Origin of the sequence: Klebsiella terrigena, from assembly GCF_006539725.1 — a bacterium.
GTDB classification, from domain to species: Bacteria; Pseudomonadota; Gammaproteobacteria; order Enterobacterales; family Enterobacteriaceae; genus Klebsiella; species Klebsiella terrigena.
The window spans coordinates 171,200-285,571 of sequence record NZ_BJNO01000001.1 but is presented as its reverse complement, the minus strand read 5'-3'; the positions used below and the strand labels follow the sequence as shown (position 1 = coordinate 285,571).

Below are 114,372 nucleotides of genomic sequence, written 5' to 3'. Positions count from 1 at the left end.
ACGTTAGGCACAATGTGCGCCAGCATGATGTGCAAGTGGCTACCGCCGCTGATTTGCGAAGCCATGACGTATTCCCGGCCCTTTTCCAGCAGCGTCAGGCTGCGCACCGTGCGGGCGTACTGCATCCAGCCCGTCAGGGCAATGGCGCCAATCAGAATAGCCGGCGCAAAATGGCCGATATACTCTTTCGGAATGGCGACGCGCGCGACGCCGCTGACCAGCAAGGTAAACATAATGGTGGGGATGCTGAGCATGGCGTCGGCAAAACGCATAATCAGCGTATCCACCACGCCGCCGAAATAGCCGCTCAGTACCCCTAACGCCACGCCAAGAGCGACGGACGCCAGGACGCTCAGGCCGCCGATAATCAGCGAGATATTCAGGCCATAGAGCATCAGGGAGAGAATATCTCGCCCCTGAACATCGGTGCCCAGCCAAAAGCGCGGGTCGCCGCCCGTCATCCACGCGGGGGGTAATTCGGAATCCATTAAATCAAAACCAGCGGTATCGAAAACATTATGCGGCGCGATCCAGTGGCTGAATAAAGAACAGAGTAGAATCAGCGCACAGCAGGTAAAAGCGACCACGGCACTTTTACTTTGCCAGAATAACCATAAAAAATCGCTATCAAGAAATGTGCGCCAGCGCGCCACAATGCGGGTGACAAAATTTTGCCCGGCCGCCGTATCTGAATAATGACGAGGTTGCATCACAACTCCTTATTGCGCACGCATACGTGGGTCGATCAGGTAATACAGCAGATCGACGATGGTATTAATCACAATAAATATCAGGGCGATAAATAACAGATATCCGGATAGCACCGGGACATCAACATAGTTAATGGACTGAATTAACAGCAGCCCCATCCCCGGCCATTGAAAGACGGTCTCAATAACAATCGCGAATGCAATTAGCCCGCCAATTTGCAAACCAATCACCGTAACCACCGGCAATAATGCGTTGCGCAGCGCATGGCGAAACCAGATGCGATAATTCTCGATGCCGCGGGCGCGGGCAAATTTAATATAATCAGCCTTCATCACTTCCAGCATTTCCGTGCGCACCAGGCGCATAATGATGGTTATCATCGACAGAGCCAGCGAAAGCGCCGGTAGTACGATGGAACGCCATCCGGATGCGGTGAGCAAACCGCTCGACCAGAAACCAATCTTGACGGTTTCGCCGCGGCCGCTGGAGGGGAACCATCCCAGCCATACCGAAAAGACGATAATCAGCATGATGCCGATAAGAAACCACGGCAGTGAGACGCCAATCAACGAGAGGATCTGCACACTCTCGCGCAGGATTTTATTGCGCGTGATGGCGACCCAGACCCCAAGCGGAAAGCCGACGGCCAGCGAAATCACCACCGCGACAAACACCAGTTCCAGAGTGGCAGGAAGTCGTTCCATAATCAGCTGGAATACCGACACCTGGTTGTAGTACGAGATGCCGAAATTACCGTGCAGCAGACGGGAAATGTAATGTAAAAACTGGATAAACACCGGGTCATTTAATCCCAGGCTGGCGCGCAGCTGCATTCTTTCCACTTCTGTGGCGCTTTCCGGCAGCATATTTGCCACCGGGTCGCCAAGATACTGAAACAGAATAAAAGAAATCAGCGCCACACCGGCCAGTAACATCGCGGCCTGAAAAAGCTTGCGCAATAAAAACAGCATATTGCCTCCGGGCAACAATAAAAGCCTGCACTAATAAATGGGGACCGACGCCGCCGTATTCCCCACGCGGGTAGCCCGAAGATGTTTATCCCCAATAATAATCTGGCAGCAGACAATAAATTATGGTGTAACGCTACCGTACCAAAGCCGCTGTACGTTATCTGGCGTCTGCTTTAATTGTAGGTTTTTACTCATTGCCCACACCACCGGTTCGAAATGCATCGGTAAGAACGGCAAATCTTTATTGGCAAGCGCCACCGCCTGGCTGAGTAAAGCAATACGCCTGGTATTATCGAGTTCGCCAACCGATTGGTCGATAAGCTTATCGGCGTCTTTATTGCTGTAGCGCGGAATATTAAAGGTGCCTAAGTTTTTACCGTCGTTGGTATGGAGCAGCTGTACCGCGACGCTGTAGGGATCCATAATCGGCAGGTTCGCCCATCCCAGCACGCCGACGTCGGTGCGACCGTTGACCAGAATCGGGTCATAGACGCTGGCCGGATGCACGTTGAGGTTGGTTTTCACGCCAATTTTTGCCCAGAAGCTTTGTACGGCCTGGCACCATTGGGCCGCATTGATATAGGTTCCTTCCGGGCAATCAAAGGCCAGATTGAAGCCGTTCGGGTAGCCTGCTTCAGCCAGCAACGCCTTCGCTTTTTGCGGATCGTACTGGATATCCGGGCTGCTGGCCGCGCTGTATCCGGGGATCTCCGGCGCCAGATAGTTATTGGTTGGCTTCGTCAGGCCGCGCATCACCTTCTGAGTAATCGCCTCGCGGTTGATCGCCATCAGCAGCGCCTGGCGCACGCGCAAATCTTTCAGCGGATTCCCGGCCTTTTCATTTTTAGCGTTAAGATTATCGCGCATATTCAGGCTTAAATAATCCACCCGCAGCGAGGGGCTGATCTGCATATTGATCCTCGGATTACTCTGCAGGCGTGGAATATCCTGTAGCGGCACCGAGGTCACCAGATCGTATTCCCCCGCCAGCAGCCCTGACAAGCGTGTGGCATCAGATGTTACCGGTTTAAACACAATTTTATCGATGTTGCCGCCATGGGCCGCATTCCACCAGTTGGGGTTGCGCACCAGCACCATCTGGGTGTCGCGCTGGCGGCTTTGCAGAATAAACGGCCCGGTTCCGTTAGTGTTGTTGGTGGCGTAACCTTCCGTTCCCTGGCTGATGTCGGTGGGTTTAAGGGCGTTGTGTTCCGTCAGCCACTCCTTATCCATTATCATCACGCCGGTCAGCTCATTTAGCGCGATACCTGTTTTCTTAACCAGATGAATATCGACAGTATATTTGTCTACCGCAACAGCGTCCTTGATTGTCGATGCATTAGCACGGATACCCGAGGCCGGATCGGTCACGCGGGCGATTGAAGCCACCACATCGTCGGCGGTGAAGTCGTTGCCGTTATGAAATTTGACGCCTTCCCGCAGCTTAAAACGTAGCGTCGTATCGTCAGTTTGTTGCCAGCTGGTCGCCAGCCAGGGCTGAATTTTAAGATTGTCATCACGCTGTACCAGCGCTTCATAAATATGATTCTGGAAAGTTAATGCCTTCGTCGAGGCATAGGCATCCGGATCCAGTGTCGGAATATCAGCGTCCGTCGCCCAGCGAACCACATTTTCTGCACTAGCCTGCTGACACACCAGCCCGAGCACACTTCCCACAAGGAGCGATAGCACTAATTTTTTCATCATTCACCACTCAGATTATTTGCTAGTAACATTGCTAGCAATTGCAATAACGATGCCAGGTTGTCTATTTTTGATTCAATTCAGGATCAAGGATCCATTCGGCGCTGTCGTTCCAGACGTCCATCATCGTTATCTCCCCTCCCTGCACTTCATAGCGGTCGAGATAGCGGTTTCCTGCAAACTCACGCCCGTCAGGCCAGCAGCCATAGAGCGTGCCGGTGCAATAGATCACCGTATGATTGTCGCCTTTTGCCATCCATTCGAAGTCTCCGGGCTGCTTCTTGACCCAACGATAGCGGTCGGCATTAAACGCCGTTACCTCGTGGACGCGGGCCATACGCCGCTTACCGGTAAAGGTTATCTGGACGTTTTCCGCCATCAGCGCGGCGGCGCGGTCAGGATCCGGCGCCATTGATGCCTCCAGGAAGGCTTTAACTATCGATACGGCCTGTTCATGTACGGTTGTCATCTTGTTTATCCTTGAGTAAGTGCACTGCTTAGGTTCAATAAATGTGTTTACGGTGCAGACCCTGCTTCTTTATGAGGCCTGGGACAGATAGCGCGCGGCGATTTCCCCCGGCGTGGTAAGCCAGACGTCATCACACTGTGCGATCAGCCGCGCAAGGGTCTGCTTAAGGTGATAAAAGCGAAAAGGCTGGCCGACGATATAAGGGTGCAGCGCAATGCCCATTACCTGCGGCTGCTGGCGGCTACGTTGAGAGAGTTCACTGAATTGATCTTCGATCATCCTGCAGAAGGTCTCGATCGAGACGCCATTGGGAATGATGGTCGGGATATCGTTGATTTCCTGCGGATAAGGTACCGACAGCAGTGTACCGCTGGCGGTTTGCATCGGGGTCGGCAGGTCGTCATGCGCCCAGTTCAGGTTATAGCGGAACCCCTGCCGGTGCAGAAAATCGGGCGTTTGCTGGCTTTCTGAAATCCACGGCGAAAGCCAGCCGGCAACCGGTTTACCCTGGAGTTCACTTAGCCGCTGCTGGCAGTAGCCAATCAGGCGCTCTTCATCCGCCGGGGCGAGAGCGCCCTGTCGTTGTGAGTTCGTGTGGCCATGAGCAATCAGTTCGCTTCCTGGGATTGAAAGCCAGCGTTCAAGCAGGTCCGGACAGTAATCCAGAATCGAGGTATTGCAGATCACCGCCGGCGGAATGGCCAATTCGGCAAACAGGTCAGCCAGATACCAGGCCCCGACCCGGTTGCCATAATCACGCCAGCTGTAGTTAAGAATATCGAGTGGGTTTGCCACCTGAGAGAGCTTCGCTCCCTCCGAACAGCCAAAAGCAAAATGTTCCAGATTGATGGCCACATACAGTGCCAGCCGCTTCCCTTCCGGCCAGGAGATAGCCGGAGTCGCGGCAGGGGAACGCCAGGGGAAACGTTGGTGATCCTTTAATTCCCAGATAATTTCAGGTGTTGACATTGTAACTCCTCTTGTCCCGGTTCGGGATTCCTGACAGACAAGAGCAACTTTCGTACCAAACTAGCATCATTGCTAGCAATAAAGGCGTTCAATAGTGCTTCAGGGAACTCGCTCAGGCTGTATTGCTCGCGACCAATTTCTGTTATGGAAGCTTAAGGAACAACGTCCGCTCCTGAGATGGCGAAGCAATAAAGCTATAGTGGATATACAACCGTCCCGTCTGTGTCCGGACGTATCACTCGACATTTCTATCGTGCCCGCCCCTGGGCTGCATTGCGTAACCGCATCACGTTCGTTTGCGCAGCCAGTCGTGCACGATAACCATGGAGTGTCTATAACATCAGGACTTTCCTCACCGGAAAGAGGTCGGCCCATTGTTGCTTATAGCCCCAGCCCTTTCCATTCCGACCAATCGAGAAGTACAGCGTCTTATTATCTCGCCGGCACCGCTCCTGCGCCGCCAGGATATTTGTCCACATCACCAGGCTCCCCGGACTGAACGAGGATAGCTGCGGATCGAATCCGCCGTTCGGCACGTCAACATACAGAAAGCTACGGCTGTCCGCGCAGAGCATCAGATCGAGGGCACACGGCGCCCCGTGAAAGAAGAGCGCATTCCCGGAGACCATCTGAGGCAGCGCGCTAAACAGCGCTTCAATCCTGAATTTGTCATAGCACCTGACGGAATCCACAAACCGGGATCTGAACAGCGCGACGTAGAGGTCCGCAATCTCGCCGGCGGACATCTCAGCCAGGGGCCGGATTTCCCCGCCTGCAGCGATAAAGCGTTTCAGTTCACCATTTCGCTTCCGGGTCGTTTTCGTCGAAAACGTCTCTTTAATTCGGTACACCTCAGGCGCCTGGCCAAAGGCCGGAATGGAATTGCGCACGCACCCCTGCAGGACCGACGACAGTCGGTTGGTTTTCGTCGGGAGAATCACCTTCTGATCGGGGGCCGCGGGCAGAATGATTTCGTCATAGGATACGGGATAATCCTGCCAGACGTTCAGACCGGGATATTTTTTATCCGTCACGAAATACGCGGCGGTGATATCCCCGTTATGTTCGGTATGCCAGAAATCGAATGTTAATTTTTTTTCATCCATAAAAAAGCGCACAACGTCCGGGTGCATATTCACGCTGCCTCCGTACTTCAGGTATGTTTCCTGATAGAGGTCAAAATCCGAAGGTACCCATCCGCACAGCGCATGCTTGAATGTCATGTTTAATCACCCTTTATTCCGAGGTAAATACCGCTATTGTTAGCAGAAATAATCAGATGGCATCCGGTCCGTCTTAATATGCGCCGTCCGGGGCGATAAACGCGACGCAAACCGGCATTTCTGGCACCGACTGCGGGCAGTGAAACCAGAACGCTAATTCGGCAATATGGCGTTTGCGTCTTTATACCGATCGCGGCTGGCTTTATTATGCTGGTGGGGCGTTTCGTCACCTGACCGTATGCCCACGCTTCACGGATAAGGTCAGCGCTGCAAATAAACCATGACGTAGACCGCTTTAGAAGGACGCCCCGGATAATAGGGTCACGCTCTCTTTGCTGAGCGAGCGCGGTAGCGAATCCAGGACGCCTTCTTTATTCAAGGCTAATTCAATTTATTTTTATAGATCTGAACCAGCTCAGTTATCATTTCGCGACACAGGATAGATGTCATCAGATGATCTTGCGCATGTACCATCACAAGCGTCATCGTCGTTTTCCCCATCCCTTCGTCTTCTTCTATCAGCTTAGTCTGTATGGCATGCGCTTCTTTACCCGCTTCAGCGGCCATCTCAAGTAATTTGCTGGCATGCTCAAAATCACCCGCTTTCGCATGATTTAATGCTTCATAGCACAAACTTCTGGAATGGCCGGCATTAACAATAATACCCATAACGACTTCTTCGGTATCTAACATACTATCCTCATCAAAATCCATTATTCACGGAAACTTCTGCAAACCATTCACCGCTCTGTTTCACGGTGCGAACTTGAGAATCCAGGTCCAGGCTAATGAAACCATATCGGTTTTTGTAAGCATTCATCCACGACCAGTTGTCAATAAAGGTCCATAAATGATACCCCTGGCATTGAGACCCTTCGCTAATAGCACGGTGCACCCACTTCAGATGCTCCCGAATAAAATCAATTCGGTAATGATCTTTTACCTGCCCGTCATCAGCAATAAACCGGGTCTCATTCTCAACACCCATGCCATTTTCAGAAATATAGCAAGGGATGTTTCCATAGTTATCGCGCAGGTTGATTAAGATATCGTAAATACCCTCTTCATAAATTTCCCAGCCACGATATACGTTCATTTTACGGCCAGGCATTTCATAGTTTTCAAAAAACCAATCGGGCATGAACGGTGAATCAGGATTGATCATTGTTGCTCTGGCTTTGACTCTCCGCGGTTGGTAATAGTTGACACCGAGGAAGTCAACCTTACCCTGCTGGATGATTTCCAGGTCTTCACTTTCGTATTCTGGCAGCTGATCGTAGGTCTTTAAAATCTCTACCAGTTCGACCGGATAGATACCATTTATTGCTGGCTCCAGGAATGAACGGTTGAAGAACAGGTCAGCAATAAACGATGCTTTCAAGTCCTCTTCATTATTAGACCGTGGGTATGAAGGCGTCAGGTTAAGCACTATGCCAATTTTACCGGACAGCCCCATGCCTTTATACGCTCTTACCGCTTTACTGTGTGCCAGCATGATATGAAACGCAACTTGCGCCGCGCTGCGGAAATTTACATTATTCGGGTAGTGGAAGTCGTATAAATATCCTCCTTCCACAACGACAACCGGCTCATTAAAGGTCACCCAGTGTTTAACTCTATCACCAAACAGTTCAAAACAAACTTTGGCGTAGGTTTCATAGGCTGCAACCGTTTCCCTGCTTTGCCATCCTCCGCGCTCCTGCCAGTATAGCGGCATGTCGAAATGGAAAAGCCCGAAAATCGGTTCAATGCCATTCTCGATTAAATCATCGATGACATTATTATAAAACTCGACGGCTTCCCGGTTGATTTTTTCGCCATCCGGCATTAATCGGGCCCAGGAGATAGATGTCCGGAAACTGTTATGTCCAATACGCTTCATCAACAGAATATCTTGATGATAATTCTTATAAAACGTGGATGTTTCAGCCGGTCCAATTTTCTCATGAAATCTGTTCGGCTCAAGATTATACCAATGATCCCATATGTTTTTTGCTTTTCCATCGCCATCAACCGAACCTTCTGATTGCGTCGCAGATGAAGCGCTCCCCCACCAAAACCCATCCGGGAATTTATATTCCATACATCACCTCATGACTTAAAATATTTAAAATTACCGTATTAAACTTTTTCTGACTTTAATTCAAAACTTTCTTCATTTTTACTTTCAACGTTTGAATTATCGGCTGCCAGCAACGTTTTCTCGTATGCTTTGACGAACGGGTAATACATTAACGCGGCGATAGCCATACAGATAAAGCACAGTATTACCGGAGCAATAGCCCAGTTAGTCGCCCATGATGCGCCAATAGGTGCGGGAGTCGTCCATGCGGTCATCATAACCACTTTCTCTACCAGCCCCAGATCGATGGCATACCATGCAAGAATGGCGTTAATCACCGGGATAAACACAAACGGAATGAACAAAATCGGGTTCATGATGATCGGCGCGCCGAACAATATCGGTTCGTTGATGTTGAAAAGACCGGGTACAAAGCCCATACGGCCGATAGTCCGAAGATGAGCAGCCCTACTTCTGATCAGCAGAATTGCCAATGGTAAGGTTGAACCCACTCCTCCAATAAACAGGAAATGATCCCAGAAGCCTTGTACAAAAGTATGCGGGATCGCTTCTCCAGCTGCCAATGCGGCCTGGTTAGACGCAAGGTTCGCCATCCAGAAAGGGTTCATGATCCCGGTAACAATCATCGTCCCATGTATACCCGCGAACCACAGGATTTGGCACAACAGCACGGCCAGAATTACCGCTAAAAGGCTATCCGATGCCGCGACTAAGGGCTTAAGCATCGCCATAATAGCTTCAGGTAAAATCATACCTGTAGCATGCTCAATGAAAAGATTCAGAGGATGTAAGGTAATCATAATAACAATGACCGGGATCAGCACCTCAAACGACCGGGAAACACCAGGCGGCACCTGCTCCGGTAATTTAATTGTGATATTCCGTTTTTTCAGCCAACGATAGACCTCTGTCGCGTATATTGAACAAAGCAACGCGGTGAAGATACCTTGACCAGAAAAATACTGCATTGACAGGGCGCCGTTCTTAAGGTCGGCAGCAACCAGCATAAACGACATCAGCGAAAGAAGACCCGTTGTTATAGGATCTAAAGAGTATTGTTTTCCTAAACTTGCCCCTACCCCGACTGAAATAAATATGGTCATTAACCCCATACTCATATTAAACGGTAACATCAACTGTTCGCGATAGTTTGCAGAAAAATTCAGCCAGGCTTTCGCAAATTGAAAAGTGGTATTACTTGATATTGGCGGAAAGATAAAAACAAGCATAAAGCTGCCAACAATCATAAACGGCAGCGCGGCGATGAATCCATCACGTATTGCCAGGACATATCGTTGCTGAGCAATAACACCGGCCATCGGCGCAAGCCGTTTTTCAATGATGCCAACCAAAAAATTATAAAATGAGTTCATCTGCTGTTTCACCCTACCGTCATTTAGCCAGTTCTAATGCAATATCCAGAACCCGATCTCCGCGCAGCATCCCATAGTCCAGCATCTCGATAGGCTGGACTTTAATTCCATAAACGGACGCTTTAGACGATAAATTATTCTGCATATACTTAATTTGCGGTCCAAGCAGCACGACATGGTAGTTGGGCATGTTTTCATCAAATTCAGCCACGCCAAAAGCCTTGATTTCAACATCCAGGTTCTTCGCTTCCGCGGCTGCTTCCATTTTTTTAACCAGCAGGCTTGTAGACATACCTGCGGAGCAACAAAGCATGATCTTTTTCATTTTTAAATCTCCATATTGATAGTTCGAAGCAATATAAATCCATATCATTTTTTAGGAAATCGATTTCAAGGATAAATACCGTAATCGTGACAGCGATCACTGTCTTGATTATAAAAAACAATAAATATCAATATGTTATAAAAATACCATTCAAATTCCCTCGTCATTTCCCTTTTCATCACGCCACGATACCGGTATCAAACACAATCTTTACCGCAGTCGTCACCGATGTAACCCACTGCGCCAGCCCGCCGTTCAGCGAAAACCTGCGGAAATTGCCGGTGCAGCTATCCGCTCTGCCTGCCGCTATGCCGCATGAAATCTCACGCTGCCATACCCTGACTGCCCGGTTGCCTTAGAGGCAAAACCGCCAGGGTTTGAGCGCTACAGCTTAAGGAGTGAATGACTACAACCCAGGCCATTATGAAACCGATATCTAAAAAACAGCCAAGGAAAATTGAATTTTATGAAATGATAAACTTGCTGTGTTTTCAATAAAATATTCATTAAATTCAATACATTACCAAATATTAACAAATGTGACGAATCGCACAATTCATGACAAAAGGTTAAAATTCTGTTGATCATGAAACCGATTTCTTGGAGATTAAATGCCAGCCGATGTCTAATGCTGATTTAAGGCTGCCTAAACGCCTTAAACGGGATCTAAGATGACACAAGCGAAACGGGGTCAGGTGAATGCCCCTCTTATCTCATTGTGACTTTTTAATTATGCAAAACTTCGATGGGGATATGGCTCAGGAAATTAATTGATACCGGGATATCTTTGATACGCCAAAAGTGTAAATCAGCAGCGATCTCAGCGCCTGAAAACGAACGCTGTCGCAGCGTATTTAAATTCCCCAGGCATCTGGTATTAGTTTGCAGGTTGAGATTAGACAACGCGAGTTGAATTTATATAGAACAGTTATCGCTATCACAGCGCTGATGATCGGTAAAAGAACAGTCATTATTTTGTTCACTATTAAGCTATTAACCCAAACGGTTGATCTCATCATTGATCAGCTGCGCCGCGACTTTCATTTTATTTCATGAAGCAAGGGGCGAACTGAATGCTAACAAAAAAACAAAAGTAAGGGATTAATCACCCATTGCTTTAATAGCACTACCCTCTGGATTAAAACTTTTTACTTAAAGACTCTTAACTTATCAATACACTTTGAAAAGGGATTATTATGAAAAAGAACTACCTCGCACGTTCAATTATGCTCTGCTGTGGAATGTTACTTTCCTCACAGGTAACGGCGAGTGAAACCATTGGTTTTCACGGCTATATAAGAGCCGGGTCCCTTTTTGATGCCAGAGATAACTTTAGCAAAGCGGGTTATGCGGATGAGATTGATAAAAACATGGGCCGTCTGGGGGCTGAAGTTGACAATAGCTGGGAAGGTCGGCTGAATAAATTATGGAATTTAAATGACGGTAAATCTGTCGATATTCATCTGACAATCGAGTCTAAAGGTGATGGGTTACAAACCCGTGCGGCACCGCGCGAAACAGGCATTTCAGAAAGCTACGTAGAACTCGGCGGCATTACCCCGACAGGTAAACTATGGGGTGGCCTGAGATACTACGATCGTGAAAACTATGTATTCACAACCGATTATTTCTATACCGATTACTCAGGTACCGGTATTGGGGTTAAAGACCTTGAATTGGGTGGTGGAAAATGGGATATGGCTTACATCGTCAGTAATGATGCTAACCATACTGAACGCCCGGATGGCAGTTCGGCGATCATGCACACCGTGCACTCCAGCGCAAAATATGGCGCATGGGATTTTGAGATTGCCGCTAAACAGATGCCAGATAACTCATTTATTGGTGATGACAACAAATATGCAACTAAAGGCATAGAAGGAACCGTCATCTACTCCCGGGATGATTTCTTTGCCGCTACCGGCGGTTTTTCAAAAGTCATTTTACAGGCAGGACGCGGGCTGGGTTCCGGAGATCTCCTGGGCGCGACATTAACGGATACGTCGATGTATCGTAAAAGCTCTCTGTATCAGAAAACAATGCAGGATGTAAATAACGGCTATAAACCCTATCAAACTAAGGTCCAGGAGGGCGACCAGTCCTATCGTATGTTTGTATGGGGAGGCTGGTATGGTGCTAACGTCAATATTTTACCCACCTTCACCTACCAATATAATGACTATGAAGCAGGCCACCATGACTCATGGTATGCAGCATCATTACGCTCAGTTTTCCCGTTTAATGAGTTCTTCTCAATACAGACAGAAGTCGGCTACGTCGATAACGATCTTGTCGTGAATAATATGGACCAGGGCAGCCGCTCCAGTAAGATTAGCTTTGTTCCGACATTTACCGTTAACACCGGAATGGGGCCATCACCGGAGATTCGACTGCTCGCGACCTATGTCGATCGTAAATACAATGTGAGCTGGATGGACAGCCGTGGCGACTTCCTCGTAGGTGTCCAGGCCGATATGTGGTGGTAATGACGCCAGGTCGATAGTAAAGCGGATCTAACGATCCGCTTTACATCAGATGCAGCGCTCAGCGCACGATCAGAATTTTATAATACGCAATCTTAAAACTTACTATCACCGGGTCTCTGTTAAGCATGAAACATAAAACATCTTCGCTAAATCTCTCTCTGCTCCTGCTCAGCCTGCTGGTTACTGGCTGTCATTCATTTGTAGCATCGACATCAGGCACGAACGCTCATTCACTGCAGGAACAGGTGGCCATCGACCGGAATGCGCTTGCGGCAAAGGCAGCCATTGATAAGCTCAGCAATATTAAGTACACCCCTATCCAGGGTGATAGCGTCATGGCCCAGATCAATGAAAATAGCCAGGTTTTTTCTTTTAACTCAGAGAAGAGTTATGTTGCGGCCTATTCTGTCGAAGGTAAACAGGTGGGTCGGTCGGTAAAATTAGGTTCGCCACTCGATTTTAGCGTGTTCATCCCTTCCGTGATGATTTTAGATGAAAACTTTAACGTTGTTAATGTAATAAAAAGTAGCCACTTCCCCTACAGCGAGGATTCATTCGGCGCCAACCTTTACAAAGGCACATTCTCATTACCGGATGGTTATACAAAACTGTATTTGTTAATTTACACAACCGCTAAAGACGCTTCCGGAAGTACCGTTATTGACAATGAATTGTTACAAAATAGTATGCGTTACGACAGGGTTTCTGATGTTGGTAAATTTTCTAAGCTAGCCGTCCCCCATTCCACCACGGGACGTATAAAGCTTGAACTTATAAAAAGTGCTGATGACCGCTATGTTACAGAAGAGGCCCCGGTAAGGACGCCTGTATGTCTGCAAAATAGGCCCAACACTGCTGCTGGTATAAGCGCACAGGAATATTATGAGAAAATAAGAAAATCCTTATCTTTCAAAGACTATGAACAAGCCATTCAGTATGTTCGTGAAGCTGAGTGTTCCGGATTTACAAAAGCCAGAGATGTTTTCTTTTCTGTGATTGAGGATAATGAAAGGAAAAATTTATAGTTGAGAACTCACCATATCTATCGTAACCTTGCTCGATGGGTAACCATGATGATTCTATTGAACCATTAAATGTAATAGAGAGCCACGTGAAGAAAGCCAGGATGAAAAGCACGACAGTCTACGATATTGCTCGTGTCGCAGGTGTCTCTGCAAGTACTGTTTCTCGTATATTGACAGGATCGGCTAAAGTTGCTGAAGAGAAGCGTATTGCGGTCGAACAGGCTATAAAGGAGTTAGATTTCCGGCCCAATCTCATGGCGCAATCATTAAAGAGCGGCCAGTCAATGACGCTTGGCGTGCTGACACAGCATCTTGATAGTCCGTTTTCTAATGAAATGTTGCGTGGTGTGGAAAAAACCCTTGAAGGTACCGGCTACGTTCCTGTTGTCGTGAGCGGTCACTGGAAGTCGCAGCAAGAACTCGATCGTATGCAGTTATTGATTGACCGTCGCGTCGATGGAATAATTATATTAACGGGACACGTTAGCCAACAAAGTCTCATCGAGTTATCCCTTCAGGTCCCTATCGTAGCAGCCGGCCATGATATTAATACAGCGCAGGTTCGTTCATTTAATGTCAACAATAGCCTCGGCGGTTATATGGCGACGCAATACTTATTAGATCTTGGGCATCGAAAGATTGCGCATATTCTTGGCAAGATGGATCAAAAGGATGCGGTTGATCGTCTTAATGGCTACCGCCAGGCCCTGAGCATTGCAGGCATTGAGTATAATCCAGACCTCGTTGTACAAGGTGACTTCAGCGAAGAAGGTGGTCGCCAGGCGATTAAGCATCTGGTCGCCAATAATATTGATTTCAGTGCCGTATTTTGTGCCAACGATCAAACCGCATACGGTGCGATACTCGGCCTCAAAGAGGCTGATTTAGACGTGCCTGATGATATTTCCGTAATTGGCTTCGATGACCTGCCCTTTTCAACATATAGTAACCCTCCCCTTACCACCATCAAACAGCCCATTTATGAAACCGGCGTTAAGCTGGCGCAGACGCTGCTTAGCTTAATTAATGGCGGTGATGATGAAGTAACAAACGAAAGTGAATCCCTGCTTCCTGAGCTGCAGATTGTTAACCGGAAAACCGCTCTGGAATTCAAATGATTTAGCCTTTATCCGTAAGCTTTTCCGATCAATATGATTTTACGGAAAGCTCACGGATGTTTAAATTCTCTCATTAATCATCCCGATAAAAAACCCTTGCCTTTATCGTTCGGAGGGTTTTGTCTGATGAAGCCGGCCTACTCTCCTGCCCGCCTGAAAAATGAATACGGCTCTTTTCCCGGTCTGCACCCATCATTCGATAATTGTTAAAGATATCAATTACTATAATAACCCTGTGCAATTATTAAATCTTTGCTGCTACAGAGGTCATGCTGTGTTTATGAAAATAGCCCCGCAATACTCAGACAGCCGATATGGCGTCAATAACGGATAATCTGAATATCGGGTTTGTTGGCCAGCCGTGAGAAACCGGATAAGCGGCATTTAAGACCAGAAAAGCCGACTCGGCGCGGCTCAAGGAAATAGCGGGACTATAAACGGCGTATGGCTACCGGCGCTGCCGGCGAGGAGGTCTGAGATAGCATCCCCAGTCAACGCGCCATCGAAACGTAGTCCCGGGCGGACAAGAAAACACCAGCGGTCGGCTGATTTAAATGGCGGTGATGGTGCTGACCAACAAAACGAACAGGACATCCCCCTCCTTGCCAGAGAGCGGCGAATAAGCCCCCCGGTTGCTGCCCCCACTCAACCCATTCCATCACCCGTCGGGCTTATTGTCAGCCATAAAAAAGGTGCGGCATATATCACAATGCCGCACCTCATATTATATCTTTAGCTTTACTTGTTCAGATAACCTTCATCGATATAGCTGGTTGTCCAGAAGAAAGGCGCATTCCAGTTAATTGTGACTTCATTCAGAGTCCATGCGCCAATTTCATCTTTCCAGCATGTTTGCCCGGTACAATGTCCTTTGAGACTGGCAGCGATAGGATCGCTGAAGCTAATCGAGTTCGGCCCACCGGACATCACGCCTGGCGGCACCAGCGGTGATGTCGGATCGAGCTGCTGAGCCCAGAATCTATGGTGCGGATTCTTGAGCGGTCGGCTACCGTAACCCGACACATAGGATTGATCGAGCGGGTTGCGTCCGAGAACATAATCCATGGCGTCAGACATCGCCTGGACATATTTGCGGTCGCCGGTGAAATCATGCGCCAGCCCAAGGAAAATACTGCGGTTCATCAGGTTCGAGTTAGAACCCCATGGATACTCCACTGCAGAATAAGGAATCAGATACCCCTCAGTCTGTACGCTTTGCGCGTAGGCGTTCGCAGTATTAATAATCGTCTGTTTGGCTTTTTTAACGTCTTCAGCAGGAAGATCGTTCGGCACCAGCGCCAGGGTAATCGTCCCGGCAGCAGAGACGTCCTGCCAGAAGAGATCGCCCGTCGCGTCTTTATCGCCCTTAGGACTGGTGAGGTAGTAGCGCGAGTTTTTTATCGCATCGAGATATTCAGCTTTGCCTGTTGTGGTAAACAGTTCCGCCGCAGCCCAATAGAACTCATCATCTACTTTGGTATCATCATACGGGCCTGAACCGACAAAGTTGTCGTAGGCAAAAACGTTTGGATGCTTATTAGCCGATTTCCATGCTTTCTCTGCCGCTGCGAGGCAGCGTTTCGCATAGGCTGCGTCCGTATCTTTCCAGACGCGCGCGCATTGCGCTGCAGTCGCCGCCAGATTTAAGGTCGCGGCAGTACTCGGCTGGCTTAAATAACGCGGCTGGGGATCTTTATGTGGCGGAAGCGGCATGCCGGTCCAGGCCTCATCGGCCACTTTATGAAACGCCATCCCTGAAGCATCGATCTCTGTCAGCTTGAGCGCCTCAAGATGACCGGACTGATCGCCGACGGGTACCCACGCCTTCTTGCCATCAGGGACCTGCATTGCCAGCATAAAGTCCATCATCCAGCGCGCTTCATCCAGAAGATCGTTCTTGCGATTGTTATTTTCGGGGATTTTTACCTTACCATCGCTAAATGCGCTTTCCTTAACGTTGCGAGAGTATTTCTCGTGTTCAAAGAAATTCATTAAGGTCCATGTGGAAATACCGCCATTCACAACGTATTTACCCTGGTCCCCCGCATCGTACCAGCCACCGGTAACATCCAGCTTATAATCACAGCCAGGCCATTTATTGCCTTTGGCGTCGGTCTTATTAAAGCACGTTACTCGTTCTGACGGATGCCCTGCCGGACGGGCAAGATCGGGCCGTTGAACGTACTGTTTCTCGATAGGAATACCGCTACGCTGCTGGTAGAAGAAAGAGAGCGCATCGTACTTCAGCTGTTGATAGAGTTTGCTGCTGATATTAAATGGGTGGCTCTTTTTATCACCCACCACCAACGTTAACTTGTCTGTTTCTTCCGTGTACTGGCTGAAATCGATAATATGCACATTTTCATTTGAGGCACGGTTGATACCGAAGGGTTTAGTCTGACCCTCGGCCACTTTCGTCCCCACGCTATTGAGTAGAGTCCAGCTCAATGGCTGAGTCGAATCACTCACCATGGTTGCTCGCTTCAACGCATGCGGCAAGTATCCGACCTGGTTTACCCTAATCGGCGCAAAGTTCGACGCGACCTTCAGCCGAGGCCCCTTCAAAGAAACGTTGCTGAGGCAAACCGTGGTCGGAGACTGAGTGCCCAGCTGAAGCTGGAACTGGGCCTTCTCGTCTGCTGATTTAGGGGTGAATTTAAAATTAAAGTCTTTTCGTGTTTCGTTTAATTCAACATCCTGGGCGAAATAGTTCGTGTATGGCGCGCCATCTTGTTGAACCAAAATTTTGGCATTAATTGGCTTCCTGGTTACCGCTGTAAAGCTAAGATTATAAGACTGGCCTTCCGCCAGAGGGATCCCGGACTGAGCAAAAATGACATCCCAGGGATTCGCTCCACCGTTAGTGAAGGTAAAGCAGCCCATATTGTCTACACGATCCAGCTTGCCTCCTGCGGCCCACCAGCCATCCGTCCCCGCGGCAAAACTCCCATTATTCACTAACTCCTCTGCCGGGCTGGCACTCTGTTGAGTGCTACTACCATCGCCGTTAATACAACCCTGTAAAGCGAAAAGACTAGAGAAAATGAGTGAGAACTTAACTGTTCTGCGTGTGTTCATTGAAAACTCTCCGAATTAAACACCCTAAACATAATGATTCCAAAAAATAGACAACAGAAAATAGATCACCGATGAAATAGATTGATACGGCAGCCACCATCGCCTTGTGATAAATCGACCTGTTTACGCTCTAAATGTTTTGTAGCTTATCTTCAGTAGTAAATTCTTATGCGTAGCCTATTCCAAAGTAACGATCGGCGCGGTCGGTGTGACCGAAACGATAGTGACTCAATAGCGGTAAGAATAGCTGACACAGGATTTCCATCAGAAACTACATGTAATGCACCTTGGGTCATGTACGACTTCATTGCCATCATAGCCACATCACGATCCTTCTGAAATCGATTTCTAGCCAGCTGTGCGATTTTTGTGATTCCCATCTCTGTTTCGAAGATGAGCCTTACTGTTCCTTCATCAAGACATAGATTGCAAAGGTTGTTCATGCTCTTATAGCTCACGGATACGGCATGCATAAAACATGAGCACGTCACTAGCATGCGCGTGAAATCGATTTCTATAAAAACTTACTCTGGGGTTTGTGTATGAAAATCATGCTGGGGGCTAACTGCGCATTGGTGGCCTTATTGAGCACAAATGTCGCGTTGGCATCGAATGAAGTTGCCGTTGCACCTTACTTTTCCGACTGGCCGGCGATACATAGCGCCATTGCCAAAGATGAAGCGATTGAGAATAGAGTCAAAGAGATTCTTGCAAAGATGACCCTTGATGAAAAAATTGGCCAAATGCTGCAGCCCGATTTTCGGGAAATCACCCCTGAGGAAGTGGTTCAATATAAAATTGGTTCGGTTCTTAACGGTGGCGGGGGTTGGCCTGATAACAATAAGCACTCTCTGGCCCAGAGCTGGGTCACTGAAGCAGATAAATACTGGGTCGCAACGGATAAGGCTTTTGCCGGTCGTGGTTTCAGAATTCCCTTTATGTGGGCTACCGATGCGGTTCATGGTCATAACAACGTCTTCCAGGCCACTCTCTTCCCACATAATATTGGCCTGGGAGCCGCCCGCGATCCGGATTTAATTTATAGAATTGGCCAGGCAACGGCTCTCGAAGTTGCCGCGACAGGTCTTGACTGGACCTTTGCTCCCACCGTCGCGGTGCCACGTGACGATCGTTGGGGACGCACCTACGAAGGTTATTCTGAGGATCCCTCCATCGTCTATGCCTATGCAAAAGAGATGGTCAGGGGCCTACAAGGTTCTGCATCTGACCTGAAGGGACAACATCACGTTATTTCTACCGTAAAGCACTTTGTTGGCGATGGCGGTACGCTGTACGGCGTTGATCGCGGTGATACTCATTATTCAGAGGATGACCTGCGTAATATTCACGCGGTCGGATATTTTTCAGGCCTGGATGCGGGCGCTCAGGCCGTAATGGCGTCGTTTAATAGCTGGAAAAACGATAAAAATTCCGCTCGGGGAATTAAGGCCGGGAGCGAGTATAACGGCAAACTGCACGGCAGCTATTATATGCTCACGCAGGTACTTAAGGACAAAATGGGTTTTGATGGCGTAGTTATATCCGACTGGAACGGCCATAGTGAAATCTCAGGTTGTAGTATGGGAGACTGCGAAGCCGCAGTGCTGGCCGGCATAGATATTTTCATGGTGACGGCGAGAAAGGACTGGATGTCATTTCGCACCAGCTTACTCGATAGTGTGAATAACAAAACCCTCCCAATCTCCAGAATTGACGACGCCGTCAGTCGCATTCTGAGAGTCAAAATGCGGGCCGGTATGTGGGACAAGCCTATGCCGTCTCAGCGCACCCTTGCAGGGAAACAGCGCATTCTTGGGAATCCTGACCACCGCGCCCTGGCAAGGGAGGCGGTACGTAAGTCCTTAGTATTGCTAAAGAACAAAAATAACATTTTGCCCCTTAGCCGAGACCTCAACGTGCTGGTTGCCGGTAGCGCCGCGAATGATATTAGCAAGCAAATTGGCGGCTGGAGCCTCACCTGGCAAGGGACGGAGAATAACCTGTCTGATTTCCCTGACGCCGTTACCGTCGCCGGCGCCATTGAGAAAACCATTGGCAAACACAACGTAATGACCCTCTCATCAAGCCAGTTGGATCTTAAAGAACGGCCCGATGTGGCTATCGTCGCCATGGGCGAAGACTCATACGCAGAGTGGTTAGGTGATATTCCTGATAATAAGACGCTATCCTACTCCGAGCTGAAGGCTGGCTATTCCAGAGATCTCAAGTTATTAAGACAACTCAATAAAGCCGGCATCCCGACGGTTGTTATTTTGTTTTCTGGCAGACCGCTCTACGTCAACGAAGAGATCAATCTTGCCGATGCATTCGTTGCCGCCTGGTTACCTGGCACCGAAGCAGAAGGCATTACCGATGTCATCTTCCGCGACACTAACGGTACGATAAGTCATGATTTCCAGGGGGCTTTGTCGTTTTCATGGCCAGCGCAGAAATGTGCGACCACAATCAACGCGGCGCCAACTAATATCGCTGGCTGGCAGCGTCCGGAATTTGAACAGAAGCCGGATAAAGCGCATGTGTTATTTAATTTTGGTTACGGATTGACCTACAACCCGCCTTCACGAACGGCGGCTAATTATCAAGATTTGGATCGCTTACCGCTCGATAAGCGTCGCCTGGGCTGCCGGGAGTTGAGCATGGAAAAATCGCCGGTGGCCACCACCCGCCTCGAGCTGTTCGGTGAAAAAGCCTCCGATGAGCATCGCTTAAGAATGGGAGATGAGAGTAACTGGACCGGTACCGAGGTATCAATAAATGGTAAATCCGCGATGCAGTATATTAGCGTACGCCCTGTCGATTATAAACGTCAGCAGGATGCGCGCGAGGTAACATTTATGGGAACCAGCGAGAGTACCGGAGCATCTATTCAACTCCAGACGACCAACGTTAAAGGCATTAATCGGAATAATTATCTCAAGGCAAACAGTAATTTAATGGTGACTTTGCGCGTTAAGAAAAACCCCGATCGTAAAATGGAAATAGGTATGCAGTGCGGTTGGCCATGCGCTTCCTCTATCGCTATCAACGAGACCTTGAATACTCTCCCGTTAAATAAATGGGTCACCCTGAGCATTCCGCTAACCTGTTTCAAAGAAAATATGGATTTTTCTAAAACTAATACACCCTTTATTCTGACGACCACGGCGAATGCCAAACTCGATTTGGGATTAATTAACTGGACTCCCGCAGGCGTTAATCCGGAGATGGATAACGTCGTTCCGGTTAATTGTGACGGAACCCGAGGTAAATCCTCGATGTAAGTCACCGTGGCAAACCCTATCCGACAGTCTCTGTATACGGCTGTCGGGTAGATAGCCTATCAGGAGCACCGGCTATCCGCTTTCCCCGTCCGCAGAGATTAATCCCGCCGTTTACCGTAAGCCACGGGCGATGCCTTCCCTTTAAGCCGATAAAATACCTCGCTTATTTGCCAATCCCCCGGCAAACCCCGGCGCCCGCGCGCCTGCTGTCATCCGGCTGAGGTCAGAAGGTCAATCATGGCCCGGGTTGCCGCCGATTGATGGCGGTGCGGCGCATAAATCACGGAAAAAGGCCGCGATCGTCCGCGATATTGTGGTAACACCTCGATCAGCTGACCACGCAGCATTCGTTCGCGGACGATAAATTCGTAGCTCTGGCAGATACCCATCCCCCGTTCAGCCAGCGATACCACCCCGAGTACGTCATCCGACGTTTTTATCGAAGAAGCGGGTAGCCAGTCGACATCAGCCCCGCCATCACGAAACACCCAGGGCGCAAGGCGGCCGGTACGCGGCATGACAAAGGGCAAGCAGAGGTGCCGCTGCAGCTCTTCCAGCGTCCGGGGCGTCCCCATTCGCTGGAGGTAATCGGGCGAGGCGACCAGCAGCAGCGCGGCATCCTCTAGCTTGCGCGCGACCAAACCGCTGTCTGGCAACTGACCCAGGCGAATAGCCAGATCGAAGCCCTCAGCCACCAGGTCAACGTTGCGATTGGTAATGTTCAGCTCTACCTGAACCTGCGGGTACTGCCGGGCAAAGCGCGCCAGCAATGGCGGCAGGCGGTAGTGCCCGTAGGTGGTCGGCACGCTCAGCCGCACGCGGCCGGTCAGCTCTCCTTCCTGGCCCTGCGCATCGCGACCGGCCTCATCGAGCAGGGAAAAGGCCGCGCGCGCCTGCTCCAGATACAGCCGCCCGGCCTCGGTCAGACTAACGCGGCGGGTGGTGCGCTGCAGGAGCTGTCGCCCGAGACGAACCTCCAGACGGGAGACCGAGCGACTTAATACGGAGGGGGTGGTCGACAGGACGACGGCGCCAGCGGTAAATGAGCCGTGCTCAACGACGGTAATAAAGACTTCAACATCGCCCAGATAATCAAATTTCCGGCTCATTTTGCTCTTCCGGGAACAAATGTTTTTCAATTTCGCTAATTTATCTCCACTTTGGCGATGAGTAAAGTGACGGCAATTCATCACCGGGAGCGCAGCACTATGAGCCACGCCTTTTTCTCCGCCGCCATAAAACCTGCCCCACGGGCGTCGGTAAACTCCGGTGACCGACAGGCCAACCGGCTGTTCCCGCGCGGATGCATCAGCGACGCATGCTCGACCCTGCTGACGTCTCGATTTCCTGACTTATTCATTCAACGGAGCACATTTATGCCTAACCGTACCCGGAGTATGTCCGCCATTGCGATGGCGGCGCTGTTCTCTTTTGCCAGCGTAGCCAGCGCGGCAAATTTGGCCTCACCAGAACGCTGGCGCAGCTATGCTGGCGTAAGCTGGGATACCCCACAGGACGGGGCTATTCCGGCGGTTTTCTCCGGATCGGTTAATGCCCCCATCGCCGGTATCCATTTTGACGCGAAAGGCACGGCCTTTGTCAGCACGCCGCGCCTGGTGTCAGCCGAGGCGCCGGCCACCTTAAGCATCCTCGATACCCAATTCCAGTCGGGTCCGGCACGCCTGACCGCCTTCCCGTCTCTGCAGGGAAATGCGGTGAATTCCGCTGCCGATAAGAGCCTGCGCAACGTACTCGGCTTCTATGTCGACCGCCACAACGGCTGGCTGTGGGCGCTGGATATGGGCTTCGTCGCAGGCGAAACTGAATCGCCGGTGGGGGCTCAGAAGCTGATGGTTCTGGATCTGAAGTCTGGCCGCACGGTTAAAAGTATCGCCCTGGACGGCGTGGCGGACCGCAAGGCGAGCTTCCTCAACGACGTCGTCGTCGATGAGAAGCGCCGCATCGCGTACATCTCCGACAGCGGAACCCGCAGTGCTCCCAACAATCAGGTAGGTCTCATCGTCGTCGATTTCGCCACCGGCGCGGCGCGGCGGGTGCTCGATCGCCACCCGGACCTGCAGATTGAAGCGGGGGTAAAAGTTGTCTCGCACGGAGCCGATGTCTGGCCGGGTAATCCGCTGCTGATCGGTATCAACGGCATTGCGCTCTCTCCGGATGCCGGCACGCTGTACTGGACGGTGACCACCGGCACCCGGGCGCATGCGCTGCCGACGGCAGTTCTGCGTCAGAGCGGCTCAACCAATGCGCAGATTGCTGACCAGATCCAGGATATTGGCACGGTGGGAGGCAACACCGACGGTATCGTGACCGACGCCGGAGGCAATCTCTACATCACTGATGTCACCCGTAACGGCATCGTCAAATACGACCCCAGAACCCAATCAATGTCGCTGGTTGCTTCCAGCGAGGGGGTACATTGGCCCGACACTCCGGCAATCCGACCTGAGGGGGACCTGATATTCACCTCAAGCAGCCTGAACGATCATTTCGCCGGAGCGGTAAAACCGGGGCATGAACGCTACGAGCTGTGGCGTTTGCGCCTGGATGCGGCTAACGACAGCAACTGAGCGGGGAATATGCCACTGAAATGCGCCGCGGCCGTTTCCGCAATTCACGCCCTTCCCCCTTCGTACAGGGTCTGGCCTCAGCGAGGCAGCAGCTGCTCGAGCGCCAGGCCCGCCAGGCGTACGGTTTCCTGAAGACGCGCCAGGCTATCTCCCGCCCGCGCTTTTGCCGAAAGGCCGGCCATCAGCGTGCTGACAAAGTCGGTCAGCCGCTCGGCGTCCTGCGGATAGCGCCGGGCGATATAGGCCCGAATACTGTCTTCTGCAGCAGTATGCAGCTCGCTCGCGGCCTCGCGCGCAGGCCGGTCATTGCAATGGATACCCTCAAGCACCATGCATCCGGCGGCCGTCGGGTCGGCAACGTAGCGCCTTGCCGCCTCGTGCAGCACGGACATCAGACACTGCACCACCGGACGGTCATCGCGCAGAAGTTCCGCAAAGGGAATCGCCCCGGTGCGGCTATAGCGATCCAACACGCGGTTATAAAGGCCGAGCTTGCTGCCAAACGCGGCGTAGAAGCTGGGCGGATTGATGCCGAACGCCTTTGTCAGGTCGGCAACGCTGACCGCGTCATAGCCCCGAGAGTGAAAAAGGTGCTGCGCAACTTCAACGGCCTGCAGCGGATCAAACTGACGCGGGCGTCCCGGGGTGCGGCTCTGTTTTGTAGTACCCACTACATTACTCCTTGACAGCGTGATTTGCCGAAGCATATTGTAATCCTCACTACAATATCATGAGGAACGAGCTATGACTGCATCACAACGGAAATCGGTACTGGTTTTGGGCGGGAGTCGCGGTATTGGCGCGGCTATCGTGCGGCGCTTTGCTGCAGATGGCGCCTCGGTTGTCTTTAGCTACGCCGGATCGGCGGAGGCGGCGGCTACGCTGGCGGCAGAAACCGGCAGCATCGCGGTACAGGCGGACAGCGCCGATCGCGAGGCGGTGATTGCGCTGGTGCGCGACAGCGGGCCGCTGGATCTGCTGGTCGTCAACGCCGGGATCATCCTCTTCGGCGATGCGCTGGAGCAGGACAGCGATGCCGTCGATCGTCTGTTCCGTATCAACATTCACACCCCCTACCATGCTGCGGTCGAGGCGGCGCGCAAAATGCCGGATGGCGGACGCATTATTGTTATCGGCTCGGTGAATGGCGATCGCATGCCCATCTCAGGAATGGCTTCCTATGCCGTCAGCAAATCGGCGCTGCAGGGGCTGGCGCGCGGCTTAGCGCGTGATTTTGGCCCGCGCGGGATTACGGTCAACGTCGTTCAGCCCGGCCCTATCGATACCGATGCTAACCCGGAGAGTGGCCCGATGAAGGAACTGATGCACAGCTTTATGGCCATTAAACGGCACGGCCGTCCTGAAGAGGTGGCGGGCATGGTTGCCTGGCTGGCAGGCCCCGAGGCTTCCTTCGTCACCGGCGCCATGCACACCATCGACGGCGCGTTTGGCGCATAGGCCGATAAAGGCCGCCGCGGGTGGCCTGTTCCCCCTTCCCTGAGAGTTGTTGACGATCCTGGGCGCGAAATGTGGGTCGGCACCGCTGGCCGAACGCATTCCATATGGTATAATTTTTGTACCAAATGGGAGGTTTGCCATGAAAGTCTATTCCCCGACCGAGAACGCAGAAAAAAATCTTAGCCCCTGGCACGCCATCGGCCTCGACGCTGAGGACGGCATTGCGCTGATGGGTAAAATTAGCCACGGGCTGGAAGGTTCCGTCGCCCGGCAAATTTCCGCATGGGCGGAGATCACCCCTGCCGAACTGCGCAAAATGTCAGGCATTGCGAATACCACCTTTAACCGCAGCATTAAATCGCGCTTTTCCGCCGACCAAAGCGAGCGCCTGGTGCGCATTCTTCGCGTTATCGAGCGGGCGGTGGAGCTGTTCGAAGGTGATAAAGAGGCGGCGCAGAAGTGGATGAATGAACCCAACCGCGCGCTCGGCTGGAAAACGCCGGCCGAGGTGGTCTCTTCTGAAACCGGCGCGCTGGAGGTGATGCGCCTGATCACGCGCGTGGAGCACGGGGTCTATTCGTGATCCTCTACCGCCTGACTAAAAGCCGCTTTCTGACGACCGCCTGGTCTGGTTTTGGGGCGAAAGAGGCCGGCGGCCGCTGGAACAGCGTTGGCACGGCGATGGTCTACTTGTCGGAAGCCGCTTCGCTGACCATGCTGGAAACGCTGGTGCACATCAATGCTCCGCAGCTGCTGGATGATTTCACGCTGCTGAGCATTGACGTACCGGACGATCAGGTGCTGACCGTCGATCCGGCCTCACTCCCCGCGGACTGGGCCCGCGAGGATGCGCCAGCCCGGCTGGCACGCTACGGTGACGAGTGGGCCGCGAGCGCGGCATCAGCGGCGTTACGCGTACCGAGCGCCCTGTCGCCGGTGGAGTATAACTATCTATTCAATCCTCAACACCCTGCCGTTTTCGATCTGCTGGCAAGCGTAAAGAGGATCCCCTTCCGCTTTGATACTCGCCTTAAGGCGTAATAAACCGCATCCCGCAGTCGCTCCTACCGCACTGACATCACAGAGAGCGGCTACTCGTTGCCCCATTGGTTGAGAAATTCCGCAATATCATCGATCCGCGACTCCGCTATCCCGGCGTCGGCGGCCAGCTCTTTCTGCACGTCTTCGCTGATCTCTTCGTTAGCCATCAGGCGGGTGATCAGCGCCTGGAAATAGGCGGCCAGCGGATCGCGTTCGGAGTCGCTGACCGGTTTAGCTGATTCAGTCGCATACTCATCCACGATGTCATAAAACTTCAGCGGTATTTCATTGGTCATTACGTCTTTCCTCATGGGTTGATATTGATTGACTGAACGCCCGACGCGTAAACCCGCCTCTTTTACCCGGCGCAGGCTTACGCCCCGTCGGACGATTCTACCCTATAATTCAACGGCGCACGCCCTTCTCTCTGCGCATCAGCCGCAATGTTAACCGCCGGGGGACAATGAAGATTAAAGCGTAAGCATCATTTCGTGCCACGCCATGCCGCCGTGATCGGAGGCCGACGGCTTGATGTACTGAAAACCGAAGTGGGCGTAGAGATCGACGTGACGGTCCTTGCACATCAGATGCACGGTCTTCTTATTCATCGACCTCATCTGCGACAGAAATTCGCGCATCAGCAGAGATGAATAGCCTTTACCCTGGAAATCGGGGTGCATTACCACCGACATAATCACCACGTTGGGCGCTGCGGCATCGTGCCCGACCAGCTCCTTAAACTCCTCATCGGACATCACCACCTCCCAGGCACAGCCGGCGTTGATGAAGCCGACGATTTCACCCGCGATCTCCATGCACAGGAAGCCCTGCGGATACCGCGCGATGCGGGTCGTGATTTTTTCTAACGTCGCGGCTTCATCGCCCTCATAAGAGGTGATTTCAATCGCGTAGCAGCGGCTGGCATCGGCGAGCGTCGCCTGGCGTAAAACGGGGGTAGTCATGACCTGAACCTCTTTATACTCATGTGGTTGCGAGCATAATACGCTGCAGGCGGCCGCTTTGCGCGGCATTCTCGATGCCACAGCGTTATTCGGTCCTACTGCCCGGCCAGATGGCGGTCAATCATTCGCTGCACCGAGCCGTCCTGCTGCCATTGCGTCAGCAGAGCAACCAGCCGTTGATAGGACCCGTCCCTGCGTCGAGGAACGCAAATCGCCTGGTTTATCTGAACGAAACTATCGGCCAGCACGCGAAAGCCGGGGTGCCCGGCGGCGGCGCGTTCGAGCGGCTGGCGGATGCCCGCGGCCATATCGCCTTCGCCGCTGAGAAACGCATCGATGGCCGCCTGCGATGAGGCCAGACGGTTAAGCGTGGCGAAGCGCAGCTGCCGCGTCAGGTGCAGATCGTAAGCCGCGCCCTTGCCGACGTTAATCACCACGCCCTCTTTGTCCATCTCGGCGACGCTCCGCCACGGGCTCTGCGCCTTGACCAGCACGGTCCCCTGAATAGTGATATAGGGCTGGGTGAAGCGCAGCGTCTCTTCGCGCGCAGGATCGATCGCCAGAAAGGCAATATCCCAGATATCATTTTGCGCATCGTCCACCACCTTACCCGCCGCCGGATAGGTGACAAACTGCGGCGTCGCGCCCAGCGCTGCCGCAATACGCCCGGCAATCTCCGGCGTAATCCCACCCGGCTGCCCGTCTGAAAGGGTCTTTGCCAGAACGGCGTTGCCGAGGTTAATCGCGAAACGTAGGGGGTTGGCGGCGCTCATGTACTCTCTCCCGGAAGCGATAATATTGAGGGGCTGAATTGCACCGGCTGCCCGGCCTGACGCGCGAAGACCCGGCAGCCGGCGATGCTAAATACGCTTAGCGTCCCCAAAATATAGCGTCATTTGCGCACGCCGTGCAGAGCCACAGTCCGGCTATTTCGCCTAAAAAGCGCGGATCGGCGTGCTGGATCGCTTCCGATTCATCATCGCCGGTTATTCTCACCATCCTGACCACCGAGAGCCCGATGCCGCTCAGCGCGGCCCAGGCCACCCTGCTGCTGGGGGCTATTCTCAGCGATACGGTTGCCCTCAGCGGCCCCACCACCACGGCGCGGGACCGCGAGGCGGTGGCGATGTTGCGCGAGATTGCCGGCGTTGATTACGACGCCTTCGTCGCCGGGCTGCTGGCGGCGAAAACCTCTCTGGCGGGCCAGTCCGCCGCGCAGCTGCTCCATCGCGATGCAAAAAATTACCGGATCCACGGCGTCGCTCTGCTGCTCGCGCAGATTGAGGTGCGCGACATGGCGGATATCAGCCCGCTTTTACCCGGTCTAAAGCAGGAGATGGCGCGCGCCAGGCTCGATATGGGGCTGGAGATGGTTGTGCTGATGCTAACCGACATTACCCATCACCATTCCGTCCTCTACTTCACGCCCAACAGCCTTATCCCCAGCCAGCAGGTCTCTCTCTCGGGCATGACCAGCAGGAAAAAAGAAATTCTGCCCTGGCTGACCGAGCGCCTGGCCGCAGCGGATGCGTGATTGCAGTGCGTAATGCGCCGCCCCGCTCAGGAGGCGGCGTGGGATTATGCCTCGCGGCGGGAGACGTAATCTCGCGGGGCTTCGCCGGTGTAGATTTGCCGCGGGCGATAGATATTCAGCGGCGCTTCGTGCATCTCATTCCAGTGGGCCACCCAGCCCAGCGTGCGGCCAACGGCGGTCACCACCACAAACATTGATGAAGGTAGCTTCATCGCCTTCAGGATCACCGCCGTATAGAAATCGACGCTGGGCGACAGGCCGTTCTCCACAAAATAGGGGTCGGTCAGCGCCACCTCTTCAAGGGCCATCGCCACCTGCAGCAGCCGATCCGACATTCCCAGCTCGGCAAGCACCCGGTGACAGGTATCGCGCAGGATCGCGGCGCGCGGGTCCAGGTGACGGTAGCGCGAGTTACCGAAGCCGAGGCGACGGAAGGCCTGCGGGTCGCGCTTCGCCTTACTCAGGAACACCGGCACCTGATCCACGGTTTCAATCTCTTCGAGCATCCGCATGCTGGCTTCGTTGGCCCCGCCGTGCATCGGTCCCCACAGGGAGGCCAGGCCCGCCGCCACGCAGGCAAACAGGTTCGCCCCGGAGGAGCCGGCGGCCCGCACCGTAGTGGTGGACGCGCACTGACCGTGATCGGCATGCAGCACCAGAATCTGGTTCATCGCCTCCTCAATAATCGGATTCACCACATACTTCTCCGCCGGAACCGCAAACAGCATATGCAGGAAGTTCCCCGCATAGGAGAGATCGTTGCGCGGATAGGGCGCGGGCTGCTCGATAGCGTACTTATAGCTCATGGCCGCCAGCGTCGGCATTTTTGACAGCAGGCGCGTGGCCGCCAGGGCGCGGTGTTCAGGGTTTTCTACGTCCAGCACGTCATGGTAAAACGCCGCCAGCGCCCCGACCATCGCGCACATCAGGGCCATCGGATGGGAGTCGCGACGAAAACCGCTGCACATCCGCGACATCTGCTCATGCACCAGCGTGTGGCGGGTGATCGTATTGCGGAAAGCCTGATAGCTGGCTTCATCCGGCGCTTCGCCCCGCAGCATGATATACGCCACCTCGAGGAACTCGCACTGCCGCGCCAGCTGATCTACCGGGTAGCCGCGGTGCAGCAGCGTGCTGTTATCAGTATCAATATAGGAGATCGCCGACCGGCAGCCGGCGGTATTGGTAAAACCCGGGTCGAAGCTGCAGAGCTCCGACTGATTGAGCGCGCGGATGTCAATCCCCACGCGGCCCAGCGTCCCGGAGACCGTCTCCAGGGGAATAGGCTGTTGCCCAGCGAAAGAAAGCGTTAGCGGTTTAGTGGCCATCCTGTAAAGTTCCCCCTGTACAACAAACGAGTCATCAACCTGAATCGATTCTCCAGGCACAATCTTCAACATAGCCGCAGCGCGGCCGCTATTCTTTGATATGAATAGCTAAAAGGGGTAATTATTGCCGCCATCAATCAATAAGCGCCGCGGATACGTGACAGCGTCACCGATCAAACCATCCCCAGATAGGCGTTCCTGACCTCCGGATTGTCGAGCAGCTCCCTCCCGGTACCGCTAAGGCGGATCTGGCCGTTGACCATCACGTACGCCCGGTCAGAGAGCTTCAGCGCGTGGTGGGCGTTTTGCTCCACCAGAAAGAGCGTCATTCCCTGCGCCGTCAGCTCGCGCAGGATCTGAAAGATTTGCTTCACCACCAGCGGCGCGAGGCCGAGGCTCGGCTCGTCGAGCAGCAGCAGCTTCGGCCGGCTCATCAGCGCCCGGGCAATCGCCAGCATCTGCTGCTCGCCGCCGGAAAGCGTCATCGCCCGCTGCGTCCGCCGCTCTTCAAGGCGGGGAAACAGCTGATACATGCGGCGCTTATCCTCTTCCTGATAGCGGCTGCCAATCGGGATGGTCCCCATCAGCAGGTTCTCTTCTACCGTCATATCCGCAAAAATCCGCCGCCCCTCCGGCGCCTGCGCGATGCCGTTGCCGGCGATAAAATGGGTGGATTTGCGGCTGATATCCTCCCCGCGATAGAGGATCTGCCCCTCGGCAATGCGCGGCTGACCAAAAATGGACATCAGCAGCGTGGATTTACCGGCGCCGTTGGCGCCGATCAGCGCCACCGTCTCTCCTTCATTGACCGTCAGCGAGACCTGGTTCAGCGCCTGAATCTGACCGTAAAAGACGTCCACCTGGCGAAACTCAAGCATCGGCTGACTCATACCGCAATCTCCTCTTCATCCGCGCCCAGATAAGCGGCGATAACGCTGATATTCGACTGGATCTCCTGCGGGGCACCGCGGGCAATCACGTCCCCGCGGTCGAGAACAATAATATGATCGGAGATCTCCATCACCATCCCCATATCATGCTCGATCAGCAACACGGTGATGCCGTGATGCTGGCGCAGGAAGCGGATAATTCGGCTCAGGGCGTGCGTCTCCGCAGGGTTCAGCCCCGCGGCGGGCTCGTCGAGGCAGATCATCTCCGGGCCGGTGCACATGGCGCGGGCGATCTCCAGCCGCCGCTGCTGGCCGTAGGAGAGCGTGCCGGCCAGCCGGTTGGCGCAGTCCACCAGATCCACCACCTCCAGCCAGTAGAAGGCGCGGTCGAGGGCCTGATTTTCGGCCTTACGATAGCCGCGGGTGTTGAGGATGCCGGCCACCAGGTTGCGGTTTACCTGCATATGCTGGGCCACCAGCAGGTTTTCGATAACCGACATCTCGCGAAATAGGCGGATATTCTGGAAGGTCCGCGCCAGTCCGGCCCGGTTCACCAGATGCGTGCCGCCGAACATTTTGTAGTAGATCCTCGACCCCAGACGCGCCGGGTGCAGAAAATCATCGGGACGTATCTTTTGCCCGAGGACCTGAATAACGTCGGTCATCGCGGCGTGGGCATTGAGCACAATCGCCCCGCCGGTGGCGCGATAAAACCCGGTCAGGCAGTTGAATACCGTGGTTTTCCCCGCACCGTTCGGGCCGATCAGCGCGGTTATCGATCCCCTTTCCACGTCAAGGTTGACATCGTTAAGCGCCTTGATACCGCCAAAATGCATCATCAGATGCTCTACCCGCAGAATGCTGTCGCTCATGGTGCCACTCCCTTGCGCACGGAAACCCCCGTGCGGCTGGTTCGCACCAGCCCGCGCGGCCGCCAGATCATCATCAGTACCATCAGCACGCCAAACAGCAGGACCCGATACTCATCGAAGCCGCGCAGCAGCTCGGGCGCAACGGTCAGCACAAAGGCCGCCAGCACCACCCCCAGCGTTGAACCCATGCCGCCCAGAACCACGATGGCCAGAATCAGCGCGGACTCAAAAAAGGTGAACGACGTCGGGTTAACAAAGCCCTGGTAGGTGGCGAAAAAGACCCCGGCAATACCGGCGGTCGACGCGCCGAGCATAAAGGCCGAAAGCTTCACCAGCACGTGGTTGAGCCCCATCGCGCGGCAGGCAATTTCGTCCTCGCGCAGCGCTTCCCACGCGCGGCCGATAGGCATCCGCGTTAGGCGATGTTTGATAAACAGCACCAGCACCACCACCAGGCACAGCACGCCATAGATAAAGATAAACTTGAGGTTGGGGTTGTAGCTAACGTGAAGAAACTCGTGGATTGGCACCCCGCCGTCCTTCGCCCTGCGCCCGAACTCCAGCCCAAACAGCGTCGGCGCCGGCACGGAAATGCCGTTCGGCCCGCCGGTAAAGCTGACCCAGTTGTTCAGCACCAGGCGAATAATTTCGCCGAACCCGAGGGTGACGATCGCCAGATAGTCCCCATGCATGCGCAGTACCGGAAAACCGAGCAGCGCCCCCGCCAGCGCCGCCATGATGGCCCCCAGCGGCAGCATCGCCCAGAACCCGAGCCCCAGATACTGGTAGCCCAGCGCCAGGCCATAGGCGCCAATCGCATAGAACGCTACGTAGCCCAAATCAAGCAGCCCGGCGAGCCCCACCACGATATTCAGCCCGAGCCCAAGCAGCACGTAAATCAGCCCGAGAATGGCCACCGTCAGCAGATACTTGGTGGCGATAGCCGGAAAGATGAGCGCCGCCAGCAGCATCAGCGGCATCATCCAGCGCAGCCGCGAGCGATAGCCGACCGGACGAACGTACACGCCGTCATCGGCCCCTTCAAAACGGGCGATAAATTTGCGTCCACCGCGGCTTTGCAGCAGCAGGCTCAGCAGCAGCCTCCCCACCATCACCACCGCGACGATGACCGCCACCCGACGGGTGGAGAGTTCAAAACTGTAGCCTTTCAGCACAATGCCGACGATCGGTCCAAACACTATCAGCGCACACAGCCCCGCCAGCACGCTATCAATCAGGCTTTTTTTAATATCCAGCCCTTGCCTGCGCGATACTTCACCCATGTTTTACCCCTTAAACCTTTGCGACCATCGGACGACCCAGCAGCCCCTGAGGGCGAAAAATCAAAATTGCCACCAGCAGAGCGAAGGAAAACACGTCTTTGTAATCAGAGTTCACCATCCCGGCAAACTGGGCCTCAGCCACCCCCAGCAGCAGGCCGCCGAGCATCGCGCCCGGCAGGGAGCCAATCCCGCCCAGCACCGCGGCGGTAAAGGCCTTAATGCCGATGATGAAGCCGATATAAAAATCGAAGGTGCCGTAATTCATCGTCACCAGCACGCCGGCCAGCCCGGCCATCGCAGCGCCGATCATAAAGACCAGCGAGATAACCCGGTCGGTGTTAATGCCGAGGATCGCGGCCATGCGCCGATCCTGCTGCGTCGCGCGGCAGACGCGCCCCAGCCGGGTATGGTTAATGACCCAAGAGAGGATAAGCATCCCCGCCAGCGCGGCAACGAGAATAAATATTTTAGTCCACGTAATTTGCACCACGCCGTCGCCAACCTCGAAGCGCAGCACCCCCGTCAGCAGGGTCGGGATCCCCTGCTGGTTCGGCCCCTGGCTGATTTGCACATAGTTCTGCAGGATAAGCGACATGCCGATTGCCGAGATGAGCGGCGCCAGGCGGGTGGAGTTGCGCAGCGGCCGATAGGCGATACGCTCGATCGTCCAGCCGTAGACGCCGGTCACCACGATGGTGAACACCAGGGTGCCGAAGATCAGCAGCGGAAAGGAGTGAATGCCGAACCACGAGAGCAGCGCCAGGCCGATGGCGCAAAGGTAGGCGGAAACCATATAGACTTCGCCGTGCGCGAAGTTAATCATTCCGATAATGCCGTAAACCATGGTGTAGCCGATGGCAATTAATCCGTAAACGGCTCCCAGCGTCAGCCCATTAATCAGTTGTTGCAGAAAAAACGCTTCCATAGAAACCATCCTGCCAGTAAGCAGGCAGCGACCGGCAGGCTCCCGCCGTGCGCTGCCTTCAGTAGTACGACGCCCTTTTTACAGGGACAAAGAGTTCAGCAAACGGCTAAAGCTGATGATACTTGCCCTTGTCATCCCATGCGTAGACCACATAATCCGACACCTTCAGATCGCCTTTACCGTCCCAGGCCTTTTTGCCCATCACCGTATCGACGCTATGACTTTTCAGCCACTCGCTGGCCTTAGTGTTGTCGGCGCCCACCGCGTTATAGGCCGCAGCGATAGCCTGGATCGAGGCATAGGCGTAAAGGGTATAGCCTTCTGGTTCGAAGCCGCTGGCGCGGAACTTCTCAATCACCGTTTTGCCCTCAGGAATGGTGCGCGGATCCTTACCAAACGTCATCAGCACGCCGTTGGTAAACTGCGGGCCGCCGGCGGTGGTCACCAGCTCCTCGGTTACGACACAGTCGCCGGAGAAGAATTTCGCCTGCAGCCCCTGCTCCCGCATCTGCCGCACCAGCGGGCCGGCTTCCGGATGACAGCCGCCGAAATAGACCACGTCAGGCTTCAGCGCGCCAATTTTGGTGACCAGGGCGTTGAAGTCCTTCTCACCCCGCGACAGCCCTTCGTACAGCACCTCTTTGGTGCCGCGTTTTGCCAGCGCCGCGCGGGTGGCGTCGGCCAGCCCCTGACCGTAGGTATCCTTGTCATGAATGACGGCTATTTTCTTCGCCTTCAGCACGTCAAGCATATAGTTCGCCGCAATCGCCCCCTGCTGATCGTCACGGCCGCACATGCGGAACATATCCTTCATCCCGCGCTCGGTGATCAGCGGGTTTGTTGACCCCGGCGTAATCGTCAGGATCCCCGCCTCGTCGTACACTTCGGATGCCGGCATCGTCGATGATGAGCAGAAGTGTCCGACAACCGCGGAAACCCCCGACTCATCAACCAGACGGTTGGCTACCGCTACGGCCTGCTTCGGTTCACAGGCATCATCCCCCTGCACCAGCACAATTTTTTCGCCCTTAATTCCTCCCGCCGCGTTAATGTCTGCTACCGCCTGCGACGCCCCTTTCCAGTACTGGGCGCCATAGGAAGCATTGGGTCCGGTGAACGGCCCGGCAACGCCAATCTTCACATCCGCCTGTGCGCAAAATGCCACGCTCATACAACCTGCAATCGCAAAATGAAGAGTCAACTTTTTAAGTTTCAGAGACATTCAGATATTCCTCAGCGATTTATAACCTGGCGCCATTAGATGACGCGGAAAATATCACTTACCGTTTTGTTTGCCGAAGGCCGTTATCCAGCCGCAGCGGCTAAAGGTGGAAGAAGCAAAAACCCCGCCAGGAAGAAATGACATGACAGATCGCTTACTAATAGATGAGAGCAACGCGTAACAGCCGCGGTCACCGCCACCGACCAACGTGCATTTCAGGACAAGTCAGGAGATAGGTTGCCATCACGTGGCGAATTGAGGACTGCGGCATCCGTTCCGACCCGCGTGCTAAACATAGTTGTTCCTGGCAGGCGTTGCGCACCGGGCTGGTGCAAAAGTGCGAAAACGATCATGGGCGTGAAAAATTTTGTTGCAATATTGTGAACAAGCTAGCAAGAGCGATCGTTTCGCCCCGCGGTTGCCCTACGTAATGCAAAAAATAGATTACGCGTGCCCAAACCGCAGCCGATTTAACGCAGACCTAAAAAGCTAAAGGCCGACGCCGACGGCGGGCCCGGATAATTCCCCACATAAAGGATTGACTTAACAACGCATAATACGAAAATGCTTCTTTTACGCGACCAACAGAATAAGCCCACGTCTATGATTATCCGCTCCCGTCGCTTTTTTATCGCTACCCTGGCCGCATCCGCCGCGGCGGTGGCCACCGCCTTTATCCTCGCCAGCTGCAGCAGCCAGCCGCCCCGTTCGCTGGTCACGCCGCTGCCGCCGGCGGTTAAACAGACGGCGCTGCCAAAAACGCACGAGCCGGTACGCGGCGTCTGGCTGACGACGGTCTCGCGCCTCGACTGGCCGCCGGTGGGATCGATCATTGCCAGCAGCCCGGAGAGCCGGATTAGCCAGCAGAAGGTGGCGCTGATTGCCAAGCTCGATAATCTGCAGCGCCTCGGGATTAACACCGTCTTCTTCCAGGTCAAACCCGACGGCACCGCGCTGTGGTCGTCAAAGATTTTACCCTGGTCAGATATGCTGACCGGCGCCATTGGCGAAGACCCGGGCTACGATCCGCTGCAGTTTATGCTCGATGAGGCGCACAAGCGCGGGATGCGGGTTCACGCCTGGTTTAACCCCTACCGCGTGTCGGTGAACACCCGCCCGAAAACCGTCGCCGAGCTCAACCGCACGCAGTCGCAAAGCCCGGCCAGCGTCTTTGTCCTGCACCGCGACTGGATCCGTACCGCCAGCGACCGCTTTGTTCTCGACCCGGGTATTCCAGAGGCTCGCGACTGGATAACCCGTATCGTCGCCGAAGTCGTCGAGCACTATCCGGTCGACGGGGTGCAGTTTGACGACTATTTCTATACCGAAACGGCGGGGTCGGCCCTTAACGATAATCAAACGTTCCAGCAGTATGGTCAGGGCTTTGCCAGCAAGGCAGACTGGCGCCGGCACAATACCCAGCAGCTGATTGAGCAGGTGTCGCGCACCATCAAGCAGATTAACCCCAGCGTGGAGTTTGGCGTCAGCCCGGCCGGCGTGTGGCGCAATCTCTCCCACGATCCCGCCGGCTCAGACACCCGCGGCGCGGCGGCTTACGATGAGTCCTACGCCGATACCCGCCGCTGGGTACAGCAGGGGCTGCTCGACTATATCGTGCCTCAGCTCTACTGGCCGTTTGCGCGCGACGCCGCCCGCTATGACGTACTCGCGAAATGGTGGGCGGAGGTCGTCAAGCCAACCCACACGCGGCTCTATATCGGCGTGGCGCTGTACAAAGTCGGCGAGCCGTCAAAAAATGAACCCGACTGGATGGTTAACGGCGGCGTGCCGGAGCTGAAAAAGCAGCTCGACCTCAACGATGCGATCCCCGAAATCCAGGGCACCATTCTGTTCCGCGAGAACAATCTCAACCAGCCCCAGACCCGCCAGGCCGTCAACTATCTGCAGAGCCGCTGGGGAAATTAATCTCTGCCGCCTGCGGACCCGTTTCGCAGGCGCTTCCTCTCCACTTCCTCGGTCCCGTGCATCGCACGATGAGCCGGGCGCACTTTTTTTTCACCTGCGCGCAACTTTTTCCCCCGCTGCGGCGAACTGAATAGCTGAGATGAATGAGTTTGGCCAAACCGGCACTCCCCCAAATCGCAGGAGCAGATAATGACACGCATCAAAAACCTCATCCGTACCCTGACCGTAACCGCCGCCCTCGGCCTCTCCGCCACCGCGTTCAGCGCCAGCGCGGCGCTGCCCGTGGGCGCGAAAGCCCCGGATTTTAAGCTGCAGGGCGCGCTCGCCGGCAAGCCGATGACCTTCTCCCTGCAGCAGGCGCTGCAAAAAGGGCCGGTGGTACTCTATTTCTTCCCGGCGGCCTTTAGCGCCGGCTGCACCATTGAAGCTCATGACTTCGCGGAAGCCACCGACAGCTTCACTAAAATGGGCGCCACCGTGGTTGGAGTGACCGCAGGGAACACCGACCAGGTCAGCGACTTCTCTAAGCTGGAGTGTCGGGATAAGTTCGCCGTCGCGGCGGACCCGGGCGCTAAGGTCGCCGCCCAGTACCAGACGCTGATGGAGATGAAAGGTAAAACGCTCTCCGATCGCACCTCGTACGTCATTGCGCCGGATGGCAACATCCTGCTGAGTTACACTGATAGAAACCCGGATGCACATATCGAGAAGACGCTCGCTGCCGTCAAGCAGTACGACGCCTCTCACCCGCAAACTCATTAAGTAAAGAGGCCAGCGATGTTAACCGCGATGCTGGCCGCCTTTATTGGCGGCATCATTCTCAACTTTATGCCCTGCGTTTTTCCGGTGGTCTCCCTGAAGGCGCTGGGGCTGCTGCGTCACGCCGATAACGCCGCCAGCGCCCGCCGCGAAGGTCTGGCGTTCTTGCTCGGCGTCGTGATTACCATGATGGCGCTGGCGGGCATTCTGCTGGCGGTGCGCGCCGGCGGCACAGCGGTCGGCTGGGGCTTCCAGCTGCAGTCGCCGCTGGTGATCGCGCTGCTCTCCCTGACGATCCTCGGCGCGGCGCTTAACCTGCTTGGCGTTTTCGAGGTCGGGCTGACGGCGCAGCGCGTCGGCGGGCTGGATATCGGCCGCGGCGCGTTTATCCGCTCGGCGCTCACCGGCGCGCTGGCGATCGTCGTCGCCACGCCCTGCGCTGCGCCCTTTATGGCCAGCGCGATTGGCTACGCGCTGGTCCAGCCGCCGGCGGTGTCGTTAACCATCTTCCTCGCGCTGGCGTTCGGCTTCGCCGCGCCCTTTACCCTGGTGTCGCTCTTTCCGCCGCTGGCCAGAATATTGCCGCGTCCCGGCCCGTGGATGGATATCCTGAAACGCGCGCTCGCCTTTCCGATGTTTGGCGCCTGGGCCTGGCTGGTGTGGGTTCTGGCGCAGCAGGCCGGAAGCGCGGCGCTGGCCGCCCTGCTTGCCGCCTCGGTGGTGCTCAGCTTCGCCGCCTGGCTGTACGGCATCGCGCAGCGTCGCGCATTCCAGGGCAAGGGGCATCGGGCCCTGTTTGCGCTAACCGCCGCGCTGGTTGTGGCGGTTCTTGCGCCGCTGCCGGGGCTGGTTAAGCCCGCAGCCTCCTCGCCGGAGCTCGGGCAGACGGCGGAGGTGTCGTCCCAGCGCTGGACGCCGCAAACCGTCGCCGCCCAGCGCGGTCACGGCAAGGCTATCTTTGTGAACTTCACCGCCTCCTGGTGTATTACCTGCCAGGTGAATGAAAAAACGTCGCTCTCCACCCAGGCGGTGAAAGAGGCGCTGGTAAAAACCGATACCCTTTATATGGTCGCGGACTCGACGAAATTTAATCCGGACGTCGACGATGCGCTCAACCAGTTCGGCCAGGGCGGACTGCCGCTGTACGTGGTTTATCCGGCCGACGGCGGGCCGCCGAAGGTCCTGCCGCAGGTGCTGACGCCGGGGATTGTGGTCAATGCCCTGACCCAGGCCGCCGGCAAAAAAGCGTAATAACAAGGCGGACTATGCAAACAAACGATAGCGCGCGCGAAAGCTGGCCCGCGCTAATGGAGCAGGCGCAGGCGGGCGACAGGCTCGCCTACACCCGGCTGCTCAAGGCGCTGGTGCCGACGATCCGCTCGCAGGTGCGCAAACGGATCGCCGATGAGGCGCTGGTGGAAGACGTTATCCAGGATGTGCTGCTCAGCCTGCATCGGGTACGTCACACCTACGATCCGGCCTTTCCCTTTCTGCCCTGGCTGCTGGCGATTATCTCGGCCCGCACCGTGGACGCCCTGCGGCGGCGCGGGCGCTATCAGCACTGGGAAATTTCTGACGAGTCGCTGCCCGAGGCGGCCGCCGCCGACCCGCCGCGCCAGGAGAGCCGGGAGGAGCTGGCGGGCTACCTGCGTCAGCTTCCCCTGCGCCAGCGCGAAATTGTCGAGCACGTTCATCTGCGCGAAATGAGCCTGGCGGAAGCGGCTACCCATAACAATCTCAGCGTGGCGGCGGTGAAATCGCTGCTGCATCGGGCGTTGAAAAACCTGCGTCGATTTGGAGCCCACCATGACCGATCATAATCTGCTTATTGAAAAACTCGGCCGCGAAATGCGCCCGGTCAAACGTCCGTGGCCGACCGGCTGGCGCGTCGCCGGCTGGCTGGCGCTGGCCCTGCCGTGCGCCTGGGCCGCCAGCCTGCTGGTACCGCGCGGCCTCACCGACTGGTCGCAGCCCGGCGCGCGGCTGGCGGTGGTGCAGCTGGTGCTGGCATTTCTGCTCGGAACGTTAACCATTCGCCGCGCCTTTACCATGAGCATTGCCGGGCGCCGGAGCATCAGCTGGAAGGCCCTGTTGCCCATCGCCCTGATGTGGCTCGGCCTGAGCATCAGCAGCATTCCCGGCGACGCGCCGCCGCTGCACGATGACGACAGCGTCAGCTGCTTTACCTTTCTGCTGGTCGTCAGTACGCCGATGATGGTACTGATGATCGCCAGCCTGCGGCGCACACGGGCGCTCTATCCGGCGCGGAGCCTGGCGATGGCCGGGCTCGGCGTTGCCAGCCTGGCGGTGAGCCTGCTGGCGTTTTGCCATCCGGTGCATCTGCACCTGCTCGATTTTGCGCTGCACCTGGCGGCAATCGTCACCATCGTCGCGCTGACGGTGATGGTTGGCAGGCGTTGGGTTAGCGTGAGCTAACCCGCTAGCCCGCTCTGCAGGCGGGCATGGTTTCTGAGGGTGTGCGAGATAATGGCCTGGTAAACCGTCGGGGAAAAATCCTCCGGCAGCGACGCGCTGACCGTCTCGACCGCCCGCGGCAGGTTATCGGCAAAATAGCGCAGGATCTCCAGCATCTGCTGCTGCGCAAATCCCACCTCTTTTGCCGTGGCGAGGAAATGACGCGGGTAGATAGTCTGAATCTCCGTTTTCCGCCCTTTCGACGCTTTCAGGCTCATCGACAGCTTAAGGTCGCTGATATGCAAACCCGCGCCGCCGAGCAGCGGAAACGCCGAGATAATGTCGTAGAACGGCGTCAGGCGGTAGCTGCCGCCGGGCTGCAGGAAAATGGAAAAATTCTTCGCATGCCCGTCGGTGGCGCCGATCAGCCATTGAAAAACGATGAACTTCATAAAATCGGCGCGATCCTTCAGCGCCTCGCTGGAGCCAAGCAGAAACGCCATGATGCTGGCGATCCCCGGCCCGCCGTCGGATTCGTACTTCATCGAGGAAGGAATGCCGAACGCCTGGCACAGATCCTCCTGTGGCAAGCGCAGCAGCCGCGTTTTTTCCTGCGCCCAGCGGCGGTCAAAACGCGCCACCGCCAGCGCCCGGATGCTGCGGGTGGTAATAATTTCCGCGTCCGGCACGGCAAAGCCCAGCGCCCGCGCCAGGGCCAGACAGAGATATTCGTTATCGACGCTCTCGCTGAGATCCAGCACCGCGTCCGGCTGCCTGATCTCGCCGATCGGCAGTTTAATAATATGCGTCGTTGGCGTTGTCGCCGTCGGTATGCACCAGCGGTCGTCCATCTTCAGCAGCGCCGTTTTCTCCTGGGCGCCGGCGACCGATATTCTGAACTCCTCCTGGCCGTTAATCATGCCCAGCGGTATATCCGCGCGGTAGGCCGTCAGCAGCGCGTCAAGCCGGGCGTCGTCGAGCGCTTCCCAGGTCAGCGCGCCGGTCGCCGGAGCGGCGCCTTCGGGCAGAAGAGTGACCGCCCCGACGCTGTCGCGCCCCACCTCGGCCAGCAGGTCGAAGGGCTGCTTTGAGCGGGCCTGATAGCGCTTAACAATACGGTCACGCACCAGCGGGCTGTCGGGCAGCAGGTTGTCGAAGTAGTTAAACACCGCATCCGAAGTGATGTTGCCGAACTGCAGCGGCAGCGACAGGGAGAGCGGGCGGGCGCGCGGGTTTTGCAGCCAGCGCGGTTCATAGCGGAACTGATGCGCGCCGTTGGCCAGCTTGACCAGCTCCCCGACACGTTCATTGTTCATCCACGTCACGAGCGTTGCCATTACCACTCCAGATCCCGTTCGCTATCCTGTTGCTCAGGACCCGACGTGGCGCCCTTTTCGCACACCACCATCGTCATTTCAAGAGATTGTAAAATCTTAAAAAGCGTGGTGAGGGTGGTTTTGTCCGGATGGTTTTCGAAGTTCGAGATCGTCGCCTGCTTAATGCCTATCCGGCGGGCCAGGTCGCTTTGTGTCCATTGGTTTTTTTGCCGCACCAGCTTGATATGGTTTGCCAGCTGGGCCGGGCTGTAGATCGTCGGAGGCGTTATCATAGTCTTATCTATCCTCTTGTGGGGATAAGACCCTATTTATACCCTGGTGAGGATAATGTCAACTTTTGGCCGGGATATCCCCACAAGAGGATAAATACGTTGATATCCTCTGGTGGGGATAAAACGTCAGATATCCCCTGTTAAGGATAATGCGTGCGGCCCGATCGCCGCGCTCGGCGATCGGGCCAGGATTTACCCACTCATCAGCTCATCATAGAGGACGCGCAGGCGCGTACGCAGGTAGAGCACGGCTTTATGCTTGCGCGATAGCAGGGCCTGCTCGCTGGCCCCGCACTCTGCGGCCAGCTCTTTGTAGCTGTAGCCCAGCAGCTCGGTCTTTTCAAAGACCTCCCGCTGGGCGGCGGGCAGTTCGGCTAGCGCCTGGTTCAGCTCCTCCCACAGCAGCTCCTTCAGGTACTCGTCCTCCGGCGTTTGCGGCACCCCAAACAGGGTCTCCGCCAGCTCATCTTCCGGGAACTCGCCCTCTTCATCCCCGGAGAAGTAGTCCGCCAGCGGCAGCTCGCGCTTTTTGCGCGCCCGGTCGGTCATTTCGTTGCGCGCGGCGCGGAACAGCCAGGCGGCAACGTTCTCCACCGGCTGCTCGACCGTCATCAGCTGCCAGGTCACTTCCTGCAGAATATCGTCAGCCTCGTCGCGTACCGACGTGCGGCCGCGAATAAAGGCCTTCAGCCGGGATCGGCAGGCGTTGAGCGCCGAAACAAGCAGTGACTCCCCCGCCGCTGCGCCTTTCATTTCGCTCACTCGCTCGGCGTCGTTTTAGACGCATCGTCTGCCGGCTGCGCGGGCTCATTGCGGCGATCGCGCCAGCCGCAGTGCCCGCGGCGGTCGCGGTGACCAAAGCGCTGCATAAACTCTTCGCGCTGCTCGGGATTCATCTGCATCCAGCGTTCATGCATGCGCCGACGCTCGCGTCCCATGCCGAACATTCCCGGGCGGAAGCCAAGGCCGCCGAAGAGGATCCGCGACAGCGCCAGCAGACCTAAAGCCTGCCAGAAGCCGATGCTTTTAACGCCAATAATCGCCGGCAGCAGCGCGTTCCACAGCGACATCACCACCAGCCCGAGTAGCGCGACGATCGCCACGCCAACGATCAGCGCTTTGCCTATCCGAGGATGCCCAAAGCCGTAGTGACGGCGGTTGTCATGCCTATCGAAATTTCTCATCCTGTTGCTACCTCATGATTGTCGTGAATAGGAACTGCTGATGAGGTAGACGAATGAGCCGGAGAAATATTGCTAACAATTTTAAAAAAGCGGCTAAATATATTCATGCGCTGAATTTTGGGCAGCGAAGTTGCGCGCGCTAAAAGCTCATCGCCAGGCCAACGCCGTAGCCCTGGGTATTTTCACCAAACATATAGCGCGCCACGAGGCGGGTACGGCTGATAAAAAAGTCATACTTGCTGCTATCCAGCTCCAGGCCGATCCCCAGCGAGCTGAGGCCGTTGAAGCCCAGCTGCCCGCGCTGATCGCCCAGATACTCGGTATGGGCCCCTTCGAGAACGTAGCGCACCGGGCTTTTCAGCAGCGTCCAGTCGGCGATGGGTGCCCGGCGACGAACGTAGAGCCCGAGGTTTTCGGCGCTCGCCTGACCGCTGACCGCCTCGGGCGTATTGCCGAAAGTCTGCAGGCTCATGGCCGAGTAGCGAAGTTCGATATCAATATCCTGGGCGGGAGAAAACAGCTCGTAGTCCAGCATCAGCGACCCGCCCAGTCCGTAGGCGTTGAGCCTGCCGCCGTCGAGGAATTGAAAATCGGCGTCCCTGCGCCGCTCAATCGCCCAGCTGCCGATACGTACGTCGCTGGCCATCGTGCCGAGCATCACGTTAACGATGGGCCGCAGCACCAGGCTGCCGCCCCACCGGTCTTTATAGAGCCGGAAATCCCAGCCGACGCCGCCGGTGGCGGTGAGGCTGTTCCAGCGGGTCGGTATTTTGCGGCTGTCGCTGCCGTCGCTGAGCACAAACTGCGGATCGTAGCGGCTGTAGCCCATCGTGCCCTCAAGGTAAATCGGGACGCTTTCGCTCATCGTCGCGCCGCCGCCGAACTGGGTAATCGACAGCTTGTTCTTCTCGTTAGTGCCGGAGCCGATATTAAGATCGCTGGCGGTAACGTCGGGAACGACGGTATAGCTCATCAGCATCAATACCGCGTTCGCCCGCTGCTTTAAATGGCCGCCATCGACGGCGAAGGCAGGCGTCGAGACCAGCAGCAGAGCGGCAGCCAGCGTGGAGAAGTTGCGGAATAAGGAAACGCTCATAGCTTAGTGGTCACCTCGTCCGCCGATTAGCGATTAGCCTGACCCAACGGGCCCGTTTGCTATCCAGTATAGCGGTACTCCGGCACCGCCGGGCGGTATTGCGCCACACCTCAATATTTTTCAACCAGATACAGCCGCACCTGGTTTCGTCCCTCTTTCTTCGCCGCATACAGCGCCTTATCGACGCGATTGAACAGCTGGTCGATCTCTTCGTCATCCTGATGGTCGGCGACGCCAATGCTGACGGTCACCGGGCCGGGGTGATCCGCCAGCTGATAGCCGCTGACCGCGAGGCGAATGCTCTCCGCCATCTGCAGCGCCATCTCAATGGACCGCTCGGGTAGAAATAGCAGAAACTCCTCGCCGCCCCAGCGATATATTTTGTCCTGATGCGTCACCGTCGATTCAAGGATCCGCGAGATTGTCAGTAAAACCTCATCGCCTTTCTGATGACCGTAGCTATCGTTAATGGCCTTAAAGTTATCGACATCAACCAGCAGCAGGCAAAAGCCGGTGGGCTTAAACGCGGCGGAATCCACGATGCGATAAAATTCGCGCCGGTTAAGCAGGCCGGTGAGCGGATCGTGCGAGGCGGAAAACTCGAGCTCTCTTCTTAAATGCACCTCTTCGGTCACGTCGTGCACGATGCAGAGCATCAGGCGAATATTGTAGAGCACTACCGGACCGGCGTAGGTTTGAACGTGGCGAATGGAGCCGTCAGCAAGAATATGGGTGAAGTTGAGCGGCTTATGGCCGCCGGGCAGGCTTGCGACGTTGCGCATGATAGGAAGAACGTCCCGGCCGAGAGTATTAATTTGCCAGGTGTGCTTCGCCCGCATCTCATCGGCGGTGTAATTATAAAAGCGCAGCGCGGCAATATTCGCGTCAATAATTCTGCCGTCGCGGTGAGGATCGATTAATAGCATGGGGGCAGAGTTGGTCATAAAAAAGCGCGAGAAAAAACCGTTGCTGCGCCGCTGATAATGCCGGGAGGTGGTATTGATGGATTCATTTTGCTCAAGCAGCTTGACCGCCTCGAATAGAATCAGGGAGTCATACTCTTCTGATTTAATCAGCGTGGTTTTACAATAAATCGAGGTCTGGCCGTCGAGGGAATTAATTGTCCAGACTTCAAAAATCTCGGCAATATTTTTGAAGTAATAGAGATAATTCTGCAGGCTGACTTCCGGACAGGTTGAGAATGTCCCTTTGCGCATCTGGTCCAGCGACATATCGCCGCTGAGGGCTCTGGAGGCCGGATTGCCGTAAAGTATGCGTTCTTTAAAAGGATGAACCACCCAAATAGGGGTGGCTAACAGGTCGAAAATAATTAATTCTTTTAATAGCATGTAGCCCTCCACCCGCCATACATCGTCAATCTGAAATCCAGTCACATGAGCATTCATCGCCTGCTGGCGAAAATAAAGCAAATTAATCAGAGAGTTCAACGGGATGACGAAGAAGCGCCAATTATAGCCACCTTTTTAATAACAAACGGTGTCTGCACCAGCAAAAAACGCTATTCAGCGCAGCTGACCGGCACAGACAACTATTATTCAATCCATTTCAAACGGATAGAATAAACTAGCAGAGTTGGTAGTTTCTTTTTCGTCCGCGCTATGCGGGTCACGGCCCTCTTCCCGCAGGTATTTTCTCTCGTCGGGCGCCTATTTTTCTATGCGCTCAAGCTGGGTTTTATCCGCCTGCGCGGCGCTTTCCGCCAGCCCCTGAAACTGCTCCGGCGTATAGAAGCTCTGCGGAACCGGCAGCGACTGCATATCATGCCCGGGGTGGATCTGCAGCTGCCCGAGGTCGGCAAGCGCAAACCCGGCCACCTTCTCCGGCATCGTCAGCCGATAGGGCTCGGCACGCTCGAAAGGCACCGGCGTGGGCAGGCGATTGGCGCGCAGATCGTAGTTACGCTTTAACACCAGAAACTTATCCGGCACCCGGCGATGGCTGTTCCACCAGTCGCCGTCGAGCTGGCGGAACATCTTCTCCGTCTCGCTCCTCGGCGCGACCATCAGCTTAACCAGCACCTTTTTCAGCGCGTCGGTCATCGCCCGGTTGTAGTCGTCAACCGACCCGGCGTGCCCCTGCAAAATGACATCGATCGCCAACCGCGCCCCGAGAAGATTGGAGTAGAGATCTTCCGGCGAAAATGCAGAAATCTCCTCCGAAAAGCCGGGCACCGACTGGAAGCCGTACCACTGGGCGATCTCATGCCACTGGGCAATTTCATACGCCAGATGTCCCGCCAGCCAGGCGGCGATCGTGACCCGCGCGGAAACTGACGCCGGCGGCATAAACGCGTTGAGCTGCACGCGCCTGACGCCAAGCTCCTCGCTGTAGAAAATGCGCCCGGACTGCCCGAGGTTAGGGTAGATCCGGCTGTAGAGATAGAAGGTATAGTCGGCGGTATCGCGAACGTGGGCGATATCAATAAAGCCGCCGCGGCGGGTATAGATCAGCCCGTTTTTTTCTTCACTCAGGCCCACCAGGTTTTTCACGGCGCCCAGCGCGCTATCGTTATAGTGATGCTCTCCGAGGGTATCGAGCGTCAGCACGTTGCCTATCTGATAAACCGGGATCGGCACGCCAATAGCCCTGACCTGCAGGTCGTAGCCAAACGCGCAGCAGGGTCGCAGAGACTCCGGCGGCGCCAGCTGGCCCACTACCGGCGTCACCCGAGGATGGGTGATGGTCGGCAGCAAAGGATCTTTCGCGCACACGGAGAACGCCGCCGCCAGCAAAAACAACCAGCCATTACGCATTAACATCGTCTCCAGAACATAAAGCACGCTCGCGGCAAGCGGCAGGTTGAGAGGCTAAAAACGGTACTCTCCGGCAATAAAGAAGCTATTGCGTTCGTTGAAACCAATCTCGGTTAACAGGTTAAAATTCTGCGTAATCTCATACTGGGCGCCTATCAGCATGTTCCACGGCGAAGAGAGCCGCTGCTTAACGTCGAACTTGCCCTGGTCATCTTTATTCACTGCGGCAATCAGCGGCTGCAGCTCGGGCGGCATATGCAGATCCGACAGGTTGCCCTTAAACTCCTGCTGCACGTCCTGATACATGCTGCCGACCCAGATGCTCAAATTTGAGGGGCCGGCGATCCCCTGCATGCTGAAGCGATAGCCCACCCGCGGCGATACGGTGATGGCCGAGATCTTGCCGTCGAGGATATCGAAATCGGTGCGGGTATAGTTGGTGTCCACCAGGCCAAACCAGTTGCCGTATCCTCCGGCCAGCGTAAAGCCGGTGCCCCAGGTGGTGCCTTTAAAGTCGAGCGCAAAATCGATGTTCTGCAGCTGGCCGCTGTCGTGCAGGCGGTGGACGGAGCCGGCAATGATTCGGTCGATGCCGGTGTACTTCGACGGGTCGGCATCCACCGAGACGTTGGAAACCGACGAGCCGCGGGTGTGGCCGGCAATCCCGTAGATATTTAAAAAGGGAAAGACCCACATATCGAGACGCAGATTCTCGGTCTTACTTTTCTGCCGCGTGTGGCCAGCATCAATAGCAAACATATCGCTCGGAATAAGGTGATTGCCGAGCTTGAGCCCGGAAAAGCTGATGCTGTCGACCAGGATATCCTGGCGAATATTCATGTAGCTCAGGTTGATCCCAAACGGCAGCGGGATCGCGTACCCGCGCGCCCTTGCCTCATCGCCCCAGATAGGAAAGTAGCTGTCGCCGTCGCCGGAAGCCGCGTCACCTCCGCTGGCTCCCCAGGCGCTGCCGGAGGTCAGCAGTAGCGTTATTATGGCTTTAGTCCATCTCATTTTTTTCATCTGACCTTAAAGTCCGGAACCCACATTAAAATAGACCGCCTGCTGATGCTCGCTGAAGGCGACGTCAATGCCCGTATGTAAGCCGTACTGCCGCGCTATCAGGTAGCGAAACCCCGTCCCCCACGCGGTTTCCGTTTGTTCCCACAATCCGTGCGCTTCATCGGCGGCGCTACCGATACCGACAAACCCCTGCAGGATCCAGCGCGGCTGAAACTCCCAGGCGAGCTGAGTTTGCACCGTGCTGACATAGTCGCCCTGATAGCGATAGCTGGCGATCCCGCGTAGCGCAATATAGGGACGCGCCATCGGGGTGAGATGCCGGTCATGGTGCGTGAGGGACTGATAGTCCCCCGCAAAGGCCAGGGTTAGCGTCCGGCTCAGCGGAATAAAGTATTTACCGTTAAGTGAAAACTGGTTGTACTGATAGTCACCCCCGAGCATGGAGCGGTAAAAACGATACTCGCCCTGCAGCGATAACCCCTTCTTAGGGTAGAAAAAGTTATTGGTTGTGTCATATTCCGCCACCACGCCCAGCGCCGACGAGGTGCTCTGCTGGCCCAATACCCGCTGCCAGACCCGATTGACCAGCGGGCTGTCGGTGGAGATATCGGTTTTGGCGTAGACCTGCGACGCGCCGACGAAAACCGGGGAGTCGCCGACGCGGAACAGCAGCTTTTGCAAGCCGCCGTAGCCTTTGGTCCGCGTACTGATGCTGCGGTTTTGGCTAAATCCCGCCACATCGCCGGAGTAAATATCGAGGTTAATATCGGCATAGCCGAGCATCACCAGGTAGCGAATATGGTCGTGATTCCAGCTATGACGGTGGCCGCCGCCGACAAACCAGGTGCCGTTCTGCGTCCCGCCGCCGCCAAACGCCGTCATCGGCGGCGGAATGTAGTTCTCGCCTTCACGGGTGCCTTTACCGTGCAAAAACAGGCCGAAGAGGCCCCCGCCAAAGCCCACGGCAGGTTCGGTAATCACCAGCGGTACCGGCAGAAATCCGTAGGGGTTGTCCTGCAGATACTGGCTCATATCCAGCATGCTATCTTCAGGATCGAAAAATTCCCCCGCCGTGGCGGGCGCGGCAAGCGGCACGATCAGCGCCAGCAGCAGCTGGGGGGAAAACGGCTTCATGCACTCTCCAGGCGATAAGGGGTTTTAATACCCAGGTCACTGAAGAATAATGGCTTTCAGCTTATGAAAATATATAGTACGCGCCGCGGAAGTACCAATTGCCGACGGCCGATTTTTTCCTTAATTTTGGATAAAAAAGCGTGCTAAATCACACTAATTACCTATAACACTTTTCCGAATTCTGCACGCCGTTCGCTTTTTAGCCAGACTTCTCGTGACACCGTCACTTAAACCGCCCCAGCGCCCCCGAAGCAATGAGCCGCGGCCGGGATTGTAATCAAAAAGTGAATGTCGTATAACATGGCCCTACCGAGGGGTGTCCCGTGAGGGCTGAGATGGCGTAAGCCGAACCCTTTGAACCTGATCTGGGTCATGCCAGCGAAGGGACGGGTCGGCAATTTTGCCAGTTTTCCGCCATTGCCTGTTCATACTTCTGCACGCCCGGATCTCCCCTTATTCAGGAGGTCCTGTGATTCTTCCCGCATTTACCCAAGGCATCTACGGTCGTCTGCGCCAGCAGGCGGGACGCGACTGGCAGCACTACGTCGCGCATCCCTTTTTACACCAGCTGGCTGACGCCACCCTGCCCGAACCCGCATTCCGCCGCTACCTGACGCAGGACTATCTGTTTTTGATCCACTTTGCCCGCAGCTATGCCCTGCTGGTCAGCAAGCTGCGTACGCTGCCGGAGATGCGCGCCGCGGCGGCATCGATGAACGCCATCCTCAACGAGCTGCCGCTGCACGTCGGCTACTGCGCCGACTGGGGGCTGGATGAAGCCACCATGGCCGCAGAGCCGGAAGCGGCGGAGACGGTCAACTACACGCGCTACGTGCTGGATATCGGTCATTCCGGCGACGCGCTGGATCTGCTGGCCGCGCTGATGCCCTGCGTGGCCGGCTACGCGGAAATCGGGCTCGGGCTGCTGCACGGTCCGCAGACCCGCCTGGACGATAACCCCTACGCCTCGTGGATCCGTAACTACGGCGACGAAGGCTATCTCAACGGCGTCAACGCGGCGATCGCCCTGCTGGAAAGCCTCTGGCAGCAGCGCGGCGGCGAGTCGAGATTCGCTGAGCTCAGCGCCATCTTCACCACCGCCACGCGGCTGGAGGCCAACTTCTGGCAGATGGGGCTGAACGCGGTAACGGAGGCGTCGGCGTGACGCCCCCGGCGATCCACGTGCGGGAACTGGGTTTGCGCTTCGGCGCGCGGGTTGTTTTTGCCGATTTGTCGTTCGATATCCCCGCCGGTCAGTGGATCTCTCTGCTGGGCGCCAGCGGTGCCGGAAAGACCAGCCTGCTGCGCATCATCGCCGGCCTTGCGGCGCCCACCTCCGGCCAGGTGTACGCCAGCGACGGGCAGCCCGTCGCGAAACGGCTGGCGTGGATGGGCCAGAAGGACCTGCTCTATCCGTGGCTGAGCGTGCGCGATAACGTCGCCCTCGGCGCGCGCCTGCGCGGGGAGCGCGTCGACCGCGCGCGCGTGACAACCCTGTTGCGCCAGGTGGGGCTGGAGCAGTGCGCCGACGATCGCCCGGCGTCGCTCTCCGGCGGCATGCGTCAGCGCGCGGCGCTGGCCCGCACGCTGTATGAAGACCGCCCCGTGGTGTTAATGGATGAGCCCTTCTCCGCCCTCGACACCATCACCCGCACGCGTATTCAAACCCTGGCGGCTGAACTGCTGGCCGAGCGTACCGTGGTGCTGATTACCCACGATCCAATGGAAGCCTGCCGCCTGAGCCACCGCCTGCTGGTGCTTTCTCCGTCTGCGGGCGGGATCGACGACTCGCACCATCTGAGCGGCCTGCCGCCGCGCGCGGCGGACGATCCCGCGCTGCTGACCAGCCAGGCGGAGCTGCTGCAGCAGCTAATGAGGGCCGACGGATGAGGGGCAAACTTTTTCGCGGCGCGGTGGTGTTTAGCGGCCTGCTGCTGGTCTGGTGGCTGGTGACGCGCAGCGGGATCCCCGCCTTTCTGCTGCCTTCTCCCTCGGCGGTCGCTGGCGCCCTGTGGCTCAACCGGGCGTATCTCGGCTGGCATACCCTGGTGACGCTGAGCGAAATTGTCAGCGGGCTGCTGCTCGGGGTGCTGCTCGGCGTGGTGCTGGCGCTGTGCATGATTATCTCGCCGCGGCTACAGCGCTGGCTAATGCCGCTGGTGCTGACCAGCCAGGCCATCCCGGTGTTCGCACTCGCCCCTCTGCTGGTGCTGTGGTTTGGCTTCGGGATGAGCGCCAAGGTGATGATGGCGGTGCTGGTGATCTTCTTCCCCGTCACCTCCGCGTTCTTTGACGGGCTGCGGCGGGTCAATCACGACTATCTCGATCTGGCCCGCACAATGGGCGCCTCCTTTGGCGCCCAGCTGCGCCACGTGCGGCTGATGGCCGCGCTACCGGCGCTGGGATCCGGCCTGCGGATGGCCGCCGCCGTCGCGCCGATTGGCGCCATCATCGGCGAATGGGTGGGCTCTGCCGAAGGGCTCGGCTACGTCATGCTCAACGCAAACGCCCGGCTGCAGACCGACATCTGCTTTGCGGCCCTCTTTATTTTAGTGCTGCTGACCGTCCTGCTGTGGCTGGCGGTTGACGCTTTCTTGCACCGGCTGATCGACTGGACGCCGGAATAATGACCTGTACGGATAATAAGGAATACCATGAGTAAACGTATTTTTGCCGGGATGGCCCTTAGCGCGCTTATCAGCGGACACGCCGCGGCGAACGAGAAGCTAACCCTGGTGCTGGACTGGTATATCAACCCGGATCACGCGCCGATTATGGTGGCGGAACAGATTGGCGCTTTTAAGGAACAGGGCCTCGACGTCAAAATCATTCCGCCCTCCGACCCGGCGCTGCCGCCGCGTCTGGTGGCCGCTCGCCAGGCCGACCTCGCCATCACCTATCAGCCGCAGGTGCATTTTTTCGCCGATGAGGGGCTACCGCTGGTGCGCGTCGGGACGCTGATTAACTCGCCGCTCAACACCATTATTGCGCTGGACAAGAACATCAAAACCCCTGCTGACCTGAAGGGGAAAAAGGTGGGCTACTCGGTGAGCGGCATCGAGCAGGCGACGCTGGCAACCATGGCGCAGTCGGCGCATATCGACCCGCAAAGTATCAAGCTGATTAACGTTAACTTCCAGCTGACCAGCGCCCTGCTTGCCGGCCAGGTTGACGCGGTTATCGGCGGCTATCGCAATATCGAAGCGCTGGAGCTGAAGCTGCAAGGCAAAGATCCGCAGGTCATGAACGTCGAGGATTACGGCGTGCCGGCCTACGACGAGCTGGTGATTGTCGCCAACCGCGATGAAGCGCACGCGGAGAAGATCAAAAAATTCCTCGTCGCGCTGCAAAAAGGCGTGACCTGGCTGCGCGCTCACCCGCAGGAGACGTGGCAGGCCTTCGCCGCCGCTCACCCTGAGCTCAATACCGAGCTCAATAAGCAGGCGTGGCTCAAAACGATCCCGCTGTTCGCCAGCGATCCCGCGGCGCTGGACAAGCCGCGCTACGAAGCCTACGAACAGTTTTTATTTAACAACAAGTTGGTTAAAAAAATCACACCTTTATCGCAGTACGCTATCGAACTGCATTGAGTAACCTTACTGCCGGCGGAACTATTTCCGCCGGCAGCATCAACGAAGCGGTAATAAAACAAGGCATAAATCCACACTAATAATTACACTTTTTATGGTTTTATGAATGTTAAAATAATCGCTATAAATCAATCGATTAACATTAGATTTAACAATGTAAAAATAACGTAAAAATAGCGCAATAAATAAAACATTGAATGCGGATTTAAAAAGCCATATATTGTGCGCGCTTTATGAATGGCGATTCATTTTCTTAAACCAATTATTCAACCAGAGTTCAACCGTAACCCTGGTTGTGGGAGTGATATGATGACGGATAAAGTCCGTATTGATACTTTAAGTGCAGATTTATTGGACGCAAACAACGAAACCTTTTTGGCCCGTCAGGCCGAATTCGAATCGAACGTCAGAAGTTACCCGCGCAAGCTGCCGCTCGCGATTACCAAAGCGGAAGGCGTATGGCTGACCGATGCGGATAACAAACAGTACCTTGACTGCCTTGCCGGTGCTGGAACCCTGGCGCTTGGTCATAACCATCCTGACGTGCTGCAGAGCATCCAAAGTGTCATTACCAGCGGCTTGCCGTTACATACTCTCGATCTGACAACTCCGTTAAAAGATCGCTTCTCCGAATACCTGCTCTCTTTATTACCGGGCGAAGGTAAAGAATACTGCCTGCAGTTCACCGGCCCGTCCGGTGCTGACGCCGTTGAAGCGGCGCTGAAGCTGGCGAAAAAATACACCGGCCGTTCTTCGGTGATCAGCTTCTCCGGCGGCTACCACGGGATGACCCACGGCGCGCTGTCGGTGACCGGTAACCTGTCGCCGAAAGAAGCGGTTAACGGCATGATGCCGGAAGTGCAGTTTATGCCGTACCCGCATCAGTACCGCTGCCCGCTGGGTATCGGTGGTGAAGCCGGCGTGAAGGCGCTGACCTACTACTTCGAAAACCTGATCAACGACGTTGAAAGCGGCGTACGCAAGCCTGCGGCGGTGATCCTTGAAGCCGTTCAGGGCGAAGGCGGCGTGAACCCGGCGCCGGTCGAGTGGCTGCAGCGCATCCGTAAAGTGACTCAGGAACACGGCATTCTGCTGATTATCGATGAAGTCCAGGCCGGCTTCGCGCGTACCGGCAAGCTGTTTGCCTTCGAGCACGCGGGCATTGAGCCGGACATCATCGTGATGTCAAAAGCCGTCGGCGGCGGTCTGCCGCTGGCCGTACTCGGTATCAAGAAGCAGTTTGACGCCTGGGAGCCTGGCCACCACACCGGCACCTTCCGCGGCAACCAACTGGCAATGGCTACCGGCCTGACCACCCTGCGTCACCTGAAAGAGAACGACATCGCCGGTAAAGTCGCGGCACAGGGCGAGTGGCTGAAAGGCAAGCTGGCCGACATGCAGAAACGCTACCCGGTCATCGGCCACGTTCGCGGCCTGGGTCTGATGATCGGCATCGAAATCGTTAAGCCGAACGAAGCTCAGGATCATATGGGCTGCTACCCGGCGGACGGCGCGCTCTCTGCCCTGCTGCAGAAAAAATGCTTCGAAGCGGGCCTGATCCTTGAGCGCGGCGGTCGTAACGGCTGCGTCCTGCGCCTGCTGCCGTCGCTGCTGATCAGCAACGCGGAGCTGGAAATTTTCTTCGACAAATTTGAACAGGCCCTGCTGGCCGCCGGCGTAAAACCGGTCTGAGTGGAGTAAGTGACCGCCATGTCCCAATTGAATCCGATCCTTGCCGGTTCGCCGCAGAGTATTGAGGCGTATCAGCAGGTTATCGCTCAGACCAGCCAGGCCGTCGCGCAATGGCTCAAGCAGCCTGAGATGTATCAAGGCAAAAGCGTCGCCGAGCTGCGCGAGCGCATTACCCTTGAGTTCACCGAACAGGGTCTGGGCAACCAGGCGGCGATTGAACGTGCGATCGAGTACTTCCTGAAAGACAGCCTGTCGGTGCATCACCCGCAGTGCGTGGCGCATCTGCACTGCCCAAGCCTGGTGGTAAGCCAGGCGGCGGAAGTGCTGATTAACGCCACCAACCAGAGCATGGACTCCTGGGATCAAAGCCCGTCGGCCACCATCATTGAGATGAAGCTGATCGAGTGGCTGCGCGCCCGGGTGGGCTACCGGGCAGGCGACGCTGGCGTATTTACCAGCGGCGGCACCCAGAGCAACCTGATGGGCCTGATGCTGGCGCGCGATGCATTCTTCGCCCGCCAGGGTCACTCGATTCAGCAGGACGGTCTGCCGGGCGATATTCGCCAGTACAAAGTGTTCTGTTCTGAAAACGCCCACTTCTCGGTGCAGAAGAACATGGCGCTGATGGGCCTCGGCTACCGTTCGGTCACGCTGGTCAAAACCGACCGCTTTGCCCGCATGGACGTCGAAGACCTCAAGGCGAAAATTGCCGAAGCGCAGGCCAACGGCGAGCAGATCATGGCGATCGTGGCAACTGCGGGCACCACCGACGCCGGGGCTATCGACCCGCTGCGCGTGATTGCCGGCATTGCGGCGGAGCATCAGATCTGGCTGCACGTGGATGCGGCCTGGGGCGGCGCGCTGCTGCTTTCCGAGCACTACCGCGATTATCTGGACGGCATTGAGTGCGTGGACTCCATCACCCTGGACTTCCACAAGCAGTTCTTCCAGACCATCAGCTGCGGCGCGTTCCTGTTAAAAGACGCGCGCCACTACGAGCTGATGCGCTATCAGGCGGCCTACCTGAACTCCGAGTTCGATGAAGAAAACGGCGTACCGAACCTGGTGTCCAAATCGCTGCAGACCACCCGCCGCTTCGACGCGTTGAAGCTGTGGATGGCGCTGGAAGCGCTGGGGCAGAAGCAGTACGCGGTAATTATCGATCACGGCGTGACGATGGCGAAAAATGTCGCTGAATACGTTGCCAGCCAGCCGACGCTGGAGCTGGTTATGGAACCGCAGCTGGCAAGCGTGCTGTTCCGTTCTCGCCCGCAGCAGACCGCGGGCAGCGACGATGCCGCCATCGCCCTACTCAACCAGCGCATCGGCGACGCGCTGCTCGACTCCGGTCGCGCCAACGTCGGCGTCACCGAGCACAACGGCGTCACCTGCCTGAAGCTGACGCTGCTGAACCCAATCGTCACCCTTGATGACGTGAAGGTGCTGCTGAACCTGGTTGAACGCACCGCCCAGGAAGTGCTGGCAAAGTAAGCTGAACGCCCGGATTACGGCGCCTGCGCCCGATCCGGAGTTCCGCCCTTGCCGCCCCGCCCGGGACGTTAGCCTCCCGAAAGCCGATAACTCACCTTATCGGCTTTTTTTACGCCTCTCCTCGCGCCACGTAACCGATGCGATAACGCTCTCCTGCCGCCGACGGCGTATCGCCAACGCTCACCTCCATCAGCCGCCAGCGGCTCACGTCCCACGCGCAGAGCGGCCCCTGCAGGTCGAGGTTTGCCAGATCGCTGAACGGCGCAATGGCGCGTTTTTCAACGCTCAGCCACGTCTTATCCATCACATCCGCAACCTCCGGGACCCGCAGCGCCAGCCAGCTTTCGATGTGCGGCCAGCCAAAGTCCTCGCACAGGCGGGCAAAACCGGGACTCTGCAGAAAGCGCGCCATCGCCCCGGCGTTTTGCCAGACGTACAGCGGCGCGTAGCGGTTCTCCGCCGCGGGCATCGCGCGGTCATCGCGGCGGGAGTAGAGATAGATTTTAAATACCAGGCCGGGAAAACCGTCCAGCTTTGGGCCGCCGTCGCTAATGCGGCGCGCAATAATCGACATGTCGTAGTCGGCGGGCAGCGTAAAACGGTATTGCATAACGATCATGGTCGCTCCGAGGGGAATGTTGACGTTGGGGCCAGTGTGGTGCCACAGTACTCTCCTGAAAATCGAATAATTCAGGAGTTATCGTCCTGAATAAGAGGATGATTATGGAAAAGCTCACGCCGGCGCTGGATCTCGATGCGCTACGCACCTTTGTGACCGGGATCGAATGCGGCAGCTTTGCCCAGGCGGCGCTGCGCCTGTCGCGCTCCACCTCGGCGGTCAGCGCTCAGCTTAAGAAGCTGGAGATGCAGTGCGACGCCGGGCTGGTGGTGAAACAGGGCCGCCACCTGGCGCTCACCGCCGAGGGCGAAAAGCTAATGGGCTATGCCCGGCGCATGCTGGAGCTCAACGATGAGGCCCTGCGCGCCCTCAAAGGCGAACGGCTGAGCGGCGAAATCCGCATCGGGATGCAGGAGGATTTTGGCGAATCCCTGATGCCGGGGATCCTCGGCCAGTTTAAGCGCCACCACCCGCAGCTGCGGATCGTCGCCAGGGTGGACCGCAACCTTCCCCTGCGTCAGGCGCTGGCGGAGCGCGCGCTGGATATGGCGCTGCTATGGCAAACCGACAACGCCGGGCACACCTTAGGCCAGTGCCCGCTGGAGTGGATTTATCATCCGGACCTCGACGTCGCCGCCCTGCTGGCCGCGGGCGAACCGCTTCCGCTGGTGATGTTTGAAAGCCCGTGCCTGATGCGCTCCAGGGCCATCGCTGCGCTCGATGCGGCGGCCATTGCGTGGCAGGTGATGTTTGTAAGCCATAGCCTCAGCGGGGTCTGGGCGGCGGTGCAGGCCGGATTAGGGCTGACGGTGAGAACCAAAATCGGCATGCCGCAGAACCTGCGTTCCGCCGGCGGGCTGCTGCCATCGCCCGGCAGCCTCGCCATCGGCCTCGAAGAGAACCCGCTGCAGGCGCGCAACGCCCCCGCCTGCACGATGCTCGGACAGCTGATGGCGGAGGCGCTGAGCGGGTTGACGAACAGGTGACAACGTCACCTGTTCGTAGCCACTGACGTGCCGTTTACGGTTTAATTCAGGTTCTCACCTCGCGCAATAGCTGCTGGATAACCTGCTCCTGGCGGGCGTAGTCCCCTTCGCCAAAAGCGGTATAGCGCAGCTGGCCGCGGGTATCAAAGATGTAGTGTGCGGGCCAGTAGCGGTTGCCGAAAGCGTTCCAGATGGCGTAGGTATTATCCGCCACCACCGGATACGGCAGCCGCCATTTCGCCACCGCCTCCCGCAGCGCCGGGAGCGAGCGCTCCCACGGATACTCCGGGGTATGCACGCCGATCGTCACCAGCCCCTGCCCGCGATACTTATTCGCCCAGTCGCGCACGTACGGCAGGGTATGCTGGCAGTTAATGCAATCCCGGGTCCAGAAATCGATGAGTACCACCTTCCCCTTCAGCGCTTCCCCGTTCAGCGGCCGGGAGTTAATCCACGCCGTTCCCCCGGCCAGGGAGGGCATTGCGCTGGTTGGCTGCGCGGCGACGATCGGCCGCAGAACGGTTTTTTGCGGCGGCTGCGGCAGCGCGGCGCTCAGCCGCTGTTCAAGGCGATTGGTCAGGCTGCTGGCGCCCTGCAGATAGCTATCCGCGCCGCTGGCGATCAGCGCCACCGAGGCCAGAATGCTGGCACCGGCAAGCTGGCGCAGGCGCTGGGTTAAGGCCAGCCCGCTGCGCAGGCGGGTAGCCAGGCGTGAGCCAAACAGCCACAGCAGCGCCAGCATCAGTGCGCAGCCGCTGCCGTAGGCGGCCAGCAGCAGGCCGGTCGTTGCCGGGCTGGCGCTCAGAACGGCGAGGCTCAGGATCGCCCCGAGTACCGGCCCGGCGCAGGGCGCCCACAGCAGGCCGATGGCGAGACCGGCGAACAGCGGCGCGGCGCCTTCTCTGAGGCGGTAGCTGTGTCCGTTGAGGCGGTTCCCCAGCGCCACCAGCGGCGACGTCAGGCGCTGCGCGACGCGCGTCGACAGCAGGCTCAGGCCCACCGCGGCGAGGAACACTAGCGCCAGCCAGCGCCCGGCGATGGTCAGGCTTACCACCTGCTCATTCGCCACCGTGACCAGCAGCGACACGCCGGTAAACATCAGTACCATCCCGCAAAGCATCAGCGCCAGATGGCCCGGCCTGCCGCGAACGTTTGCGAAAATCAGCGGGATAACCGGTAAGGTACAGGGGCTCAGCAGCGTCAGCATGCCGGCAAAAAAAGCAATCAGGACGGACATCATCATTCTCCTTGTCGTGCGATAGCGGCCAACGGCGGCAGCAAACGCATTACAACAGGCGAATGTATGGGCAACGTGTCGGGAACTAGGGGTTTTTGTCAGCCAGATTGTCGGCGACGGCGTCAGATACAGAAGCATACAAAGCCCCGGCATCGAGAATAAGAGAAGCCGTAAGTCCGCCCCGCTCGCCGTTGCGTAACAGTAGCTTCCCCTGCATCTGCGCCGCCAGCTGAGCGGCGATAGCCAGCCCTAACCCGGTTCCACCGCTATCGCGGTTGCGGGAGTTCTCCAGGCGATAGAACGGCTGCAGCACCGCCTCCAGCGCCTCCTCCGGGATCCCGGGCCCGTCGTCCCGCACCTGAATGCAAGCGTCGCCGCTTTCCCGAAATTCAAGGGTAATCTCTACGCTATCGCCGAACTTAAGTCCGTTATCGATAAGGTTAGTCATGATGCGTCGCAGCGCCTGGGGCTGGATCAGCAGCGTATCGGCGCCCGCGGTGGGCTTAAAAGTGACCGGACGGCCGACGTCGGCATAATCGCATGCAATGCTGTCGAGGAACGCATTCAGGCTCAGCCGCTGGCGCTTCTCCTCCAGCGGCTGAGCCGAGCGGGCAAAGGCGATCCCCTCCCTGACCAGGCGGGTCATGTTATCAAGGTCCTGCAGCAGCTTGTCGCGCAGCTCCGGCACATCCGCCATTTCAACCCGCAGCTTCATCCGCGTAATAGGCGTTTGCAGGTCGTGCGAAATCGCCGCGAGGATCCGCGCCCGCTCCTCGAGATGATCGCGGATCCGCGTCTGCATGGCGTTAAAGGCGCGGGCGGCATGCTGCACCTCCACGGGCCCCTTCTCCTCCAGGGTTCCGGGGACGTTTGCCGTCGGCTCAAGGGCGTCAATGGCGCGGGTAAAGCGGGTCATCGGGCGCACCACCTGGCGTACCGCGTACCAGGCGCAAAACAGCAGCAGCAAAAACTGGATAAGCAGCACCGCCGGCAGCCAGCGGGCAATCACCGGCAGGCGCGGCCAGAGGTCGATGCTCAGCGGCGCGCCGTCGTGGAGAGTGATGTGGGCCTGAATATGCTCTCGCGGACCGGGTACGGCGATGATGCTCAGCGGATAGCGGCCGCCCAGGGTCTCCTGCAGCGAGCGCACCGCGTCGCGGGAGCGCCAGCTGGTAGGCCAGGCCCCGCTTTCGCCTGCCGACAGCCGGTAGCGGTAGTTGCCGCGCGCCAGCCGGGCCAGCCATTTCGGGCGCTCGGCGGCCGGAAGTCGGTCAAGAATCGCCACGCTGGTGGCGACATCGTACTGCAAGTTGCCCAGCATCACGCTGCGGGCGCTGCTCATTCGTTCATAGAACAGCAGCGAAAAGGTGAGCGCGTTAGCCAGCAGTAAGGCAAAGAAAATCATCAGCATCAGGCGGGACTGCAGCGAGCCGGGCCAGAGCTTCACTCGCGCGCCTCGCGGATAGAGACCGGCACGGAGAGCACGTAGCCTTCGCTGCGCACGGTTTTGATATAGGCCGGTTCGCGCGCGTCTTCACGCAGCCGCTGGCGCAGGCGGCTGACCAGCAGGTCGATGGAGCGCTCAAACAGCTCCGCATCGCGGCCCTGGGTCAGATTCAGCAGCTGGTCACGGTTCAGCACCCGCTGCGGATGGTCGAGAAACACCCGCAGCAGGCGGTATTCCGCACCGCTCAGCGCAACGAGGGTACCGCTGTCGTCCAGCAGATGGCGCGCGGAGGTGTCCAGCAGCCAGCTGCCGAAAGCGATAAGCCGACCGGCCTCGGTAATTTGCAGATTAGGCGGCAGCGCCCGCGTGCGGCGTAAAATGGCCTTAATGCGCGCCAGCAGCTCGCGGGCGACAAAAGGCTTCACCAGATAGTCGTCAGCCCCCATCTCGAGGCCGAGTATCCGGTCGCTGTCGTCGGTGCGGGCGGTCAGCATCAGCACCGGAATATCCTGCCGCCCGCCGCGGAGCTGGCGGCAGAGAACCAGTCCGTCGTCGCCGGGCAGCATAATATCCAGCACGATCAGATCCACATGTTGGGCCTGCAGGACCGCCCACATCGCCTTGCCGTTGGCCGCCCCGGTCGCCCGATATCCCGATTTATTCAGATAGGTGGTAACCAGCTCGCGAATGTCGCGATCGTCATCGACAACCAAAATATGGTCAATATGTTCCACTGCAGGCTCCGCTAAGAATGGATTCAACTCAAAAATAATATGCGCTGGCGCCGGAAGCGCAAACCACACTTTCCGGCGCCCGGCCTACAGGCGATCGGCGTCAATGACCGCCTGCACGAAATGAGTCGGATCCTCCTGCGGCGGATTGTGGCCGATATTGCCGGTAAAATCGCGGTGCTGATACCTGCCGCTAAATTTTGCCCGGTAGCTTGCCGCCGCCGGATGCGGCGCGCCGTTATTGTCACCTTCGATAGTGATGGTCGGAACGCTGATGGCGGGCAGCTGCGCCAGCTTTTGCTCATAGGCGGCGTACTTCTGCTCGCCCTTGTCGATACCCAGCCGCCAGCGATAGTTGCTGATAGTCACGGCAACGTGATCCGGGTTATCCAGCGCCCGGGCGCTTTTCTCAAACGCGCTGTCGCTAAACTTCCAGCCGGGAGAGGCCTGGCGCCAGATCAGCTTTGCGAAGTCATGGGTGTTCTGGCTGTAGCCCTGCTGGCCGCGCTCGGTGGCGAAGTAGAACTGATACCACCAAGACAGCTCCGCCTGCGGCGGCAGCGGTTTTGCGCCAATCTGCTGGCTGCTAATCAGATACCCGCTCACCGAAACCAGCGACTTCACCCGCTCCGGCCACAGCGCGGCAACGATATCCGCCGTGCGCGCCCCCCAGTCAAACCCGGCGAGGTCGGCCTGTTTGATTTTTAACGCGTCCATCAGATGCACGATGTCGGCCGCCATGGCGGAAGGCTGGCCGTTACGCGGCGTCTCCGGCGAGCGAAAGCGCGTGGTGCCGTAGCCGCGCAGATACGGCACAATCACCCGAAACCCTTTTTGCGCCAGCGCCGGTGCGACGCGGGCATAGCTTTGAATATCGTACGGCCAGCCGTGCAGGAGGATAACCGCCTGACCATCGCGCGGCCCGATATCGACATAGCCAATGTTCAGATCGCCGGCGTTGATTTGCCGTAGGGTGTCAAAGCCGCCGCTCTCTTCTGCAGCACAAACGCTTGCGGAGACCAGCGCTGAGGCGGCCAGCGCCAGCGCCGCACAGTGACGGGTGAAAGGTGTGATGTTCATCAGAATGCCTCTTGTGTGTTGAATGACGTACACAGCAAAACACGGCGATGTATCTGCTCTATACGTCAGACAAGGCGCTTTTGTCTCACCCTGTATCGCCGGACGGCTCTGATACACGGTGATACAAAAGTCGCGACAAGAGGCGAAGGAAAAAGGCCGTAACGGCGTTTTAGCCGCGGGAGAGGTAGCGCGGCGCCGGTTCCGACTGCGCAAAGCCGGGCAGCATCGTCAGGCGCGCGGCGTTGAGGGCGTTCCACTGCGCTTCATCGTGCAGCGGCGGAATGGTGACAAATTCACGGCGATCGAAACCCGCCAGCGCCGCATCCACCAGTTTATCGACCTCCATCACGCCGGGAATAGCATCCACGTCTTTGCCGCTATGCTGCCAAATCTCGGTGCGGGTCGCCGCCGGCAGCACTGCCTGGACGTAGACGCCCCTGGCGGCCAGCTCGACGTTGAGCCCCTGAGAGAGAAACAGCACAAAGGCTTTGGTTGCGCCATATACGGTGAGGCCCATTTCCGGAGCCAGTCCGACAACCGAGGCAATGTTGACAATCGCCCCTTCGCCCGCGGCCGCCAGTCGGGGCGCGATAGCATGAGCCAGCCGGGTCACCGCCGTCACGTTGAGGGCGATCAGTCGGGCGATCTCCTCGCTGCTTTGGCTGAGGAAGTCGCCGGGAATCGAGGTGCCGGCATTGTTGATCAGCACGCCGATGCGCGTATCTTCCCGCAGACGCTGCTCGACGGCGGCAACGTCGTCACTGTTCGTCAGATCGGCGGTTAAAATGTCCACCTGCACCCCGGTCTCGTTGCGCAGACGCTGGGCCAGCGCGGTAAGGCGTTCGGTATTGCGCGCGACGAGAACCAGATCGTGGCCGCGTTGGGCAAAGCGTTCGGCGTAGACTGCGCCAATCCCGGTCGATGCGCCGGTTACCAGTACGGCTGATTTGCTGCTCATTCTGTACTCTCCTGGATTTATACATGATGATCGTCATGAATAATGTCACAGGCTGGGTAAGCTGTAAATAATGTTATATGATGGTCATCATAAATAATTTTCAGCGCGGGATAACGCCATGAGAGTGAGCAGAAAACAGGTCGAAGAGAATAAGCAGACAATCCTTGCCGCCGCCGGTCGTCTGTTTCGCGAGCGGGGTTTTGATGCGGTCACGGTCACCGATATCATGAAATCAGCGGGCCTTACCCACGGCGGATTTTACGGCTACTTCAAATCAAAGGATGAGCTGATCGCCCTGACCCTGGCGGAGCTGAAGGCGGCGAGCGGCGCCGTTGAAAACGGCAGCCCGCCGCAAATCGAACGCTACCTCTCCCCTGAGCATCGGGACAATTTTGCCAGCGGCTGCCCGCTGGCGGCGCTGGCTGCCGACACTATCCGCCAGTCAGAGCCGGCCCGGAGCGAAATGACCGCCGGGCTGAAGCAGCAGATAGCCAATCTGAGCAAGACCGTGAACGGGGAAGATGACGCGGCGAGGCACCGCGCGGCCGTCGGCAGCTGGTCGGCGATGGTCGGAGCGGTGATTCTGGCACGAATGACCAGCGATCCGGCGCTCTCGGACGAAATACTTCGCGAAACGGCGGCCTGGCTGCAGGAGAAAGCGCCGCAGGCTTAAGCCGTTCGGCGATCCGGGGTCAGATAGTGCGCGACAAAGCGGGTCAAAATCGCCGAGGCTACCGGGCTCTCCTCAACCGCATCGCTCAGCCTGTCCGGGTCAATCCCCTCACTGCGCAGCACCGCCTGGCGGTAGTAAATCAGCGAGCGGGCAATCTCCGGGGTGATTTCGGGGTGGAACTGGGTCGACAGCGCGTGAGCGCCGTAGCGAACGATCTGATGCGGATCGTGCTCGGACGAGGCCAGTACCGTCGCGCCCGGAGGCAGTTTGGTCACCGTTTGCAGGTGCGTCAGGTGGGCGCTGAAAGGCTCGGGATGCCCGGCAATCAGGCTATCGTCAAGGCCAGCGGCCGAGAGGGAAATGGTTTTGCTCCCGGTTTCGCGCCCTGCCGGATGGTAATCCACCTCGCCGCCCAGCGCGTGGGCCATCAGCTGATGGCCGTAGCAGACGCCAAACAGCGGCATCTCGATGGTCATCGCGGCGCGGATCCACTCCGCGGTCATCTCGCTCCACGCCAGGCGATCCGTCACCATATCCCAGGAGCCGGTGATCACCGCCAGCGTATCGTTATCCGGCGCCGGAAGCGGCTCGCCGGCAAATACGCGCACCGTGCTGATCTGCTCCCGCCACGGCGCCAGCAGGTCGGCGAACCATCGCGGCAGGTCGCCGTGATCGGCGACAATCTCCTGCGGCGGCGTGCCGGTCTGCACAATAAGCAGCTTGTTTCTCAATGTCATTACCTTTTTCCCTCAATGCTTACCCGACGCTTCACTATGGTGAAAAGCGGCGGTTTCGGCAAATAACCAATATCTATGAGCCACGCCGTGCGGGAATAAAGGTGGCGGATGGCCTACGTAAATCCGTTTTCCGTTGCCTCTGCGACCGGTCAAAGACCGATTTTGCCAGGCACTAAACTCTATGTTTAGAAATGGTAAATTTAACCTGGATCATGATTACTGTACGCTGCAAGCCTGGATGGAGACTGTTTACATGATGGCAAGGTCTCTCGCTTGCCTTGGTGACATAGCATTGTGTCACTGCCCCAACCTCGCTATTTTCGCCTGTACCTGATGTTTTCGGATGGTCATTCTGAAACAGGCATCACCGATAAGTACGGCATCACGGAATGGCATTTTTATGAATCTGCAAAAAATATTAACCTGCATATATTAAGGGATTAATTATGGCTGTTTATCATCTCACTACCCGTATCAACTCGAATGCTCCGGCAGATTCCCTGCTGTACGATCTTTATATTTATCGCATGGATGCCGAGAGAAATAAATATCCTGTGGTAGATGTTAAACAACAACCGCTCCAGAGCAACTACCAAACACAGTGCCATATTACCGAGAATATAGATGAATCTCTCTCAACCATTTATATTATGGAAATCAAACTTTACCGAAAAACCATGTTACATACCCACAGTGTTACCCCGGTACCATTCACTAAAATGTACACATTGGAAGAATTCGCATCAGATAAGGCCTGGTCCCCGGTAAAGCGTGAAAACCCCTGTTATTTTGAATCAAAAGGCACAATGAAACCTGCAAGCCAAGGGGGCGAAACAAAATACATTAAAATCACCATTCCAGAACGGCCTTTTATTGCTAAAGAATACCCTATTGGGTATCCTCGCGATCCTTTTGAAAAAAACACAATAGAGCAACAAATAAGAAAACGATATAATCATTATCCAGATGAATTTCCAGATCAAAATGCCGCAAGTGTCTGTGGACCAGCCGTATTTTTTTACTGTCTCCAAATGGACCGCCCGGATGTATATGCACAGGCGGCCAGGGAGCTGTGGCGATACGGAAAGACCAAAATAGGTGGCCTGACTATTTCGCCTGGTGAAGAGTGTAGACATCCTTCAGGTTTATTCTACACCAGTGCCGGGAGACCGAGATTATTAGGGCTCGATTGGATGACATTAGCGGGACTGAGAGATTCGGAGAACGCTGTGTTGAGTTTTGACACACTCGATTCTCCGATGGCAGGGATCACTATGTGGCAAACGCTGACGGAGTGGTTTGAAAAAGCTGGTTATAAAAAGATATTCAGCAATGTTGGTCCTGTTCAGGCCGGAATTCAAGGGGTTCGAGTTTTAAATGAATACATACAGAAGGGATATAAAGTTGTCACATTAATTAATGACGGGCTTCTGGAACGAAGCGACTCTAACTTATCAATACCAACGCACTGGATTGTTTGGAATGGTCCTGTCATACAAGATTCCAAGGGAAATATTCATTTAGATTTATTCTCATGGGGTAACACCTACGATCAAATAAAGCACGGAAAGGATATTTCATTCTTTATCTCGAGGTTTTTTGGAGGAATGGTTTTTATACCATTAAAATAACATGAAAATAATACTCAGTATTTTTTATTTATTCATCTTGTCAGGATGTACGTTACACGCTGAATTTCACCCAGAAAAAAAACAGCTTAAGGATGCAATAGTTGGCGTACCTTACTATGCTAAGATAGATATTCTTGGCGGTCATGTTGCCACATTGACTAATTCTCAGGGTGATAGAGGATTCGTTGGCGACATACGTCCAGATGATGTCGGATTACACTTAGAACATTGTAATAATGACAAGTATGACAATAACTGCGTTCAAATAAAGGGCATTCCGACTAAAAAAGGAATGGTTAAGGTTAGAGTATCTGGCTTTTTTAACGTGGCAATGTTTCAAAAATCTAGTGAGTTCGATAAAACCTATATTATTAGGATCAAAGACCCCGCCTGAATATATGCCCGACCGCCGCGGCGGCCGGGCCCTGTCCTACTGCGCGTCGGCGCTATCGACCTGAGGGACGTTAGCCTGCGCGCCGCCCTCTGCCGCCGCCGGCGCGTTAGCCGGGTCGAAGATATGATCAAGAATGGCGCGCGCCGTAGGTCCTGCCACCACGCCGTCGCCGCCGCCGTTCTCAAGGATCAGGGCCATCGCCACCCGCGGATGCTGATACGGGGCAAACAGGGTATAGAAAATGTGGTCACGCAGCCTGACCGGGATCATTTTCGCATTGTAGGTCTGGTTCTCCTTCAGGCTGAAGACCTGCGAGGTCCCGGACTTCGCGGCAATCTGATACGGCGCGGTGTGGAACAGCTTGTAGCCGGTGCCGTTTGGCAGGTTGGCCATGCCGTACATCCCGTTGCGCACAATCCCCCAGTACGGCGATTTCGGATCGCCCACCTGCGGCGTGTTTTGCGGCGGCTGATAGCGCTCAACCTTATTGCCGCGCTTCATGGAGTAGAGCAGATGCGGGTTCTTCACCTTGCCGTTGTTGATCAGCGTTGTCAGCGCTTTCACCATCTGGATCGGGGTGGCAATCCAGTAGCCCTGGCCGATGCCGACTGAGATGGTATCCCCTTGATACCACGGCTTCTTATGAATCCGCTGCTTCCATTCGCGGCTCGGCAGCACCCCCGAATACTCTTCATTGAGGTCGATCCCGGTTGGCTGGCCGTAGCCAAACTTGCTCAGCCAGGTGTGAATCCGGTCGATCCCCATCTCAAACGCCACCTGATAGAAGAAGGTATCCGCCGACTCTTCAATGGCCTTGGTAACGTTGAGCATGCCGTGACCGGTTTTCAGCCAGTCGCGGTAGCGGCGCTGGGTGCCGGGCAGCGTCCAGGTCGGCGCGCCGAAGAAGGTGGTGGTGGGCGTAATGACCCCGGCCGAGAGCGCCGAGAGCGCCATATAGGGTTTAACCGTCGACGCCGGCGGGTAGAGCCCCTGGGTGACGCGGTTAATCAGCGGCCGGTCGGCGTTATCGAGCAGCGAACGGTAGGCCTTATAGCCAATGCCTTTCACAAAGGGATTGGGATCGTAGCTCGGGCTGGAAACCATCGCCAACACCCCGCCGTCGCGCGGGTCGACCGCCACCACCGCCGCGCGCTGCCCCTTGAGCACCGATTCAATGTACTGCTGAAGGTGCAGATCGAGCGTCAGATAGATATTTTTGCCGGCGACCGGCGGCACCTCTTTCAGCAGCCGCACCACCCGCCCGTGGTTATCCACCTCGACCTCCTGGTAGCCGGTGGTACCGTGCAGCTCCTGTTCGTAATAGCCCTCAATGCCCTGCTTGCCGATATTGTGGTCGGCGGCATAGTTCTCGGCCTCGCCGTTTTTGGCCAGCCGCTGCAGATCGCTATCGTTAATTTTCGAGACGTAGCCGACAACGTGCGCCAGCTCGGCGCCGTAAGGGTAGTCACGCTGCTGGTAGTTCTCCACGGTGACGCCGGGGAAACGGAATTCGTTGACCGCAAAGCGCGCCACTTCGACGTCGCTGAGCGCGGATTTTAGCGTCACCTCTTTGTAGCGGCTGTTGTGCAGCATATCGTCGCGGAAGCCGGCGATATCATCGGGGGTTAAATCAACGATCGGCGTCAGCTGCTGCAGCAGCGCCTTCATGTCAGCGATTTTGCTGGGGATCACCTGCAGGCGATAGAGGGTGATGTTCTGGACCAGCGGAACGCCGTTGCGATCGAATATCAGCCCGCGGCTCGGCGCGATAGGCAGCATTTTAATATCGTTCTGGTTCGAGCGGGTCTGATAGAAATCGTGCTGCCTGACCTGGAGGCGATAGAGGTTGACGATCAGTACGCTAAAGCAGACCACCACCAGGATAAAAGCCACCACGGCCCGGCGAATAAACAGCATCTCTTCCGCTGAGTGATCGCGAATTTCATCTCTCAATAGAGTCATTGGCGGTAATTCACCTGAGTTTCAATAAGAAGCAAAAAATTAAAAGCGGGGAAGGATAGCCTTATCGGCGCGGGAGCCCTACGGAAAGGTTGCTAATGAATTGGCAGAAATGTTTCAGCATGTGAGTAGCGCCAGCCCAGGGCGGGCCGACGCTATTTTTTCAGAATATGTGACGCCGTCACCTAGCGCGCCAGCCAGGCCCGCCATCCGCCGTAGGCCGTAATATCGGTCGCCCCCTGCAGGCCGTACCCCTCGCAGATAAAGCCGCTGAGCCAGCGCCCGTCCGCCAGCTCCACTTTACCCAATCCTAGCGGAGCCGGGATCGCCGCCAGGAGCGATCCCAGCTCGGCGGAGGGCAGCTCCCACACCTCCACCGCAATGGCCGCCCCGCCGCTCTCGTCCCGCACCATTCCCGGGCGCCTGCCGTCGGCCAGCGCGTAGAGCCGATAGCAGGCCGCGCTTTCCGTCGCCGCCAGCAGGCGTCCGCCCCGCTCCCGCAGCTGTCCGTTTAGCGCCAGCCCGTCGAGATGGGCGCCGCAGACCACCAGCGCCTGGCGATCGTGGCAGGCGCTAGCCGCCGGCGGCTCGGGGGCTATCAGCGCCCCGCCAGGCAGCGGCAGCGGCTGCGCCCGCTGGAAGGCATCGGCCAGCCCGAGCAGGTACTGGTCGGTGAAGGCCCGGCCAAAGAGCGTCACGCCGGAAGGCAGACCGTTCGCCAAAAAGCCCGTCGGCACGCTGACGGCCGCATAGTCCAGCAAATTCATAAAGTTGGTGTAATAGCCCAGATCGGCGTTGCGCTTCACCGGCTCGGCTTCCAGCTCCGCCAGGGTGACCGGCCGCGGATAGGTCGGCGTCAGGACGCACTCCACGCCGTCGAGCAGGGCATCACACTGCGCCTTATAGGCCTGCAGCTGATACATCGCCTGAAAGGCGGCGACGGCGTCGGTTTGCGGCGCCTTCGCCAGCACGTCGCGGATCACCGGCAGGACCGCCTGCGGTTCCCGTTCAATCAGCGGCCCCGCCACCGCGTAGCGCTCCGCCACCCACGGCCCGTCATACAGCAGGCTGGCAGCGGCGAGAAACGGCGCCATATCGATGCTCACCGCCACACCGCCAAGGGCCAGCAGCCGCGCTTTGGCCTGTAAAAACAGCGCTTCACTCTGCGCGCAGCCGAGGAAGTTGAGCGTCTGCGGAACGCCGAAGCGAAAGCCCGGCGCGGGGACCCCGAAGGCCTGCGCCGCGTTCCACTGCGGATTACGCCGGCTGTAGGCATCCCGCGGATCGACGGCGGCGGTCAGCGCCAGCAGCCGGCTCGATTCGGCGGCGGTGGCGGTGAAAAAGGTCGTGCAGTCGAGCGTCCGGCAGGCCGGCACCACGCCGGCGGTAGAGATCAGCCCTTTGCTGGCCTTCAGCCCGACCAGGTTGTTTAGCGATGCCGGAACTCGCCCGCTGCCGGCGGTGTCCGTACCGAGCGCAAAGCTGGCGACGCCGAGCGCCACCGCCAGCGCCGAACCGGCGCTTGAACCGCCCGACGGATACGCAGGGTGCACGGCGTTGCGGCAGCGCCCGTACGGCGAGCGCGTGCCGTTGAGGCCGGTGGCAAACTGGTCAAGGTTGGTTTTACCGACCGGAACCGCGCCCAGCGCAATCAGCTGAGCCACAATCGTCGCGTCCCGCTCGGCGGTATAGGCGAACGCCGGACATCCTGCGGTGGTGACGATCCCGGCAAGATCGATATTATCCTTAATGGCAAACGGCACGCCGTACAGCGGCAGGGTCTCCGGCGAGACGCCGTCCAGCGCCGCCAGCCAGGGCTCCTGCTCCTCTGCCGTCAGAATATGAATAAACAGCTGATACTCTGGATTCAGCGCGCTGGCCCGCTGACGCAGCTCCGCCATCAGCGCCCGGGGCGTCAGACGACCGTCGCGATAGCCCGTCGCCAGGGTACTCAGGCGTAGGTCAAAACTGTGCTGATTCATACGTTTTCCTCCATTATTACCGCCACCCGTTGCCCGGCGCGAACCGAGGCCCCCGGCTGGACGTTCACCTCGGCAATCACCCCATCGCAGGGGGCCAGCAGCGGGATCTCCATTTTCATCGACTCCAGCACCAGCAGAACGTCTCCGGCGCGAACCCGGCTGCCCGGCGCGGTTTGCACCTGCCACAGGTTGCCGGAAACGGGGCTTTCTACTCCCTGCTGCCCGCTCTGCAGCGGCGCGTCTGCGCCCTCTTCAACCGCCGCCTCCTGGCTCTCGAAATGCGCCTGACCGCTGGCTATCCAGCGCTCGCGCTCCTCGTTAAACGCGCGCTGCTGGTGCTGGCGGAAGGCGTCAATGCTCGTGGCCTCGCGCTCAAGGAACTGCTGATACTCCGCCAGCCGCAGGGTGCTGTGCTCAATGCGCAGCGGATAGCGGCCGAGCGGAAAATCACGACGGATCTGCAGCAGCTCTTCGGCGGAGACCGGATAGAAGCGCAGCTGGTCGAAGAAGCGCAGCAGCCACGGCTTGCCGGCAAAATCGGCCACCTCGTGATAGCGATTCCACATCTGCAGCGTGCGGCCGACGAACTGGTAGCCGCCGGGGCCTTCCATGCCATACACGCACAGGTAGGCACCGCCAATCCCGACCGAGTTTTCCGCCGTCCAGGTGCGCGCCGGGTTGTATTTGGTGGTCACCAGCCGGTGGCGCGGGTCGAGGGGGGTGGCCACCGGCGCGCCGAGATAGACATCCCCCAGCCCCATCACCAGGTAGCTGGCGTCAAACACCGTATCCCAGACCGCGCGTTCGTCGGGCAGATCGTTAATCCGCCGGATAAACTCAAGATTGCTGGGGCACCAGGGCGCGTCGCGGCGAACGGTAGTCATATATTTATCGATAGCCTTGCGGCAGGCCGGGTCGTCCCACGACAGCGGCAGGTGCACCACGCGCGTGGGAACCTCGAGATCGTCGCTAACGCACACCGTCGCCCATTCCGCGCGTACCCATGCCAGCAGCGCCTCCAGGGTCAGGGTTTCCGGCTGGAAGTGAACCTGCAAAGAGCGGATCCCCGGCGTCAGGTCGATGACCCCCGTCCGGGCCTGCGCCTCCAGCGTCTGCATCAGCGCGTGGATACGAAAGCGCAGAACCAGATCCAGCTCCGCCTCTCCGGCCTCCAGCAGCAGATGGGTATCGCCGGAGAGCCGCGCCACCAGGCGTTTACTGCCTTCCCCGCAGCTCATCACTACCGGTGACGCCAGCGGCGCCGGCTGCCAGCCGATAGCCGCCGGTTCAAGGGTCGCCAGCTCCTCGCGGCGGCCCTGCGCCAGACGACGGGCGGTGGCTAAATCGACCGCCGCAAAGCGGACCTTATCGCCAGCTTTCAGCTGCCCGAGCTGCCACAGGTCGGCCTCAATCACGGTGACCGGGCAGACAAATCCGCCGAGGCTGGGGCCGTCCGGACCGAGGATCACCGGCATATCGCCGGTAAAATCGACCGCCCCGACTGCGTAGGGATTATCGTGAATATTCGACGGATGCAGCCCCGCCTCACCGCCGCTGTCGCGCGCCCACAGCGGTTTCGGGCCAATCAGCCGCACGCCGGTACGGCTGGAGTTGAAATGGACCTCCCAGTCGGTGGCAAAAAAGGTAGCGATATACTCCGCGGCAAAGAATTCCGGCGCGCCGTGGGGGCCGTAGATCACCCGCAGCGTCCGCACCGCGTCCAGATGGGTCTGCAGCGCAGCCGGGAGCGTGGCGCCGGCTTCTGCGCCGGGCGTCGGCGCGAGGTGCAGAACGTCGCCGCTGCGCAGCGCGCGTCCGGCGTGGCCGCCAAACTGTCCGAGGGTAAAGGTGCTTTTACTGCCTAAATAGTCCGGCACCTGAATGCCGCCGCGCAGGCAGAGGTAGCTGCGCACCCCCGCGCCGCTGACCGGGCCGATTTTCAGCGTCGCGCCGGCGGGAATAGTAAAGACGCGGTTCATCGGCTGGGCCACGCCGTCGAGGGTTACCGCCACCGCTGCGCCGCATATCGCCGCCTCGGCGAGGCAGTTAAACTTCAACGTTGGTCCGCTGAGAGTGATTTCCAGCGCCGCCTCGCCCTGCGGATTGCCGAGCAGCCGGTTGCCGAGGCGCAGCGCCCGATCGTCCATCGGCCCCGACGGCGGAACCCCCACCGCCCAGTATCCGAGGCGCCCCGGATAGTCCTGAACGCTGGTCTGGGTCCCGGCACTCAGCACCTCGACGGTTGCCGCCCGATAGCTCAGCTGCTCGAGGCAGCGGGTCCAGGGTTCGCCCTCGGTAAAGGGGGCGAAAGCCAGAATCTGCTGCAGGTAGAGACGATTGGTTTCCACGCCGTACAGCCGGGTTGCCGCCAGCGCTTCGCTGAGACGGGCGATAGCCCGCTCGCGGTCGGGCTGCCAGGCGATCGTTTTTGCCAGCATCGGGTCGAAGAACGGCGGCACCTCGCAGCCGGCCTCCACCCAGCGGTCAATTCGCAGGGTTTCCCCATCCGCCGGCGGGAAGGTCGCTTCGCTGAGAAGCCCCGGCGAGGGCTGGAACTGGCGGCCGGGATCTTCGGCGTAAATCCGCGCCTGAATCGCGTGGCCGCGCGGCTGCAGATCCGCCATCAGCCGGGACAGCGGCGGCAAATCCCCCGCCGCCAGGGCGACCATCCAGCGCACCAGATCGACGCCCCAGACCTGCTCGGTCACGCCGTGCTCGACCTGCAGGCGGGTGTTGACCTCGAGAAAATAGAAGCGCTGCGCCAGGCTGTCGTAAACAAACTCCACCGTCCCGGCGCTGCGGTAGCTGACCGCTTTACCCAGGGAGATGGCCGCCTCGCACAGCGCCTGCGCCATGCCCGCGGGCAGGTTGGGGGCCGGCGTCTCCTCGATAACCTTCTGGTTACGTCGCTGAATCGAGCAGTCGCGCACGCCGAGGGCGATAACTTCCCCCTGCCCGTCGCCAAAGATCTGCACCTCAAGGTGGCGCGCGCGGGAGATATATTTTTCAACGAACACGCCGGCATCGCTAAAGTTGTTCTGCCCGAGGCGGCGGACGGTCTCAAAAGCCTCCGCCAGCTCGTCGGCATCGTGGCACACCCGCATGCCGATCCCGCCACCGCCGGCGGTGCTTTTGAGCATCACCGGATAGCCAATCTCCTGCGCGGCGCGGCACGCCTCGGCGCTATCGGCCAGCAGCTCGGTTCCTTCCAGCAGCGGCAGGCCCTGCGCTTTAGCCAGCGCCCTGGCGGTATGCTTAAGGCCAAAGGTCCGCAGCTGCTGCGGCGTCGGGCCGACGAATACCAGTCCGGCGGCTTCGCAGGCTTCGGCGAAGGCGGCGTTTTCCGAGAGGAAACCGTAGCCGGGGTGTATCGCCTCGGCGCCGCTTTGCCGCGCGGCGGCGATGATTTTCTCCACCACCAGATAGGTTTGCGCCGCCGGGCCGTCGCCAAGGCTAAGCGCTTCATCGGCTTCGCGAATATGCAGGCTGCTGAGATCGGCATCGGAATAGACGGCGACGCCTTTAACCTGCATATCGCGCAGCGTGCGCAGAATTCGGCAGGCGATGGCGCCGCGGTTGGCAATAAGTAGCGTATTGAACATAAGCGGGACTCACATCAGGGCGGGTCGTCCCGCAGCAAAATAGCGTTCTTCCCGGGGTCGTCCCCGGGGCGCGTCGGCGTCAGGATTTGCGCGACGGCGTACTGTTCAGGCGATCGGCGCGTACGGCAAACAGGCGATAGGCCATCAGCCGCCAGCGCTGCCAGCGGGTCAGTTCCATACCAGCACCTCCGCCGGGGTTGGATTCCAGCCGTTGCACGGGTTATTGAGCTGCGGGCAGTTGGAGATCAGCACCATGGCGTTACACTCCGCGCGCAACTCGACGTATTTCCCGGCGGCGGAGATACCGTCTTCGAAGGTCAGCCCGCCTTCTTCCGTCACCGGCACGTTCATAAAGAAGTTGATGTTGGCGCCGATATCACGCTTGTGCAGGCGGCCGTCGTGCAGGCAGGCGCAGAGGAAGTTGTCCCGGCAGCTGTGCATATAGCGCTTATCGGCGGCATAGCGCACGGTGTTGCTCTCCTGAGCGCAGGCGCCGCCGAGAGTGTCGTGGCGGCCACAGGTATCGGCAACGATGGTCAGCAGCGGCCGGCCAAGATTCGAGAACAGCACGCTGCCGGCGGTCAGATAGACGTTCCCCTGACGACGCAGCGTGCGCTGCGGATCGTAGCGTTCGCGCGGGTTATCGGCGTTATAAAACAGGGTGTCGATAGCCTGGTTGCCTTCAAGATCGAGCAGCCGCAGGGTTTGCCCTTTCTTCACTTCGAACAGCCAGGGTTCGCCCGCCGGGATCACGTGACGATAAACGGCATCAGCCGGGTTGCGGGGACTGGTAACAAGGCTCATGGTCGGCTCCTCAGAGGGCAAAAAGTTGGGTATTGGCAAACGCGCGCTGGTTTTCATCGCGGGTGAGCAGCGAGGCGACCGCCGCCTGGGCATCGTCAGCGTCGAACCAGCTCAGTTGGACCGGACGCGGGGCATACTCCGTAGCGGGGTCCTGCGGATGCGGCAGCGCGGTAAGGACGATCAGCACGTCCATCGGCGCAAACAGCTCAACGTACCGCCCGGCGCTGGACGGCGCGGCGCAGAAATGGAAGCTGCCGTCGGCGGCGACGGTGACCTTGCTGAAGAAGTTGACCACCATCAGCAGATCCTCCAGGCCCAGATCCCATTTGCCCATTTCAACCAGCAGGTTATCGACGCCGTTGCGGTAGTAGCCGTTGCGCAGCTCCTGGTAGCGGCCGGCGCCGTACTTTTCCAGGGTCTCTTCGGCGTTGAGCACGCCGCCAAAGGGATCGTGCCAGCCGCTGCTATCGGCGACGATCCCCGCCAGCACGCGGCCCATATCAGAGTAGAAGCAGTGCCCGGCGGTCAGGCGCGCGGTGTGCTGCCCTTTCAGGGTATCCGGCAGGTTCAGGCGTTCGCTCTTTTCATGCGGATTGAGCATCATCATGCTGACGTTAGCCTCGCCGTCGATATCGGTCAGGCGCAGGATTTGCCCGCGGCGCAGAATAAACGAGGTATGGCCGCCGCCCGGGACAAACTCTTCGCGCAGGCTCGGTGCGGAGTGAAAAAGTGGCTTCATCTGACTATCTCCTTAATGCATAAACGTTGTTATCGCTGCCGGTGCCGAGCATCTGCGACATGCGGGCTTCGTTAAGCGGTATGTCGTAGGTCACGCGCGCGCCGTAGGCGTTGGGCGCCTGCGGGTCGTGGCGCACCTTGTCAAAGACCAGCAGCCGGGTCCCGAGATTGAAGCCTTCGGCCAAATCGTGGGTGACCATAAAGACCGTCATCCGCGTTTCGCTCCACAGCTGCAAAAGCAGCGCGTGCATATCCTTGCGGATACCCGGGTCGAGGGCGCCAAACGGCTCATCAAGCAGCAGAATACGCGGCTGCATCACAAAGGCCTGGGCGATAGCCAGCCGCTGCTGCATGCCGCCGGAGAGCTGCGCCGGGTACTTATCGAGCGCGTGGGAAAGGCCGACTTTCTCCAGCATCTGCGCCGCCCGTTCGCGGGCGAGCCGCCTGCGGGCGCCAAAAAGACGGCCAAGCAGCGGCGAGGCCGGCAGCTCGAGGCCAACGGTCACGTTATCCAGCACGTTGAGATGCGGGAATACCGAATAGCGCTGGAACACCACGCCGCGGCTGCGGTCCGGCTCGGCGGCCAGCGGCTGGCCGTCAAGGGTGATAGAGCCCCGGGTCGGCTTCTCCTGGCCCAGCAGCAGGCGCAAAAAGGTCGATTTCCCGCAGCCGGAGGCCCCGACCATTGAACAGAACTCCCCCTCCCTGACCTCGAGATTGATGCGCTCCAGCACCACGTGGTCGCCGTACTCCTGCCAGATATTTTTAATGGCAATAAAACTCATGTCCGGCCTCCTTCCGCCCACGGGAAGCAGGCTTTATGCAGCTGCCGCAGGGCCAGATCCATCAGCCAGGCCAGCAGGGTTATCCAGATGACGTAGGGAATAATGACGTCCATCGCCATATAGCGGCGAACAAGGAAAATGCGGTATCCGAGACCGGCGGTGGCGGAAATGGCCTCCGCCGATATCAGAAACAGCCACGCCGAACCCAGCAGCAGACGCAGGGAGATAATCAGGCGCGACAGCAGCTGCGGCAGCACTACCCGTAGCACCAGCGTCCAGCTGTTGGCGCCGAGGGTCTGCGCTTTAATAAACAGCTCCGCCGGAATTTCCCGCGCCCGCTGCTCGAGATCGCGCGCCAGCATGGGCGTCACCCCAATAACAATCAGCATCACCTTGGAGAGCTCATCGAGACCAAAGACGATAAACAGCACCGGCAGGATCGCCAGCGGTGGGATCATCGAGATCACGGTCATCAGCGGCGACAGCGCCGCGCGGTAGAGCGGGAAAACCCCGGCGGCGATACCGATGCTCAGCCCGATCAGCGAGGAGAGCGCCAGCCCGGTCAGCAGGCGACTCAGGCTGATAAGAGTATCGGCCCACAGCAGGTATTCGCCGCTGCGTTTGTCCGGCGTGAACGCCATCCGCTCGACGGCGGCGACCATTTGCGTCAGTCCGGGCAGCAGCTTGTCCTGCGGATTGGCCTCCAGCCGCAGCGCAGAGCCGATAACCCAGGCGGCGATCAGCAGCACAAAGGGCATCAGCATCAACATCATTCGCATGCCCTGCTGTGGATGGCGGTTAATTTGTCGCATGGCGTTGACTCCCGTCAGCAATCATTACAGCTGGCCCGCGGCGGCCATCTTCAGGTAGCTATCGTCGAAGCGCAGCTTGACGTTGCCCGCGTCGCCGACGGTGACGTTGCCCGGGAAACTCATGCCGATAAAGTCAGCGCTCTGGGCGCCCTCGCCCAGCAGCCCTTTGTCAAAGGAGAACTGCGCCACGCGCTGCATGGTTTTGGCCAGCTCCGGGGTGGAGATAAATTTGAGGGTCTCGTCGGGAGTCCAGAACAGATGGGTGGTTTTCAGCTGCGCCTCATAGCCCGCGAGGTCGGTGCCGGAATCGGCCGCCATGGCGCTCAGCGCTGGCTTATCCCCGGCCTGCATTTTACTCATCATCTCAAACCACGCGCCGGTCAACGCCTTGCCGAGCGCCGGGTTGTCCTTCAGGGTTTGGCTGTTGACCACCATCATGTCGATAAGCTCTCCAGGCACCTGGGAGGAGCTAAAGACTTCGCTGGTTTGTGGGGTCTTTTTGATAACCGACAGCTGCGGGTTCCACGCCACGGCGGCGCGCACGCTGCTGGTGCCGAAGGCCGAGACAATATCGGCGTCAGAGGTATTGACCACTTTGACGTCTCGCTCCTGCAGTCCGGCCTTTTCCAGTCCGCGAACCAGCAGATAGTGCGAAACCGAGAGCTCCGGGAGGTAAACCTGCATCCCCTTGAGGTCGCTCAGCTTTTTGCCCGCGCCCTTCAGTACCACGCCATCGTTACCGTCAGAGTAGCTGCCGGTGATCAGCGCAGTGGTATCCACCCCGCCGGCGGCAGGAATGGTCAGGGCATCCATATTGGTCATGGTGCAGCCGTCGAACTGGCCGGCGGTATACTGGTTAATCGATTCGATGTAGTCGTTGAGCTGCACGATATTGATCTTGATACCGTACTTGCTGGCCCATTTATCGATGATTTTTTCGTTGCTGATGGTGCCCCAGGGCATCCAGCCGGCATAAATCGTCCAGCAGATGTTGAACTCTTTTTTTACCGCGGCAAAGGAAGGGAAACTGGCCAGCAGCGCCAGGGACAGGACAAAAGAACGGAGTAGTGGCGATCGCTTCATGATGAACCTCTGGTTGGCACAAAAAACAGGAGCAGCGCGACACCTACTGGTGCTGCTGTCTCCCGGGCTTTTGTCCCGCCGTGTAACCTCGCAGAGGTCGCCAGCTCTCGGACCAGTCATTCACCTGCGTGAACCGGAACCCTAGCCAGCTATTTGATCATCTAAATTGTATGGTGCGCTGCCTTCTGTTTTTATCTTGCAAAGCATATGCCAAAATAATAATTAGCATAAAATCAACAGGATGGAATATTTACCGCCGCCAGCACACCAGGATGGGGAGCCGTTTTGGGGCAACGCGTAGATTTGGTGCAGAGGGAGGCAGGCTCGCGCCTGCCGGGGCGTTATTTGCGCGCTTCAAAGGCGATTTTAACCGCCATTCCTGCCAGCACCGTCGCCATCAGCCAGCGCTGAAAGCGCTGCCAGAGCGGGCGACCGGTAAGAAACCGCGACACCTCGCCGGCCATCAGCACAATCAGCGCGTTGACCGCCACGCTGATCGATGCCTGGGTGAAGCCGAGCACCAAAGACTGGCTGAGAATGCTGCCGTGGCCGGGGGAGATAAACTGCGGTAAGAGCGACAGATACATAATGGCGATTTTAGGATTCGCCAGATTGGTAATAAAGCCCATCAGAAAGAGCTTACGCCCGCTGTCTGCCGGCAGGTCGCGCACGGCAAAGAGCGAACGACCGCCCGGTTTTATCGCCTGCCAGGCCAGGTAGAGTAAGTAGACGACCCCGCTGATGCGCAAAATATCGTAGGCATAGGGCACCGCAAAAATCAGCGCGGTAATCCCCAGCGCCGCGCACAGCATATAAAAGACGAACCCCAGCGCCACGCCGCCTAATGAAATCAGGCCGGCGCGTTTGCCCTGGCAGATCGAGCGCGAGGTCAGGTAGATCATATTCGGCCCGGGGGTCAGCACCAGCCCCAGGGCAACGAACGCGAATGTTATTAACGAACTCAATTCAGGCATAGTTTATCTCCACCAGACAAAGTTATGCCCAGGCGCGCGGCGGTCGCGACCATGCTCCCCGACAGTATTCTGTCTCAAGGCGCCAGTTACATGGCCGTGAATAGTAATAGCCTGTCGCTCACCGCTCAGCAACCCCTCAAATTTCGCCGCTTATGCCCGGCTTCGCCTGATGGGTAATGCCGGTGTTGCCCGCCGCCGCTGGTGCATAAGATTTTTCCTGGTGGGCTGGCGCTTTTATCGCCAAACGTGCCGCGACGATTTCCTAAACTAATACGTTAATACTATGGTTAGTAAGTCGCTTTTACGTATTTCGGGGCTTAACCACAAATAACATATGGATTTCTTTATCACCCGCTGTTAAAAGGATATAACTATTAATTCCGTAGATTTATTCAAGTATCACTTATTGAAAGCAGTGTATATCGTAATGGCATTCACAAAAGTAAACGGAGCCTGATATGAGCACGTCTAACGATTCATCTAACAACGCGTCCGCAGGGAAGTGTCCTTTTCATACCGCGGCGCCCACGCAAAGCGCCGGCGGCGGCACAGCTAACCGAGACTGGTGGCCAAACCAGCTGCGTGTGGATCTGCTGAACCAGCACTCCAGCCGCTCGAATCCGCTGGGTGAAGAATTTAACTACCGGGAAGAGTTTAAAAAGCTCGATTACTCCGCGCTAAAAGCCGATCTGAGAGCCCTGCTAACCGACTCCCAGGAGTGGTGGCCGGCAGACTGGGGCAGCTACATTGGGCTGTTTATTCGTATGGCCTGGCACGGTGCCGGTACCTACCGTACCGTTGACGGGCGCGGCGGCAGCGGCCGCGGCCAGCAGCGTTTCGCCCCGCTGAACTCCTGGCCGGACAACGTTAGCCTGGATAAGGCCCGCCGCCTGCTGTGGCCGGTCAAACAAAAATATGGCCAGAAAATCTCCTGGGCCGACCTCTACATGCTGGCGGGCAACGTGGCGTTGGAAAATGCCGGTTTCCGTACCTTTGGCTTCGGCGCCGGACGCGAAGACGTGTGGGAACCGGACCTCGACGTTGACTGGGGTAATGAAAAAGCCTGGCTTGAGCACCGTCATCCGGAAAGCCTGGCGCAGCAGCCGCTGGGCGCCACCGAAATGGGCCTGATTTACGTCAACCCGGAAGGCCCGAACGCCAGCGGCGAGCCGCTCTCCGCGGCGGCGGCGATTCGCGCCACCTTTGGCAACATGGGGATGGACGATGAAGAGATCGTGGCCCTGATTGCCGGCGGCCATACGCTGGGTAAAACCCACGGCGCGGCGGTCACCAGCCACGTAGGCGCCGAGCCGGAAGCTGCCGGCATTGAGGCTCAGGGTCTCGGCTGGTCCAGCACCTACGGCAGCGGTGCCGGGGCGGACGCTATCACCTCGGGCCTTGAGGTTGTCTGGACCCAGACGCCGACCCAGTGGAGCAACTACTTCTTCGAAAACCTCTACAAATATGAGTGGGTACAGACCCGTAGCCCGGCCGGCGCCATTCAGTTTGAAGCCAAAGACGCGCCGGACCTGATCCCCGACCCGTTTGACCCGGAGAAAAAGCGTAAGCCAACGATGCTGGTTACCGACCTGACGCTGCGCTTCGACCCGGAATTCGATAAGATTTCTCGCCGCTTCCTCAACGATCCGCAGGCGTTTAACGAAGCCTTTGCCCGCGCCTGGTTCAAGCTGATTCACCGCGATATGGGGCCAAAATCCCGCTACCTCGGACCGGAAGTCCCGAAAGAAGACCTGATCTGGCAGGACCCGCTCCCGGCTGCTGTCCACAGCCCGAGCGAGGCGGATATCTCCACCCTGAAAACCGCCATCGCCGATGCGGGCCTGTCGGTGAGCGAACTGGTTTCCGTTGCCTGGGCTTCGGCTTCCACCTTCCGCGGCGGAGATAAGCGCGGCGGAGCCAACGGCGCACGTCTGGCGCTGGCGCCGCAGAAAGACTGGCCGGTCAACGCCATCGCGGCGAAGGTTCTGCCTACCCTGCAGGCGATTCAAAAAGCCTCCGGGAAAGCATCGCTGGCCGATATTATCGTGCTGGCAGGCTCGGTCGGCGTTGAGCAGGCCGCCGCTGCCGCTGGCGTATCGGTCACCGTGCCGTTTGCGCCGGGCCGCGTGGATGCCCGTCAGGATCAGACCGATATCGAATCCGTCGGTTTGCTGGAGCCGCTGGCGGATGGTTTCCGCAACTATCGCCGTATTGAAGGGGGCGTTTCTACCGAGACGCTGCTGCTGGATAAGGCCCAGCAGCTGACGCTGACCGCGCCGGAGCTTACCGTGCTGGTCGGGGGTTTACGCGTGCTGGGCGCCAACTTTGACGGCAGCCAGCACGGCGTCTTCACCGATCGCCGCGGCGTTCTCAGCAACGACTTCTTCGTCAATCTCCTGAGCATGGCGACCGTCTGGAAAGCCACCGACGAACGGGGCGAACTGTTCGAAGGCCGCGATCGTAAGAGCGGCGAGAGCCGGTTCACCGCCACCCGTGCCGACCTGGTGTTCGGTTCCAACTCGGTGCTGCGCGCGCTGGCAGAAGTTTACGCCAGCCAGGATGCGCAGCAGAAGCTGGTCACCGACTTCGTGGCGGCCTGGACCAAAGTGATGAACCTCGACCGTTTCGATCTGTAATCTCCCACCCCGGCAGGCTTCTCGCTCGCCGGGGCTTCTCTCTTCCCGCCCTATCCTTGCCGCAGCTGCTGCAGCCGACTGTAGGTTCGCTGAATATCTTCCCGCTCAACTCCCGCGACCAGCTCGGGTAATCCGCATTCGCTCACCAGCACCAGGCGACACTGCTTCTCATAGAGCACATCCACCAGGTTGATAAACCGCTGCTGCGCCGCCGGTCCCGCGTGACCTAAAGGCGGCACCGCGTCCAGCAGCCAGCATGAATGGCTTTCGCACAGCGTCAGGTAGTCCATCACCGACGTCGGGCCCTGGCACAGCTGGCTGAAGGTAAAATGTAAAAAAGCCGCCGGCGCGGAGGCCACCTCCAGGGTGCGATACCCGACCGGCAGCGTCAGCGCCCTGGCGGCGAGCTCGGGTAAAGCATGCCGCCTGCGGGTGTGGTCCGACGGCTGGATCAGCAGCAGCCCCTGGCAAAACGGGCTCTCCGCCGGCGCGTGGCGCGCCCGGTAGTCCTCTTCGCCGTCGAGCGCGACTACCGTCATATGCTGTTTAATTAACGCAATCGAAGGCAAAAAGCGCGCATGGTATAGCGGATCTTCCAGCAGCCGTTCCGGAGGGTAGTTGGAGGTTGCCATCAGGACGACGCCGCGCTGAAACAGCTGCGCCAGCAGCGGCTTAACCAGCATCGCGTCCGCCGGATCGTGGAGATGGAACTCGTCAAAACAGATCAGTCCGCAGCCGTCGGTCATCTGCGCGATGACCGCAGGCAGCGACGGCGAGGTGGGCGCGTTCAGGCGCTGATGCAGTTCGCGAAAAAAAGAGTGGAAGTGCACCCGGCGCTTAGCCGCCAGCGGCAGGCCAGCAAAGAAGCTATCGACGAGCAGGCTTTTGCCGCGCCCGGTGCGCCCCCAGACGTAAAGCCCTTTGCCGGGAGCGGCGCTTTGCGCCAGCAATCTCCGCCCCAGCGCATCAAGCTGCGCAACCAGCGCCTGCTGGTCGCTATCAAGGCTCAGAGCCAGCTCCCGAGCCCGCCGTGCCATCAGCGCGGTAAAACTAAAATCGCTCGTTCCTTGCGTCATGATTCTCTCCTTTCTGGGTCAGCGGCGGCGGTTCAACGACGGCAGTGTAGGGACAATTGCTTGCCTTGACCACACCCAGGCCAGCCGGAGAGCGTTAACCGCACCGGCGGCAAAAAAACGGCGCCCGTTATGCCGGTTCGCCGCTGATTTCCGCCACCAGCCAGCGCTCAAAATCCTCTAATGCGCTCTCGTTAATCCCCGTTTCAACCGGCTTGACCAGGCAGAAATTTTTGTTCAGCCGCGCGGAAACCGGCCAGGGGGCAACCAGCGCCCCGCTGCTGAGCTCGTTTTCGACGTACACCTGCGGCACCAGCGCAACGCCAAGCCCGGCCTGCACGGCGGAGATGGCCATTTCATGCAGATCGTAGCGCACGCCCCGGGACGGATTGTCCAGCGCGATGCCGCTCTCCTCGGCGTAGCGCTGCCACGCATCCGGATTTTGCCGTCGGTGAATACGCGGCAGCGCGTTCAGCTGCTCGCCGCTGTCCCGCGCGGTCAGCAGCGAGGGATGGCACACCGGGACCAGCTTTTCCTGGAGCAGAAAGCGGATACGCATTCCGGCCCACGCCGGGTGCTCAAAATGAACCGCCGCGTCAAACCCGCTGCCGGTCAGAATAAAGGGGTCCGTATGGGCCGCAATATTCAGCGTGATATCCGGGTACCGGCGGTTAAAACCGCTGAGGCGCGGGATCAGCCAGCGGCTGGCGAAGGTCGGCAGCACGGCGATTTCGAGGCTGCGGCTGCCGTCTGCCATTCCCGTCAGGTACTGGGTGTCCCGGTCGAGGCGCTCAAGCGTTTCGCGCACGCGGTGGGCGTAGCGCGCGCCGTTCGGGTTCAGCCGCACGCGGGTTCCGGTGCGGTCGAACAATCGGCAGTTCAGCAGGGCCTCAAGTCGCCCAATCTGCCGGCTGACCGCGCCTTCGGTCAGGGAGAGTTCCTCCGCGGCGCGGGCAAAATTACCGTGCCTTGCCGCCGCTTCAAACGCCTGTAACGACGCGCTGCTGGGCAGTTTTCTTCGCATGATAGCGCCCCTGGATATGAGTACCTTTAGTGACGAAATGTCACTACATGATGAGATAATATCGATTCAGGCGGCTAAATACAGCCAGTAACATGACGAAACATCAGCAATGCGCTGTTCACCTTCATGCAGAGGCCCGTTTATGCTTTATACCGTTGAATGCACCTATACCGACCCGACAAGCGAAGCCGAATGGAATGATTTTTACACCCGGGTGAAGCTCCCGGCGCTGCTGAGCGTTGACGGCTTCAGCACCTCCCAGCGCTTCAGGGCCCTCACCCCGGGCTGCCCGGCCTGGCTGGCCATTCACACCGTTCGCGATGCCGCGGTCCTCGCCGGCGCGGAGTACCGTCTCAAGGGAGGCGGCAGCTTTGCGCAGTGGCAGGCCAATATCGGCGACTGGCGTCGCGGTCTTTATCAGTGTGAGGAGCCAGCTCCGGCGGTGGCCGCAGAGCAGATCCTGCTGCTCACCGGGCAACCCCTCGACTTTATTGACCACGAGCTGGGCTACCGGCCGTGGCTGCTGCGGGCCGCCGGTCTGGATAGCGCCCCTGAAGACCGGCTGGCATACGTGATTCCGGCAGACAAAGCCCGCCTGCTCGCCGCTGCGGCGGATATCTGTCTGTATCGGCCGATAACCGACCAGCTGTATCCCCAACAAGGAGGCATTCATGAGCATAATTAAACCCATCAGCCGTCGGGTTGGCGATTATCAGGTGACCGCGTTGAGCGACGGGAATATGTCCGTCAGCCTCGGCATCCTCTCCGGCATTGATCCGGCGCAAGCGGATGAAAGGCAGCGCGCGGCCGGGGTAGCTGACCCGCAGGCGTTGCATATCAACGCCTATCTGATCCGCGGCCGAGGGCGCACGATCCTCGTCGATTCCGGCACCGGCGGTCGGAATAACGCCGGAGGTCAGCTCCCCGAGCACCTTCGCCAGCTGGGCATCGCGCCAGCCGACGTCGATACGATCCTGCTGACGCACGGTCACCCCGACCATATTGGCGGACTGCTCGATGCCGACGGCGAAGCCGTCTATAAAAATGCGCGGCTCTATGTGCATCCCCGCGAGATCGCATACTGGCAGGATGACGTTCTGATGATGCGCGCCAGCGAGCGGGTTCAGGGTAACTTCGCGCTGTTTCGCCGCGCCCTGGCAGGCTATGAGGGGCGGGTAAACCTGCTAACGGGCGATGAGGTGCTCCCCGGCATTCATCCGGTCTGGCTGCCCGGGCACACGCCGGGTCACAGCGGATTTCGTATCGATGCCGGCGATAAGCCCCTGCTGATCTGGGGCGACATTGTGCATTTCCCGCACATTCAGTCGGCCCTGCCGGCCGTCGCAGTCGCCTTTGACGCCGACCCCGCCGAGGCGGCAGACACCCGGAGACGTATTCTGGCGCAGGCGGCAGGCGAGCAGTGGCTGATTGCCGGCATGCACCTCGCCAGCGCCGGCTTTGCCCGGCTGGAAGCCGTTGACGACGGTTACCGGATTGCCTATCAGCAGGACTGAAGATCGGTGCGGTACTCTTCCCCGCAGTGGGAGGACGGAAAACAGGCCACAGAGAGCGGGGAAAGATACGGCATTCACAACTTTGTGGCCTCAGCGTGCGCCAGGGCTCATTTTCAGCGCTACTATTTGCGCGTATACCGAACCTGACGTGAGAGGGAATTCTTTATGAGTGTGCCGCAAACAAAATCAGAATTACTCAGCGCTATCGATAAAAACTTCGACAAATTAATCGGCTACCTGCATGCCATACCGGCAGAACTTACCGCAGAGCGTGCAATGGATGGCCACGCCAAAGGCAGCCAGATGAGCATTCATAACCTCGTTTCTTACCTGCTGGGCTGGAATGCGCTGGTCGTAAAGTGGATCGTTTCTGATGCTAAAGGGCTCGCCGTCGATTTTCCGGAGACCGGCTATAAATGGAATCAGCTTGGCCTTCTGGCGCAAAAATTTTACTCAGACTACAGGGATTTAAGCTACAGCTCGCTAATCGCTGAGCTGCAGACGGTCAACAATGAGATAGTGCGGCTGATTGACGAGCGCGGCGATGACATTTTGTACGCAAAGCCCTGGTACACAAAATGGACGATGGGGCGAATGATCTCATTTAACACGTCGTCACCTTATGCGAATGCCTGCGGACGCTTAAGAAAGTGGGCGAAAGAGAATGATATCCGCTTACAGTAAACGCCTGGGCGCAACGAGTCCGGATGAGTCATCCCCGTCCGCCGGCGGCGGCGGTTACGCCGGGGCGTCATCGATAGTGACATTGATAACGACATCGATAACGACATTGATAACGATATCGATAACAACATCGATACGCTTCGCGACGCTAATCCCCTCTCCCGTCTTCGCCACCCAAACCTGATCCTGCGGCCCGTTAGTCATTTCATTCAAATCCACGGCGCCCGATCGCGAAAAACCAGCGTATTCCACAACCCCTGAGAAAATTAACCAGATATCCATCTGAAGAATGGATATAGAGCGGGTGATTAAAAATTTAATACTATTAACAATCAATTAACATTAGCAGGCAAACATTTTATCTGAGGAAAATAATAATATGTCTACCACCCACGTTCTGAGGGATGCGCCCTTTGCCCCCGCAGGACAGCCCCACTCCAGCCTGACCAGCCGCATCGATGCCCTGCCTGCCTCCTTCGGCCTGTGGTCATTTATCACCCTGCTGGCGCTCGGTGGTTTCTTCGAGCTGTACGATCTTTTTCAGACCGGGTACATCAGCACCGGCCTGCTGGCGGAGAATATCTTTCACGTCGGCGAGCAGGGTATTTTCGGCATATCGGATCAGGCCGCCTTCGCCTCGGCGACCTTTTTCGGCCTGTTTATCGGTGCCAGCCTCCTCGCGCCGCTGGCGGATAAGCTCGGCCGCCGCCTGACCTTTATGTTTGCGCTCGCCTGGTACGGCGTATTCTCGCTGCTGATGGCGTTTCAGAGCAGCGCGGAGGGGGTTATTTTCTTCCGTTTCCTCGTCGGGATTGGCCTCGGAATTGAGCTGGTCACCATCGACACCTACTTAAGCGAATGGGTGCCCACCCACCTGCGCAACAAAGCTTTCGCCTTTGCCTTTTTCATTCAGTTTCTCTCGGTGCCCGCCGTGGCGCTGATGTCATGGATGCTGGTGCCGATCACCCTGTTCGGCCTGAGCGGCTGGCGCTGGGTCATTATCTTCGGCGCGCTCTGCTCGCTGGTTATCTGGGTCATTCGCAAGAAGCTGCCGGAATCGGCCCGCTGGCTGGAAGTCAAAGGCCGCAACGACGACGCCCATGTGGTGATGTGTGAGATGGAGCAGCGCTGCGGTATTGCCCCCTCGCCGCAGCACCGGATCCAGGCCGGGACAACGAAAACGCAGACCGGTACCTTCAAGGAGATTTGGGCGCCGGAGTATCGCAAACGCACCATCATGCTGATGGTCATGAACTTCTTCCAGGCGATCGGCTTTTTTGGCTTCGGCAACTGGCTGCCGGCGCTGCTCTCAGGCCAGGGCGCGAGCATAACCCACAGCCTGCTGTACGCCTTTTTCATTACTCTCGCCTATCCGATTGGCTGCCTGTTCTGCACCCGCTTTGTTCACCGCTTCGAGAACAAATGGCAGATCGTGCTCTCCGCGCTGATGACGGTGGTGTTCGGCACCCTTTTCGCCCTGCAAAATAGTCCGGTAATGCTGGTTATCTGCGGCTTTATGATCACCTGGTCCAACGCCTGGCTGACCATCAGCTATCACGCCTATCAGGCCGAGGTGTTCCCGACCCACATTCGCGCCCGGGCGGTCGGCTTCTGCTACTCGTTCAGCCGCCTCTCGACGGCCATCACCAGCATTCTGATCGGCATCATTCTGCAGTACGCCGGTGCGCCGGGGGTGATCAGCTTTATCGTGGCCAGCATGCTGATGGTGATGCTCTCGGTCGGTATTTTCGGGCCCAAAACACGCGGAATCAGCCTCGAAAAAATCTAACCACACGCCTTGCCGCCGGAATGCTTCCGGCGGCAACGGCGGCGCGTATGCCGCTGGCTGAGCGAAAGTAACGCCAGCAAACGCCGGACCGCTTAGCCAAATATCGCCTGCGCGTCGGCAAAGCATTTTTCCGCCAGCGACGACACCGGCTCTTGATTGCGCATAATCAGCGCCAGCATCGAATCCACTGCCGTTTCGGCAATTGGGATAATCTCCAGGTTGTCGCTCAGCGCCTCCAGACCGTTGTTGAGCGGCATAATGGCGCAGCAGATGCCCGCCTGCACCGCCTGTATGATCTGGAACGTGGAGTCGCTTTCAAAGACGTATTTCGGCGTCAGCCCTTTGCCCTTAAAGCTCATTTCGATCGATTCGCGGTAGTACATCCCTTTGGTGAGAAAGCCGAGCGGCAATGCGGCCAGCGTCTCCCAGTCGGGGATCCCCGCAGCGAACTGAAAGTGGCGCCGATCGTGCAGCAGCCCCATCCGGGTCGCCGGGAGCCACTGCACGTTGAAAAGCTGGCTATCGACGTGATGCAGATAACAGATCCCGAGGTCGAGCTGGTTACGGCTCACGCCATCGATAATCTGCTCCGAGGTCAGCGACAGCAGGCTAAACTGCAGCTCGGGATACTTTTCGCTCAGGGGCTTAATCAGCTGCATCGGGTTGAGGCTGGCCAGCGGCACCATGCCGACCCGGAGCTGGCCAACCATCTGCCCGCGGCAAATGGCCGCCTCCGCCTCCAGCCCGTCGTGGGCGGCGAGCAGCGCCCGCGCCCACGCCAGAATGCGTTCCCCTTCGGGAGTAAAGCCCTCGAAGCGCTGCCCGCGCTGGATCAGCACGAGGTTCAGCTCCTCTTCCAGGCTGCGAATGCGCATCGAGAGCGTCGGCTGGGTGATATGACAGGCCGCTGCGGCCTGGCCAAAATGGCGGGTCCGGTCGAGGGCGATCAGGTACTTGAGCTGTTTAATATCCATGATTGATCCACTTATTTGCGCCCGCGCGTTATGGTGCGCCAGCGCGATACAGAGCGCTAGTGTAGCCCAAATATGTTAGCCAAATGTTATTTTAAGGCCTAAAAATGCCCGCCGCCGGCGCCGCCAAACGCGCCGCGCGCTTGATTTAAGGGCTGACGCTGCCAAACTGGGTACAGGGCTATCGGTAAACGGAGGGGCAAGGTGAAGCGCTATGTACATCAGGTTGAGCAGCACAAAGTTCCGGTCGCCGGGCTCGAAGCGCTGTCGCTATTGACCGAGCACAGCTTCTCCCGCCACTCTCACGACCGGTTCGGCATCGGCGTGTTTACCCACGGCGCCCAGCGTTCGTGGAGCCATATCGGCAAAGTTGACGCCGCTGCCGGCAACGTCATTATGGTCAACCCCGGCGAAATTCACGACGGCGCGCCGCTGCACGGCCCTCGCGGCTGGCAGATGCTGTATATCGATCCCCTTTTGGTTGAGCAGGCGCTCCCCGAGGGCGCAAAGGCGGAGGATATTATCCTGCGCCCGGTGGTTGAGGATCCTCAGCTGAACGGGCTGATGGCGCGCATGTTCAGCGAAATCCGCGCCGCGTCCCCCGACGGCGGCGCCGTGGAGGAAGCCTTTCTTCTCTGCCTGATGCAGATCTCCCGCCGCCACCTGCTGGTGAAGCCGCCGGGAGAGCCCGGCTCGCCGGGCATCGCTCTGGCAAAAGAGTATCTCGACGATGCGCCGGAAAATAAGATAACCCTCGAGCATCTCGCCGCGCTTTGCGGTATCAGCCGTTTCCAGCTGATACGCGGCTTCGCCCGCGCAACCGGGATCACCCCGCACGCCTATCTGATCCAGTCCCGCGTGCGGCTGGCTCGCAGGCTGCTGGCGGAGGGGAACGGCCTGGCCGAAGCGGCGCTTATGGCGGGCTTCGCCGATCAGAGCCACTTCACCCGCGCCTTCCTGAAGCAGTTCGGGATGACGCCGGGATACTACCTCACCGCAATCGGCTAGCCTGCCTGCAATTTTGTTCAATACGCGCCGGCTTCGCTGCGAAATACTCAGGCTCTTTCCCCTTAAACGAAGAGCATGCTATGTCGCTTATCACGCCTGAATTTCTTATTACCTCCCTGATCGTTGTCGTCGCCCCCGGCACCGGCGCGCTCTACACCATTGCTACCGGACTCTCCGCCGGCAGCAGAATGAGCTACGCCGCCGCGCTGGGCTGCACGCTGGGGATTATTCCTCATATGCTGGCGGCGGTAACCGGACTGGCGGCCATTCTCCACGGCAGCCCGCTGGCGTTTGAGGGGGTGCGCTATCTCGGCGTCGCCTGGTTGCTGTATCTGGCGTGGATAACCCTCAGACAGCGCGGCTCTCTGCGCCTCGACGCGGCAGATACCGCGCGGAGCGCGGGTAAAATCGTCACCCACGCGGTATTGATAAACCTGCTTAATCCCAAGCTTCCGCTCTTTTTTCTGGCGTTTTTACCGCAGTTTATACGCAGCGAATCCCCCTCGCCGACGGAAGATATGCTGCAGCTGAGCGCCATTTTTATGCTGATGACCCTGCTGGTGTTTATGCTCTATGGCGCCTTTTCCGCCGCCATGCGCCGCCACGTCCTCACCCGCCCGGCGATCCTGCGGGGTCTGAGCCTGGGCTTTGCCGCCGGTTTTGTTGCGCTGGGCATCAGGCTTATTCTGACGCCGCGCTGATACGGGGCCTCGCCGGCGGCGGCTGCCGACGAGGTGCAGGAGGTGCTAGCGGAGGCCCGCGACGGGCAGAATCTCTTTCGAGCGCAGCGTCAGGCGAACCGGTACCGATTTGTAGGACGGCGTCCCGCTCTCTTCATCAAGATAGTTGAGCGGAACCAGAACGTTAGCCTCCGGATAATAGGCACCCACGGTGCCCGGCGCGATGCTGTAGGCCACCAGCGTAATGTCCTCAAGACGCTGGTGGCTGCCCGGCAGCGCGGTACTGATATCCACCCGGTCGCCGTGCTCCAGCCCCAAATTTGCCATGTCCTGCTCGTTCATAAACAGCACGTCGCGGCGGCCAAAGACGCCGCGATAGCGGTCATCGAGCGCATAAATCGTGGTGTTGTACTGGTCGTGGCTGCGCAGCGTCACCAGGCGCATAACGTCCTCCCCGTCCACCTGCACGTTTTCATGAACGCCGTGGAAAACCGAGAACATCGCTTTGCCCGTTGGCGTCGGCCAGACTCGCTCGGTGGGCGGCAGCGGCATGCGGAAGCCGCCCGGATGACGAATGCGCTGGTTGTAGTTTTCAAAGCCGGGAACGGTGCGTTCAATCAGCTCGCGGATGCGATCGTAGTTTGCCACCAGCGCCAGCCAGTCAACTTTGGTGTTCGCCAGCGTCGCCATCGCCATCCCGGCCACAATCGCCGGCTCGGAGCGCAGCTGCGGCGAGGCCGGCTTCAGCTTGCCCGACGAGGCGTGGACCATCGACATCGAATCCTCAACGGTAATCGACTGGCGGCCGCTTTGCTGGACGTCGAGTTCGGTACGTCCCAGACAGGGCAGAATATAGGTCTCTTTAGCCACCAGCAGGTGCGAGCGGTTGAGCTTGGTACCAACGTGTACGCTCAGCTCCAGCCCCTGCATCGCCGGGAAGGCCTGCTGACGATCGGGCATGGCGACGGCAAAGTTGCCGCCGAGGCACAGCAGCGCCTTCGATTTCCCCGCAATCATCGCCTCCAGCGCCTTCACCGCATCGTGGCCATGCGCCTGCGGCGGAACAAAGCCAAACTCACGCTGCAGGCTGGCGAGGAAGCTGGCGCTCGGCTTTTCGGTGATCCCAACGGTGCGGTTGCCCTGCACGTTGGAGTGCCCACGCAGCGGACAGATCCCGGCGCCCGGTTTGCCAATATTGCCGCGCATCAGCAGCAGGTCGGCGATCAGGCGCACGTTTGAGGTGCCCTTGTTATGCTGGGTGATCCCCATGCCGTAGGTGACGATGGTGGCGTTGGATTTGGCATAGGCCGCGGCGACGCGCTGCAGGTCGTCGCGGGTCAGGCCCGATTCGCGCTCGATGTCGTGCCAGCGGGTCAGGCGCAAATCATCGGCAAAGGCGGGAAAGTTCTGCGTATGTTCGGCAATAAAAGCGCTGTCGAGGACATTATCCAGATCGTCATCCATCTGCAGCAGCGCCTTGGCAATGCCCTTCAGCGCCGCGGCGTCGCCGCCGGCCTTGACCTGGAAATAGGTCGAGGCGATGTTGGTTGAGCTGTAGGTCGCCATTTCGATCACGTTCTGCGGGTCGGCAAAACGCTCCAGCGCCCGCTCTTTTAGCGGATTGAGGACAATTATCGGCACTCCCCGCCGCGACAGCTCGTGCAGGGTTCCCATCATCCGCGGGTGGTTGGTTCCCGGGTTGTGGCCGATGGAAATAACCAGCTCGGTTTGCTCAAAATCATCCAGCGAAACCGTCCCTTTGCCAATGCCAATCGACTGCGGCAGCCCGACGCTGGTTGCCTCGTGGCACATATTGGAGCAGTCAGGGAAGTTGTTGGTGCCGAGCTCGCGAGCGTAAAGCTGGAACAGCCAGGCGGCTTCGTTGGAGGCGCGCCCTGAGGTGTAAAACTCGACCTCATCCGGCTGCATGCCGCTGACAATCTCGCCGATTCGCGTAAAGGCGCGCTCCCAGGAGACCGGGCGCAGGGTGTCGCTGGCGCGATCGTAGACCAGCGGATCGGTTAAGCGACCGTAGCCTTCCAGCTCAAAATCGCTTTTCGCCAGCAGGGAACTGACCGTATTGGCCGCCAGAAACTCGGCGGTGACGCGTTTGCTGGTCGCTTCCCAGGTCACCGCCTTGGCGCCATTCTCGCAAAACTGGAAGGTCGACTTGTGCTCTTTGTCCGGCCATGCGCAGCCCGGGCAGTCGAAACCGTCCGGCTGGTTGGTGCGCAGCAGCGTCGCGGGGGCATCAAGGGCATCCATCTGGGTGCGAACGGCGATGGCGGTGGCTTTCAGCGCGCCCCAGCCGCCGGCCGGGCCGTCATAGGGATGAACCCCCGGCACTGCGCGTCTTTTCATGTTCATGCTAGCTCCTGAATGCACCGTCGATAAGCAGGTAAATGCGTGCGTCAGACCGCCTTATCAGAGCGATCGCACTGTTTTTTGGCCGCTCGCCGGCGCGAGGTGAACATCCGCCGCCAACGAGGGTTTTTGTTAACGAAAGAATAACAATCGAGGCCGAGACTGTATAATCAATGTTATCTATCACGCATTAGATTTAACTTATTTAACATTAGCAGCGCGGCGGGGATCAGGTCAGGTTGTAGTACCTGTCGGGCTGAACTTTTTCCGGCAGCGGATGCTGTCCGGTCATGTCCAGCAGATTGCGCTCGATGGTATTGCACATTGCGTTGAGCGGCAGATCGTTGGCAGCAATGCCGAACGGATCCTCCAGCTCTTCCGCCAGCGAATCCCATGACAAAAAGGCGTAGGAGATAAAGACCGAGACAAACGGCGTCATGTAGTGCAAATCGCCGACCAGCGCAAACGGCAGCAGCGTGCAGAACAGGTAGACGGTGCGTTGCAAAATCAGGGTGTAGGCAAAAGGCACCGGCGTCGTCGCTAAACGTTCGCAGCCGCCCAGCACGTGCGCCAGCTCGTCCAGCTTATTGTCCATCAGGCCGTAGGTGATATCGCTGACCTTCCCCGCTTCGCGCAGCTGGCCTAGCTCATGCCCCACCAGCAGCAGGATGCGGTTGGTCGGCATCGAGCTGGCGATAATTTCCGCCACCGCATCGCGCGGCAGCAGGCGGTAAAGGTCGGCGCTGGGATCGGTTTTTCGCAGCTGATGCTTCAGGCTCCAGCTAAAGGCAATCAGGTAGCTGGCTATTTTTTTATGCGTTTCTGCGGCGGCCGGCAGAATATTTTTCAGCTGGCGCATCAGCGTGCGCTCGGCAATTAATACCGTTCCCCACAGGTTGCGCGCCTCGACGAAGCGGTTATAGCTGGCGCTGTTGCGAAAGCCGAGAAAGATCGCGATGGCGATACCCAGCAGGCTAAACGGCGCAACGGTTAAATGGATCCCCAGCTGTTCATACCACTGATAGCTAATAATCGCGATAATCGACATCAGCACGTTTAGCAGCAGGCGAAAGACGATTTTTGACAGCACCGAACCGTGCCAGTCAAACAGACGAAGGAACCAGTGTTGTTCTGGTCGGATAATCATTGTACTACTTCCTGATGAGCGCCATTGCGCATGGCTTAATATTATCTATTACGCCATTGGCTTATTTTATTGAGCACTAACACGACATTGCGTTAATTATTGACCACTAATAAGAGAGGGATTAATGGCCCGTTAATTATGGTCTCTTTTTATTTATCCGGCAATACGCGGATCCCGGCGGTAATAAAACGCCGGATCGGTTAACCCCTCATTTATAAGGGCTAACCGGGCGGCAGGGTTACAGCACGCCGCCGTTCATCCGCCGCATCGCGCAGTGCCAGGCTCCGTTACGCACCGAGGCGCGCAGCACGCGGGCAATGCCGTGCACCGCCAGGCGGGTGGCCTGCCGCTGCAGGGGATTCATCCTGAGGGAGAGCATCTCCTGCGCCCAGGGCGGTAGCAGATCGACCCCCGCGCGCATCATCAGCTGGCCCACGGGCTGGCTCAGCCGCCCGGGCAGGCGGGTAGCAAACAGCACCTGGGCGACCTCCAGCGTGCGTTCGTCGCAGCGCAGGCGCGGGCGCATATCCTGCAAATACTCCGCCACCTGGCGCGGAGTGAGCGGAATATCCCGCGCGCCGAGGCGGCGGGCAATCTCTCCGGCCTCGGCAAAATACTGCGCCTGGCGCGCTTCGCTCACCACCGTTCGCCGGTAGCGCAAATGCGAGGCCATAAAGCTGCTGCACTCGGCCACGTGTACCCAGGTTAATAGCGCCGGATCGCTGGCTGCGTACGGCGTCCCGTCGCGGTCCTGCCCGCTGACCCGCAGATGAATCCCCCTGATCTTGGCGATCAGCCGCTCGGCGTCATCGGTGGTACCAAAAGTGGTGGCAGAAATGAACTGGCTGGTGCGCCGCAGGCGGCCAAAGATGTCTTCACGGAAGTTAGAGTGATCCCAGACGCCGGCCAGCGCCAGCGGGTGGAGCATCTGCAGAAGCAGCGCGCTGATGCCGCCGCAGAGCATTGAGGTAAAGTCGCCGTGTACCGGCCAGATGGCCGAGCGTGGGCCAAACAGCCCCGGCTCGCCGAGCGGGCGTTCAAAATCAATCTCTTTCAGCGCCATGCCGGTTAAACCCAATACCTGCGCTTCAATCATACCGCGTATGCTGGTCATTACTGTGCCTGCTCCTTTTCGTCACAGGCAAAACATACCATTAATTGACGGCGGACTCATTTGCCGGCAGCGGCTTTTAGGCACAACGCGCGGTGCCCGCAGGCTGCGGGCACGCGGTGGCGTCAAGCCGGGAATAGCGCAGGAATGGGCGTTTACGGATTGAGCTTATATTCCAGGCTCACTTCGGCATTGAGCACCTGCGAAACCGGGCAGCCCGCTTTCGCTTTGTGAATGATGCTTTCAAACGCCGCATCGGCAATGCCCGGCAGCACGATCTGGCTCTGGAGCGCCACCTTAGTGATGGCGAAGCCGCTGGCGGATTTATCGAGGGTCACCACGGCGACCGTATCAATCGAGGTTGGCGTATACCCTTCTTCACCCAGCATCAGCGATAGCGCCATCGAGAAGCAGGCCGCATGGGCCGCGCCGATGAGCTCTTCCGGGTTGGTGCCCTTCACGCCTTCAAAGCGGGTATTGAAGCCATAAGGTTGCTGGTTCAGCGCCCCGCTCTCCGTTGAGACGGTTCCTTTACCGCTTTTCAGATCCCCTTCCCAGTGCGCTTGACCTTTCTTATGAATTGCCATGGATTCGCTCCTTTTTTGACGTTAAAGGAGTAAGTATAGGAGCGGATAGCGGATTCGGCCTGCACCATTTACCCCGGGAGGTGATTTTGCCCCACTACCCGGCGTCGATATTTTTACTCATATTGATACCGGTGATCCCAAAGCCGCTGGCCTCGTACAGGCGGCGGGCGCGCGCGTTATCCCCGGCGACCCGCAGCTTTATCTGCGCAAAATCCTGCTGGCGGAGATCGTTTTCCAGCGCCGCCATTGCCTGTTTGCCCAACCCCTTCCCCTGACTGTCGGGGTGGATATAGAAGTCGCAAATAAAGGCCGATCGCATTTTGGCGTCCGGCTTGTACCACAGGTAGCCAACCTGCCGCTCCGCGTCGCCATCGCGTTCAATCAGGCAGAGTAAAACCTGGCCCGGCGTGCCCGCGCCTTCAGGGAGGCTCTCGGCAATCTCCTGCTGCGCCTGGGCGCGGGCAGCCTGAGCGGAAAGGCCGTAGTTATCCGCAATTTCAACGGCGTAATCGGGGATAAAATAGGCGAGCCAGGCCGCATAGTCGGCCTCCTGCATCGGTCTGAATATCATCATTGTTCCATTCCTTTAGTGACGTGTTTAACGGCTGCTAGCCGTTCGCGGGCTGCGCCAGTCGCTGCTGTATATCGTCGAGAAACAGCTGTAGCGCGCTGGGCTGGTAGTCGCGCGAGAGGTAGAGGCCAAAAACGCTCAGCGGCTTCGGCGTCCAGCCCGGCAGTATCGCCTTCAGCGCTCCGCTGCTCAGCGCGCGCTGCGCCTCAAGATCGGGGAGCATCGCGATGCCGCAGCCGGCTACCGCGGCCTCCAGCAGCAGGGAGGAGATCCCGGCGCTTAAATTTCCCGATACCGCCACCGCCGCGCTCTCCCCCTCGGGGGAGATAAACTGCCAGGTCTGGGTGGCGAAGTGGCTGTAATGCAGGCAGTTGTGCTGGCTCAGGTCGTCGGGGGTCTGCGGCTGCCCGTTCAGCTGCAGCCAACGCGGCGAGGCGCAGAGCACCGACCGGCAGACCCCCAGCCGGCGGGCGATGGCCCCCGGCTCCGGGTTATCGGTGATGCGGATTGCCACGTCGATGCGTTCGCCGATCAGGCTGACCGGATGGTTGTTGATATCCAGCTCAAGACGCAGCTGCGGATAGCGGGCGAGAAAATCCGGCAGCAGCGGCGAAATAAGCTGCATCGCCGTAAAGTGGGCGCAGGCCACCCGCAGCGTACCGCTGGGCACCGCCCGCTCGGTTTGCCCGGCAATTTCGTCCGACAGCTGCGTCAGGCTGCGCGTTTTTTGCAGCACCTTCTCTCCGGCGGCGGTGAGCGTTAGCCGGCGCGTGGAGCGGTGGATCAGGCGGCTGCCGGCCCAGTGCTCCATCTGCTCAAGATAGCGGCTGACCATCGGCCGCGACATGCCCAGCGCCCGCGCCGCGGCGCTGAGGCTGCCCAGCTCGCAAATGCGGATATACACCCTGGCGGCGATAATTCTATCCATACGTCGTTTCCATCTGCACGTTTTATGAAACTCAGCATCTCTTTTTTCAGGAATTTTCGCAAATCAGGAAATACGTAAAATAGCGTTATTCACCCGACATTGAGAAAACAATCATGAAACTATCGACCCTTGCCATCGCCACCGCCCTGTTCAGCAGCGCCGCCTTCGCCGCACCGCTGCAGCTGCAAACCTATAACCCGCAGGATAAAGGGATTTTTGCCGTCAACTCAACGCTGGCCTCCGGCCCTCACGAAGCAGTGCTGTTTGACGCCCAGTTCAGCGTCAAGGACGGCGAGAAGCTGGTGGAGATGATCCGCAAAAACGGCAAGCCGCTGAGCCGGATTGTGATCACCTCCGGCGATCCGGATTTCTATTTCGGCCTTGAGCCGCTGGTTAAAGCCTTCCCGCAGGCCAAAATTGTCGCGACGCAGGAAGTGGTTAATCACATTAACGCCACTAAAGCCGCGAAGCTGGCCTATTGGGGACCGCAGATGAAAGACGGCGCCCCGCAGCAGGTCTATGCTCCGCAGGTGATTGAAGCCCACACCTTTACCATCGACGGCGAGAAGGTCGAAATCCGCGAGCCGGATAGCTACGCCGCCTTTGTGTGGATCCCGGGTAACAAGGCCATTCTCGGCGGTACCGGCATCGCGTGGGACATGCACGTCTGGACCGCCGATACCCAGACCGCTGAAAGCCGCCTCCAGTGGCGTAAAACCCTCGACGATATGGCCGCGCTGCATCCGCAGCAGGTGATTCCGGGGCACTATCTCGGCACGCCGCCGGCAGGCGACCGCGCAATCGTCTTCACCCGCGACTACCTGCAGCAGTTTGAGCAGGCGCTGCAGAACCATAAGGATTCCGCCGGCGTGATCAAAGAGATGAAGCAGCGCTGGCCGAAGCTGGCGGAAGAGAGTTCGCTGGAACTGAGCGCAAAGGTCAACACCGGCGAGATGAAGTGGTAGCCGCAGACTGTTCCTAATCCGCGAACATGAGGTTGCCATTGGTGAAAATATAGACCACCATAGAGTGCGCGGTTCGGTTAACGGGCCGCCGTTAGGGTTATATTTCGTCCGGTTTCGCCGGGCTTGTCCTTGAAACAGAAGTGGATTAAGGAGTAAGAATGAAATCGAACCATCAGGCACGTCATCTTCTCGGTCTGAACTATAAGCTGTCCCAGCAGAAAAAAGTGGTGCTGGACGGCGATGTGGAAACCACCATCAACCACGCTCATGCCACCGGCCGTAAACGCCGCGCGGGCTAATTTCTCGACTGAGTGATGATAAAAACACCGTCCTTTTGCCAGGATGGTGTTTTTTTAACGCTATCCCCCCTCTTTAACAGCAACTGCTCTATACTCTGCCCGCAGCATTCCCTGCCAGCCCGCTCGTCTATCGCCGCGCCGGGCCTGAAGCGAATATCAAGGAGTTAGTGCGATGCAATTCACCCATAAAAAAAACCGTTCCCTGTACATCCCCTACGCGGGCCCCGTCCTGCTCGAGTTCCCGCTTCTCAATAAAGGTAGCGCCTTCAGCATTGAAGAGCGCAGCAGCTTCAACCTGCTGGGCCTGCTGCCGGAAGTGGTTGAAACCATCGAAGAGCAGGCCGAGCGCGCGTGGATCCAGTATCAGGGGTTCAAAACCGAGATCGACAAGCACATTTACCTGCGCAATATCCAGGACACCAACGAAACCCTGTTTTATCGCCTGATTGGCAACCATCTTGAAGAGATGATGCCGGTCATCTATACCCCGACGGTCGGCGCCGCCTGCGAACGCTTCTCCGAAATCTACCGCCGCGCCAGGGGCGTATTTATCTCCTACCAGAACCGACATAACCTCGACGACATCCTGCAAAACGTGCCTAATCACAACGTTAAGGTGATCGTGGTTACCGACGGTGAGCGTATCCTCGGTCTTGGCGATCAGGGCATCGGCGGAATGGGCATCCCTATCGGGAAGCTGTCGCTGTACACCACCTGCGGCGGGATCAGCCCGGCCTACACCCTGCCGGTCGTGCTGGACGTCGGAACCAACAATCAGCAGCTGCTCGACGATCCGCTGTATATGGGCTGGCGCCACCCGCGTATCACCGATGATGAGTACTATCAGTTCGTTGATGACGTTATCCAGGCCATTAAGCACCGCTGGCCGGACGTGCTGCTGCAGTTTGAAGACTTTGCGCAGAAAAACGCCATGCCGCTGCTTAACCGCTATCGGAATGAAATCTGCTCGTTCAACGATGATATCCAGGGCACCGCTTCGGTCACCGTGGGTACGCTGATCGCCGCTAGCCGCGGCGCCGGCAGCCAGCTGAGCGAACAGAAAATTGTCTTCCTCGGCGCCGGTTCCGCCGGCTGCGGTATCGCCGAGCAGATCGTCGCCCAGATCCAGCGTGAGGGCCTGAGCGAGGAAGCCGCGCGCCAGCGCGTCTTTATGGTCGATCGCTTCGGCCTGCTCACCGACGCGATGCCGAACCTGCTGCCGTTCCAGAGCAAGCTGGTGCAGAAGCGGGACAATCTGCAGCAGTGGGATACCACCAGCGACGTCCTCTCTCTGCTCGACGTGGTGCGCAACGTCAAGCCCGATATTCTGATCGGCGTTTCCGGCCAGCCGGGACTGTTCACCGAAGAGATTATTCGCGAGATGCATAAGCACTGCCCGCGGCCGATCGTCATGCCGCTCTCGAACCCCACTTCCCGGGTAGAGGCGACGCCGCAGAACATTCTTAGCTGGACCGACGGTGAAGCGCTGGTTGCCACCGGCAGCCCGTTTGCGCCGGTGACGCTGAAAGGCAAGCAGTACGTGATTGCCCAGTGCAATAACTCCTACATCTTCCCGGGCATTGGTCTCGGGGTGATCGCCTCCGGCGCTTCGCGGGTCACCGAGGATATGCTGATGGCCGCCAGCGAAACCCTGGCGAAGCACTCGCCGCTGGTGAACAACGGCGAAGGCCCGGTGCTGCCGGAGCTGAAGGATATTCAGACCGTGTCGCGCGCCATCGCCTTTGCGGTAGGTAAAGTGGCTCAGGAACAGGGCGTGGCGGTGAAAACCTCCGCTGAGGCGCTGCTGCAGGCGATAAGCGATAACTTCTGGCAGCCGGAGTATCGCAACTACCGCCGGACGTCGATTTAATTGCTATTCGCCTGAACGAGCTATTCGGATAAGCATCTGGATAACGGTAAACGCGGCGGGCCTCAACGGGGCCCGCTTTTTTTTGCTCACCGCTTTTGCCCCGCCTCTCTTTACCCGCCTCCCTGCCATTTTTAGCCGCTGGCTAAATCGACGATCTCCCTCTACACTGCCTGCACCCATCAACTAACTGAATAGAAAAGGAGGATCCCATGCCGTACTGTGAAATGTTTAATTTTTCACATACATTTGGCGATCGCACCCCCTCAAGCGTTATCGGTATCGTGCTGCGATAACTTTAGCTTGAGCGAAGAAACCAAACCTTAGTCCCCTTCCCTCGGGCTTACCGGGTTATCGTCAGCGATGTTTGACGAGGCATTTTCATGCCTGTAACTCTTGAGTAAGTTCACAATGAGCACATTCTTAACCGCACAATCTCTGTACGTTGAAACGGCATTTGGCCCCTTATTCAACGATCTCTCCTTTACCCTCAAAAAAGGCGACCGCGTTGGTCTGATTGGCTATAACGGCTGCGGAAAAAGTACCTTACTGCAGGTGCTCGACGGCACGCTTACGCCCAATTCCGGCCGCGTGGCGCTGGCTAACCACTGCCTGATGGCCCGCGTGGAGCAGCATCTGCCGCAGGCGGTGTTAGCACAATCGCTGGTGCAGGCGGTACTCGCTCGCCTCCCCGCCGCGGGTCGGGAAAACCATCGCTGGCAGGCGGAGCGCCTGCTGGCTGAAATGGGCTTTGAAGGCGACAGCTTCGAGCAGCAGGCGGCCACCCTGAGCGGCGGCCAGCATACCCGACTGCTGCTGGCGCGGGCCCTGATCCAGCAGCCTGACCTGCTGCTGCTTGATGAACCCGGCAACCATCTCGATCTGCCGACCCTGCTGTGGCTGGAAAGCTTCCTGCAAACCTGGCAGGGGAGCTTCGTCGTGGTGTCGCACGATAATCTCTTATTGGATGCTGTAACTAATTGCAGTTGGATCCTGCGCGACAGCAGCCTGCACGCCTTCTCTCTTCCCTGCAGCGCCGCTCGCCGGGCGCTGCAGGAGCAGGACGAAAGCGACGCCCTGCGCCATAGGGCCGAGCAAAAGGAGATCGACCGCGTCACCGCCAGCGCCAGGCGGTTAGCCACCTGGGGCCAGGTCTATGACAACGAAGATCTCTCGCGCAAAGCCAAACAGATGGAGAAACAGGTACTGCGTCTGCAGGAGAACCAAACCAGCGTGACCGCCGGAACGCCGTGGCGGCTGGCGCTACACGGCGACGCGGTGCAGGCCGACCGGCTGCTGGAGATGGAAGGACTGCCGATCCCGCCGGCGCCGGGCCTGCCCGCCCTCTTTACCACCGGGCTGGCGCGGCTGAAAAGCGGGGATCGGGTCGCCATTATGGGGCGCAACGGCGGCGGAAAATCGTCGCTGCTGCGCCTGCTGTGGCAACAGCTGCAGCAGCCGACGCCGGACGCCGGGCTGCGCCTGCATCCCCGCCTCAGCCCGGGTTATTATGACCAGACGCTGCATCAGCTGGATGATAATCACAGCCTGCTGGAGGCGCTTGAGGCCTTCGCTCCGGCGCCGGAGGCGCGTAAACGCGCGCTGATCTCCGCCGGCTTCGGCTGGGCTCGTCACGGGCAGAAAGTCAGCACCCTCAGCGGAGGCGAGCGCTCCCGCCTGCTGTTTGTCGGGCTGTCGCTGGCGCGCTATAGCCTGCTGTTGTTAGATGAGCCCACCAACCATCTTGATATGGAAGGCAAAGAGGCGCTGGCGGATACGCTGCGGGACTACCCCGGCGGCCTGCTGCTGGTCAGCCATGACCGTCAGCTGATCGCTCGCAGCTGTAACCGCTTCTGGCTTATCGACGACCAGGGCCTTAGCGAATGGCACGACGTTGACGAGGTCTATGCCCGGCTGAGCACTGCGACCGGCCGCAGCGAACGGCCAGCGCAGGCACCAGCGGCGCTAACCTACGTGGAGGAGAGCGACGCGCTGCTGGAACGGTTGATTAGCCTGGAGCAGCGCCTGGCCGAGGATATGGCGCGCAAGCCTAAGCATCAGAAACCGCAGCAGCAGGCGCGGTGGCAAGAGGAGATCGCACAAATCAATGCCAGACTGAGTTAATACCCAACCCGCCCGGCCCACGGCGTTAAGCCTGGGCCGGGCTGCGTGTGGCAGATTACTGCGGCTGCTTCGCTTTCCAGGCATCCCATGCCTGTTTAATTTCCTGCTTCGCCGCCGCGGCATCGTTAAAGCCGTTCAGCTCGACCTTTTTGCGACCCTCCGGCAGCTGCTTATAGACCCGGAAGAAGGCCTGCAGACGCTCCTGCTCCATTTTCGGCAGATCGCTGATGTTCTTAACATCATCATAGGTCGGGTCAATTTTGCTGGCCGGAACGGCGATGATTTTATCGTCCTTCTCACCGCCATCGATCATCTTCAGTACGCCAATCGCCCGCAGCTTAATCAAGGTGCCGGGTGCCATCGGCGCACGGGTGTAGAACACCACGTCAAGCGGATCGCCATCACCGGCCAGCGACTGGGTCAGCGAACCGTAGTTGGCCGGATAAGCCACCGGCATCGACTGGAAGCGATCGGCGATGATAAAGCCGGTTTTGGCGTCAGTTTCATATTTGATAATGCCGCCGGTCGGAATTTCGGTAACCGCATAAAACTCCTCCGGATTATTTTCCGGCTGCGGGAAATCCAGCACGTTGTGGGCCTGAGCGGCGGCGGAGAAGAGCAGCGTTGCGGCGATGATGTTTTTTACCAGATGCATTGGGTTATCACTCTGTTGTTATAAGAAATTGTCCGCTAACAGCCTGCCGGTCGGCGATGAAAGGAATATGACCAATTCATGGCATAAATATTAACCGCCATAATATTGACCAAAAAACGAACCTTTTGCTACGCATGACGATCATAGCCACATTTTTACCTATTCAACTTGCATTGCGCGGCATAAGCGTTAATCCTTAATGAGTATTATTCACAGAGAATGCGACGTAATTTGTCACTAATATCAAGGAGAAAATATGAAAGCTGCCGTTGTCACTCACGACCATCAGGTCAATGTAACGGAAAAAACGCTGCGTCCCCTGCAACATGGCGAAGCGCTGCTGAAAATGGACTGCTGTGGCGTCTGCCACACCGACCTGCACGTCAAAAACGGCGATTTTGGTGATAAAACCGGCGTCATCCTCGGACATGAGGGCGTCGGCGTGGTGCTGCAGGTCGGTCCCGGCGTCAATTCACTGAAACCCGGCGATCGCGCCAGCGTGGCATGGTTCTTTGAAGGCTGCGGCCACTGTGACTACTGTAATAGCGGCAACGAAACGCTCTGCCGCTCGGTAAAAAACGCCGGTTTTACCGTTGACGGCGGCATGGCTGAAGAGTGTATTGTTACCGCCAACTACGCGGTAAAAGTGCCGGATGGCCTCGACTCCGCGGCGGCCAGCAGCATCACCTGCGCCGGCGTCACAACCTACAAAGCGGTGAAGGTCTCCCACATCAAGCCGGGCCAGTGGATTGCGATTTACGGCCTCGGCGGCCTGGGTAATCTGGCGCTGCAGTATGCGAAAAACGTCTTCAATGCCAAAGTTATCGCCATTGACGTCAACGACGAGCAGCTGAAGCTGGCCGCAGAGATGGGCGCCGACCTGACCATCAACTCCCGCAACGAAGATGCGGCGAAGGTGATTCAGGAGAAGACCGGCGGCGCCCATGCCGCGGTGGTCACCGCCGTCGCGAAGGCCGCCTTCAACTCCGCCGTTGACGCAGTGCGCGCCGGCGGACGCGTGGTGGCCGTTGGCCTGCCGCCGGAAGCCATGAGCCTCGACATTCCGCGCCTGGTGCTGGACGGCATCGAAGTGGTGGGTTCGCTGGTCGGTACCCGTCAGGACCTGATTGAGGCCTTCCAGTTTGCCGCCGAAGGGAAAGTGGTGCCGAAAGTGACGCTGCGCCCGCTGGGCGATATCAACGCCATCTTTAAAGAGATGGAGCAGGGGCAGATCCGCGGCCGGATGGTTATCGACTTCCGCCGCTAGCCGGTGCGCCTCTCCCGGATCGGGGAGAGGCGTCTGCTCAGGCTATACGCACGGCCCCGTCGCGCACCCGTACATCATGACCAGCGGGAAGAGTGGTGCCAGCGGGATCAGCGCAATGGTTCCGAGGGTAGAAAGCGTTTGCGTCCGATCGTTGATCGAAACGACCACCGGGCTGGAGAGCCGCCACGACTCTTCAAGCTCGTTCGGGTCCCCTGCCGTCCAGTAGCCGCTCGCTTTAAACAGCACGCCGAGATGTTCACTATCCAGCGCCGTCGCTTTATATTCCCTGGTTAATATCGTCTGCTGCGCCGCGTCCAGTTTACGCTTATCAAGCACCACCAGATATTCCGCCACCACCTCATGCTGCTCAACCGCAAAGTTTACCCGCACGCCCGAGGCGACTTTATTAAAACGCTGGTAGAAGGTGCTGTAGCGCTGATACTCCTGCGGAGCGCCGTCGCGATAAAAGCGATAGGTGTATTTATTGGACACTGCAATAACACCGGCCGAGATTGGCTTAACTTTCGTTATGGTATCGGTCGGCGGTAAATTCGGCGCCGCGGTGCAGCCGGTCAATACCGCCACCGCCAACGCCAGTAAATATTTCAGCATTACCCTTTTTCCGTTTAGCGACATTCATTTGTCAGCCATTAATCTATCAACCTTAAGTATCATCTCAATCTTTTTAATAAATTATAGGATGAGTGCCAGACGACAAAATAAAAAATGCTTAACGCATTCACCCCGCAGTTAAGCGGCAAAAGAGGCTCCCGCCAACGCGGCGTCATTTGAATACTGAAGCGTATTAATGCTTTTTACGCACATGCTTAGCGCAATTCCTTCGTTCCTTTGTCAATAACCGCGCCGGATGATGACAACACAATAGATAACAAAGGAATTCACCATGCAAAGCCGTTTTCGCCTGCCCGCGCTGGCAGCACTCTTTTTATCAGGCGCCTTTTCCGCCTGGGCCGCCGAAACTCCGGTTAAAGGCGGCACCCTTATCTACCTTGAGCAGCAGCCGCACACCAACCTTTATCCACCCGCCGGCGGCTTCTACCCCAACGGCGGGATCCTCAACCAGATCACCGATAAGCTGACCTGGCAGAATCCCAAAACCTTAGCGGTCGAACCGTGGATTGCCGAAAGCTGGACCACCAACGCCGACAAAACCGAATATACCTTCAGGCTGCGCCCCGGCGTGACCTTCTCCGACGGCACCCCGCTGGATGCCAACGCGGTCGCGAAAAACTTCGATACCTACGGGCTGGGGAATAAAGCCCACCGCCTGCCGGTCTCGGAGGTGATAAACAACTACGATCGCAGCGAGGTCATCGACCCGCTGACGGTAAAGTTCTATTTCAAAAAGCCGTCGCCGGGCTTCCTGCAGGGCACGGCGACCATCGGCTCGGGGCTGGTATCGCTTAGCACGCTGCAGCGCAACTTCGAAGAGCTCGGCGATGCGCGCAATATTATCGGCTCCGGTCCGTTCAGCGTTAAAGATGAAAAGCCGGGCCGCGAGCTGACGCTGGTTGCCCGCAAGGATTATCAATGGGGGCCCAAAAACCTGCCGCAGCAGGGACCGGCGAACCTCGACGGCATTACCTTTATCGTGACCCCGGAAGATAGCGTGCGCATCGGCGCCCTGCTGGCGGGCCAGGCCGACTTTATCCGCCAGGTGCAGGCCTACGATGAAAAACAGACCACCGACCAGGGCTTTATCCTCTACGCCGCGCCAACGCGCGGGGTGAACGACAGCCTGAGCTTCCGCCCGGACAACCCGCTGGTTTCCGACCTGCGCGTGCGCCAGGCGCTGCTACATGCCACTAACGCAAAGCAGGTCGTCGATACCCTGTTTTCCACCAACTACCCGCAGGCAACCTCCGCCATCGCCAGCTCGGCGGCGGGCTATGTCAACCTCAGCGACAGGCTGACCTTCGACCCGGCTAAGGCCAACGCCCTGCTGGACGAAGCGGGCTGGAAGGCGGCGGCCGACGGCATTCGCGCCAAAGATGGCCAGCGACTGGCGCTGACGGTCTACGAATCGCTGCCGCAGCCGCAAAATAAAGAGGTGCTGCAGCTGGTTGCTCAACAGTGGCGCCAGGTCGGCGTGGCGCTCAGCGTCAAGGCCGGAGACGCCGGCAGCAGGACCCTCGATAACCTCGATCCGCTGAAAACGCCGCTCACCGTGTCCGAAGTCGGCCGCGCCGACCCTGACGTGGTGAAAAGCATGTTCTTCCCGGGCAACCGCGATGCCCTGCTGCAAAAAGGCGGCTCCAGCGACAAGGTGCAGAGCTTCCGCGACGATAAGCTCAACGCCCTGCTCACCGCCATCTCCGCCGAGGTTGACGCGCAAAAGCGCCTGCAGCTGACCGGCGACGCTCAGCGCTATCTGCTGGATAACGCCTACGTGATCCCTATCTTTGAAGAGCCGCAGGTCTTTGCCGGAGCAAAATGGGTGAAAGGCGTCAGTTTTGAAGCGGTTGGCCGCCCGTCGTTCTACGGCGCGTGGCTCGACAAGCGCTAAGGAGTCGACGATGAGCCACTATCTTCTCAGCCGGCTGGGCCAGGGTGTCCTGGTGCTGTGGGCGGCGTTTACCCTCTCCTTCGTGCTGCTGCAGGTTCTGCCGGGGGATGCGGTGCTGATCAAGTTCCAGAATCCGGACCTTGGCCTCAGCCCGGCGCAAATCGCCGAAATGCGCCTCGCCTACGGCGCCGATAGCCCGCTGTGGCGGCAGTACCTGCACAGCCTGCTGGCGATGCTGCGCGGAGATTTTGGCTACTCGCTGCAGGCGGGGATCGCGGTCAACGCTCTGCTCGCCAGCAATCTTCCGCAAACCCTGAGCCTCGCGATCCCGGCCTTTATCGCGGCGATCGCGCTGGCGTTTACCCTCGCCTTCGCCGCCCGGCTGCCGGGGCTACGCTGGCTGAGTAACGCCCTGCAATCGCTGCCGGTGCTGTTTATCTCCCTGCCCACCTTCTGGCTCGGCATCGCCCTGATTCAGCTGTTCTCTTTCCAGCTGCGCTGGGTCCCGGTGATCAACCCCAGCCCGCTACAGGGGCTGATCCTGCCGATTATTGCCGTCGCGGTGCCGATCTCCGCGCCGCTGGCGCAAATACTGCTGCGCAGCATGGACCAGGTTGCCGCGCTGCCTTTTGTCGCCGTCGCCCGGGCGAAAGGAATGAGCGAAACCGGCGTGCTGTGGCGGCACGTCATCGGCAACGCGCTGCTGCCGGTGCTGAACATCGCCGGCCTGCTGCTGGGCGAGCTGATCGCCGGGGCGCTGATTACCGAAACCGTATTTGGCCGCGGCGGCCTCGGGCAGCTCACCCAGCAGGCGGTGAATAATCAGGATATCGCCGTCCTGCAGGCGGTGGTGATGATCTCGGCCCTTGGCTTCGTGCTGATTAATCTGCTGGTCGATCTGCTGATGCCGCTGTTCGATCCTCGTCTGAAACCGCTTGCCGGAGGTGCCCTATGAGCCTGGTCGATTACGCTATCGCCGCCCGCCGTCGGACGTTTAGCCGGCGCACCCTGCGCCTGCAGCCGGGGCTGTGGCTGGCCTGGGCGGTCATCGTTACCGCCGTGCTGCTGGCCGTCGCGCCGCAGCTCTTTACTCCCTATAGCCCGCTGGAAGGGATACCCGGCGCCCAGCGCCTGGCGCCGCAGGCCGGACACTGGCTCGGCACCGACCAGCTGGGTCGCGACCTGTGGGCGCGAATTGTCTACGGCGCCGTGCACTCCCTCAGCGCGGCGCTGGCGGCGGTCGCCATCGGGCTGATCGTCGGCAGCGCGCTCGGCACCCTTGCCGGCGCCGCCGCCGGACGCGTGGAGTCGGTGGTGATGCGGCTGGTTGACGTCCTGCTGGCGATCCCTTCGCTGCTGCTGTCGCTCACGGTGATCATCATCCTCGGCTTCGGCACCGTTAACGCCGCCGTGGCCGTTGGCGTCGCCGCGATTGCCAGCTTTGCCCGCCTGGCGCGGGCGGAAGTGGTCCGCGTACGCCATAGCGATTACGTCGAGGCGGCTTACGGCAGCGGCGGGACCTTCTTCGCCGTCTTCTGGCGACATATTCTGCCGAACTCGCTGACCGCCGTGCTGGCTTTCGCCACCCTGCAGTTCGGCCAGGCAATCCTCGCGCTCTCAACCCTGAGCTTTCTCGGCTACGGCACCCCGCCGCCGGTCCCGGAATGGGGGCTGCTGATTGCCGAAGGGCGTAACTATCTTTCAACCGCCTGGTGGCTAACCACCTTCCCCGGTGTGGCAGTCGTGGCGGTGGTGCTCGCCGCCAACCGCATCAGCCGTCAATTTAGCGGAGAACGCGCATGAACGTATTAAGCGTTGAAAACCTGCGTATCAGCTACCGCTCCCGGCAGGAGTGGCGCGAGGTGGTGCACGGCGTCAGCTTTAGCATCAGGCGCGGCGAAATGCTGGCGTTCGTCGGCGAGTCCGGCTCCGGCAAGACCACCACCGCCCAGGCGATTATCGGCCTGCTGGCAGATAACGCCCGCCGCGACGGCGGGAAGATCGTCATTAACGCGCAGGATATCAGCGGCTGGTCGGGTAAGCGGCTCGATAGTCTGCGCGGCGCGCGCATCAGCCTGGTGCCTCAGGACCCGGGCAACTCGCTGAACCCGGTGCAGACTATCGGCGCCCAGGTCGGGGAGATCCTGCGTCTGCATCAAAAGCACAGCGCCGCCGAGCGCAAGAGTCAGGTGCTGGCCCTGCTGGAGAAAGTCGGCCTGAGCCATCCGGAACAGCGCTTTAACCAGTATCCGCACCAGCTCTCCGGCGGCATGAAGCAGCGGGTGCTGATCGCGATAGCCATCGCCCTGAAGCCGGATTTAATCATTGCCGACGAGCCCACCAGCGCCCTCGACGTCACGGTACAAAAGCGCATTCTCGACCTGCTCGATACCCTGCGCCGCGAATCCGGCACCGCGGTGCTGTTTGTGACCCACGATCTGGCGCTGGCGGCGCAGCGTGCCGACCGCCTGCTGGTGTTTCGCCACGGCGAGATTCAGGAGCACGGCGCTACGGCAGACGTGATCCGCACGCCGCAGCACGCCTACACCCGCCAGCTGCTCAGCGACCTGCAGGGGCAAAACCTCACCATCGCCCCGGCGGGCGGGCGCGGGCTGGCGACGCCGGCTATTCGCCTGGAAGGCGTCAGCAAGCGCTTCTCGTTGGGCCATTCGCATCTGCAGGCGCTGGACAGCGTGAGCTTCGAGGTGCGGCGCGGCAGCACCCACGCGCTGGTCGGCGAATCCGGTTCAGGGAAAACCACCCTCGCGCGGATCCTGCTCGGCTTTGAGCGCGCCGACAGCGGCGAGATTGCCATTGACGGCATCAATGCCGGACATTTAAGCCGCGAAGCGCAGCGCCAGCTGCGGCGCAAAATTCAGTTCGTCTACCAAAACCCATTCGCCTCCCTCGACCCGCGCCAGACGCTGCAGGAAATTATCGAGGAGCCGCTGAAAAACTTTGACCGACTCAGCCCGACCCAGCGGCGCGCCCGCGTCGAGGCGGTTGCCGCCAGGGTCGCCCTCGCCCCCGAGCTGCTGGGGCGAACCGCCCGCGAGCTCTCCGGCGGCCAGCGCCAGCGGGTGGCGATTGCCCGCGCGCTGGTGCTGGAGCCGACCATTCTGGTGCTGGATGAAGCCACCTCGGCGCTCGACGTCACGGTGCAGGCGCAAATTCTTGCCCTGCTCCAGCAGCTCCAGCAGCAGCTGGGGCTGACCTATCTGTTTATTACCCACGATCTGGCCACGGTGCGCCGCATCGCTCACAGCGTGACGGTGCTGCGCGCCGGCCTGGTTGTCGAGCACGGTGAGGTTGGCCGCCTGTTCGCCGCGCCGCAGCACGATTACACCCGCGAGCTTATCGCCGCTATTCCTCATTTTTCCACCTCAAGCAAGGAGGTTGCATGACGCGTAAACGTCTGGGCTTTTTCACCCGTCTGCTGGACGACGCGGCGCCGAAGGAGCGCTATCGCCTGGCGACCGAGCAGATCCGCCACGCCGAACGACTCGGCTTCGATAGCGCGTGGATTGCGCAGCACCATTTCCATGAGCATGAGGGCGGCCTGCCATCGCCGCTGGTGTTTCTCGCCCATGCCGCCGCGCATACCGAGCGTATTCGCCTCGGTACCGCCATCATTACCCTGCCGATGGAGGATCCGCTGCGCGTTGCCGAAGATGCGGCGGTGCTGGATCTGCTCGCGGACGGGCGGCTAGAAGTGGGCTTTGGTTCCGGCGGCACGCCGACCTCGTTTTTACCCTTTGGCCTCACCAGCGAACGGCGGGGGGAGGTTTTTGCCGAACACCTGCATCTGATCCAGAGCGCCTGGCGCGGTGATTCGCTGGCCCATCCGGATAACCATCTCTACCCGCCGGCGCCGCAGCTCGCGGAGCGCATATGGATTGCCACGTTCTCCGCCGAAGGGGCTATCCGTGCGGGCCAGGCCGGGCACGGGCTGATGCTCTCCCGCACCCAGCCGCGCCCCGTCGGTCAACCGCAGCTACCGCTGGACGCCATCCAGAATCCGATTATCGACGCCTACCTTAGCGCGCTCCCGGCGGGGGTCGCACCGAGGATCCTCGCTTCACGCACCGCGTTTGTTGCCGACAGTCAGCAGTACGCCCTGCAGGTGGCGGAGCCGGGCCTGCGGCGTCAGGCGGCGGCGCACCGCGCTGCCGGGCATCAGCTTATTGGTGACACTGTCACAGATTATCTCTCTCAGCTGGATGCGCACGTCGGCGATGTCGAACAGGTGAAGGCTTCGCTGGCGCAGGATAGCGTGCTGGCGCGGGTGACCGATATTTCGTTCCAGGTCCACTCCGTTGAACCTTCGCATCGCGACACGCTGCGTTCTATTGAGCTGATCGCTCAGCATATTGCCCCGCAACTACAGTAAGGAGTCACCATGACACTGAGTCAGGATATTTTGGCTGAGCTGGCCGATATTGCCCCGAATTCCGCATTGGCCGAGGCCCGCGCGGTGCGCGAAGCGGCCACCCGCCATGCGCAGGGCAGCTATGAAACGCTGTTTGGCCAGGAGGAGGAGGATTTCCCGCTGAGCGAGCGCTTTGCGGTGGCCGCGAAGGTGGCCAAGCTGCACCAGGCCGACGCCCTCGCCGCCCACTACGCCGGATTCGGCCTTGCCGACCCGACGTCGCCGCGGCTGATCCCGGCGCTGGGATTTGCCCGCCTGCTGACCTTTACCCCAATCGAGGCCACGCCGTCGGCGCTGCAGGCGTTAACTCACGCCGGCTGGAGTCTGCGGGCAGTGGTCACCCTCGCCCAGCTCATCGCCTTTGTGAGCTTCCAGAGCCGGCTGATCGCCGGCCTGCGGTTGCTGAACGGTAAGCCGACGGCCAGCGCGGAGACGCCGGTGGTTGCCGGCTTCTGGCATACCGCGCCGCAGACGGTCAGCGGCAGGCGTGCGCCGGTGCACTTCACCCGCGACGAGCTGGGCTGGGAGCCGTGGATCGCCGCCAAACCGCTGGACGAATTCAGCGAGGACGAACGCAACATCCTGGCGAAATATGGCCACAGCGACTCACCCTATTTTCGCCTGCTGGCCCGCAACCAGCCGCTGCTGGAGCAGCGCACGCTGACCGACAAGGGTATTTTCTATACGCCGGGCGGGCTGCCGCGCGCCGAAAGGGAGCTGGCGGCGACGGTAGCCAGCAAAATTAACGGCTGTATTTATTGCGCTTCGGTGCACGCCCGCAAGGCGGCCCAGCTGGCAAAAGAGGAGACGGCGGTGGAAACCCTGCTGGCGGTGACGCCGGGAGATAACCTCAGCGACGGCCAGTCGGCGCTCTGGCAGGCAGAAATTGATTTTGCCGCCGCGGTCTCGGTCACCCCGTCGGCGCTCAACGCTGCCCATCTGGCCGCCGTTGAGCGTCAGGGGCTCGATACCCTCGCCCAGCTCGACCTGCTGCAATCCGCGGCCTTTTTCGCCTGGGCAAACCGCCTGATGCTGACCCTCGGCGAGCCGTTTACGGATTGACTCTTCGGCCCCGCGCGCCGCACCAGGCGCGGCGCGCGGCGGCTAGCGGAGGCTGCGCTGATAGCGAGCGTAAATCAGCAGCGAACTCATGGCGAGGAAGGAGAGCCCGGCGGCAGGCAGCGCAACCGAATTCCAGCCAAAGCCCCAGGTCAGCATCATTCCCCCGCACAGGGCGCCAATCGCGCTGCCGAGGTTAAAGGCAATCTGTCCCCCCGCCGCCCCCAGCATCTCTCCGCCGCGGGCGTTTTGCAGCAGCAGGATCTGCAGCGGCGCCGCGAGCGCAAACAGACCGGTACAGCAGATAAAGGTCAGCAGCAGCGCCGCCGGCTGACGATCGCCGAAGATAAACATCAGCAACAGCACCACGGCAATCATGCCGTCGGTGGCGGCGGCAATGCGCAATGGGCTAAAGCGGGCGGAAATTTTGCCGCTGAGCACGTTGCCCAGCACCATTCCCAGGCCCACCAGCATCATAATAAAGATGATCGCGCCTTCGGAAAAACCGGCAACGTTAATCATAAACGGCTTGATATAGCTGAACCACGCAAATACGCCGGCGTTACCAAACAGCGTCGCGGCAAATATCAGCCACGGCGCCGGTGATTTTAAAAAATAAAACTGTTCGCGCAATCGCGTCGTCGATTTATCAAACAGCGTCGGCACCCAGCGGATAATTGACAGGAAGACCGCGACGTTAAACAGGGAGAGGGCCATAAAGGTGTCGCGCCAGCTAAACTGGTGCCCGAGCCAGGTTCCGGCAGGCACGCCGATCAGGTTGGCCACCGTCATCCCGCCTATCATCCCGGCGACCGCCGCGGTGACTTTTCCCGGCGGGGCTATTTTCGACAGGATAATCGCGCCGACGCCAAAAAAGGCGCCGTGGGGGAAGCCGGAGACCAGCCGGCCGACCGCCAGCATGGCGTAGCTCGAAGAGAAGGCAAAAATGGCGTTACCGATAACGGTGAGCGCGGCGAGAAATAGCATGATCGATTTTAACGAAAAGCGGCTCGAAATCAGCGCCATCACCGGCGCGCCGATCACCACCCCGCAGGCGTAATAAGAGATCATATTGCCGGCGACGGGGATCGAGATCCCCACGTCGTGGGCCACCTCCGGCAGTACGCCCATGATGCCAAATTCCGCCATTCCCAGACCAAAGGTGCCAAGCGCTAACGAAAAAATCGTCTTTTTCATACTTCTGAACCTTAAATAACTCAGGCCTGCCCTGGCCGCAAACGGGCGCGACGGCAGGCCGGGCAACGTGGCAAACAGGTCAATCCCGGGCGGTATAACCCTTTGTTTTTACTTTCGGTCGGCATTATTGACCATTCGGCAACCGCAGGCCAGACAAAAACGTGAAGTGACCTGTTTATCCATATAACGGCGCGATCGCTGCATGAATATCGCTTCTGCCGCTTAATTAGCGGGCAGCGCGGCGGCGGTGAATGAATATTTTCCGCCGTACGCTGGCGCTGTTATTACACTTCATAGTAGAGCGCTGACCCGGCGCGATACACGACGGAGAAGAGCCCATGGGAAATAAGAAAAAGAGCAAAGCTATCGACAGCGTCGGTAAAACCGAGCCGCTCGGCGAAAAAGAGTATCAAAAGGCGCTACGCAAGCTGCACGTTGAGCTGGTCAAGCTGCAGCTGTGGGTCGTCAGCCAGGGGCTGAAGGTCTGCATCGTGTTTGAGGGGCGCGACGGCGCGGGGAAAGGCGGCACCATCAAAGCCATCACCGAACGGGTTAGCCCGCGCGTGTTTCGGGTTATCGCCCTTCCGGCCCCCACAGAGCGCGAGAAGAGCCAGCTCTACTATCAGCGCTATATTCCCTTTTTACCCGCCGCCGGAGAGATAGTGATCTTCGACCGCAGCTGGTACAACCGCGCAGGCGTCGAGCGGGTGATGGGCTTTTGTACCCCCGAGCAGACGGATAAGTTCCTTGAAGGCGCGCCGATGGTCGAGCGGGCGATGGTCGAGTCCGGGATCATCTTGCTGAAATACTGGCTGGAGGTGACCCCGGAGGAGCAGGAGCGCCGCCTGCGCGACCGCATCAACGACGGGCGCAAGATCTGGAAGCTGTCGCCAATGGACATCAAGTCGTTTAACCGCTGGGACGACTACACCGCCGCCAGGGACGCGATGTTTGCCGCCACCGATACCGCCTGGGCGCCGTGGTTTGTCGCCCGTTCGGAGGAGAAGAAGCGCGTTCGCCTGAACATCATTACCCACCTGCTGGCGCAGATC

The 114,372-nt window shown here is 58.4% G+C and carries 104 protein-coding genes and 3 riboswitches (2 of these 107 only partly in view); of the genes, 44 read left to right on the top strand and 60 right to left on the bottom strand.

Going from position 1 to position 114,372, the window contains the following annotated elements; all coding sequences use genetic code 11:
* From RTE01_RS01310 to RTE01_RS01265, 10 genes are all read right to left on the bottom strand, one after another.
* Positions 1 to 710, bottom strand: partial view of an ABC transporter permease gene (locus RTE01_RS01310; RefSeq protein ID WP_041145517.1) — the 5' portion only. The gene continues 259 nt to the left of window position 1, outside the view; only the first 710 of its 969 coding nucleotides appear in the window; it begins with the start codon at positions 708 to 710; its stop codon lies beyond the left edge, outside the window.
* A gap of 9 nt (positions 711 to 719) precedes the next feature.
* The gene (locus RTE01_RS01305; protein WP_041145516.1) at positions 720 to 1,682 is read right to left on the bottom strand and encodes an ABC transporter permease; all 963 of its coding nucleotides are present in this window, start codon (positions 1,680 to 1,682) and stop codon (positions 720 to 722) included.
* 120 nt (positions 1,683 to 1,802) lie between these two features.
* On the bottom strand, positions 1,803 to 3,386 hold the full coding sequence (locus RTE01_RS01300) for an ABC transporter substrate-binding protein (RefSeq protein WP_041145515.1): 1,584 nt from the start codon (positions 3,384 to 3,386) through the stop codon (positions 1,803 to 1,805).
* A gap of 64 nt (positions 3,387 to 3,450) precedes the next feature.
* Positions 3,451 to 3,855 carry a nuclear transport factor 2-like protein gene (locus tag RTE01_RS01295; protein ID WP_134525947.1) on the bottom strand — a complete coding sequence of 135 codons (405 nt, stop codon included), beginning with the start codon at positions 3,853 to 3,855 and terminating at the stop codon, positions 3,451 to 3,453.
* Positions 3,856 to 3,924: 69 nt separating this feature from the next.
* Complete coding sequence (locus tag RTE01_RS01290; RefSeq protein ID WP_141334580.1) at positions 3,925 to 4,824, bottom strand: polysaccharide deacetylase family protein; 900 nt, start codon at positions 4,822 to 4,824, stop codon at positions 3,925 to 3,927.
* Positions 4,825 to 5,156: 332 nt separating this feature from the next.
* The gene (locus RTE01_RS01285) at positions 5,157 to 6,047 is read right to left on the bottom strand and encodes a GNAT family protein (protein ID WP_134525945.1); all 891 of its coding nucleotides are present in this window, start codon (positions 6,045 to 6,047) and stop codon (positions 5,157 to 5,159) included.
* 381 nt (positions 6,048 to 6,428) lie between these two features.
* Complete coding sequence (locus RTE01_RS01280) at positions 6,429 to 6,740, bottom strand: PTS lactose/cellobiose transporter subunit IIA (protein ID WP_041145511.1); 312 nt, start codon at positions 6,738 to 6,740, stop codon at positions 6,429 to 6,431.
* A 10-nt stretch (positions 6,741 to 6,750) separates the two neighbouring features.
* The gene (locus RTE01_RS01275; protein ID WP_141334578.1) at positions 6,751 to 8,130 is read right to left on the bottom strand and encodes a glycoside hydrolase family 1 protein; all 1,380 of its coding nucleotides are present in this window, start codon (positions 8,128 to 8,130) and stop codon (positions 6,751 to 6,753) included.
* A 38-nt stretch (positions 8,131 to 8,168) separates the two neighbouring features.
* A complete protein-coding gene (locus tag RTE01_RS01270) occupies positions 8,169 to 9,503 on the bottom strand; it encodes a PTS sugar transporter subunit IIC (protein WP_041145509.1) in 1,335 nt (444 codons plus the stop codon).
* 19 nt (positions 9,504 to 9,522) lie between these two features.
* On the bottom strand, positions 9,523 to 9,828 hold the full coding sequence (locus RTE01_RS01265) for a PTS sugar transporter subunit IIB (protein ID WP_041145508.1): 306 nt from the start codon (positions 9,826 to 9,828) through the stop codon (positions 9,523 to 9,525).
* A 1,196-nt stretch (positions 9,829 to 11,024) separates the two neighbouring features.
* Between RTE01_RS01265 and RTE01_RS01260 the strand changes: the two genes are divergently transcribed.
* From RTE01_RS01260 to RTE01_RS01250, 3 genes are all read left to right on the top strand, one after another.
* Positions 11,025 to 12,314: a carbohydrate porin gene (locus RTE01_RS01260; protein WP_123552378.1), complete on the top strand. Its 1,290-nt coding sequence runs from the start codon at positions 11,025 to 11,027 to the stop codon at positions 12,312 to 12,314.
* A 125-nt stretch (positions 12,315 to 12,439) separates the two neighbouring features.
* Positions 12,440 to 13,339, top strand: coding sequence for a MalM family protein (locus RTE01_RS01255; RefSeq protein ID WP_255313496.1), 900 nt, complete (start codon positions 12,440 to 12,442; stop codon positions 13,337 to 13,339).
* 101 nt (positions 13,340 to 13,440) lie between these two features.
* Positions 13,441 to 14,457 carry a LacI family DNA-binding transcriptional regulator gene (locus tag RTE01_RS01250; protein ID WP_227503239.1) on the top strand — a complete coding sequence of 339 codons (1,017 nt, stop codon included), beginning with the start codon at positions 13,441 to 13,443 and terminating at the stop codon, positions 14,455 to 14,457.
* Between the two features lie 738 nt (positions 14,458 to 15,195).
* Here the strand turns inward: RTE01_RS01250 and RTE01_RS01245 are convergent.
* Positions 15,196 to 17,535: a glycoside hydrolase family 9 protein gene (locus RTE01_RS01245; protein ID WP_134525942.1), complete on the bottom strand. Its 2,340-nt coding sequence runs from the start codon at positions 17,533 to 17,535 to the stop codon at positions 15,196 to 15,198.
* A 542-nt stretch (positions 17,536 to 18,077) separates the two neighbouring features.
* Here RTE01_RS01245 and RTE01_RS01240 point away from each other — a divergent pair.
* Positions 18,078 to 20,816, top strand: a complete 2,739-nt coding sequence (locus tag RTE01_RS01240) for a glycoside hydrolase family 3 protein (protein WP_141334576.1) — start codon at positions 18,078 to 18,080, stop codon at positions 20,814 to 20,816.
* A gap of 209 nt (positions 20,817 to 21,025) precedes the next feature.
* On the opposite strand, the gene RTE01_RS01235 is transcribed toward RTE01_RS01240, so the two are convergent.
* Positions 21,026 to 21,925, bottom strand: coding sequence for a LysR family transcriptional regulator (locus tag RTE01_RS01235; protein ID WP_134525939.1), 900 nt, complete (start codon positions 21,923 to 21,925; stop codon positions 21,026 to 21,028).
* Between the two features lie 267 nt (positions 21,926 to 22,192).
* Between RTE01_RS01235 and RTE01_RS01230 the strand changes: the two genes are divergently transcribed.
* Entirely contained in the window at positions 22,193 to 23,404 is a 1,212-nt protein-coding gene (locus tag RTE01_RS01230) for an L-dopachrome tautomerase-related protein (protein ID WP_134525936.1), read from the top strand.
* A 77-nt stretch (positions 23,405 to 23,481) separates the two neighbouring features.
* Here the strand turns inward: RTE01_RS01230 and RTE01_RS01225 are convergent, their stop codons facing one another.
* Complete coding sequence (locus tag RTE01_RS01225) at positions 23,482 to 24,111, bottom strand: TetR/AcrR family transcriptional regulator (protein ID WP_134525933.1); 630 nt, start codon at positions 24,109 to 24,111, stop codon at positions 23,482 to 23,484.
* Between the two features lie 37 nt (positions 24,112 to 24,148).
* Between RTE01_RS01225 and bdcA the strand changes: the two genes are divergently transcribed.
* From bdcA to RTE01_RS01210, 3 genes are all read left to right on the top strand, one after another.
* On the top strand, positions 24,149 to 24,862 hold the full coding sequence (bdcA, locus tag RTE01_RS01220; RefSeq protein ID WP_134525930.1) for an SDR family oxidoreductase: 714 nt from the start codon (positions 24,149 to 24,151) through the stop codon (positions 24,860 to 24,862).
* 139 nt (positions 24,863 to 25,001) lie between these two features.
* On the top strand, positions 25,002 to 25,445 hold the full coding sequence (parS, locus tag RTE01_RS01215; RefSeq protein WP_115192780.1) for a type II RES/Xre toxin-antitoxin system antitoxin: 444 nt from the start codon (positions 25,002 to 25,004) through the stop codon (positions 25,443 to 25,445).
* Positions 25,442 to 25,903 carry an RES family NAD+ phosphorylase gene (locus RTE01_RS01210; RefSeq protein WP_115192781.1) on the top strand — a complete coding sequence of 154 codons (462 nt, stop codon included), beginning with the start codon at positions 25,442 to 25,444 and terminating at the stop codon, positions 25,901 to 25,903. Before parS ends, RTE01_RS01210 begins: the two co-directional genes overlap by 4 nt.
* Before the next feature lie 50 nt (positions 25,904 to 25,953).
* Here the strand turns inward: RTE01_RS01210 and RTE01_RS01205 are convergent, their stop codons facing one another.
* From RTE01_RS01205 to RTE01_RS01195, 3 genes are all read right to left on the bottom strand, one after another.
* Positions 25,954 to 26,199 (bottom strand): DUF2543 family protein, encoded by a 246-nt coding sequence (locus RTE01_RS01205; RefSeq protein ID WP_041145498.1) that lies wholly within the window; start codon positions 26,197 to 26,199, stop codon positions 25,954 to 25,956.
* A 174-nt stretch (positions 26,200 to 26,373) separates the two neighbouring features.
* Positions 26,374 to 26,865 carry a GNAT family N-acetyltransferase gene (locus RTE01_RS01200; RefSeq protein ID WP_045855351.1) on the bottom strand — a complete coding sequence of 164 codons (492 nt, stop codon included), beginning with the start codon at positions 26,863 to 26,865 and terminating at the stop codon, positions 26,374 to 26,376.
* 95 nt (positions 26,866 to 26,960) lie between these two features.
* A complete protein-coding gene (locus RTE01_RS01195; RefSeq protein WP_134525927.1) occupies positions 26,961 to 27,638 on the bottom strand; it encodes a transporter substrate-binding domain-containing protein in 678 nt (225 codons plus the stop codon).
* A 134-nt stretch (positions 27,639 to 27,772) separates the two neighbouring features.
* Here RTE01_RS01195 and RTE01_RS01190 point away from each other — a divergent pair, with 134 nt between their 5' ends.
* Positions 27,773 to 28,399 carry a DHHA2 domain-containing protein gene (locus tag RTE01_RS01190; RefSeq protein ID WP_255313494.1) on the top strand — a complete coding sequence of 209 codons (627 nt, stop codon included), beginning with the start codon at positions 27,773 to 27,775 and terminating at the stop codon, positions 28,397 to 28,399.
* Between the two features lie 44 nt (positions 28,400 to 28,443).
* Here RTE01_RS01190 and RTE01_RS01185 read toward each other — a convergent pair whose 3' ends face one another.
* From RTE01_RS01185 to RTE01_RS01160, 6 genes are all read right to left on the bottom strand, one after another.
* A complete protein-coding gene (locus RTE01_RS01185; protein WP_041145496.1) occupies positions 28,444 to 29,727 on the bottom strand; it encodes a citrate synthase in 1,284 nt (427 codons plus the stop codon).
* Positions 29,728 to 29,900: 173 nt separating this feature from the next.
* A complete protein-coding gene (locus tag RTE01_RS01180) occupies positions 29,901 to 30,617 on the bottom strand; it encodes an ABC transporter ATP-binding protein (RefSeq protein WP_041145495.1) in 717 nt (238 codons plus the stop codon).
* The gene (locus RTE01_RS01175) at positions 30,614 to 31,489 is read right to left on the bottom strand and encodes an ABC transporter ATP-binding protein (protein WP_134525924.1); all 876 of its coding nucleotides are present in this window, start codon (positions 31,487 to 31,489) and stop codon (positions 30,614 to 30,616) included. The genes RTE01_RS01180 and RTE01_RS01175 overlap by 4 nt, the downstream gene beginning before the upstream one ends.
* The gene (gene livM / locus RTE01_RS01170) at positions 31,486 to 32,772 is read right to left on the bottom strand and encodes a high-affinity branched-chain amino acid ABC transporter permease LivM (protein WP_141334574.1); all 1,287 of its coding nucleotides are present in this window, start codon (positions 32,770 to 32,772) and stop codon (positions 31,486 to 31,488) included. The genes RTE01_RS01175 and livM overlap by 4 nt, the downstream gene beginning before the upstream one ends.
* 10 nt (positions 32,773 to 32,782) lie before the next feature.
* On the bottom strand, positions 32,783 to 33,697 hold the full coding sequence (locus tag RTE01_RS01165; RefSeq protein WP_041145492.1) for an ABC transporter permease subunit: 915 nt from the start codon (positions 33,695 to 33,697) through the stop codon (positions 32,783 to 32,785).
* Between the two features lie 106 nt (positions 33,698 to 33,803).
* Positions 33,804 to 34,862, bottom strand: coding sequence for a branched-chain amino acid ABC transporter substrate-binding protein (locus RTE01_RS01160; RefSeq protein WP_172620476.1), 1,059 nt, complete (start codon positions 34,860 to 34,862; stop codon positions 33,804 to 33,806).
* A 660-nt stretch (positions 34,863 to 35,522) separates the two neighbouring features.
* Here RTE01_RS01160 and RTE01_RS01155 point away from each other — a divergent pair.
* From RTE01_RS01155 to RTE01_RS01135, 5 genes are all read left to right on the top strand, one after another.
* On the top strand, positions 35,523 to 36,845 hold the full coding sequence (locus RTE01_RS01155; RefSeq protein WP_141334572.1) for a glycoside hydrolase family 10 protein: 1,323 nt from the start codon (positions 35,523 to 35,525) through the stop codon (positions 36,843 to 36,845).
* A gap of 189 nt (positions 36,846 to 37,034) precedes the next feature.
* Entirely contained in the window at positions 37,035 to 37,607 is a 573-nt protein-coding gene (locus RTE01_RS01150; RefSeq protein WP_041145490.1) for a peroxiredoxin, read from the top strand.
* A 15-nt stretch (positions 37,608 to 37,622) separates the two neighbouring features.
* Complete coding sequence (locus RTE01_RS01145; RefSeq protein ID WP_041145489.1) at positions 37,623 to 38,855, top strand: protein-disulfide reductase DsbD family protein; 1,233 nt, start codon at positions 37,623 to 37,625, stop codon at positions 38,853 to 38,855.
* 14 nt (positions 38,856 to 38,869) lie between these two features.
* Entirely contained in the window at positions 38,870 to 39,424 is a 555-nt protein-coding gene (locus RTE01_RS01140; protein ID WP_041145488.1) for a sigma-70 family RNA polymerase sigma factor, read from the top strand.
* Entirely contained in the window at positions 39,411 to 40,040 is a 630-nt protein-coding gene (locus RTE01_RS01135; protein WP_041145487.1) for an NrsF family protein, read from the top strand. The genes RTE01_RS01140 and RTE01_RS01135 overlap by 14 nt, the downstream gene beginning before the upstream one ends.
* Here RTE01_RS01135 and RTE01_RS01130 read toward each other — a convergent pair.
* From RTE01_RS01130 to RTE01_RS01105, 6 genes are all read right to left on the bottom strand, one after another.
* Entirely contained in the window at positions 40,037 to 41,356 is a 1,320-nt protein-coding gene (locus RTE01_RS01130) for a type II toxin-antitoxin system HipA family toxin (RefSeq protein WP_141334570.1), read from the bottom strand. The genes RTE01_RS01135 and RTE01_RS01130 overlap by 4 nt on opposite strands.
* Positions 41,356 to 41,628, bottom strand: coding sequence for a type II toxin-antitoxin system antitoxin HipB (gene hipB, locus RTE01_RS01125; RefSeq protein WP_041145485.1), 273 nt, complete (start codon positions 41,626 to 41,628; stop codon positions 41,356 to 41,358). The genes RTE01_RS01130 and hipB overlap by 1 nt, the downstream gene beginning before the upstream one ends.
* A 192-nt stretch (positions 41,629 to 41,820) precedes the next feature.
* On the bottom strand, positions 41,821 to 42,381 hold the full coding sequence (locus RTE01_RS01120; protein ID WP_041147618.1) for an RNA polymerase sigma factor: 561 nt from the start codon (positions 42,379 to 42,381) through the stop codon (positions 41,821 to 41,823).
* Positions 42,382 to 42,386: 5 nt separating this feature from the next.
* Positions 42,387 to 42,812: a hypothetical protein gene (locus RTE01_RS01115; RefSeq protein WP_134525921.1), complete on the bottom strand. Its 426-nt coding sequence runs from the start codon at positions 42,810 to 42,812 to the stop codon at positions 42,387 to 42,389.
* A 139-nt stretch (positions 42,813 to 42,951) separates the two neighbouring features.
* Complete coding sequence (locus tag RTE01_RS01110; protein WP_134525918.1) at positions 42,952 to 43,908, bottom strand: hypothetical protein; 957 nt, start codon at positions 43,906 to 43,908, stop codon at positions 42,952 to 42,954.
* Positions 43,909 to 44,018: 110 nt separating this feature from the next.
* A complete protein-coding gene (locus RTE01_RS01105; protein WP_115193958.1) occupies positions 44,019 to 45,257 on the bottom strand; it encodes a GGDEF domain-containing protein in 1,239 nt (412 codons plus the stop codon).
* A gap of 45 nt (positions 45,258 to 45,302) precedes the next feature.
* Here RTE01_RS01105 and RTE01_RS01100 point away from each other — a divergent pair, with 45 nt between their 5' ends.
* Positions 45,303 to 45,491, top strand: a complete 189-nt coding sequence (locus RTE01_RS01100; RefSeq protein WP_134525915.1) for a hypothetical protein — start codon at positions 45,303 to 45,305, stop codon at positions 45,489 to 45,491.
* An 84-nt stretch (positions 45,492 to 45,575) separates the two neighbouring features.
* Here the strand turns inward: RTE01_RS01100 and RTE01_RS01095 are convergent, their stop codons facing one another.
* The 3 genes from RTE01_RS01095 to RTE01_RS01085 are packed head-to-tail and all read right to left on the bottom strand — an operon-like array spanning position 45,576 to position 48,839.
* Complete coding sequence (locus RTE01_RS01095) at positions 45,576 to 46,682, bottom strand: DUF4056 domain-containing protein (RefSeq protein WP_141334657.1); 1,107 nt, start codon at positions 46,680 to 46,682, stop codon at positions 45,576 to 45,578.
* Positions 46,683 to 46,736: 54 nt separating this feature from the next.
* Positions 46,737 to 47,696: a hypothetical protein gene (locus tag RTE01_RS01090; RefSeq protein ID WP_166646178.1), complete on the bottom strand. Its 960-nt coding sequence runs from the start codon at positions 47,694 to 47,696 to the stop codon at positions 46,737 to 46,739.
* Between the two features lie 15 nt (positions 47,697 to 47,711).
* A complete protein-coding gene (locus RTE01_RS01085; protein WP_041145481.1) occupies positions 47,712 to 48,839 on the bottom strand; it encodes a BamA/TamA family outer membrane protein in 1,128 nt (375 codons plus the stop codon).
* Positions 48,840 to 49,141: 302 nt separating this feature from the next.
* A riboswitch (TPP riboswitch) is annotated at positions 49,142 to 49,243 on the top strand.
* 65 nt (positions 49,244 to 49,308) lie between these two features.
* Between RTE01_RS01085 and RTE01_RS01080 the strand changes: the two genes are divergently transcribed.
* The 6 genes from RTE01_RS01080 (at position 49,309) to RTE01_RS01055 (ending at position 55,612) form a co-directional block, all read left to right on the top strand.
* Positions 49,309 to 50,004: a TenA family protein gene (locus RTE01_RS01080; RefSeq protein WP_134525912.1), complete on the top strand. Its 696-nt coding sequence runs from the start codon at positions 49,309 to 49,311 to the stop codon at positions 50,002 to 50,004.
* Entirely contained in the window at positions 50,001 to 50,729 is a 729-nt protein-coding gene (locus tag RTE01_RS01075) for an ABC transporter ATP-binding protein (protein WP_134525909.1), read from the top strand. Before RTE01_RS01080 ends, RTE01_RS01075 begins: the two co-directional genes overlap by 4 nt.
* Positions 50,726 to 51,466, top strand: coding sequence for an ABC transporter permease (locus tag RTE01_RS01070; RefSeq protein WP_041145478.1), 741 nt, complete (start codon positions 50,726 to 50,728; stop codon positions 51,464 to 51,466). The genes RTE01_RS01075 and RTE01_RS01070 overlap by 4 nt, the downstream gene beginning before the upstream one ends.
* A 27-nt stretch (positions 51,467 to 51,493) precedes the next feature.
* The gene (locus RTE01_RS01065) at positions 51,494 to 52,429 is read left to right on the top strand and encodes an ABC transporter substrate-binding protein (RefSeq protein WP_076947142.1); all 936 of its coding nucleotides are present in this window, start codon (positions 51,494 to 51,496) and stop codon (positions 52,427 to 52,429) included.
* A gap of 306 nt (positions 52,430 to 52,735) precedes the next feature.
* Entirely contained in the window at positions 52,736 to 54,121 is a 1,386-nt protein-coding gene (locus RTE01_RS01060; protein WP_041145476.1) for a diaminobutyrate--2-oxoglutarate transaminase, read from the top strand.
* 9 nt (positions 54,122 to 54,130) lie between these two features.
* Positions 54,131 to 55,612 (top strand): pyridoxal phosphate-dependent decarboxylase family protein, encoded by a 1,482-nt coding sequence (locus tag RTE01_RS01055; protein WP_170197845.1) that lies wholly within the window; start codon positions 54,131 to 54,133, stop codon positions 55,610 to 55,612.
* Between the two features lie 109 nt (positions 55,613 to 55,721).
* On the opposite strand, the gene RTE01_RS01050 is transcribed toward RTE01_RS01055, so the two are convergent.
* Positions 55,722 to 56,231: a DUF4865 family protein gene (locus RTE01_RS01050; RefSeq protein ID WP_041145474.1), complete on the bottom strand. Its 510-nt coding sequence runs from the start codon at positions 56,229 to 56,231 to the stop codon at positions 55,722 to 55,724.
* Positions 56,232 to 56,329: 98 nt separating this feature from the next.
* Between RTE01_RS01050 and RTE01_RS01045 the strand changes: the two genes are divergently transcribed.
* Positions 56,330 to 57,217, top strand: a complete 888-nt coding sequence (locus tag RTE01_RS01045) for a LysR substrate-binding domain-containing protein (RefSeq protein WP_255313493.1) — start codon at positions 56,330 to 56,332, stop codon at positions 57,215 to 57,217.
* Between the two features lie 46 nt (positions 57,218 to 57,263).
* Here the strand turns inward: RTE01_RS01045 and RTE01_RS01040 are convergent, their stop codons facing one another.
* The 5 genes from RTE01_RS01040 to RTE01_RS01020 form a co-directional block, all read right to left on the bottom strand.
* A complete protein-coding gene (locus RTE01_RS01040; protein ID WP_134528474.1) occupies positions 57,264 to 58,454 on the bottom strand; it encodes a cytochrome c biogenesis protein/redoxin in 1,191 nt (396 codons plus the stop codon).
* Between the two features lie 85 nt (positions 58,455 to 58,539).
* Positions 58,540 to 59,901, bottom strand: a complete 1,362-nt coding sequence (locus RTE01_RS01035; protein WP_134525906.1) for an ATP-binding protein — start codon at positions 59,899 to 59,901, stop codon at positions 58,540 to 58,542.
* On the bottom strand, positions 59,898 to 60,635 hold the full coding sequence (locus RTE01_RS01030) for a response regulator (RefSeq protein WP_041145471.1): 738 nt from the start codon (positions 60,633 to 60,635) through the stop codon (positions 59,898 to 59,900). The genes RTE01_RS01035 and RTE01_RS01030 overlap by 4 nt, the downstream gene beginning before the upstream one ends.
* 84 nt (positions 60,636 to 60,719) lie before the next feature.
* Complete coding sequence (locus RTE01_RS01025) at positions 60,720 to 61,712, bottom strand: alpha/beta fold hydrolase (RefSeq protein ID WP_134525904.1); 993 nt, start codon at positions 61,710 to 61,712, stop codon at positions 60,720 to 60,722.
* A gap of 169 nt (positions 61,713 to 61,881) precedes the next feature.
* On the bottom strand, positions 61,882 to 62,670 hold the full coding sequence (locus RTE01_RS01020) for an SDR family NAD(P)-dependent oxidoreductase (protein WP_134525901.1): 789 nt from the start codon (positions 62,668 to 62,670) through the stop codon (positions 61,882 to 61,884).
* Between the two features lie 118 nt (positions 62,671 to 62,788).
* Between RTE01_RS01020 and RTE01_RS01015 the strand changes: the two genes are divergently transcribed.
* Positions 62,789 to 63,343: a TetR/AcrR family transcriptional regulator gene (locus tag RTE01_RS01015; RefSeq protein ID WP_041145468.1), complete on the top strand. Its 555-nt coding sequence runs from the start codon at positions 62,789 to 62,791 to the stop codon at positions 63,341 to 63,343.
* Here the strand turns inward: RTE01_RS01015 and RTE01_RS01010 are convergent.
* The gene (locus RTE01_RS01010) at positions 63,340 to 64,080 is read right to left on the bottom strand and encodes a glutamine amidotransferase (protein WP_134525898.1); all 741 of its coding nucleotides are present in this window, start codon (positions 64,078 to 64,080) and stop codon (positions 63,340 to 63,342) included. The genes RTE01_RS01015 and RTE01_RS01010 overlap by 4 nt on opposite strands.
* Before the next feature lie 446 nt (positions 64,081 to 64,526).
* Between RTE01_RS01010 and RTE01_RS01005 the strand changes: the two genes are divergently transcribed.
* Entirely contained in the window at positions 64,527 to 65,711 is a 1,185-nt protein-coding gene (locus RTE01_RS01005; protein WP_141334566.1) for a hypothetical protein, read from the top strand.
* A gap of 1 nt (position 65,712) precedes the next feature.
* Complete coding sequence (locus RTE01_RS01000) at positions 65,713 to 66,105, top strand: hypothetical protein (RefSeq protein WP_141334564.1); 393 nt, start codon at positions 65,713 to 65,715, stop codon at positions 66,103 to 66,105.
* A gap of 36 nt (positions 66,106 to 66,141) precedes the next feature.
* Here the strand turns inward: RTE01_RS01000 and mrdA are convergent, their stop codons facing one another.
* From mrdA to RTE01_RS00955, 9 genes are all read right to left on the bottom strand, one after another.
* Positions 66,142 to 68,067, bottom strand: a complete 1,926-nt coding sequence (mrdA, locus tag RTE01_RS00995; RefSeq protein ID WP_170197844.1) for a penicillin-binding protein 2 — start codon at positions 68,065 to 68,067, stop codon at positions 66,142 to 66,144.
* Between the two features lie 182 nt (positions 68,068 to 68,249).
* Positions 68,250 to 70,046 (bottom strand): allophanate hydrolase, encoded by a 1,797-nt coding sequence (atzF, locus tag RTE01_RS00990; RefSeq protein ID WP_134525894.1) that lies wholly within the window; start codon positions 70,044 to 70,046, stop codon positions 68,250 to 68,252.
* Positions 70,043 to 73,648, bottom strand: a complete 3,606-nt coding sequence (uca, locus tag RTE01_RS00985; RefSeq protein ID WP_141334562.1) for an urea carboxylase — start codon at positions 73,646 to 73,648, stop codon at positions 70,043 to 70,045. The genes atzF and uca overlap by 4 nt, the downstream gene beginning before the upstream one ends.
* Before the next feature lie 168 nt (positions 73,649 to 73,816).
* On the bottom strand, positions 73,817 to 74,452 hold the full coding sequence (locus RTE01_RS00980; protein ID WP_041145463.1) for an urea amidolyase associated protein UAAP2: 636 nt from the start codon (positions 74,450 to 74,452) through the stop codon (positions 73,817 to 73,819).
* Between the two features lie 10 nt (positions 74,453 to 74,462).
* Positions 74,463 to 75,191, bottom strand: coding sequence for an urea amidolyase associated protein UAAP1 (locus RTE01_RS00975; protein ID WP_041145462.1), 729 nt, complete (start codon positions 75,189 to 75,191; stop codon positions 74,463 to 74,465).
* Between the two features lie 4 nt (positions 75,192 to 75,195).
* Positions 75,196 to 75,975 carry an ABC transporter ATP-binding protein gene (locus RTE01_RS00970; RefSeq protein ID WP_115192808.1) on the bottom strand — a complete coding sequence of 260 codons (780 nt, stop codon included), beginning with the start codon at positions 75,973 to 75,975 and terminating at the stop codon, positions 75,196 to 75,198.
* Positions 75,972 to 76,787 (bottom strand): ABC transporter permease, encoded by an 816-nt coding sequence (locus RTE01_RS00965; protein ID WP_141334560.1) that lies wholly within the window; start codon positions 76,785 to 76,787, stop codon positions 75,972 to 75,974. Before RTE01_RS00965 ends, RTE01_RS00970 begins: the two co-directional genes overlap by 4 nt.
* A 24-nt stretch (positions 76,788 to 76,811) precedes the next feature.
* Positions 76,812 to 77,870 (bottom strand): putative urea ABC transporter substrate-binding protein, encoded by a 1,059-nt coding sequence (locus tag RTE01_RS00960; RefSeq protein WP_041145459.1) that lies wholly within the window; start codon positions 77,868 to 77,870, stop codon positions 76,812 to 76,814.
* Positions 77,871 to 77,927: 57 nt separating this feature from the next.
* A riboswitch (guanidine-I (ykkC/yxkD leader) is annotated at positions 77,928 to 78,026 on the bottom strand.
* 185 nt (positions 78,027 to 78,211) lie between these two features.
* Complete coding sequence (locus RTE01_RS00955; RefSeq protein WP_041145458.1) at positions 78,212 to 78,844, bottom strand: LysE family translocator; 633 nt, start codon at positions 78,842 to 78,844, stop codon at positions 78,212 to 78,214.
* Between the two features lie 19 nt (positions 78,845 to 78,863).
* Positions 78,864 to 78,944: riboswitch (ZMP/ZTP riboswitch) on the bottom strand.
* Positions 78,945 to 79,302: 358 nt separating this feature from the next.
* On the opposite strand from RTE01_RS00955, the gene katG reads away from it, so the two are divergent.
* Entirely contained in the window at positions 79,303 to 81,480 is a 2,178-nt protein-coding gene (gene katG / locus RTE01_RS00950; RefSeq protein WP_141334558.1) for a catalase/peroxidase HPI, read from the top strand.
* Positions 81,481 to 81,530: 50 nt separating this feature from the next.
* Here the strand turns inward: katG and zapE are convergent, their stop codons facing one another.
* Both zapE and RTE01_RS00940 read right to left on the bottom strand, forming a co-directional pair.
* Entirely contained in the window at positions 81,531 to 82,556 is a 1,026-nt protein-coding gene (zapE, locus tag RTE01_RS00945) for a cell division protein ZapE (protein WP_134525888.1), read from the bottom strand.
* 127 nt (positions 82,557 to 82,683) lie between these two features.
* A complete protein-coding gene (locus tag RTE01_RS00940) occupies positions 82,684 to 83,577 on the bottom strand; it encodes a LysR substrate-binding domain-containing protein (RefSeq protein ID WP_041145455.1) in 894 nt (297 codons plus the stop codon).
* A 142-nt stretch (positions 83,578 to 83,719) separates the two neighbouring features.
* On the opposite strand from RTE01_RS00940, the gene RTE01_RS00935 reads away from it, so the two are divergent.
* The 3 genes from RTE01_RS00935 to RTE01_RS00925 all read left to right on the top strand — a co-directional run bounded on the left by RTE01_RS00935 (position 83,720) and on the right by RTE01_RS00925 (position 85,775).
* The gene (locus RTE01_RS00935; RefSeq protein WP_134525885.1) at positions 83,720 to 84,262 is read left to right on the top strand and encodes a sugar ABC transporter; all 543 of its coding nucleotides are present in this window, start codon (positions 83,720 to 83,722) and stop codon (positions 84,260 to 84,262) included.
* The gene (locus RTE01_RS00930; protein ID WP_141334555.1) at positions 84,249 to 85,091 is read left to right on the top strand and encodes an MBL fold metallo-hydrolase; all 843 of its coding nucleotides are present in this window, start codon (positions 84,249 to 84,251) and stop codon (positions 85,089 to 85,091) included. The genes RTE01_RS00935 and RTE01_RS00930 overlap by 14 nt, the downstream gene beginning before the upstream one ends.
* Positions 85,092 to 85,256: 165 nt before the next feature.
* The gene (locus RTE01_RS00925) at positions 85,257 to 85,775 is read left to right on the top strand and encodes a ClbS/DfsB family four-helix bundle protein (protein ID WP_134525882.1); all 519 of its coding nucleotides are present in this window, start codon (positions 85,257 to 85,259) and stop codon (positions 85,773 to 85,775) included.
* Positions 85,776 to 85,829: 54 nt separating this feature from the next.
* Here RTE01_RS00925 and RTE01_RS26120 read toward each other — a convergent pair whose 3' ends face one another.
* Positions 85,830 to 85,979 (bottom strand): hypothetical protein, encoded by a 150-nt coding sequence (locus tag RTE01_RS26120; protein WP_166793727.1) that lies wholly within the window; start codon positions 85,977 to 85,979, stop codon positions 85,830 to 85,832.
* Positions 85,980 to 86,154: 175 nt separating this feature from the next.
* On the opposite strand from RTE01_RS26120, the gene RTE01_RS00920 reads away from it, so the two are divergent.
* Positions 86,155 to 87,564: an MFS transporter gene (locus RTE01_RS00920; protein ID WP_141334553.1), complete on the top strand. Its 1,410-nt coding sequence runs from the start codon at positions 86,155 to 86,157 to the stop codon at positions 87,562 to 87,564.
* Positions 87,565 to 87,656: 92 nt separating this feature from the next.
* Here RTE01_RS00920 and RTE01_RS00915 read toward each other — a convergent pair whose 3' ends face one another.
* Entirely contained in the window at positions 87,657 to 88,538 is an 882-nt protein-coding gene (locus RTE01_RS00915; protein WP_041145449.1) for a LysR family transcriptional regulator, read from the bottom strand.
* A gap of 201 nt (positions 88,539 to 88,739) precedes the next feature.
* Between RTE01_RS00915 and RTE01_RS00910 the strand changes: the two genes are divergently transcribed.
* Positions 88,740 to 89,543, top strand: a complete 804-nt coding sequence (locus tag RTE01_RS00910) for a helix-turn-helix transcriptional regulator (RefSeq protein ID WP_134525879.1) — start codon at positions 88,740 to 88,742, stop codon at positions 89,541 to 89,543.
* Between the two features lie 80 nt (positions 89,544 to 89,623).
* The gene (locus tag RTE01_RS00905) at positions 89,624 to 90,244 is read left to right on the top strand and encodes a LysE family translocator (protein ID WP_134525875.1); all 621 of its coding nucleotides are present in this window, start codon (positions 89,624 to 89,626) and stop codon (positions 90,242 to 90,244) included.
* A gap of 45 nt (positions 90,245 to 90,289) precedes the next feature.
* On the opposite strand, the gene RTE01_RS00900 is transcribed toward RTE01_RS00905, so the two are convergent.
* The 6 genes from RTE01_RS00900 to RTE01_RS00875 all read right to left on the bottom strand — a co-directional run bounded on the left by RTE01_RS00900 (position 90,290) and on the right by RTE01_RS00875 (position 96,931).
* Positions 90,290 to 92,590 carry an FdhF/YdeP family oxidoreductase gene (locus tag RTE01_RS00900; protein WP_134525872.1) on the bottom strand — a complete coding sequence of 767 codons (2,301 nt, stop codon included), beginning with the start codon at positions 92,588 to 92,590 and terminating at the stop codon, positions 90,290 to 90,292.
* Between the two features lie 226 nt (positions 92,591 to 92,816).
* Complete coding sequence (locus RTE01_RS00895; RefSeq protein WP_115192819.1) at positions 92,817 to 93,734, bottom strand: bestrophin family protein; 918 nt, start codon at positions 93,732 to 93,734, stop codon at positions 92,817 to 92,819.
* Between the two features lie 238 nt (positions 93,735 to 93,972).
* Positions 93,973 to 94,848, bottom strand: a complete 876-nt coding sequence (locus tag RTE01_RS00890) for an oxygenase MpaB family protein (RefSeq protein ID WP_041145445.1) — start codon at positions 94,846 to 94,848, stop codon at positions 93,973 to 93,975.
* 152 nt (positions 94,849 to 95,000) lie between these two features.
* Complete coding sequence (locus RTE01_RS00885) at positions 95,001 to 95,432, bottom strand: OsmC family protein (RefSeq protein WP_041145444.1); 432 nt, start codon at positions 95,430 to 95,432, stop codon at positions 95,001 to 95,003.
* Between the two features lie 94 nt (positions 95,433 to 95,526).
* Complete coding sequence (locus tag RTE01_RS00880) at positions 95,527 to 96,006, bottom strand: GNAT family N-acetyltransferase (RefSeq protein WP_134525869.1); 480 nt, start codon at positions 96,004 to 96,006, stop codon at positions 95,527 to 95,529.
* Positions 96,007 to 96,040: 34 nt separating this feature from the next.
* Positions 96,041 to 96,931, bottom strand: coding sequence for a LysR family transcriptional regulator (locus tag RTE01_RS00875; RefSeq protein ID WP_134525866.1), 891 nt, complete (start codon positions 96,929 to 96,931; stop codon positions 96,041 to 96,043).
* 113 nt (positions 96,932 to 97,044) lie between these two features.
* Between RTE01_RS00875 and RTE01_RS00870 the strand changes: the two genes are divergently transcribed.
* From RTE01_RS00870 to RTE01_RS00855, 4 genes are all read left to right on the top strand, one after another.
* Complete coding sequence (locus tag RTE01_RS00870; RefSeq protein WP_123552413.1) at positions 97,045 to 97,896, top strand: Vmh family MBL fold metallo-hydrolase; 852 nt, start codon at positions 97,045 to 97,047, stop codon at positions 97,894 to 97,896.
* Positions 97,897 to 98,054: 158 nt separating this feature from the next.
* Positions 98,055 to 98,195 (top strand): stationary-phase-induced ribosome-associated protein, encoded by a 141-nt coding sequence (sra, locus tag RTE01_RS00865; protein WP_004861775.1) that lies wholly within the window; start codon positions 98,055 to 98,057, stop codon positions 98,193 to 98,195.
* Positions 98,196 to 98,367: 172 nt separating this feature from the next.
* Positions 98,368 to 100,065 (top strand): NAD-dependent malic enzyme, encoded by a 1,698-nt coding sequence (locus RTE01_RS00860; RefSeq protein ID WP_041145440.1) that lies wholly within the window; start codon positions 98,368 to 98,370, stop codon positions 100,063 to 100,065.
* A 408-nt stretch (positions 100,066 to 100,473) separates the two neighbouring features.
* Complete coding sequence (locus RTE01_RS00855) at positions 100,474 to 102,186, top strand: ABC-F family ATP-binding cassette domain-containing protein (RefSeq protein WP_134525863.1); 1,713 nt, start codon at positions 100,474 to 100,476, stop codon at positions 102,184 to 102,186.
* 55 nt (positions 102,187 to 102,241) lie between these two features.
* Here the strand turns inward: RTE01_RS00855 and RTE01_RS00850 are convergent, their stop codons facing one another.
* Positions 102,242 to 102,841, bottom strand: coding sequence for an inorganic diphosphatase (locus tag RTE01_RS00850; protein ID WP_134525860.1), 600 nt, complete (start codon positions 102,839 to 102,841; stop codon positions 102,242 to 102,244).
* 256 nt (positions 102,842 to 103,097) lie between these two features.
* Between RTE01_RS00850 and adhP the strand changes: the two genes are divergently transcribed.
* Complete coding sequence (adhP, locus tag RTE01_RS00845) at positions 103,098 to 104,108, top strand: alcohol dehydrogenase AdhP (protein ID WP_041145436.1); 1,011 nt, start codon at positions 103,098 to 103,100, stop codon at positions 104,106 to 104,108.
* Between the two features lie 42 nt (positions 104,109 to 104,150).
* Here adhP and RTE01_RS00840 read toward each other — a convergent pair whose 3' ends face one another.
* Positions 104,151 to 104,720, bottom strand: coding sequence for a hypothetical protein (locus RTE01_RS00840; RefSeq protein ID WP_041145435.1), 570 nt, complete (start codon positions 104,718 to 104,720; stop codon positions 104,151 to 104,153).
* Between the two features lie 292 nt (positions 104,721 to 105,012).
* Here RTE01_RS00840 and RTE01_RS00835 point away from each other — a divergent pair, with 292 nt between their 5' ends.
* Genes RTE01_RS00835 through RTE01_RS00810 form a run of 6 tightly spaced genes read left to right on the top strand, consistent with a single transcriptional unit; the run spans position 105,013 to position 112,126 of the window.
* The gene (locus RTE01_RS00835) at positions 105,013 to 106,635 is read left to right on the top strand and encodes a TIGR04028 family ABC transporter substrate-binding protein (RefSeq protein ID WP_041145434.1); all 1,623 of its coding nucleotides are present in this window, start codon (positions 105,013 to 105,015) and stop codon (positions 106,633 to 106,635) included.
* A gap of 10 nt (positions 106,636 to 106,645) precedes the next feature.
* Entirely contained in the window at positions 106,646 to 107,590 is a 945-nt protein-coding gene (locus RTE01_RS00830; RefSeq protein ID WP_041145433.1) for an ABC transporter permease, read from the top strand.
* Positions 107,587 to 108,438: an ABC transporter permease gene (locus tag RTE01_RS00825; protein ID WP_041145432.1), complete on the top strand. Its 852-nt coding sequence runs from the start codon at positions 107,587 to 107,589 to the stop codon at positions 108,436 to 108,438. Before RTE01_RS00830 ends, RTE01_RS00825 begins: the two co-directional genes overlap by 4 nt.
* Positions 108,435 to 110,039, top strand: a complete 1,605-nt coding sequence (locus RTE01_RS00820; protein WP_115192825.1) for a dipeptide ABC transporter ATP-binding protein — start codon at positions 108,435 to 108,437, stop codon at positions 110,037 to 110,039. Before RTE01_RS00825 ends, RTE01_RS00820 begins: the two co-directional genes overlap by 4 nt.
* Positions 110,036 to 111,025, top strand: coding sequence for a putative FMN-dependent luciferase-like monooxygenase (locus RTE01_RS00815; RefSeq protein WP_141334551.1), 990 nt, complete (start codon positions 110,036 to 110,038; stop codon positions 111,023 to 111,025). Before RTE01_RS00820 ends, RTE01_RS00815 begins: the two co-directional genes overlap by 4 nt.
* Positions 111,026 to 111,034: 9 nt before the next feature.
* Positions 111,035 to 112,126, top strand: coding sequence for an alkylhydroperoxidase domain protein (locus tag RTE01_RS00810; RefSeq protein WP_134525858.1), 1,092 nt, complete (start codon positions 111,035 to 111,037; stop codon positions 112,124 to 112,126).
* A 42-nt stretch (positions 112,127 to 112,168) separates the two neighbouring features.
* On the opposite strand, the gene araJ is transcribed toward RTE01_RS00810, so the two are convergent.
* Positions 112,169 to 113,320, bottom strand: coding sequence for an MFS transporter AraJ (araJ, locus tag RTE01_RS00805; RefSeq protein WP_141334548.1), 1,152 nt, complete (start codon positions 113,318 to 113,320; stop codon positions 112,169 to 112,171).
* A 338-nt stretch (positions 113,321 to 113,658) separates the two neighbouring features.
* Here araJ and ppk2 point away from each other — a divergent pair, with 338 nt between their 5' ends.
* Positions 113,659 to 114,372 carry the 5' portion of a polyphosphate kinase 2 gene (gene ppk2, locus RTE01_RS00800; protein ID WP_041145427.1) on the top strand. It continues 105 nt past the right edge of the window, so only the first 714 of its 819 coding nucleotides appear in the window; its start codon is at positions 113,659 to 113,661; its stop codon lies off the right edge, out of view.

Excerpts from the sequence above, each read along its gene's own strand:
- RTE01_RS01285 (WP_134525945.1), bottom strand. The coding sequence starts at position 6,047 with ATGACATTCAAGCATGCGCTGTGCGGATGGGTACCTTCGGATTTTGAC.
- RTE01_RS00915 (WP_041145449.1), bottom strand. The coding sequence starts at position 88,538 with ATGGATATTAAACAGCTCAAGTACCTGATCGCCCTCGACCGGACCCGC.
- RTE01_RS01045 (WP_255313493.1), top strand. The coding sequence starts at position 56,330 with ATGATTATGGAAAAGCTCACGCCGGCGCTGGATCTCGATGCGCTACGC.
- RTE01_RS01090 (WP_166646178.1), bottom strand. The coding sequence starts at position 47,696 with ATGAGATGGACTAAAGCCATAATAACGCTACTGCTGACCTCCGGCAGC.
- RTE01_RS01105 (WP_115193958.1), bottom strand. The coding sequence starts at position 45,257 with ATGCTATTAAAAGAATTAATTATTTTCGACCTGTTAGCCACCCCTATT.
- RTE01_RS01180 (WP_041145495.1), bottom strand. The coding sequence starts at position 30,617 with ATGAGTCAGCCGATGCTTGAGTTTCGCCAGGTGGACGTCTTTTACGGT.
- RTE01_RS00885 (WP_041145444.1), bottom strand. The coding sequence starts at position 95,432 with ATGGCAATTCATAAGAAAGGTCAAGCGCACTGGGAAGGGGATCTGAAA.
- RTE01_RS01095 (WP_141334657.1), bottom strand. The coding sequence starts at position 46,682 with ATGCGTAATGGCTGGTTGTTTTTGCTGGCGGCGGCGTTCTCCGTGTGC.
- araJ (WP_141334548.1), bottom strand. The coding sequence starts at position 113,320 with ATGAAAAAGACGATTTTTTCGTTAGCGCTTGGCACCTTTGGTCTGGGA.
- RTE01_RS01185 (WP_041145496.1), bottom strand. The coding sequence starts at position 29,727 with ATGGCCACTAAACCGCTAACGCTTTCTTTCGCTGGGCAACAGCCTATT.
- RTE01_RS01265 (WP_041145508.1), bottom strand. The coding sequence starts at position 9,828 with ATGAAAAAGATCATGCTTTGTTGCTCCGCAGGTATGTCTACAAGCCTG.
- RTE01_RS00890 (WP_041145445.1), bottom strand. The coding sequence starts at position 94,848 with ATGACCAGCATACGCGGTATGATTGAAGCGCAGGTATTGGGTTTAACC.
- livM (WP_141334574.1), bottom strand. The coding sequence starts at position 32,772 with ATGGGTGAAGTATCGCGCAGGCAAGGGCTGGATATTAAAAAAAGCCTG.
- RTE01_RS00825 (WP_041145432.1), top strand. The coding sequence starts at position 107,587 with ATGAGCCTGGTCGATTACGCTATCGCCGCCCGCCGTCGGACGTTTAGC.
- RTE01_RS00870 (WP_123552413.1), top strand. The coding sequence starts at position 97,045 with ATGAAACTATCGACCCTTGCCATCGCCACCGCCCTGTTCAGCAGCGCC.
- RTE01_RS00850 (WP_134525860.1), bottom strand. The coding sequence starts at position 102,841 with ATGCATCTGGTAAAAAACATCATCGCCGCAACGCTGCTCTTCTCCGCC.
- RTE01_RS01270 (WP_041145509.1), bottom strand. The coding sequence starts at position 9,503 with ATGAACTCATTTTATAATTTTTTGGTTGGCATCATTGAAAAACGGCTT.
- RTE01_RS01120 (WP_041147618.1), bottom strand. The coding sequence starts at position 42,381 with ATGAAAGGCGCAGCGGCGGGGGAGTCACTGCTTGTTTCGGCGCTCAAC.
- RTE01_RS00905 (WP_134525875.1), top strand. The coding sequence starts at position 89,624 with ATGTCGCTTATCACGCCTGAATTTCTTATTACCTCCCTGATCGTTGTC.
- RTE01_RS01250 (WP_227503239.1), top strand. The coding sequence starts at position 13,441 with ATGAAAAGCACGACAGTCTACGATATTGCTCGTGTCGCAGGTGTCTCT.
- RTE01_RS01295 (WP_134525947.1), bottom strand. The coding sequence starts at position 3,855 with ATGACAACCGTACATGAACAGGCCGTATCGATAGTTAAAGCCTTCCTG.
- RTE01_RS01130 (WP_141334570.1), bottom strand. The coding sequence starts at position 41,356 with ATGGCAACGCTCGTGACGTGGATGAACAATGAACGTGTCGGGGAGCTG.
- RTE01_RS01260 (WP_123552378.1), top strand. The coding sequence starts at position 11,025 with ATGAAAAAGAACTACCTCGCACGTTCAATTATGCTCTGCTGTGGAATG.
- RTE01_RS00975 (WP_041145462.1), bottom strand. The coding sequence starts at position 75,191 with ATGAAGCCACTTTTTCACTCCGCACCGAGCCTGCGCGAAGAGTTTGTC.
- RTE01_RS01255 (WP_255313496.1), top strand. The coding sequence starts at position 12,440 with ATGAAACATAAAACATCTTCGCTAAATCTCTCTCTGCTCCTGCTCAGC.
- RTE01_RS00940 (WP_041145455.1), bottom strand. The coding sequence starts at position 83,577 with ATGCGAAGAAAACTGCCCAGCAGCGCGTCGTTACAGGCGTTTGAAGCG.
- RTE01_RS01280 (WP_041145511.1), bottom strand. The coding sequence starts at position 6,740 with ATGTTAGATACCGAAGAAGTCGTTATGGGTATTATTGTTAATGCCGGC.
- RTE01_RS01200 (WP_045855351.1), bottom strand. The coding sequence starts at position 26,865 with ATGACTACCCCCGTTTTACGCCAGGCGACGCTCGCCGATGCCAGCCGC.
- RTE01_RS01135 (WP_041145487.1), top strand. The coding sequence starts at position 39,411 with ATGACCGATCATAATCTGCTTATTGAAAAACTCGGCCGCGAAATGCGC.
- RTE01_RS01245 (WP_134525942.1), bottom strand. The coding sequence starts at position 17,535 with ATGAACACACGCAGAACAGTTAAGTTCTCACTCATTTTCTCTAGTCTT.
- RTE01_RS00875 (WP_134525866.1), bottom strand. The coding sequence starts at position 96,931 with ATGGATAGAATTATCGCCGCCAGGGTGTATATCCGCATTTGCGAGCTG.
- RTE01_RS01165 (WP_041145492.1), bottom strand. The coding sequence starts at position 33,697 with ATGGAAGCGTTTTTTCTGCAACAACTGATTAATGGGCTGACGCTGGGA.
- RTE01_RS00960 (WP_041145459.1), bottom strand. The coding sequence starts at position 77,870 with ATGAAGCGATCGCCACTACTCCGTTCTTTTGTCCTGTCCCTGGCGCTG.
- RTE01_RS01050 (WP_041145474.1), bottom strand. The coding sequence starts at position 56,231 with ATGATCGTTATGCAATACCGTTTTACGCTGCCCGCCGACTACGACATG.
- RTE01_RS00880 (WP_134525869.1), bottom strand. The coding sequence starts at position 96,006 with ATGATGATATTCAGACCGATGCAGGAGGCCGACTATGCGGCCTGGCTC.
- bdcA (WP_134525930.1), top strand. The coding sequence starts at position 24,149 with ATGACTGCATCACAACGGAAATCGGTACTGGTTTTGGGCGGGAGTCGC.
- RTE01_RS00920 (WP_141334553.1), top strand. The coding sequence starts at position 86,155 with ATGTCTACCACCCACGTTCTGAGGGATGCGCCCTTTGCCCCCGCAGGA.
- RTE01_RS00815 (WP_141334551.1), top strand. The coding sequence starts at position 110,036 with ATGACGCGTAAACGTCTGGGCTTTTTCACCCGTCTGCTGGACGACGCG.
- RTE01_RS01065 (WP_076947142.1), top strand. The coding sequence starts at position 51,494 with ATGAGTAAACGTATTTTTGCCGGGATGGCCCTTAGCGCGCTTATCAGC.
- RTE01_RS26120 (WP_166793727.1), bottom strand. The coding sequence starts at position 85,979 with ATGACTAACGGGCCGCAGGATCAGGTTTGGGTGGCGAAGACGGGAGAG.
- RTE01_RS00810 (WP_134525858.1), top strand. The coding sequence starts at position 111,035 with ATGACACTGAGTCAGGATATTTTGGCTGAGCTGGCCGATATTGCCCCG.
- RTE01_RS01175 (WP_134525924.1), bottom strand. The coding sequence starts at position 31,489 with ATGAGCGACAGCATTCTGCGGGTAGAGCATCTGATGATGCATTTTGGC.
- RTE01_RS00835 (WP_041145434.1), top strand. The coding sequence starts at position 105,013 with ATGCAAAGCCGTTTTCGCCTGCCCGCGCTGGCAGCACTCTTTTTATCA.
- RTE01_RS01025 (WP_134525904.1), bottom strand. The coding sequence starts at position 61,712 with ATGAACATCACACCTTTCACCCGTCACTGTGCGGCGCTGGCGCTGGCC.
- RTE01_RS01155 (WP_141334572.1), top strand. The coding sequence starts at position 35,523 with ATGATTATCCGCTCCCGTCGCTTTTTTATCGCTACCCTGGCCGCATCC.
- RTE01_RS00970 (WP_115192808.1), bottom strand. The coding sequence starts at position 75,975 with ATGAGTTTTATTGCCATTAAAAATATCTGGCAGGAGTACGGCGACCAC.
- mrdA (WP_170197844.1), bottom strand. The coding sequence starts at position 68,067 with ATGACTCTATTGAGAGATGAAATTCGCGATCACTCAGCGGAAGAGATG.
- RTE01_RS01195 (WP_134525927.1), bottom strand. The coding sequence starts at position 27,638 with ATGAGCGCCGCCAACCCCCTACGTTTCGCGATTAACCTCGGCAACGCC.
- RTE01_RS01015 (WP_041145468.1), top strand. The coding sequence starts at position 62,789 with ATGAGAGTGAGCAGAAAACAGGTCGAAGAGAATAAGCAGACAATCCTT.
- adhP (WP_041145436.1), top strand. The coding sequence starts at position 103,098 with ATGAAAGCTGCCGTTGTCACTCACGACCATCAGGTCAATGTAACGGAA.
- RTE01_RS00930 (WP_141334555.1), top strand. The coding sequence starts at position 84,249 with ATGAGCATAATTAAACCCATCAGCCGTCGGGTTGGCGATTATCAGGTG.
- RTE01_RS01235 (WP_134525939.1), bottom strand. The coding sequence starts at position 21,925 with ATGAGCCGGAAATTTGATTATCTGGGCGATGTTGAAGTCTTTATTACC.
- RTE01_RS01230 (WP_134525936.1), top strand. The coding sequence starts at position 22,193 with ATGCCTAACCGTACCCGGAGTATGTCCGCCATTGCGATGGCGGCGCTG.
- uca (WP_141334562.1), bottom strand. The coding sequence starts at position 73,648 with ATGTTCAATACGCTACTTATTGCCAACCGCGGCGCCATCGCCTGCCGA.
- RTE01_RS01205 (WP_041145498.1), bottom strand. The coding sequence starts at position 26,199 with ATGACCAATGAAATACCGCTGAAGTTTTATGACATCGTGGATGAGTAT.
- RTE01_RS01085 (WP_041145481.1), bottom strand. The coding sequence starts at position 48,839 with ATGAAGCCGTTTTCCCCCCAGCTGCTGCTGGCGCTGATCGTGCCGCTT.
- atzF (WP_134525894.1), bottom strand. The coding sequence starts at position 70,046 with ATGAATCAGCACAGTTTTGACCTACGCCTGAGTACCCTGGCGACGGGC.
- RTE01_RS00895 (WP_115192819.1), bottom strand. The coding sequence starts at position 93,734 with ATGATTATCCGACCAGAACAACACTGGTTCCTTCGTCTGTTTGACTGG.
- hipB (WP_041145485.1), bottom strand. The coding sequence starts at position 41,628 with ATGATAACGCCTCCGACGATCTACAGCCCGGCCCAGCTGGCAAACCAT.
- RTE01_RS01275 (WP_141334578.1), bottom strand. The coding sequence starts at position 8,130 with ATGGAATATAAATTCCCGGATGGGTTTTGGTGGGGGAGCGCTTCATCT.
- RTE01_RS01240 (WP_141334576.1), top strand. The coding sequence starts at position 18,078 with ATGAAAATCATGCTGGGGGCTAACTGCGCATTGGTGGCCTTATTGAGC.
- RTE01_RS01010 (WP_134525898.1), bottom strand. The coding sequence starts at position 64,080 with ATGACATTGAGAAACAAGCTGCTTATTGTGCAGACCGGCACGCCGCCG.
- RTE01_RS01110 (WP_134525918.1), bottom strand. The coding sequence starts at position 43,908 with ATGAGCGTTTCCTTATTCCGCAACTTCTCCACGCTGGCTGCCGCTCTG.
- RTE01_RS01020 (WP_134525901.1), bottom strand. The coding sequence starts at position 62,670 with ATGAGCAGCAAATCAGCCGTACTGGTAACCGGCGCATCGACCGGGATT.
- RTE01_RS00860 (WP_041145440.1), top strand. The coding sequence starts at position 98,368 with ATGCAATTCACCCATAAAAAAAACCGTTCCCTGTACATCCCCTACGCG.
- RTE01_RS01225 (WP_134525933.1), bottom strand. The coding sequence starts at position 24,111 with ATGCTTCGGCAAATCACGCTGTCAAGGAGTAATGTAGTGGGTACTACA.
- RTE01_RS01040 (WP_134528474.1), bottom strand. The coding sequence starts at position 58,454 with ATGTCCGTCCTGATTGCTTTTTTTGCCGGCATGCTGACGCTGCTGAGC.
- RTE01_RS00840 (WP_041145435.1), bottom strand. The coding sequence starts at position 104,720 with ATGCTGAAATATTTACTGGCGTTGGCGGTGGCGGTATTGACCGGCTGC.
- RTE01_RS01115 (WP_134525921.1), bottom strand. The coding sequence starts at position 42,812 with ATGAGAAATTTCGATAGGCATGACAACCGCCGTCACTACGGCTTTGGG.
- RTE01_RS00900 (WP_134525872.1), bottom strand. The coding sequence starts at position 92,590 with ATGAACATGAAAAGACGCGCAGTGCCGGGGGTTCATCCCTATGACGGC.
- parS (WP_115192780.1), top strand. The coding sequence starts at position 25,002 with ATGAAAGTCTATTCCCCGACCGAGAACGCAGAAAAAAATCTTAGCCCC.
- zapE (WP_134525888.1), bottom strand. The coding sequence starts at position 82,556 with ATGACGCAAGGAACGAGCGATTTTAGTTTTACCGCGCTGATGGCACGG.
- katG (WP_141334558.1), top strand. The coding sequence starts at position 79,303 with ATGAGCACGTCTAACGATTCATCTAACAACGCGTCCGCAGGGAAGTGT.
- RTE01_RS01150 (WP_041145490.1), top strand. The coding sequence starts at position 37,035 with ATGACACGCATCAAAAACCTCATCCGTACCCTGACCGTAACCGCCGCC.
- RTE01_RS01300 (WP_041145515.1), bottom strand. The coding sequence starts at position 3,386 with ATGAAAAAATTAGTGCTATCGCTCCTTGTGGGAAGTGTGCTCGGGCTG.
- RTE01_RS00980 (WP_041145463.1), bottom strand. The coding sequence starts at position 74,452 with ATGAGCCTTGTTACCAGTCCCCGCAACCCGGCTGATGCCGTTTATCGT.
- RTE01_RS00935 (WP_134525885.1), top strand. The coding sequence starts at position 83,720 with ATGCTTTATACCGTTGAATGCACCTATACCGACCCGACAAGCGAAGCC.
- RTE01_RS01100 (WP_134525915.1), top strand. The coding sequence starts at position 45,303 with ATGAGCATTCATCGCCTGCTGGCGAAAATAAAGCAAATTAATCAGAGA.
- RTE01_RS01070 (WP_041145478.1), top strand. The coding sequence starts at position 50,726 with ATGAGGGGCAAACTTTTTCGCGGCGCGGTGGTGTTTAGCGGCCTGCTG.
- RTE01_RS01145 (WP_041145489.1), top strand. The coding sequence starts at position 37,623 with ATGTTAACCGCGATGCTGGCCGCCTTTATTGGCGGCATCATTCTCAAC.
- RTE01_RS00820 (WP_115192825.1), top strand. The coding sequence starts at position 108,435 with ATGAACGTATTAAGCGTTGAAAACCTGCGTATCAGCTACCGCTCCCGG.
- RTE01_RS01290 (WP_141334580.1), bottom strand. The coding sequence starts at position 4,824 with ATGTCAACACCTGAAATTATCTGGGAATTAAAGGATCACCAACGTTTC.
- RTE01_RS01305 (WP_041145516.1), bottom strand. The coding sequence starts at position 1,682 with ATGCTGTTTTTATTGCGCAAGCTTTTTCAGGCCGCGATGTTACTGGCC.
- RTE01_RS00830 (WP_041145433.1), top strand. The coding sequence starts at position 106,646 with ATGAGCCACTATCTTCTCAGCCGGCTGGGCCAGGGTGTCCTGGTGCTG.
- RTE01_RS01005 (WP_141334566.1), top strand. The coding sequence starts at position 64,527 with ATGGCTGTTTATCATCTCACTACCCGTATCAACTCGAATGCTCCGGCA.
- RTE01_RS00925 (WP_134525882.1), top strand. The coding sequence starts at position 85,257 with ATGAGTGTGCCGCAAACAAAATCAGAATTACTCAGCGCTATCGATAAA.
- RTE01_RS01060 (WP_041145476.1), top strand. The coding sequence starts at position 52,736 with ATGATGACGGATAAAGTCCGTATTGATACTTTAAGTGCAGATTTATTG.
- RTE01_RS00955 (WP_041145458.1), bottom strand. The coding sequence starts at position 78,844 with ATGCCTGAATTGAGTTCGTTAATAACATTCGCGTTCGTTGCCCTGGGG.
- RTE01_RS01000 (WP_141334564.1), top strand. The coding sequence starts at position 65,713 with ATGAAAATAATACTCAGTATTTTTTATTTATTCATCTTGTCAGGATGT.
- sra (WP_004861775.1), top strand. The coding sequence starts at position 98,055 with ATGAAATCGAACCATCAGGCACGTCATCTTCTCGGTCTGAACTATAAG.
- RTE01_RS00965 (WP_141334560.1), bottom strand. The coding sequence starts at position 76,787 with ATGCGACAAATTAACCGCCATCCACAGCAGGGCATGCGAATGATGTTG.
- RTE01_RS01140 (WP_041145488.1), top strand. The coding sequence starts at position 38,870 with ATGCAAACAAACGATAGCGCGCGCGAAAGCTGGCCCGCGCTAATGGAG.
- RTE01_RS00855 (WP_134525863.1), top strand. The coding sequence starts at position 100,474 with ATGAGCACATTCTTAACCGCACAATCTCTGTACGTTGAAACGGCATTT.